This is a genomic window from Rhizobium sp. 05L429, assembly GCF_056397645.1.
This window is the reverse complement of the sequence record NZ_JBFTNV010000005.1, coordinates 111,361-221,766: the sequence shown is the minus strand read 5'-3', so window position 1 is coordinate 221,766 and position 110,406 is coordinate 111,361. Positions and strand designations below refer to the sequence as shown.

Below are 110,406 nucleotides of genomic sequence, written 5' to 3'. Positions count from 1 at the left end.
AGGCCGGACAAGCTCGACGACTGGCTGCTCTACACGCAGGACAGTCCATCAGCCTCAGGCGCCCGAGGACTGACCCGTGGCAGCCTGTTTACGCGATCCGGTGCGCTGATCGCGTCGGTGGCGCAGGAGGGCCTGATTCGGAAAAAGGCAAATGAATAAATAGTAGGCATCTTTATAAATTTGCGCATTATTTATGCGCTTATTGGCCCATCATCTGCCTGTTTATTGGCGTTCCCAATTATAATCTTTATATTTCAATAACTTATAGACTGTCACGAATCTGGCACGTCCTTTGAATGTCTATCGCCGGTCGCTGTTGAAGAAACAGTCAGCGGCAAGGAGAGTCGGCTCCGCGCCGAGGGATAACGAAGGATGGGAAACCAGATGAAAATTGTGATGGCCATTATCAAGCCGTTCAAGCTCGATGAGGTCCGCGAGGCCCTCACGGCGATCGGTATTCAGGGCCTGACCGTAACCGAAGTGAAGGGCTACGGTCGTCAGAAGGGACACACTGAAATCTATCGCGGTACTGAATATGCAGTCAGCTTCCTGCCGAAGCTCAAGATCGAAATCGCGGTCGCATCCGAAATCGTCGACAAGGCGGTAGAGGCCATCGCAGCATCTGCCAAGACCGGCCAGATCGGCGACGGCAAAATCTTCGTCTACTCGATCGACCATGCCGTGCGCATCCGTACGGGCGAAACCGATTCAGAAGCGCTGTAAAAAGAACGGCAGATCAAGGAGCTATTTCCAATGTCAATTTCGAAGTTTTCCTCTAACCTGACGCGACTTGGCGCGCTTTCCGCCGCTCTGCTGGCGCCGGTCGTTGCCTTCGCGCAGGAAGCCGCCCCGGCAGCTGCCGATGCTGCAGCCGCCGCTCCAGCCATGACGATGGATAAGGGCGACAACACCTGGATGCTCATTTCCACGGTGCTCGTTCTCCTGATGACCATCCCGGGCCTGGCGCTGTTCTACGGCGGCCTCGTCCGCGCCAAGAACATGCTGTCGGTTCTCATGCAGGTCTTCATGATCACGGCCGTCGTCATGATCATCTGGGTCACCTACGGCTATTCGCTCGCCTTCACGGATGGCGGCTCGCTGAACAGCTTCGTCGGCGGCTTCTCCAAGGCTTTCCTTGCCGGTGTGACGCCGTCTTCGCTCGTCGAGACCTTCTCCAAGGGCGTGGCCATTCCGGAACTCACCTACATCTGCTTCCAGATGACCTTCGCCTGCATCACGCCGGCCCTGATCGTCGGCGCCTTTGCCGAGCGTATCAAGTTCTCGGCCGTCATGCTCTTCGTCGTCCTTTGGGTCACCTTCGTCTACTTCCCGATGGCGCACATGGTCTGGTTCTGGGGCGGCCCGAGCGCCTATAGCGGCCCGTCCGGTCTCATCTTCTCCCTCGGCGCGATCGACTTCGCAGGCGGTACGGTCGTTCACATCAATGCCGGTGTCGCCGGCCTGATCGGCGCCATCATGCTCGGCAAGCGCACGGGCTATAAGAAGGAAATCATGGCTCCCCACTCCATGACCCTGACGATGGTGGGTGCCTCGCTTCTCTGGGTCGGCTGGTTCGGCTTCAACGCCGGCTCCAACCTCGAAGCCAACGGCTATGCATCGCTCGCAATGATCAACACCTTCGTCGCAACGGCTGCTGCCGCTGTTTCCTGGTGCATCGTTGAAAGCTTCACCCGCGGCAAGGCTTCCATGCTCGGTGCCGCTTCGGGTGCCGTTGCCGGTCTCGTTGCCGTTACCCCGGCTGCCGGTTTCGCCGGGCCGATGGGTTCGATCGTTCTCGGTCTCCTCGTCTCACCGGTCTGCTACTTCTTCGTCGACGTCGTGAAGAACAAGTTCAACTATGACGACTCGCTCGATGTCTTCGGCGTCCATTGCATTGGCGGTATCTTTGGCGCCATCGGCACCGGCATTCTCGTCAACCCGGCTCTCGGCGGCGCTGGTATCGTCGACTATTCGACGCCCGACTTCGCAGCCACTTATCTGGGCACGGGTGCACAGGTCTTCAATCAGCTCAAGGGCGTACTGATCACGATCGCCTGGTCGGGCATCGGCTCGGCGATCCTCTACAAGATCGTCGACGTCGTCATCGGCCTGCGCGTTCCGGTCGAAGCCGAGCGCGAAGGTCTCGACCTCGCAACGCACGGCGAAGCCGCTTACCACTCCTGATCACAGGGTTTGCGGCGCCCGGCACAAGGGCGCCGCTGAACAGCCCGTCGCGGCCTATCCAACAATAAGCCGCTCTTGGCCCGGACCTTCCAAGGTTCGGGCTTTTTTCTTTTTAGCGATCCGCCATATGCATGGTTAACATCGCTTTAACCCCGCTCTGATTAGGTGGAGCGGACGCATTTGGCGCGGCGAAGTATTGGCGATTCGCGTGCCCTCAGGCATTGGACGGGTTAGAACATGGCAAGAAGCACGTCGCCGGCAATGGATGGCCGTCCTGACCGGTTCTCCTTCTCGGCATTCATGCTGCGGCAGATCCAGGCTCTCATCGGCTTTGCGATCTTCCTGCTCTTAGCGCTCGCGGTTGCAGCACTTGCGACCTGGAACGTCACCGATCCCAGCTATTCCTACGCTACCGGCAACCTGCCGACCAATGTACTCGGTTCTAGTGGTGCTGCCTTTGCCGACGTCGCCATGCAATTCCTGGGTTTGGCAAGCGTCGTTGGGATGCTGCCGATCGTTGCCTGGGCGCTGGCGTTGATTTCCGGCCGCCGCATCAGCCGCATTCCGGCGCGCGCCGGAGCCTGGCTTGCCGGCACAGTGTTTTCCTCCGCCGTCATCGGCTGTTTCCCGCCTCCGCTCACCTGGCCGATCCCGAACGGCATCGGCGGCGTTATCGGCGACATGATCCTGCGTTTTCCTGCACTCTTCGTCGGCGCTTATCCGACAGGTGTCTTCGCCACCGCCGTCGGCTGTATCTTCGCCGTTCCGACCGCGTGGATGATGCTCTTTGCTGCCGGCATCGTCGGCCGCACCGAGCTCGATGAGGAGGACGAAGAAGAGGAATATGTCGATACCCGCAGCAAAGTGCGTGTCGTCGGCGATGAGGACGAGGACGATGACGGATCCCGCTGGATGGCCTTTAGCGGCGCCATGACGCATGCCTGGTACATGAACCAGGCGCGTTTCCGAAGGCTTTTCGGTATGGGACCGCGTAAGCGCCGCCAGAGCGATTTCGAATCGCCCTATGATTTCAACGACGACGAATTCGGTACGCTGAACGAGCCGGTGCGCGCCAAGCCCGCAGCGCGGGGCGAACGGATGGATCCCTCCATGGACCCGCGCGCCGCATCTGGCCGCCGGGTCGTCTCGGCTCCCTCCGTCTCGCTCAACGACGATGACGATGAGGACGACGATCCGCCGTTCGACACCGATATGCCGCCGCGTCCGGCCGATATCCTGCCGGACGACGACGATGACTGGACGATTCGCGCGCCGGCAAAATCGGCCGGTAAACCCGAACCGCGCGTTATTCCCGCCTCGGCCCGTCCGAAGCCCGGCGCCCGCGTCGAACGCGAGGCGCAGGGTTCGTTCATCCGGCCGGAAGGTTTTCAGCTTCCGTCCATGCATCTGCTCGCGGAACCCAAGAATGTGGTGCGCGATTCCACGCTCTCGGCCGATGCCTTGGAGCAGAATGCCCGCATGCTGGAAGGCGTTCTGGAGGATTTTGGCGTCAAGGGCGAGATCATCCACGTCCGGCCGGGCCCGGTTGTCACGCTCTACGAGTTGGAGCCGGCTCCCGGCATCAAGTCTTCCCGTGTCATCGGCCTTGCCGACGATATCGCCCGCTCGATGAGCGCGATCGCCGCCCGCGTCGCCGTTGTGCCGGGCCGTAACGCAATCGGTATCGAATTGCCGAACCAAACGCGCGAAACCGTCTATCTGCGTGAACTGATAGGGTCACGCGACTTCGAAGGCTCCAAGGCGAAGCTCGCGATGGCGCTTGGCAAGACGATCGGCGGCGAAGCCGTCATCGCCGATCTCGCGAAGATGCCGCATCTGCTGGTGGCCGGTACCACCGGTTCCGGTAAATCCGTTGCCATCAATACTATGATCCTGTCTCTGCTCTACCGCATGACGCCGGAGCAATGCCGACTGATCATGATCGACCCGAAGATGCTGGAACTCTCCGTCTATGACGGCATTCCGCACCTGCTCTCGCCTGTCGTGACCGATCCGAAGAAGGCTGTCGTGGCGCTCAAGTGGACCGTCCGCGAGATGGAAGAGCGCTACAAGAAGATGTCGAAGATCGGCGTGCGCAACATCGATGGCTTCAACACGCGCGTCGAGCAGGCGCTTGCCAAGGGCGACACGATCTCGCGCACCGTGCAGACCGGCTTCGACCGGCAGACGGGCGAAGCGGTCTACGAGACAGAGGAATTCGACCTGCAGCCGATGCCCTATATCGTCGTCATCATCGACGAAATGGCCGACCTGATGATGGTCGCCGGCAAGGATATCGAAGGCGCCGTGCAGCGCCTTGCGCAGATGGCGCGCGCCGCAGGTATCCATGTCATCATGGCAACGCAGCGTCCGTCGGTCGATGTCATCACGGGCACGATCAAGGCAAACTTCCCGACCCGTATCTCCTTCCAGGTGACCTCGAAGATCGACAGCCGTACGATCCTTGGCGAGCAGGGTGCAGAACAGCTGCTCGGCATGGGCGACATGCTCTATATGGCAGGTGGCGGCCGCATCCAGCGCGTCCACGGCCCGTTCGTGTCAGACGTCGAGGTCGAAGAAATCGTCACCTACCTGAAGACGCAGGGTTCGCCGCAATATCTCGATGCCATCACTGCCGATGACGACGAGGATGGCGAGTATGGCGGCGGTCCAGCCGGCACGGCAAATCTTGCCGATTCAGAGGATCCCTACGATCAGGCGGTCGCCATCGTCCTGCGGGACGGCAAGGCATCCACTTCCTATGTCCAGCGCAGGCTGGGCATCGGCTACAACCGCGCTGCCTCGCTTGTTGAACGCATGGAGCAGGAGGGCATCATCGGCCCTGCCAACCATGCCGGCAAACGCGAAATCCTCGTGCCGACCGACGGAGATATCCTCGACCGCTGACGACGGAAAATTTGACGGCGCAACCCATCCGATGGAAACCCCGGGGCATGTAATCCGTTACCTTTCACCGGGCAATGGCGGCGCCTTGAAGACGCCGCCTTTCGGCGGCATTCAGATTGCATACAGGAGGTTCACATGACCAACTCCGCATCCATCTTTTCCGGCCTGCCGGTAACCCGCCGCGAGGTCCTTGGCGTCTTTGCCGCTGCCGCCGTTGCAAGCGCCGTTCCGTTTCCCGCTTTCGCCCAGGCGGCAGCCCCTGCCGCCAACAGCGTCACGGCACAGGCCATTGCCGATCATTTCTCCGCTGTCGCCACCATGCAGGGCGAATTCGTGCAATTTGGCCCGCGCGGCGAACAGACGGGCGGCAAGTTCTTTATCCAGCGCCCGGGCAAGCTGCGTTTCAACTATGACGATCCGTCGCCCATGCGCGTCATCGCCGACGGGAGAAACGTTGCCATCGGCAATGTGAAACTGAAGACCTGGGATCTTTATCCGCTCTCCAAGACGCCACTCAGCCTGCTGCTTGCTCCCCATATCGATCTCTCCGCCGGCATGGTGAAGGGCGTAAAGGAAGAGTCGGATCTGACGACGATTTCGCTCGGCAACAATACGGTGTTCGGCAACTCGACCATCACTATGATGTTTGACCCGAAGACCTATGACCTGCGTCAATGGACGATCACTGACAATCAGGGCAAGGATACGTCCGTGATGATCTTCAACGTCAAGACCGGCATGGCCTTCGAGGATCGCGTCTTCCGCGTGCCCTATGAGGATATCAAAGGCACTTCGGCAAACCGCGACTAAAGCGCTGTGCGTCCATTCTCCATTCGGACGCACAGAGCGCTCTACCTCTTCTAAGCCTGATGCTGTGACGCTTTTCAGTTGATCGCCGGCCGGTTTTGTCTGCGACCGGTTTTCTCGTTACCGCCTTTGCTCTAAAGCCTTTTCAGAGGGATCTGAAAGGGCATGGCATGAGCTTCTCAATCACCACCTGGAATATCAATTCGGTGCGCCTTCGCATGCCGATCGTCGAGCAGCTCGTGCTGAAGCACAGGCCCGATATCCTCTGCCTGCAGGAAACCAAGGTTACGAACGATCTCTTCCCGCTCGCGCCGCTGCGCGCCATGGGCTACGAGCACATCATCATCCACGGCCAGAAGGGGTATCATGGCGTTGCCATCGCTTCCCGTGTGCCGCTGACTGAGGATCACCGGCAGGATTACTGCAATGTCGGCGATGCGCGCCATATTTCGGCGGTCTTCGAGCGCGGCAACCGGCGTATCCGCCTGCACAATTTTTATGTTCCTGCTGGCGGCGACGAGCCGGATCGTACGATCAATCCGAAATTCGGCCATAAGCTCGATTTCATCGAGGAGATGAAGAACCTCAAGGCCAGCGCCGAGCCGAACACGTCAGCCATTCTCGTCGGTGATCTCAATATTGCACCGCTGGAACACGATGTCTGGTCTCACAAACAGCTTTTGAAGATCGTCAGCCACACGCCCGTCGAAACCGATGGGCTGCTCGAGGTGATGAAGCGTGGCGGCTGGCACGATCTCATGCGCCAGCATGTGCCTGCCAACGAGAAGCTTTACACGTGGTGGAGCTACCGCGCGAAGGATTGGGAAGCTGCCGACAAAGGCCGACGTCTCGACCATATCTGGTCCTCGCCCGATCTCGGTCCGCATCTGCAGCGCATCGAGGTGCTGAAGGAAGCGCGCGGCTGGGATCGGCCGTCCGACCATGTGCCGGTGACCGTGCATCTCAATCTCTGAGAAAGCTCAGCTGAAGCGGCTAAACTGGCTTGCGGCCTGAGCAGCAAGATCGGCGATGCTGTCGCGGATACGGTTTTCCATAATGCGCGCCGCCGACGGATATTCCTCGATCAGACGATGGAACAGCGCCCGGGTGATGCGGATGATGCCGGTATCCTCGCGTGCGATTGCCGTGAACTTGCGCTCCACCAGCGTGATCAACGCCAGTTCCGAGATCAGCGCTCCGGCGCCGGCGATGGCTTCGGTCCGGCCCATGCCGTCGGAGCCTGTCACGCTGAGTTCCAGGCTGCCACTGGTGATCACATAGGCGCTTTCGGCGGGCGAGCCCTGACGAAACAGCATCTGCCCGGCAGCGATCACGCGTCGGTCGGCGCCGAAGGCGATCAGCCGGAGCTGGTCGTCGTTCATGTCCTTGAAGAGCGGCAGCTGCGAAAGCAGATGAATATCGTCGGAAAGAGACATTCTACGGGATGATCTTGTAGCCGCCGTTCTCCGTCACGAGGATCTCGGCGTTGGACGGATCACGCTCGATCTTCTGGCGCAGGCGGTAGACGTGGGTTTCCAGCGTATGGGTCGTGACGCCGGAATTGTAACCCCAGACTTCTTCCAGCAGTACGTCGCGGGTGACGACCTTCTGTTCGGCTCGGTAGAGATAGCGGATGATTGCCGCTTCCTTCTCCGTGAGCCTGATCTTCTGGCCGTTGTCGGTCGTCAGCAGCTTCTGGCTCGGCTTGAAGAGATAAGGGCCGACCGTGAAGGTGGCGTCCTCGCTCTGCTCGTGCTGGCGAAGCTGCACACGGATGCGGGCGAGCAACACGGCGAAACGGAAGGGCTTGGTGACGTAGTCGTTGGCGCCGGCCTCAAGGCCGAGGATCGTGTCGGAATCCGTGTCGTGGCCGGTCAGCATGATGATCGGCGCCTTGAAGCCGCCCTTGCGTAGCAGTTTCACCGCCTCGCGGCCGTCCATATCAGGCAGACCGACGTCCATGATCAGCAGATCGACCGGGTTGGAGCGGGCGGCCTGGACCCCCTTGCCCGCGGTCGCTTCCTGCAAAACCGTGAATTCCTCATACAACGACAATTGCTCCGTCAGCGTCTGGCGAAGGTCGTCGTCGTCATCCACCAGAAGAATGGTGCGTGCGGTCATGCGGGTGCGTCCTTGCGTTCTGTCAGATACTCCTACGCCAAATTCCGCATTTGGCAAGGATTGCTGGTCTGCGGTTGCCGCTCGGGGCCTGATATGATTTCAATCGAAGCCCAAGGCAATTCAACAACATGCGAGAAAGATGGAAAAAACAAGGCGAGAGCGAAGCGACAGGCCCTCAACGCTCGTTGTGCGGGCGGCACCAGGCAAAACAAGCAGGGCCATCGTCCGTTTTGGCCCACTTGTATTGCCAGCCGCGATCGGCCGTAGCGGCCGCACCGTGACAAAACGGGAAGGCGACGGAGCAACGCCGATCGGCAGCATGCGGCTTCTCTACGGCTTCCGGCGCGGCGAGCGAAACGGTCATCTTGCCTCGGCGCTGCCCATCAAGCGCATCCGCACCGGCATGCTGTGGTGCGATCAGCCGGACAATGCGAACTACAACCGGCCGATCCAGGCACCGTTCAAGCCAAGTCATGAGGAGATGAAGCGGAAGGACGGACTCTATGATATCTGCCTGGTGCTCGACTGGAACGTAACGTCACGGGCGCGCAACCGCGGCTCGGCGATTTTCTTCCATCTCATCCGGCCGGGATATGAGCCGACCGCCGGCTGTGTCGCGATCAGCGCCCGCGACATGCGCCGCATCCTGCCCTACCTAAGAAAGGGAACGATCCTTCGCGTTCTCTGATTGTATTGCGGGCTCTCTGTCCTATATGGGTTTTCGACCGGACGCGCAGGCTGCAATGCGTCCAGGGAAACCCGCCGCGCGGGTTCAAATCATGCCCATCCAATTCGTGCCCATCGAATTCAGTCTTGGCCAATCTTCAAACTTACGGAGATATATTGTGACCACTCAGCCCATCATCACTTTCCATGACGGACATTCCATTCCCCAGGTCGGTCTCGGCGTCTGGCAGACCCCGCAGGATATCGCGGCTCCGACCGTGCGCACCGCACTTGCCGCCGGTTATCGTCATATCGACACGGCTTCCGGCTATGACAATGAAGAGGGCGTCGGTGAAGGCATCCGGTCGGCAGGTGTCGACCGCAAGGATATCTTCCTCACCACGAAGCTGCGCAATACCGACCAGGGTTATGACAATGCGCTGCGTGCCTTCGAGGTCAGCCTGAAAAAGCTCGGCAGCGAGTATATCGATCTCTATCTCATCCACTGGCCATCGCCGCATCGCGGGCTCTACCGCGAAACCTGGAAGGCTTTCGTGCGCCTGAGGGAGGAAGGGCGCGTGCGCTCCATCGGCGTATCGAACTTCTATCCTGACCATCTCGATCACATCATCGGCGATACCGGCGTGGTTCCCGTCATCAACCAGATCGAGCTGCATCCCGACTTCCAGCAGAAGGCGGCGCAGGAAGCGCACAAGAAGCTCAATATTGCTACCGAATCCTGGAGCCCGCTCGGTCAGGGTCGCTTCATCTCCAATCCAGCCATCGGTCAGATCGCGGCCAAACATGGCAAGACGCCTGCTCAGGTCATCATCCGCTGGCACATCGATACCGGCCTCGTCGTCATACCGAAATCGGTGACGCCGTCGCGCATCGAGGAGAACTTCAAGGTCTTCGATTTCAAGCTCGACGGTGACGACATGGCTGCCATCGCCAAGCTTGACAATGCAGGCGCCCGCATGGGGCCGGACCCCTACACCGCGACCTTCTAAACACTGTAAAACAAAGCTGCGGCTGTCATGTCGACAGCCGCCGTCTCGAACACAGTCTAATAATTGCAATATTGCGAGCCGTTGGTCGGCGTGAATCCGTAGCTGCAGGTGTTCCGCAAACGAGGCTGCGACCGGATCGAACCGGTGTAATCCCTATTTCCACGGAATGCCTGAGGTGGATACCAGTATCCATCCGAAGCCCGCCGATATCCCGTACGCTGCGTTTTATAGCCGGGATAGCCGTTCATGTATCTTTGCCCTGCCTGCGCGAGACGCACGATGCCGGCAATAGCGGGCGGTTCTGCGTAGAGTGGAGCAGCGATGCCAGGACCAACCGGCGCCATTGAAGCAAAGGCGACGAGGGCAATCGGCAGGACTGCCAATAATCTCTTTCCCATTGATCATTCTCCCCAGCGATATCAACTCAAACGCTCATCCCGGGAGCGCAGATTCAATCACGCACACAAGCAGCGGGGCAAGTCGATTATCCGAAAGGGTGAAATTCGGTCAAAAGAGTGTCATTACTATGCCATTAAAATAAAACGCCCGGTGCGGATGCACCGGGCGTTTTTCATGTCAGATGTGCGAGAGCGATCAGTTCCACTCGCGGATATCGACGAAGTGGCCGGCAATCGCGGCTGCGGCGGCCATGGCCGGCGAGACGAGATGCGTGCGGCCCTTGAAGCCCTGACGGCCTTCGAAGTTGCGGTTCGACGTCGAGGCGCAGCGCTCGCCCGGCTTCAGGCGGTCGTCGTTCATGGCGAGACACATGGAGCAGCCCGGCTCGCGCCAGTCGAAGCCGGCAGCCTTGAAGATCTTGTCGAGGCCTTCCTGCTCCGCCTGTTCCTTCACGAGGCCGGAGCCCGGAACGATCATGGCGTTGACGGTCGAGGCAACGGTCTTGCCCTCGACGACCTTGGCGACAGCGCGCAGGTCTTCGATGCGGCCATTGGTGCAGGAGCCGATGAAGACGCGGTCGATGTTGATGTCGGTCATCGGCGTGCCCGGCTTCAGGCCCATATAGTCCAACGCACGCCACTTGGAGGTGCGCTTCGTTTCGTCCTGGATATCGTCAGGGTTCGGTACGATACCCTGCACAGAAATCACGTCTTCGGGCGAGGAACCCCAGGAGACGATCGGCGGCAGGTTGGCGGCATCGAGCACGACGACGCGGTCGTAATGAGCGCCTTCATCGGTCTGCAACGTCTTCCAGTAGGCAATCGCCTGTTCCAGCGCCTCGCCCTTTGGCGCACGCGGCTTGCCCTTTATGTATTCGAAGGTCTTTTCGTCAGGGGCGATCAGGCCGGCGCGGGCGCCGCCTTCGATCGTCATGTTGCAGATCGTCATGCGGCCTTCCATCGACAGCGCGCGGATAGCTTCGCCCGCAAATTCGATGACATGACCAGTGCCGCCGGCCGTGCCGATCTCGCCGATGATGGCGAGGATGATGTCCTTGGCAGTGACATGCGGCGGAAGCAGGCCGTCGACACGCACCAGCATGTTCTTCGCCTTCTTCTGGATCAGCGTCTGGGTCGCCAGGACATGTTCGACCTCGGAGGTGCCGATCCCATGCGCCAGCGCGCCGAAGGCGCCGTGCGTGGAGGTGTGGCTGTCGCCGCAGACAATCGTCATGCCGGGCAGGGTGAAGCCCTGTTCCGGACCGACGATGTGAACGATGCCCTGACGCTTGTCGCTTGCCGAATAATACTCGACGCCGAATTCGGCGGCATTGGTGGCCAGCGCTTCGACCTGGATGCGGCTTTCCTCGTTCTTGATGCCAAGATGGCGGTCGGGCGAAGTCGGAACGTTGTGGTCGACGACGGCGAGCGTCTTTTCAGGCGCGCGAACCTTGCGGTGGGTCATGCGCAGGCCTTCGAAGGCCTGCGGCGAGGTGACTTCATGGACCAGGTGACGGTCGATGTAGAGAAGACAGGTGCCGTCTTCCTGTTCGTCGACCAGATGGTCGGCCCAGATCTTGTCGTAAAGGGTACGCGGTGCGCTCATGGCTATAGTCCGTTTTGGCTGGAGCATGGAATTTAAGGATGTCGCGGACAGGCTCCGCGGACCGTCATTCGATCAACGAAGTCGGCTGTTGAGCGCACCGGAAACGGACGCATAGAAGCGTGCCGGCAGGCGGTAATGATCCTGCAGCACGAAAATATGCGCACCGATGCATCTAAATTTGGATTCCATAGGGTGGATATAGCTATTTTTGACCGAAACGGCAATTCGAATCATGCGCCCGCTCAGTGCCGCGGCATCTGTTTCATCTTCTTCTCGATCCGCCGCAGGAAGAGCGACAGGCCGATCGTCAGGATCAGATAGATGTAGGTGACGATCGAATAGGTTTCGAAGAAGCGGAAGGAGCCGGAGGCGTAGACCTTACCCATCTGCGTGATGTCGGCGACGCCGAGGACGGAGACGAGGGAGCTGTCCTTCACCATGGAGACGAAGTCATTGGAGAGCGGAGGGAAGATCACTCTTATCGCCTGCGGGAAGACAACGAGGCGGAAACGGCGGTAGCGCGACAGGCCAAGCGACTTGGCGGCTTCGATCTGGCCGATATCGACGGACTGGAAGCCTGCCCGGAAGATCTCGGCGATAAAAGAAGAATAGCCGATCATGAGCGCAATGATCGCCCGCCACATCAACGACAGATCGCGCACGAGGATGGGTTCCAGAAGACCGGCACTTACCAGCGGAGTTATCAGGAAATTATAGGCCGCAACAACGCCCGGCGCGCCGACGAAGGCGATGTAGAAGAGCAGCACCAGAATCGGGATGCCTCGGATGATTTCGATGTAGAAGCGGGCTACCTGACGCAGCACGATGCTGTCCGACAGGCCCAGCAGCGCGATGCCGAGACCAAGCGCCGTCGCCAGCACGAAGGCGACGAGTGTGACAAAGATCGTGACGCCGGCTCCATTCACGACGGTCCGGAACACCTGCGTGTAGATGTCGTTGGTGACGATGACGGCGGCAAGCGCCATGCCGATCAGGACGAGGACGACCAGCCACCAGGGACGGTCGTCCTTCTCGTGTCGAGGGGACGGTGGGAGCGCCATCTGCGATTTCTCGGGGGTTATTCGCCCATCTTGTAGTCGAGGAACCACTTCTTGTTCAGCGCATCGAAGGTGCCGTCTGATTTCAGCGCAGCGATAGCGGCATTGACGGGCGCGACGAGATCGGAACCCTTCGGGAAGATGAAGCCGAAATCCTCGGTGCCGAGCGGTTCGCCGACGACCTTCAGCCCACCGTTCGAGGAATCGACATAACCCTTGGCAGCGACGCTGTCGGTCAGGACGAGATCGACGTCACCCGTCTTCAGCGCCTGCACGGTCGCGCCGAAGGTTTCGAAGAGCTTGATGCGCGGGTTCTGCTCGTTGCCATCGAGAATTTCATAGACGGCAGTATAGAAGGGCGAAGTGCCGGGCTGGGCGCCGATGAGGCCATCGTTGAAGGCGCCGAAGCTTTTGGCATCGGTGAAGCGCTTCTCGTCCCCACGTACCAGCATGAACTGCTGCGAGCGCATGTAGGGATCGGAGAAATCGACCTTCTGCTTCCGGTCGTCCTTGATGGTGATGCCGGTCATGCCGATGTTGTATTGCCCATCGGACACGGCCTGGATCATCGCGTCCCAGCTGGTGTTCTGGTATTCGACCTTGGCGTTCAGCCGCTTGGCGATCTCGTTCATCGCATCATATTCCCAGCCGATCGCCTTGCCGGACTTGGGGTCGACGAACTGCAGCGGCGGATATGCGTTTTCCGTCACAACGACGACGGTCTTGCCGCCGAGATCAGGCAGGCTGGCTGCGAAGGCTGTGAGCGGCGAAAGCATTGCGGCCGTCAGGCCGGCGAGAACTGTGCGGCGAAAGAACATGGTGTGGCTCCCCATTATTTGACCCGAGAATTGTCATGGAAGATGCCGCCATGGCAAGGCTGCAACCGCTGCCCGTAGATGCAAAAAAGAAAAGGCGGCCCAAAGACCGCCTTTTCCATGCAATGATTTTCGCTTTCGCGAGCTGCTTATTCAGCCGAACCTTCAGCAGCGGCTGCGGCTTCTGCGGCAGCCTTGGCTTCGGCAGCTTCAGCGGCGGCCTTTGCTTCAGCGGCTTCTGCTGCTGCCTTTTCGGCGGCGAGAGCCTGAGCTGCTGCGATCTTTTCAGCTTCGATACGTGCCTTTTCCTCGGCAACGGCAGCGCGTTCGGCATCGTTGAGCTTGCGGGCGCGGACGCCGGTGTCTTCAACGATACGTGCAGACTTACCGCGACGGTCGCGCAGGTAGTAGAGCTTGGCGCGACGGACCTTACCGCGGCGAACGACGTCGACGCTTTCGATCATCGGCGAGTAAACCGGGAATACGCGCTCGACGCCTTCGCCGTAAGAGATCTTGCGGACCGTGAAGTTTTCCTGCAGGCCTCCGCCGGAGCGGGCGATGCAGACGCCTTCGTAGGCCTGAACGCGGGTACGGGTGCCTTCCGTAACCTTCACGTTGACGCGGAGGGTGTCGCCCGGGGAGAATTCCGGAAGTGTGCGCTTGGCTTCGATCTTGGCGGCCTGTTCGGCCTCAAGCTGCTGAATGATGTTCATCGTCTTAACCTTTGGTTCTTCTGAAACAGCCAGAGCGCTCACACTGTCCATCGGTCGATGCCTCCGGAGTTTGCCCTTGCGGGCGGGAGCGGATTCGCCATTCTTTGTTTGCTGGCAGACGGGGATAAACCCCATTTCCGCGTGCGCCATTACACGAAAGACTTCCGCGTGTCATCCCTTGGACGGCAAATTTGTGGAATCAGCCGGCTTTTTCGGGCTTTTGCGCCGTAATCAGGTCCGGCCGCCGTTCCTTCGTCAGTGCAATCGCCTCTTCGTGTCGCCATTTCTCGATGGCGCCGTGATTGCCCGATATCAGGATTGCGGGAATCTCGCGGCCTTCCCATTCCTGCGGACGGGTGTAGTGCGGATGCTCCAGCAGTCCGCCCTCGAAGCTTTCATGCAGGCCCGAGAGATCATTGCCCATCACGCCCGGCAGAATGCGTACGATCGCATCGAGCAGGATCAGCGCCGCCGGCTCGCCACCGGACAGAACATAATCGCCGATCGAGACTTCTTCGAGTTCTCGCGCCTCGATCACACGCTGGTCGACGCCTTCGAAGCGGCCGCAGACGATGAGGACACCGTCGCCGGCAGCAAGTTCACGTACGCGCTCCTGAGTGAGCGGTTTGCCGCGTGGACTCATCAACAAGCGGGGGCGATTGTCGTTTTCAGAAGCGCTGTCGATGGCGCGGGCGAGTACGTCAGGCTTCAGCACCATACCGGCGCCGCCGCCGGCTGGCGTATCATCGACGGTGCGGTGTTTGTCGGTCGCGAAATCGCGAATTTGCACGGTGTCGAGCGACCATTGTCCGCGCTCGGCCGCCTTGCCGGCGAGCGAAAAGCCCAGATGGCCCGGAAACATTTCCGGGTAGAGTGTCAGCACGGTCGCCCGGAAAGCCATGGCGTTTACTTCTTATTCTTCGGCTTGCCTGACGTAAGACCCTTCAGATCGTCAGGATCGTCGATAAGTCCGGCTGCACGCGGATCGATCAATAGCTTGCCGGCCTCGAGATCGATTTCCAGCACGGAGGCTTCCGAAAAAGGGATCAGAACCGGACGCTTGCCGGGACCTTTGAGCTCCAGCAGATCGCCGCCGCCGAAATCGAAGACACCGGTCACGGTCCCGTAGCTGACGCCGTGATCGTCGAATGCTTCCAGCCCTTCCAGATCGGCGTAGAAGAACTCGTCGTCCTCCAGCTCCTCGTCGGACAGATTGTCACGCTCGATATAGAGTTCTAATCCGTTCAGCGCCTCGGCGGCGTTGCGGTCGTTGACGCCGCGGAAGCGCACGACGACCATATTCTTCATCTCGCGCAGTTCAAGGACCTCGAAGCTGCGTCCGTCCATGCTGTACAGGTGGCCGTAGTCGCCGAGTGCAGTCGGGTCGGCCGTATAGGCCTTCACACGCACTTCGCCGCGAATCCCCTGTGCGCCGCCAATGGTTGCCATCAGCACCGGATTTTCAAGCTTGGTCATGGGTTCCTTCATTCGAACGCAGGCAGAAGCCGAGATCACGCTTCTCATAAACGAAGTGCGAGGGAATGGAAACGAAAACGGGCGGCATGTCGCCATGCCGCCCGTTCTGGTGGGATCGGAACAGATTATTCGGCGGAAGCAGAAGCAGCGGCTTCGGCAGCGTCAGCAGCCTTCTGAGCCTTTTCTGCTGCACGCTCCTGGGCCCTCTTGCCCGGCTTTGCCTTTTCCGGGTTGTTGCGGGCTTCGCGCTTGGAGATACCGGCTTCGTCGAGGAAGCGCAGTACACGGTCGGTCGGCAGGGCGCCCTGGTCGAGCCAATGCTTGATGCGTTCGCCGTTCAGCTGAACGCGCTTCTCGTCGTCCTTGGCGAGCATCGGGTTCCAGGAACCGAGGCTCTCAAGGAAGCGGCCGTCACGCGGGCTGCGGGCATCGGCGAGAACGACGTGGTAGTACGGGCGCTTCTTGGAACCACCGCGTGCGAGACGAATTTTCAGTGCCATGTTCTTTACTCCTTAGGCTTTTCTTGAACCGCTTCGTTGAGCGGCATGGTTATCGGGCTGCGGCGCTCTGTTCAGCGTGGTCCGCAGCGATCTGCTCATGATGCCGGATGACTTCCTTGATGATGAAGTTCAGGAACTTCTCAGCGAAATCCGGATCCAGATGCGCATCTTCGGCAAGCTGCCGAAGACGGGCGATCTGGTATTCCTCGCGCGCCGGATCAGCCGGCGGCAGATTGTATTTTGCCTTCAGCACGCCGACCTCTTTGGTGCAGCGGAAGCGTTCAGCAAGAACATGCACAAGCGCCGCATCGATATTGTCGATCGACTGACGGTACTTGGCGAGCTGGGCTTTGACGTCTGGATCAATCATGGGGCAGGCGATCCTTTCACTTCTTCTTGGGCAATCCGGGCAGACCCGGGAAACCACCACCGAGGCCCGGCAGCTTTGCGCCGCCAAGACCGGGCAATCCGCCCGGCAAGCCTCCGCCTAGACCGGGCATACCCCCACCCGGCTTTCCGAGACCCGCGGCTTCCGCCTGCTTCTGCAGCGCTTCGAGCTGCTTCGGGTCGATATTCGAGAGATCGGGCATGCCGCCCATGCCGCCGAGGCCCCCCAGCCCCATCTTGCCGGCAAGGCCGCCCATCATCTGCTTCATCATGCCGCCTTTGCCTTTGCCGCCCATCATCTTCATCATATCCGCCATCTGGCGGTGCATCTTCAGAAGCTTGTTGATGGCGGCGGCATCGGTGCCGGAGCCGGCGGCGATGCGCTTCTTGCGCGAATGCTTGAGCAGGTCGGGATTGGCGCGCTCGGCCTTGGTCATCGACTGGATGATGGCGATCTGGCGGCCGAACAGCTTGTCGTCGAGGCCGGCGGCAGCCATCTTGTCCTTCATGCCGCCCATGCCGGGCATCATGCCCATGATGCCGCCCATGCCGCCCATCTTCTGCATCTGCCTCAGCTGGTCGGCGAGGTCGTTCAGGTCGAACTTGCCCTTGGCCATCTTGGCGGCCATGGCGGCGGCCTTTTCGGCGTCGATGTTTTCGGCCGCCTTTTCGACGAGCGAAATAATGTCGCCCATGCCGAGAATGCGGTCGGCGATACGGCGGGGATGAAACTCCTCCAGCTCGCCCATTCGTTCGCCGACGCCGATCAGCTTGATCGGCTTGCCGGTGACGGCGCGCATGGAAAGGGCAGCACCACCGCGACCGTCGCCGTCCATACGGGTCAGCACGAGGCCGGTGATGCCGACGCGCTCATCGAAACTACGGGCGAGGTTGACGGCGTCCTGACCGGTCAGGCTGTCGGCGACCAGCAGGATTTCGTGCGGGTTCGAGTTCTTCTTGATATCGGCCATTTCGACCATCAAGGGCTCGTCGATATGGGTACGGCCTGCGGTGTCGAGAATGACAACATCATGTCCGCCGAGCTTGGCGGCCTGCACGGCGCGTGCGGCGATATCAGTCGGAGACTGGCCGGCAATAACAGGCAGCGTGTCGATATTTGCCTGAGCGCCGAGCTGGCGAAGTTGCTCCTGCGCGGCCGGACGGCGCGTGTCGAGCGATGCCATCAGCACCTTCTTCTTCTCGCGCGTCGTCAGCCGGTTGGCAATCTTTGCCGTCGTCGTCGTCTTACCCGAGCCCTGCAGACCGACCATCATGATGACGACGGGTGCGGGTGCATGCAGATCGACGCCAACGCCTTCGCCACCGAGCATTTCGATGAGCTCGTCATGAACGATCTTGACGACCATCTGGCCGGGCTTGATCGACTTCAGGATCTCGGCGCCGACGGCCTTTTCACGTACGCGGTCGGTGAAGGAGCGGACGACTTCGAGCGAAACGTCGGCTTCCAGAAGCGCACGGCGAACCTCGCGCAGCGCTGCGGAAACATCACTTTCCGAAAGCGCACCACGGCCTGTCAGTCCATTCAGGATGGAACCAAGACGGTCCTGGAGGTTCTCAAACATCGGCTCTTCCTTGCTACGTTTCGGGGAGTTTTGGGATGTCCCGAACGTCGTGCTTTTCCTTGACGAAAACAAGACGCAAAGCCAAAAAGCACCCGAGGGCGCAGCGCGCTGTCGGGTGTTGACCTCCGGTATCCATGTCCCGGTCGGCGGCTCGGAGTCTAATGCTCGTCGCAGATTTTGCGCGATAAACAGGAAAGCTTCGTGAAAGTCAAGGCGAATGCGACTAGCGACGGCTTGGCGAATTTTTCCGACGTTTTACGAGAGGCGGCCGCGAGCATATTTTCCTGTGCAATCTGTAGTGGCAAAGGAAGTATATATTCATATAAACTAAAATGTTGTCTCTAATAAATTACCGATATCTGGTGCCCCAAAGATGAGTATTTCAACCGAAGAGCCGAATTCGCTATAAAGGCCGGTTGCAAAATATTTCGCTTATGATTCTACTTTCTATTTAAGTGCATTCTGTAAAATGATTCGTGAATATCCTTGATCCCGAATGAATCGGTGGAGATATCGAATGATAAACCCTGACATCCAGGACTGGGCGCTGGCGCGCGCCCATACTATTGTTTTGAACGAAGGCTTGAATCTGGCGAAGGCAGCACAGGATCTGGATCGTAAACGGTCCCGCTTGCTGGTCTATGAGCTGAGAAAGGTCATCACCGCGGCTATCGTCGAAGCCCATGCAGCATCCTTCAATTCCGACGGCACGCTGCGGGAAATCTGAATGGCGCCCGGTCCCAGGGTTAACTGGGCCTCATTCCTTCTGATTTCGCGGACGTAGCCTCGGCGCGTGAGGAAGAGGACGATGCCCGTCCGGCGCTCACCCACTGGTAATCCCTGCGCATTTCCGCCATATACAGCCGAAACGCAGTGGATATGGTCAGATGAGCAACACGGTCGAATTCGCGAAGATGAACGGGCTTGGCAACAAGATTCTGGTCGTCGACATGCGCGGACGGACCGACAAGGTGACGCCGCAGGCGGCGATCGCGCTCAATGCTGCCTCCGACACGCAGTTCGACCAGATCATGGCGATCCATGATCCGAAGGCGCAGGGCACTGACGCCTATATCGACATCCTCAATTCCGACGGTTCCAAGGCGCAGGCCTGTGGCAACGGTACGCGTTGCGTCGTGCAGGCGCTGGCCGCCGAAACCGGCAAGAAGGCCTTCACCTTCCAGACGGTCGCCGGCATCCTGAATGCTGTCGAGCATGACGACGGCACGATCTCGGTCGACATGGGCCGGCCGGTTTTTGAATGGGACCGCATTCCGCTGGCGGAAGAATTCTACGATACCAGCCGTATCGAATTGCAGATCGGGCCGATCGACAGTCCCGTGCTGCATTCGCCCTCGGCCATGTCTATGGGCAATCCGCATGCGATCTTCTGGGTCGACCGCGATCCGATGAGCTTCGATCTCGAGCGTTTCGGGCCACTGCTCGAAAACCATCCGATCTTCCCGGAAAAGGCCAATATCACCCTGGCGCAGGTCATCTCGGATTCAGCACTGCGGACGCGGACGTGGGAACGCGGTGCGGGCCTGACGCTTGCCTGCGGTTCGGCTGCCTGTGCCTCCGCCGTCAGCGCCGCACGCACCGGCCGCACGGGCCGGAAGGTGAGCATTGACGTCGCTTCAAGTCCTATCCGTCAACCGCTCATCATCGACTGGCGCGAGGATGATCATGTCGTGATGACCGGGCCTGCCGAATGGGAATGGTCCGGCTTGGTCGATCCGTCGACCGGTATGTGGTCGCGCGATGCCGAACGCGGGGCGGAAGCGCGGTGAGCGGCGTCGAGGTCATCACCTTCGGCTGCCGTCTCAATACTTATGAATCCGAAGTGATGAGATCGCAGGCGGAAGCGGCCGGGCTCAACAATGCGATTCTGGTCAATACCTGCGCCGTGACCGGCGAGGCCGTACGCCAGGCCCGCCAGGCGATCCGCCGCGCGCGCCGCGACAATCCGCATGCCCGCATCATCGTCACCGGCTGCGCGGCCCAGACGGAGAAGCAGACCTTTGCCGAAATGGCCGAGGTCGATGCGGTATTCGGCAACGAGGAGAAGCTGAAGGCAGCTTCCTACCGCGCGCTTCCTGATTTCGGTGTTTCGGCAGAAGAGAAGCTGCGTGTCAACGACATCATGAGCGTGCGCCACACTGCGCCGCAGATGGTCAAACACATCGATGGTCATGTACGCGCTTTCATCCAGGTGCAGAATGGCTGCGACCATCGCTGCACCTTCTGCATCATTCCTTATGGCCGCGGCAATTCGCGCTCCGTGCCCATGGGCGCTGTGGTCGATCAGGCGCGCAATCTCGTCGAAAGCGGCTATTGCGAAATCGTGCTGACCGGAGTCGACGCCACAAGTTATGGCGACGATCTCCCAGGCCAGCCGACACTCGGGCTGCTGGCAAAGACGCTTTTGAAACAGGTACCGGATATCCGCCGCCTGCGGTTGTCTTCCATCGACAGCATCGAGGCCGATCGCCATCTCATGGACCTGATTGCCGACGAGCCGCGCTTCATGCCGCATCTGCACCTGTCGCTGCAGCATGGTGATGACATGATCCTGAAACGCATGAAACGCCGGCACCTGCGCGACGATGCCCTGCGCTTTATCGAGGACGTCCGCCGGCTGCGGCCGGACATGAGCTTTGGCGCGGACATGATCGCCGGTTTTCCGACGGAGACCGAAGAAATGTTCGAGAATACGGTGCGGCTGGCGGAAGAGGCTGACATCGCGCATCTGCACGTCTTCCCCTATAGCCCGCGGCCCGGCACGCCTGCTGCGCGCATGCCGCAGCTCGACCGTTCGCTGATCAAGGACCGCGCCGCTCGCCTCCGCGCCACTGGACAGATGCTGCACCGGCGCCATCTGGACAAGATGGTCGGAACGCGGCAATGGCTGCTGGTGGAAAACAACGGTCTTGCCCACACGGAAAACTTCACGCTTGTCACTGTCCCCGGTCTTCGTCCGCGCGATATCGTCGAAGCGACGATATCTGGCCACAACGGCAAGCATCTCGACATGCAATTGACGGCTGCCGCGGCGGCCTGACTTCACGGACAGCTCATGGCGCTCAGTTTCATCAAAAAGGTCTTCACCTTCGGCAAGCCGGCGGAAGAGCCTGTGCCGGATGCCGTCGAACGGGAACTGGAGCCGCGTTCGCGCGACGAAGATCTGCCGGTTGCAGACGATCCCGTCCTCGCTGAAGAAATGGACACCGCCGGTGGACCTGCGGCCGACTTCGATGAAGCCATAGCTGAGCAGGAACCCGTCGAAGCCGAGTCGGATGTGTTGCCGACTGTCGATCATCTCGGCGACATGGGTGTCGTGCCTTTATCGCTGCTTGAGGCGGAAGCGGCGGCCGAGGAAAGCCCGACGGTTTCCGTTGATGCTGTCGAAGACGAGCGGATGCCGGATTGGGGCGCCGACGACGAGCGCCTGGCCGAGATCGTCGAAACGCTTGCCGAGGAAATTCCTGCCGCAGAGGTCGTCGCGCAAGAGCTGGTCATTGAAGAGGCACAGGCGGCCGAGCCGGTTCTTCCCAAAGGCTTCGCAACCGGACCGACCGCAGAGCCCGAATCTGTGCTTACGACGCAGCCAAGGCTTTCCTGGTTCCAGCGCCTGCGCAATGGCCTGGCGCGCACATCATCACAGCTCACCAGCCAGATCACCGCGCTCTTCACAAAGCGCAAGCTGGACGACGACACGTTGCAGGATCTGGAAGACCTGCTGATCCAGGCCGACCTCGGTGTAGAGACGGCAATGCGCGTCACCGATACGCTTGCTTCCGAGCGCTACGGCAAGGATGTGACCGGTGAGGATGTGAGCCGCATCATGGCGGCCGAAATCGCCAAGGTTTTGAAGCCGGTCGCCAAACCGCTGCAGCTCGATCTCTCGCACAAGCCGCATGTCATCCTCGTCGTCGGCGTCAACGGCACCGGCAAGACGACGACGATCGGCAAGCTTGCAGCCAAGCTTTCCGGCTCGGGCCTCAAGGTGATGCTGGCTGCCGGCGATACGTTCCGCGCTGCGGCCATCGAGCAGCTGAAGATCTGGGCCGATCGCACCAAGTCGGAATTCATCGGCACCAAACTTGGCGCCGACGCGGCGGGTCTTGCCTATGATGCCTTCGAACAGGCGAAGGCCAGTAAATGCGATGTGCTGATCATCGATACGGCCGGCCGCCTGCAGAACAAGACGGAGCTGATGGCCGAGCTCGAGAAGATCGTGCGCGTGCTCGGCAAGCTCGATCCCGATGCGCCGCACACGGTTCTGCAGACGCTCGACGCGACGACGGGCCAGAACGCGCTCAATCAGGTCGAAATCTTCCGCAATGTCGCAGGCGTCAGCGGCCTTATCATGACCAAGCTTGACGGCACGGCGCGCGGTGGCATTCTGGTGGCGATTTCGGCCAAGCATAAGCTGCCGGTCTATTTCATCGGTGTCGGGGAAGGCGTCGACGATCTCGAACCGTTTGAGGCCGAGGATTTTGCGCAGGCCATTGCCGGCATTGGCCAATGATGCCACAGATTAGCCGTTGATGGCTTGCATGCATTGCAAAAAAAAGCAGGTTTGAAGAAGTATGACGACTGAAAGCGATATCACTCCCAGCGCCGCAGACCGGCATCACCCGCTTCTGAAACTGGCGCTCGAACTCGGGCCGCTTCTGGTCTTCTTCTTTGCCAATCTGCGCGGTGAATGGTTGGTAACAAGCTTTCCCGCACTCACCGAACTCGGCGGCCCGCTTTTCGTGGCGACAGCGCTGTTCATGGCCGCGACCATAATTTCGCTCGTCGTTTCGAAGATCATGCTCGGCCATCTGCCGATCATGCCCTTCGTTTCAGGCATCGTCGTCGTGATCTTCGGCTCTCTGTCGATCTGGCTGCAGAACGAGACCTTCATTAAGATGAAGCCGACGATCGTCAATGCGCTCTTCGGCTTTGCGCTGCTCGGGGGGCTTGCCTTCGGCAAGTCGCTGCTCGGCTATGTCTTCAACGCCGCCTTTCAGCTCGATGCCGAAGGATGGCGCAAGCTGACGATCCGCTGGGGCATCTTCTTCCTGTTCCTTGCGGTACTGAACGAAGTCGTCTGGCGCAATTTCTCCGACAGTTTCTGGATCGCCTTCAAGGTATGGGGCACGATGCCGATCACCATCATCTTCACCATGGCGCAGATGCCGCTGGTGCTGAAGCACAGCATTTCTACCGAGGCGGAAAGCGAGAAGTGACGGCAGTCGAGGGCGCCGCCCGATCGCGGCATCAGATCTTCTGGTTTTCTGCCTGCCTGGCAGTGCTGGTCGCACAGATCGTGATCGAATATCTGCTGGGCCGCGTGCCAATCTGCACCTGCGGCTATGTCAAGCTCTGGGAAGGCACGGTCAATTCCAGCGGCAATTCGCAGCATCTGTCCGACTGGTACACGCCGTCGCATATCATCCACGGTTTCCTGTTCTACGGGCTTGCGCATCTCGTGCTTCGCGGCAAACCGCTTGCGGTGAAACTGCTTCTGGCTGTGCTCATCGAATCCGGATGGGAGCTTCTGGAAAATTCGCCGCTGATCATCGATCGCTACCGTACGGCGACGATCTCGCTCGATTACTACGGCGACAGCATCATCAATTCGGCGATGGATACGATCTTCATGGCCGTCGGCTTCTTCTTCGCCTGGCGGGCTCCCGTCGTGCTGACGGTCGCTATTGCCATCTTCTTCGAGCTTTTCACCGGCTATGTGATCCGGGACAACCTGACGCTCAACGTGCTTATGCTGATCTGGCCGGTCGAGGCGATCAAGGTCTGGCAGGGCGGCGCTTAGGAGGCCGGCTTGGCCAGCGCCTTCTCCATCGCGGGAAACAGCCCTTCCTTCAGGCTGATATCGTCGAAGGGGCCGACACGCTTGTAGATGATCGTACCGTCAGGCGTGACGAGATAGCTTTCCGGAATACCGTAGACACCCCAGTCGATCGCCGCCTTGCCGTTCGGGTCGACGCCGATGGCATGGTAGGGGTTGCCGAGTTCGCCGAGAAAACGCAGCGCGTTCTCGTTCTTGTCCTTGTAGTTGATGGCAACGATGTTCAGTCGTCCATCCTCGGCTAGCTGCTTGAGCAGAGGATGTTCGTCGCGGCAGGGAATGCACCAGGAGGCGAAGACATTGACGAGGGTGAGCTTGCCCTTGACCGCCTCGTCCGTCAGCGCCGGCAGGCTGGAGCCTTCGAGCGGCGGCAGGTTCAGCGACGGCGCCTTGGTGCCGATCAGCGCGGAGGGGATTTCGGCGATGTTCTTGCCGTGGAAATCCTGGTCGTAGAGCATCTTGCCAGCGGTTGCGGCGATGCCGCCGAAGACGACGAGCGGGATCAGTGCAAAAGCATAGCGGCTGACGCCGCGGCTCTTCGGCTTATTGTCTTGCTGAGCTTCGGTCATTCACCGTCCTTCGGTCGGGCAGAACGGCGACGGATGCCGGCGGCCTCGAGCGCTGCCAATTCCTTCTGGCGGGCACGGCCGTCAGACCAGGTCCAGAGCGTCACCGCAATCGTCACCAGGGCGGCGAAACCATAGGAGCCGTAAACGTAGAAAGCGTAGGAGCCCACCGCTATTCCTCCCGGTTTGCCATACGGGCGGCCATCCGGCGCTGGGAGGCAATGCGGCGGCGCCAGATCTCGTTTCTCATCGCCATTAGATGCAGCGTGAAGAACAGCAGCGTGAAGGCGGTTGCCATGATCAGGAGCGGGCGCAGAAACTCAGGATCGATTGCCGGGCCGTCAAGGCGCAGAACGCTTGCCGACTGATGCAGGGTGTTCCACCAGTCGACCGAGAACTTGATGATCGGGATATTGACGAAGCCGACGAGGATCAGGATGGCGGTAACACGTGCAGCCTTCGAAGGATCGTCCATCGCACGGCTCAGCGCGATCAGGCCGAGATACATCAGGAAAAGGATGAAGACAGAGGTGAGCCGCGCATCCCAGACCCACCATGTGCCCCACATTGGCTTGCCCCAGAGCGAGCCGGTGACGAGCGCAAGCAGGGTGAAGGCGGCGCCGAGCGGGGCTGCGGCCTTGGCCGAAACGTCTGCCAGAGGGTGGCGCCAGACGAGCGTGCCGATCGCCGAAATGCTCATGATCGTGTAGCACATCATGGCGAGCCAGGCAGACGGCACGTGGATATACATAATGCGCACGGTCTCGCCCTGCTGGTAGTCGCCTTCGGTCGAGAAGCTCAAATAGAGACCAGCCACGAAACAGAGGGCGGTGATACCCGCCAGCCATGGAATGACGCGCGATGCCAGCGCCAGAAACCGTGTCGGGTTGGCGAGATCACTGAATTTGCTGATGGCCAGGCTCGTTTCGCTCATATCCGCTTCCTTACCTTGATCCGTGCGGAGCCGCAATCGAAGCGCCGATCAATCCGCTGTGTTTCTAAGCGCCAGCGCAGCCGCCGCCGGGCCGATGACGGCAAAGAAAAGCGTCAGGGCGATGAGGATCAGAAAAGGCGGCAGGAAGGGCGATGGTCCCTCGACCGCCGCGTAGGTGGCGCTGACGCCGAAGATCAGCACCGGGATCGTCAGTGGCAGGATCAGCACCGATACCAGCAGTCCGCCACGCGGCAATGCGACGGCAACAGCGGCGCCGACCGCACCGATAAAGGTGATGGCCGGCGAGCCGACGAGGAGGGTGAGCATGGTTGCGCCAATCGCCGTCTCGTTCATGTTCATGAAAAGGCCGAGCAGCGGTGAGGCAATGACGAGCGGCAAACTGGTTGCTGTCCAGTGCGCCGCGCATTTGACGAGCACGGTCAGGACCAGCGGTGTTTCCTGCATGAGCATCAGATCGAGCGAGCCATCGTCGCGCTCCGCCTGGAACAGCCGATCGAGGCCGAGAAGGGCTGCAAGCAGCGCGCCGATCCAGACGATGGCGGGGCCGATGCGGGCGAGAAGCGCAAGGTCGGGTCCGACGCCGAAGGGGATGACCGCGACGATCGTCAGAAAGAAGAGAATGCCGATGAGTGCTCCGCCGCCGGCGCGGATGGAAAGCCTGATATCGCGAAGGAAGAGGGCGGTCATCCCCACACCCCTTGATCTACACCGGCAAAGCCGGTCATTTTCAATTCCTTAACCCCATCCAATCCCAGCGGCTGGTGCGTTGCCGCGATGACGAGGCCGCCTTCTCGGCGATGGCCTTCAATCAATTCCGCAAACAGTTTGTCCGCGCTTGCATCCAGCGCCGCAGTCGGCTCATCCAGGATCCAGACCGGGCGGTGTGCGACCAGAAGCTTGGCGAAGGCGAAGCGGCGCTGCTGGCCAGCAGAAAGATAGCCGAATGGTAGATGTGTGATGCCGGGCAGGCCAACGGCCTCGGCAGCTTCCTCGGTGCCGAGGCCGGGCTCACTGCCGGCCCCCAGAAAAGATCGCCAGAAATCCAGATTCTCTGCAACCGTAAGTTCAGTCTTCATGGCGTTACGATGGCCGAGGTAGTGGCTCGCTTCGGCCGCCGGGCGCCTCTCGGCACCGAACGAATCAGAGACCGTGACGGAGCCTTTTTCCGCCCTCAAAAGACCGGCGATGACCCGCAATAAAGTGGACTTTCCCGATCCGTTTTTACCCGTCAGAATTAGTGCCTCTCCGGCCTGCAAGTGAAAGGAAACGTTAACGAAAATCAGATCTTCCCCGCGCCGGGCAGCAAGATTTTCAGCGATGAGATGCATGCATCGGTTCTTTCTTCATTGCGCTCGTGGGCAGGCTCAAAAAATGTAAAATTTCGACCTTTGTTGCTATGGCAAGTCTTTACGAAATTATCTATAAGACCTGCAACCACGCCAGCGGTCGGCGTGAATTTCATCCTTGCGCCGAACTTGGGGTCTTCTCCTCACGTGCGGACAGCGGAAATGGCCGTACCCGCATCCTGATGTGCATTAAGTGCATAGGCGTTCGCACGACTGTGTTGGCTATCAGAAACGGGGTCTCTCGTGTCTAAATCTCTTGACAGTTTCAATTGTCGGTCCACGCTTTCCGTCGGTGGAAAGGACTACGTCTACTACAGCCTGCCGAAGGCTGAGGCAAACGGCCTGCCCGGCGTATCGAAGCTCCCCTATTCGATGAAGGTGCTGCTGGAAAATCTGCTGCGCTTCGAAGACGGCCAGTCGGTTACCAAGGAGCACATCCTTGCCGTCGCCGAATGGCTTGATAACAAGGGCGCCGTCGAGAACGAGATCGCCTATCGTCCGGCCCGCGTGCTGATGCAGGACTTCACCGGCGTTCCCGCCGTCGTCGATCTGGCTGCAATGCGCGATGCAATGGTCTCCCTCGGTGGCGATCCGGAAAAGATCAACCCGCTCGTTCCCGTTGACCTCGTCATCGACCACTCTGTTATCGTTGACGAATTCGGCACGCCGCAGGCTTTCGCCAGGAACGTCGAGCTGGAATACCAGCGCAATGGCGAGCGTTACCGCTTCCTAAAGTGGGGCCAGCAGGCATTCAAGAATTTCCGCGTCGTTCCTCCGGGCACCGGCATCTGTCATCAGGTCAACCTCGAATATCTCGGCCAGACAGTCTGGACGAAGGAAGAGGACGGCGAAACGATCGCCTATCCGGATACCTGCGTCGGCACCGACTCGCATACGACGATGATCAACGGCCTCGGCGTTCTCGGCTGGGGTGTCGGCGGTATCGAAGCTGAAGCGGCCATGCTCGGCCAGCCGGTCTCGATGCTTCTGCCTGAAGTCATCGGCTTCAAACTGACCGGCAAGCTGAAGGAAGGCGTCACCGCGACCGACCTCGTTCTGACCGTCGTGCAGATGCTGCGCAAGAAGGGCGTCGTTTCCAAGTTCGTGGAATTCTTCGGCCCGGGCATGGACAACATGCCACTCGCCGACCGCGCAACGATCGGCAACATGGGCCCGGAATACGGCGCGACCTGCGGCTTCTTCCCGGTCGACGGCGAAACCATCAACTATCTCACCATGTCCGGCCGCACGCATGACCGGATCGCCCTCGTTGAAGCCTATTCGAAGGCCCAGGGCATGTGGCGTGACGGCGACGGTTCCGAGCTCGTCTTCACCGATACGCTGGAACTCGACCTCGGCGATGTTGTCCCGTCGATGGCCGGCCCGAAGCGCCCGGAAGGCCGTATCGCGCTTGAGAACATTGCTGCCGGATTCGCCGGCTCGATGGATGCCGACTACAAGAAGCCCGGCCAGCTAAACAACCGTTATGCGGTCGAAGGCACGGATTTCGATCTCGGTCATGGCGATGTGGCGATTGCCGCCATCACGTCCTGCACCAATACGTCGAACCCGTCGGTTCTGATCGCTGCCGGCCTTCTCGCCCGCAACGCCGTTGCCAAGGGCCTCAAGACCAAGCCGTGGGTCAAGACCTCGCTCGCTCCCGGATCGCAGGTGGTCGGCGAGTATCTCGCCAAGTCCGGCCTGCAGGCTGACCTCGACAAGCTCGGTTTCAACCTCGTCGGCTTCGGCTGCACGACCTGCATCGGCAATTCCGGCCCGCTGCCGGCGCCGATCTCCAAGACGATCAACGACAAGGGCCTGATCGTTTCCGGCGTGCTCTCGGGCAACCGCAACTTCGAAGGCCGCATCTCGCCGGACGTTCAGGCGAACTACCTCGCCTCGCCGCCGCTCGTCGTCGCCTACGCTCTTGCCGGTACGGTTCAGAAGGATCTGACCAATGAGCCGATCGGCGAAGACCAGGATGGCAATCCGGTGTTCCTGAAGGATATCTGGCCGACTTCGCACGAGGTTCAGGAATTCATCCTGAAATATGTCACCCGCGAGCTTTACGAAACCAAGTATGCCGACGTCTTCAAGGGCGACGAAAACTGGCAGGCCGTTCAGGTTCCCCCAGGCCAGACCTATGCCTGGGACGACGATTCGACCTATGTTCAGAACCCGCCCTATTTCGTCGGCATGGGCAAGAAGGGTACCGGCATTTCCGATATCAAGGGCGCCCGCGTTCTCGGCCTCTTCGGCGACAAGATCACCACCGACCACATTTCCCCGGCCGGTTCGATCAAGGCTGCTTCGCCGGCAGGCGCCTACCTGCTCGGCCATGACGTCGCCGTTGCCGACTTCAACCAGTACGGTACGCGTCGTGGCAACCATGAGGTGATGATGCGTGGCACCTTCGCCAACATCCGCATCCGTAACTTCATGCTGGGCGCGAACGGCAAGGAAGGTGGCTACACCATTCACTATCCGTCCAAGGAAGAGACGTCGATCTACGATGCGGCCATGCAGTATAAGGCCGAAGGCGTCCCGCTGGTCATCTTCGCCGGTGTTGAATACGGCAACGGCTCTTCGCGCGACTGGGCTGCAAAGGGCACGAACCTGCTTGGCGTCAAGGCCGTCATCGCTCAGAGCTTCGAGCGCATCCACCGCTCGAACCTGGTCGGCATGGGCATTATCCCCTTCGTCTTCGAAGAAGGCACGACGTGGCAGAGCCTCGACCTGAAGGGTGACGAAATCGTCACCATCGAAGGCCTCGAGAACATCAAGCCGCGCGAAAAGAAGATCGCCAAGATCACTTATGCCGATGGCACGGTGAAGGACGTTCCGCTGCTGTCGCGCGTCGACACGCTGGACGAGGTCGTCTACCTCAACAATGGCGGCATCCTGCAGACGGTTCTGCGCGATCTCGCAGCCTGATTGTTAAGATACTTGCCTGATAATCACCGCCGGAAAGCGATTTCCGGCGGTTTTTCTTTGCGGAAAACGGAGCTGTTTCACTGCTCACGGTGATGTGTTTCGGCCGCAATCCGCCTGGGCCTCCGTCTCACCCGTTCGTGACTTTCCGTTTGGACCCGGAAGGATTATTCGTACGTTCATATCTCAGAGCCGGCGGTTGAAGACCGCTGTCGGCGCTGAAAAAGAGGTGCTGGTGAATGTCCCCGCGTTTTATGATCCCGCTGATCGCCGGGCTTGCGTTTGCAGGTCCGCTCCTGGCTGAAGACGGCGCGCCGAAAGGCGTCGTTGAGCTATTCACGGCGCAGGGCTGCGCCTCCTGTCCGCCGGCAGACGCTGCGTTCCGCAAGCTCGTCAGCCAGGGCAATGTCATCGCACTCGCCTATCACGTCGATTACTGGAATTATCTCGGCTGGGCCGACACGCTGAGCTCAAAGGAAAATACGGAGCGGCAGTACGGCTATGCCCGCATGATGGGCCGCAGCAACATCTATACGCCGCAGGCGATCGTCAATGGCCGTGACCATCTCGCAGGTGCGGACCTTGCCGGCATCAACGGCAAGGTCAACGGCTATGCGGATGAGGGCAAAGGTCTGACCGTGCCTGTTAATGCTCGCATGCGCGGCGACGAGCTGGAGATCAAACTCGGTGCCGGCCAGGGCAAGGCCAATGTTGTGATCGTTTATTTCGACAAGGAAAAAACGATCGACGTCGAGAAGGGCGAAAACAGCGGCCAGAAGATTTCCTACCTTCACAGCGTGACCGATGTGGAGACTGTCGGCATGTGGGACGGCAAGGCCATGACGCTCACCCTGCCGGCGAGCGTCATGGAAAAACCGGATCTGGAAGGCTCGGCGATTCTCTTGCAATCCGTGACAGCTAACGGCGATCCGGGCGCAATCCTCGGTGCGGCCGTCGTCATGGCGGGAAAAAATATCTAGGAATTTCATCCGCTTGCGGATGAATGTCAGGCGGCCCGGCCAAGCGTATTCGGGGCTGGGGTTAAGGTCGATACGCTCCGCCGGGCCCTTTGGCGCGCTGGCGCCAAACTGGAACCTATAGTTCTCTTGGAAATGAGGCGCTGTTTTGACTGAAATGCGGCGCTGCGGAGAAAGCAGGTTTCGTCCCCAGTGTGATAGTCCGTGCCCTTGCAATTTGCCGCGGCTCGGGCAAACTGTCACTCTCCTGTCACACGTGGAGGTCTTGGGAGTCTGATGACAGATACGCCGGATTTGCGACACGGCGAAAGCCGCTCCGTCGACAATAGCTCTTCAACCGTCGTTGATCTCAAGGAATACAGACAAAACAAGGACCCAATGCCGGTGACATTTCACCGGCGGGAGCTCGACCAGATTCTATGGATCTATGGTCGCATGGTGGGTGAGGGCGAGTGGAAAGACTATGCCATCGACCACACCAGGGAGAAGGCAGTTTTCTCCGTCTTCAAGCGTTCGGGCGAAATGCCGCTTTTTCGCATCGAGAAAAACCCGAAACTCGCGGCCAAGCAGGGCGCCTATTCGGTCGTCAACATCAACGGAATGATCCTGAAGCGCGGCCACGAGCTCGGACTGGTGCTGAAGGTCTTCGACAAGTCGCTGAAGCTCGTCGACAAATAGGCGATATCACCCCTTGAATAGGTTGCCCGGATAGGCAGCGGGGTCGGGATGCGTTTCCGTTCCTTCGCCGAGTATTCGCTGCATCAGCATCGTATCCAGCCAGCGGCCGTGCTTGTAGCCGGCGCCTTTCATCAGCCCGAGCTCTTCGAAACCGAGCGAACGGTGAAGCGCGATCGACGCAGGGCTCGCGCCGCCAATGACCGCGGTCATCTGCCGAAAACCCGATGCCGTGCAGCGGGAAATCAGCTCTCTAAGGAGCAGTTTGCCGATACCCTTTCCGCGCGCCTCCGTGCCTAGATAGATCGAATCCTCGACCAGCCAGCGATAGGCCGGGCGGGTGCGGAAAGCGGAGGCATAGGCGTAGCCAAGCAGGGTTCCGTCCTCGCCCGTTGCAGCGATGTAGGGGTAGCCCTGCTCGCGGATGATGGAGAAGCGAGCCGTCATTTCCGCTTCGGTCGGCGGCGTGATCTCGTAGCTCGAGGTGCTGTTCAGCACCGATTCGCGGTAGATCTCGGTAATGGCGGGAAGATCGGAGGGAATGGCGTCGCGCAGGATAGGGGGCATTTCGGATCGATCGGCACTGTTGGAGGACTGGCCCCGTTGAAGCACTCCAGCGAACTGCTCGCAACAAAAAAGGCGGCCGAGGCCGCCTTTTCGTTTTCATTCCGACCCTGCTTATTTCCGGTTACCCATGAACTGCAGCAGGAACATGAAGAGGTTGATGAAGTCGAGGTAGAGCGTCAGCGCACCCATGATGGCCTTGCGGCCGGCGACATCAGAACCGTCTGCTTCAAAGTACATTTCCTTGATGCGTTGCGTATCGTAGGCGGTGAGGCCTGCGAAAATCAGCACGCCGATCGCGGAGATTGCGAACTGCAGGGCAGACGAAGCCAGGAAGATGTTGACCAGCGAAGCGATGATCAGGCCGAAGAGGCCCATGATCAGGAACGAGCCCATTGCCGACAGGTCACGCTTGGTCGTGTAGCCGAAGAGCGACAGCGCGCCAAAGGAAGCGGCAGTCACGAAAAAGGTCTGCGTGATGCTCGACTGCGTGTAGATCAGGAAGATCGACGACAGCGAGAGACCGACCAGCGCTGCATAGACCCAGAAGGTCGTCTGCGCGGCAGCGACGCTCATGCGGTTAATGCGGAAGCTCAGGAAGAAGACTGCCGCAAGAGGCGCAAGAATGATGACCCAGCGCAGGGGCGACTGGAACAGCAGGTTGCCGAACTGCGTGAGCTGGCCGTCCTGCACAGCGAAGGTGAATGCGAAATAGGCGGCCAAACCAGTGATCGCCAGACCCAGCGCCATCAGGTTGTAGACCTTGAGCATATAAGCGCGGAGGCCTTGATCAATCACTTCGCCGGTTTGTGCGCGGCTTTGATAGTTACGGAGATCAGCCATAGTTTCCTCTTACAAGCTCCGATGGAAATACGGTGTCGGGTTCACGACCCGGGCGCCGCTGCGGAGCTCCAGCATGCCTGCTGACAATATGAGGCTTTTGCCCTTTTCAAACAAGGCCTTTGCAATCAGCCGTTCGGTTAAATCGCCGTAAGGTGAAGGGATATGAGCGTCTCACCCGTCACAGCTCGCGCAAAACGGGTGCCGCTTTCTGGCCGAGGATGCGCCAGGTGCCGATCAGGCCGATGCCGACGGTCAGCACGAGGGCGGTGACCAGGGTCACACCTGCGACGTCAGGCATGAAAGTGGAGGGCAGGCGCATGATGCGGCTGACGATGAACCAGGCGGCCACGCCGCCGGCAAGGAGCGCGAAGATGGCGGTGGCAACACCAAGGATCAGGTATTCGTAGCTGAAAGCGCGGATCAGCATGGTCCGGGTCGCGCCGAGGGTTTTCAGTACAACGGCATCATGGGTGCGCGCCCGGTTGCCGGCGGCCAGCGCTCCTGCCAGCACGAGGATGGAGGCGATGAGGGCAACGGAGGCGGCTGCGCGGATCGCGGTCGCAAGCTCGCCGACCAACTGGTTGACGATATCGATCGCGTCCTTGACGCGGACACTCGTGATCGTCGGATAGGTGTTGGTCACGGATTTCAGGATTGCGGCGTCTTCCGTCTCCGTGGATGCGGGATCCGTCAGTGTCGCCAACCATGCATGCGGAGCGCCACGGAAGGTGTTCGGCGAGAACACCATGACGAAATTGATCGACAGCGATTCCCACTCGACCCGCCGCAGATTGGCAATCTTGGCGGTGATGTTGCGGCCGAGCACGTTGACGGTGACGGTATCGCCGATCTTCAGGCCGAGCTCACGCGCTTCCTCCGCCGAGAAAGAGACAAGCGGCTCGCCGCTATAATCCTTGCCCCACCACTGGCCTTCAGTCAGGGCGGAATTCTCCGGCAGGCTTTCCTCGTAGGTAATGCCACGGTCGCCATTCAGCACCCAGCGGCCCGCCGCCGGCACGTTCATCTTGGTCACATCCTGGCCATTAAAGGCGATGATGCGGCCGCGCAGCATCGGCACTTCCACCAGTTTGCCGTTCGGCGACTGGGTGTGGATCAGGTTGCGGAAGGCATCGACCTCGGCACTCTGGATATCGACGAAGAAGAAGTTCGGGGCGCCCTCGTTCATGCGGCCGGTCAATTGCTGGCGCAGGTTTCCATCGATCAGCGTGAGGGTCACGAGCAATGCAAGGCCGAGGCCGAGCGAGAGTACGACTGACGGTGTCAAAGCGCCGGGGCGGTGGATATTGCCGATCGCCAGCCTGAGCGCCGGCGAGCTGACGCGCGGGCTCCTGCGCGCCAGCCAGGCAATCAGCGCGGCGACAAGGCGCAAAATGACGAAGGCGAAGATGATGGCACCGACGAAGACCACGGCGATGAAGCGGTCATAGGCGGTAAAGATGGCAAGGCCGGCCAATGAGGCCATGAAGAGCGCGGCAAGCAGCACATAGGGCCAGGAGGGCAGGCGGCGGGCTTCAAAACCCTGCTCGCGGAAGAGGGCGGTGGCAGGAACTTCGCGCGCATGGCCAAGCGGCAGGATGGCGAAGGCGAGCGTCGTCAGCATGCCGAAGAGGGCTGCAAGCAGCAGCGCGCCGGGATAAAGCGTCGGATCTGTGGAAACCGGCAGGAACTGGGCAAGAAACTGTGCCGCCAGCATCGGTGACAGCGCGCCGAGCACCAGGCCGATCAGGATGCCGCCCGCCGCGATGAGAGCGATCTGGAACAGGTATATCCAGACGACGACCGCCGCTGGCGCGCCGAGGCACTTGAAGGTCGCGATCGTCGTGCGCTTGGCGTCAAGGAAGGCGCGTACCGCATTGGCGACGCCGACGCCGCCGACGATGAGTGCGGTCAGACCGACCAGCGTCAGGAACTGCGTGAAGCGGGTGATGTTTTCCGTCAGGGACGGTGCCGCGCGATCGCTGGTGCGGATCGACCAGCCGGCCGACGGGAATTCTCTGGTCGCGCGGGCCTGGATGCCGGCCATCGTACCGCGGTCTTCCAGCTTGATCTTGTAGGCATGCTCCACAAGGCTGCCGGTCTGGATCAGGCCGGAGGCCTGAAGCGCGTTCCGGCTGACCAGCATACGGGGGGCGAAACCGAAGCCTTCAGAGAGTGCATCCGGTTCCGTCTTGACGGTGCCGGTGATGCTGAGCTTGACGTTGCCGAGCAGCAATTCGTCGCCGATCTGCAATCCCAGCCGCTCCAGCAGCAACGGGGCGACAACGGCGCCGTAGGTGCCGCCCTCTCCTGATAGCATGGAAGCAAGCGGATAATTCGGCTCTGCTTCGAAGGTGCCATAAAGCGGATAGGCCCCGTCGACAGCCTTGACCTCGACCAGCGCTTGATCGGATCCGTCGGGCTTGCGGGCCATGGAGCGCAGGCCGGTGGAGACGGAAACCTCCCCGAGGCCGCGCAGAAAATTCATCTCCTCTGGCGTGGCTTCGCGGTTGTTGAGTTCGAAGCGAACATCACCGGCGAGAAGCTCCTGCCCCTGCGAAGCGATCGTATCGGTGATCGACTGAGATACCGAATTGACCGCGGCGATTGCCGCGGTGCCAAGCGCGATACAGGCGAGGAAGATGTAGAAGCCTTTCAGGCCGCCGCGCAGCTCGCGAAGGGCCAGGCGGAAGGCGAGCGAGATGCGCGGTGTGACAATCCTCATGCGATCGCCGCCTCGGAGCGACGGGCGGCGCTGTCGCCTTCAATGCGACCGGAGCGGACGCGGATCTGGCGCGAGCAACGGTTGGCGAGGCCGACATCGTGCGTGACGAGCAGCAAGGTCATGCCGCGTTCGGCCTGCTTGGAGAACAGGAGATCGGCGATCTGCCGGCCGGTATCGGTGTCAAGATTGCCGGTCGGCTCGTCGGCGATCAGCAGTGCAGGCGAGGGAGCCAGCGCGCGGGCGATTGCAACACGCTGCTGTTCGCCGCCTGAGAGCTGACCGGGATAATGGCTCAGGCGCTCGCCGAGCCCGACTGAGTTCAGCTCGCGTTGGGCGATCTCAAAAGGGTTGGGAATATTGGCGAGCTCGAGCGGCACCGCGACGTTTTCCAGTGCCGTCATGTTGGCGATCAGATGAAAGGACTGGAAGACGATGCCGATGTTGCGACCGCGGAAATCGGCGACCTGATCCTCGCTCAGTGCATGCAGGGGCGTGTCGTTGATGTTGATCTCGCCGCTGTCGAGCTTTTCCAGGCCTGCAAGCACCATCAGGAGCGTGGACTTGCCGGAGCCGGAAGGACCGACGATGCCGACGGATTCGCCGGCGCTGATCTCCAGATCAATGCCCTTCAACACATGGACGGAGGCCGCAGCGCTACCGAGCGTCAAATCGGCTTGTTTCAGATCGATGATGGTTTTGGCCAACAGAAATCGCCCTATATAATTCCCTAACCGAATGGCCGCATAACGGCACCTAGCCAATCTAGGGAAAGCATTATGAGATTTAAAGTTGCCGCCCTTCACTTCGCCGTCATTGTTTCCGCACTGATTTTCTCGACGGCTGCCGAAGCCCGCACCATCAATCTGGTCGGTTTCGGCGACAGCCTGATGGCGGGCTACCAATTGCCGCCGGGCGATGGCTTTCCCGAGAAGCTGCAGGCGTCCCTGAAAGCCAAGGGGATCGATGTTGCGATCACCAATGCCGGCGTCTCCGGCGATACGACGACGGGCGGGCTCGCGCGAATCGACTGGTCTGTCCCTGACGGCACCGACGGCGTTATCCTCGAGCTTGGTGCCAATGATGCGCTTCGCGGCATCCCCCCGGAACAGAGCGAAAAAAATCTCGACGAGATGATAAGCCGGTTAAAGCAGCGCGGCATCGCCGTCCTGCTCGCCGGCATGATAGCGCCGCCGAACATGGGCGCGGATTATGCCGAACGCTTCAACCCGATTTACCAGAAACTCGCGGAAAAACATGGCGTTGAACTCTATCCATTTTTCCTCGACGGCGTGGTCCTGGATGCTGGTCTGAAGCTCGACGACGGCATGCATCCCAATGCCAAGGGTGTCAATGTGATGGTGGAGAAGATGGAACCGGCTGTCACAAAATTCGTCGAGACGATTTCTTCTGTGAAGAAATAGGGGCTTGCACAGGTTTGTAATGCGTGATTCCGTGTGAGCACCTGCAAAAGATTCGGGGAGTGCTCGTTATGCCGAGACTTTTTACCGCCCTCGAAATTCCGCGCAATGCGGCGATGAGCCTATCATTGTTGCGCGGTGGTCTTCCCGGAGCACGATGGATCGATGTGGAGAATTACCACATCACACTTCGCTTCATCGGCGATGTCGATGGCCGGACCGCAGACGAAATCGTCGAGCGCCTCGACCGGATCGACCGGCCGGAATTCCAGCTCCGGCTTGATGGCATCGGCTCTTTCGGCTCCAAGAAACCGCATTCGATCTGGGCCGGGGTTTCTCCTTCGCCGGAAATGTACGCCCTGCAGGGCGAGATCGAGCGGATCTGCCAGCGCATCGGCCTGCCGCCGGACCCGCGCAAGTTCACGCCGCATGTCACGCTCGCCCGGCTGAAATATTCGCGCGTCGACGATGTCGTGCAGTATCTCGCCGGCCGCGGCAACTTCCAGACCTCAACCTTCACCGTGCCGCGCTTCGTGCTTCTGTCGTCGCGCGAATCGGTCGGCGGCGGGCCTTACCTGACCGAGGAAGTCTTCCCGCTCCACGAGCCGCTGATGGTGCCGAGCCTTTCGACCAGCGTATTGCAGCCGTTCAAGAGCCTCGCATAGACGAACTCGAAGTCTTCCGGGCCGCCATAGTAGGGGTCCGGAATATTTTCGCCGGTGCCAAGCGCGAAATCGCCGAAAAGGTGAATGTTATCCGCATGTGGCGAACGGCGGCGCAGTTCCGCAACATTCGAGTGGTCCATGGCAAGGATCAGATCAAAATCTTCGAAATCGCCGGCCAATATGCGTCGGGCGCGTTGCCCGGCAATGTCGATGCCGTGGGCGCTTGCGGTTGCAATCGAGCGGCGGTTCCGCAATTCGCCTTGATGCCAGCCGCCGACACCGGCGGAATCGACGTGGACCGCATCATCAAGGCCTGCTCTAGCCACGACGCGGCTGAAAATTCCCTCTGCGAGCGGTGAGCGGCAGATATTGCCCATGCAAACAAAGAGGATGCTGATACGTTTCATCTGGGAGCCTTACGGAAGGATGAAAGGAGCATGACATGAAACGGGAAAAGCTGGAAAGGGCGGCCATCACTGAGTTGCTCGGCGATCTGGAGGGCTGGACGCTCGATGATGCGGCAGGTTCGATTTCGAAGACCTTCAAATTCGCCAGTTTCGTGGAGGCCTTCGGCTTCATGGCAGAGTCGGCGCTCGCGGCCGAGAAGCTCAACCATCATCCGGAATGGTTCAACGTCTATTCCCGTGTCGAGGTGAAGCTCAACACCCATGATGCCGGCGGGCTGACCGAGCTGGACTTCAAGCTCGCAAAGGCCATGGAGAAGGCGGCGGCGCGGCGGGCCGATTGAATCGGTTCCGGCCATCACCATATGTTCGGAGCGACTAAAAGGGATACAGGGATGGACGAGGTCAAATACGGGGAGATCCTGTTGCCGGGCGACGCGGATACTCAGAACCGGCGCGAAAAGACGGTGCGGCAGAAATTCTGGCCGACATTTCGTCGTGCCGTGCGCCAGATACCGTTTTCACGCGATGTGGTTGCCGGCTTCTATTGCGCCCTCGATCCGCAGACACCTGCCAGGGTGCGTGGCGTGCTCCTGGCGGCACTTGCCTACTTCGTCATGCCTGTCGACATCATCCCCGATGTCTTCGCCGTCATCGGCTTTTCGGACGACATTGCCGTCCTGTCGGCAGCCTTTGCCATGGTCAGGGGGAACATCCGGTCAAGCCACTACGAGGCTGCCGACCGCGTGCTTGCCGACCAGTCCGAAGACGGTATGAAGACGATTTAGGCCTCCTCCCGCTCCAGCAGGTTTCGGAGCTTGCCAAAGGCGAGCCTGATGCGCGACTTGACGGTGCCGAGCGGCAGGCCGGTCGCCTCGGCTATTTCGGTATGCGACTGGCCAAGGAAGAAGGCGGCCTGCAGCAGCGCCCTCTGCTCCTCCGGCAACTGGCCGACAGCGTCGCGTACCTGCGCGTCGCGGTCGTCATTGGCGACGATTTCGTCAGCGCGCATTTCTTCGGGCGGCTGGAGCGTCGGGTCCTCCCCGTCAAAAACGCGCACCTGGGCGCGGCGCTGAAGATCGATGCGCCGGTTGCGGGCGATGCGGAAAAGCCAGGTGGAGAGAGAGGAGCGGGTGGGATCGTAGAGGCCGGCCTTGTGCCAAAGGACAATCATGATTTCCTGCACAAGTTCCTCGGCCTCGCCTGATGTCATCTTCTGGCGCATCAGCCACGATTTGAGGCGCGGTGCGAAATAGTCGAAGAGTACAGAGAATGCGGATTCGTCGCGCTCATCTGCAACGGCCTTTGCGAGGGCAGCGAAACGCTGTTTTTCCTCGGCATCCATCCCTCTCACGAACTCCCTGCGGTCAAGATTTCGGTCTGAATTTCCTTATCTTAACGACCTACAACGGATTTTAGAAAGGTCAAACTCTTGCCTGAATCTTTGTGTCTTAAATTCTCCCGAACGGATGGGCTGGGCCATCACGACAGCGCACGGTCACACGCGCCGCTGCCGGTTCGCAAAGTTAACAGTCGGGCGAAAATGAAACAGGCAGGTACAATTCGCAGCCATTGTTGACCATTTGGTAACCTGAATTAAGTCAAAATAAAGCAGATCGTGATTATGCGCCGCCCGCAATGATCGCTTCGGGCCTTGAACCGCAAGAACCGGCAGGAATTCCATGTTAGTAAAAAGTATCGTATCCGCTTTCGCCCTCACAGTTGCTATGACCGGAGTGGCGGCAGCGCAGCAGGCGGCTCCGACCCGCATCCAGCAGTTCCAGGCATGGGGCGCTTATTCGTACAAATCCGGCAACGCTACCGTTTGCTACGTGCTATCGGTGCCGACCGCAAAGCAGCCGGCAAGCGTCGACCACGGTGACAACTTCTTCATCGTTTCCCAGCGTCCGGGCCAGAATATCTCCTACGAGCCGCAGGCGATGATGGGCTACACGGTGCAGGAGAACTCCAAGGTCAACGTGACGATCGATAACAAGACCTTCGTGATGTTTACCAAGGACAAGGCAGCCTGGGTCGAGAATGCCGCGCAGGAGCCGGCTCTCGTCGCCGCCATGAAGACCGGTCATTCGATGACCGTCAGCGCCACCTCGCGCAAGGGCACCGGCACATCCTACAGCTATTCCCTGTCCGGCATTTCTGCCGCGCTGAAGCAGATCGAAAGCTGCAAGTAAGCGCGTGTCATCGGGCAAAGTTTCGAAGGCCGGCCTTGCGCCGGCCTTCGCCGTTTCCATCTATAGTGACGATTCCATGTCTAGTGACGTGGGGCGAAAATGATGCTAAAGCGGCGCGCAACTGCGGAAGGATGGCGATTTATCGCCGCTCCGCCCATTCATTTCTGCAATCGTGCGTCAACGGCCCCGTAAGTCTTCCGGCTTTCCGGGATGGTTGCCATGTTGAGTTCGGGATTAGAAGATTATGTCCGTTATGGATGCGATGACCGTTGCCAAGCCCGCTGCGCGGGTACCTCTCGGCACTGAGCTTTCGCCCAAGCCCTCGCTGATCGGTCTGACGCGCGAGGAAATGAGTGCGGCGCTGCGCGAAAAGGGCGTGCCGGACAAGCAGATCAAGATGCGCGTCTCGCAGCTCTGGAACTGGATCTATGTGCGCGGCGTCTCCGACTTCGACCATATGACGAATGTCGCCAAGGACATGCGTGAGATGCTGAAGCAGCATTTCACCATTGCTCGGCCTGAAATCGTCGAAGAACAGATTTCCAATGACGGCACGCGCAAGTGGCTGCTGCGTTTTCCGCCGCGCGGCGCCGGCCGGCCGGTCGAGATCGAGGCCGTCTACATCCCTGAGGAAGGGCGCGGCACGCTCTGCATTTCCAGCCAGGTCGGCTGTACGCTGACCTGTTCCTTCTGTCACACCGGCACCCAGCGGCTGGTGCGCAACCTGACGGCAGAGGAAATTCTCTCCCAGCTTCTGTTGGCCCGCGATCGGCTGGGTGACTTCCCGGACCGCGACGTGCCCGTCGGCGCCATGGTGCCGTCGGAGGGACGCAAGGTCAGCAATATCGTGATGATGGGCATGGGCGAGCCGCTCTATAACTTCGATGCCGTCAAGCAGGCCCTGCTGATTGCCACGGATGGCGACGGCCTGTCGCTGTCCAGGCGCCGCGTGACGCTTTCCACCTCCGGCGTCGTGCCTGAGATCTTCCGAACCGGCGATGAAATCGGCGTCATGCTGGCGATCTCGCTGCATGCGGTGCGTGACGACCTGCGCGATATCCTCGTGCCGATCAACAAGAAGTATCCGTTGAAGGAACTGATTGACGCCTGCCGGAGCTATCCGGGGCTTTCGAATGCACGGCGCATCACCTTCGAATATGTGATGCTGAAGGACGTCAACGACAGCCTGGAAGACGCCAAGGGGCTCATTCAGCTTCTGAAGGGTGTACCGGCGAAGATCAACCTCATTCCCTTCAACCCGTGGCCGGGTACGAATTACCAGTGTTCGGACTGGGAGCAGATCGAGAAGTTTGCCGATTTCATCAATTCGGCGGGTTATGCTTCGCCGATCCGCACGCCGCGCGGCCGCGACATCCTCGCCGCCTGCGGCCAGCTGAAGTCGGAATCCGAACGCATGCGAAAGACGGAGCGCTTGGCCTTCGAAGCGATGATGATCGCCAACCACGGCGCCGACGACTGATCAGCAAGTTTGATCCTCGCTACAATTCTCCGCGATTGATTAAAGGGGACGCTTTTCTTAAAAGTGCTCTCAAAATCATCCTGGAGGACACTCATGCGTTCAATTCTTCTGGCTTTTGCCGCAACTCTGGCCCTGGCGCTGCCGGCGAAGGCCGATAATGTCACGGTTGCCGTAACCGCGATCGTCGAACATCCGGCGCTCGATGCCGTGCGCAAGGGCGTGCAGGACACGCTCGCCGCCGCCGGCTACAAGGAAGGCGAAAATCTCAAATTCGTCTTTGAGTCCGCGCAGGGAAATCCCGCAACGGCGGCGCAGATCGCCCGCCAGTTTGCAGGCGACGAACCCAATGTCATCGTGCCGATCTCCACGCCCTCGGCACAGGCCGTCGTTTCCTCGACACGTGATATCCCGGTCGTCTTCACAGCGGTCTCCGATCCGCTCGGCGCACAACTCGTCAAGAACATGGACAAGCCGGGCGGCAACGTAACCGGCCTTTCCGACATGTCGCCGGTCGGCGAGCATATCGCCCTCATCAAGGAAATCCTGCCGAACGTAAAAACGATCGGCTACCTCTACAATTCCGGCGAGGCGAACTCGGTTTCGCTGCTGGCGGCGCTGAAGGCTGAAGCCGAAAAGGCCGGCATCACGGTCATTGAATCGGCTGCGACGAAGTCCGCCGAAGTGCAGGGCGCTGCCCGTGCGCTCGTCGGCCGTGCCGATGCGATCTACGTCCCGACCGACAATACGATCATCTCGGCCCTCGAAGGTGCTGTCGCCGTTGCCGAGGAAAGCAAGCTGCCGCTCTTCACCGCCGATACGGATTCCGTTTCGCGCGGGTCGATTGCAGCACTCGGCTTCAACTATTACGATGTCGGCAAGCAGACCGGGGACATCGTCGTGCGGGTGCTGAAGGGTGAAAACCCCGGTGATATCGCGGTCAAGACTGCGGCCGGCAGCGACCTTGTGATCAACAAGTCTGCCGCGGGCAAGATGGGCGTCACACTGCCGGAAAGTGTTGTTTCGCGTGCCAACAAGGTCATCGAATAGGCAGCACTCATTTCAACGGTTTAGACAGATTCAGCCGCTCCCGTTTGCACGGGGGCGGCTGTTGGTATTAAAAGGCTCCGGTTTCGCGACGGGCGGAACGGTAACAAAAAGGGGCTGAAAGCCTTGAGCCAAATCGCATTCTGGGGGGCCGTCGAGCTCGGCCTGGTCTATTCCTTCGTCGCTCTCGGCGTCTATCTTGCCTTCCGCGTCCTCGATTTTCCGGATCTGACGGTGGACGGCTCATTCCCGCTCGGTGCGGCGGTGACTGCAGTGCTGATCATCGCCGGCGTCAACGCATGGCTTGCGGCGCTGATTGCGATGGGGGCTGGTGCTGCGGCCGGCATGGTGACGGCGCTTCTCAATGTGCGCTTCAAGATCCTCAACCTGCTTGCCTCGATCCTGACGATGATCGCGCTTTTCTCCGTCAATCTGCGGGTGATGGGCAAGCCGAATGTCGCGCTTATCAATGCCGATACGATGATCAGCCCTTTCTTCGGCCATGGGCTCAGGGATTTCTATGTGCGGCCGCTCTTCGTCGGCGTTCTGGTTGTTCTTGCCGTCATCGTCGTCTGGCGCTTCCTGGAAAGCGATGCCGGGCTTGCCATGCGCGCGACCGGCGCCAATGCCCGCATGGCACGCGCTCAGGGCGTCGATACCAGCCGGCAGATCTATTTGGGTATGGCGATTTCCAATGCGCTGGTGGCGCTTGGCGGCGCACTCTTTGCGCAGACCAACGGCTTTGCCGACGTCACCTCCGGTGTCGGCACCATCGTCGTCGGCCTCGCAGCCGTTATCATCGGCGAGACCTTACTCGGGCGGCGGGGACTCCTGATTGCGTTGATCGGTTGCGTATTCGGCTCGATCATCTACCGCATCGCCATCCAGCTCGCGCTTTCGAGTGATGTCATCGGCCTGCAGGCCTCCGACCTGAATTTCGTGACGGCGGTTCTCGTGACTGTCGCGCTCATTCTTCCCCGCCTTCGCGGAGGTGCTCCATCATGATCAGCGTCAAGGATATCAAGGTTGTTTTCGGGCGCGGCACGCCGCTGCAGAAACAGGCACTGAATGGCGTCAGCCTGACCATCGAGCAAGGTTCCTTCGTCACCGTTATCGGCTCCAACGGCGCCGGCAAATCGACGCTGCTCGGTGTGCTCGCGGGCGATGTCCTGCCGAGCGAAGGCACGGTGCTGATCGGCAAGACCGATGTGACGCGCAAATCGACGGCGGGACGCGCCGGTCTCGTCGCCCGTGTCTTCCAGGATCCGCTGACCGGGAGTTGCGGTGCGCTGTCGATCGAGGAGAACCTCGCGCTCGCCGCCCGCCGCGGCGAGAAGCGCGGGCTTGCCTCAGCGCTTGGCGGCAACAGGCGCGATTATTTTCGCGAGCGGATTGCAGAACTGAATCTCGGGCTGGAAAACCGGCTGAAGGACCGTATGGACCTTTTGTCCGGTGGCCAGCGGCAGGCGGTTTCGCTCGTCATGGCGACGCTCGCCGGCTCCGAAGTGTTGCTGCTCGACGAGCATACTGCAGCGCTCGACCCTGGCATGGCGGAGTTTGTCATGAATCTCACGCAAAAGATCGTTTCTGAACGCAAGCTCACGACAATGATGGTGACGCACTCCATGCGCCAGGCGCTGGATTACGGCCATCGCACGATCATGCTGCATGGTGGCGAGATCGTTCTGGATGTTGCCGGCGACAACAGAAAGAACCTGCAGGTCGAAGATCTCATCGCCATGTTCCGCAAGATGCGTGGCCAGACGCTCGATGACGATGCCCTGCTGATCGGCTGATCACGGCATGGCGCGCTATAATTCAGCGTGCCTGGGTGAGCAGGATCTTGGCGGCGAAGACCGAGAAGACGCCGGCGAAGGTATAATCCATGCCGCGCAGAACCTTCCTGTTGTTCTGCAGCCAGCTCGACAGCCAGTCGGCGGCCATGACGACAGCCGCGTTGACCGGCATGCCGATCACGATGAAGCAGAAGCCGAGGAAGAGCAGCTTGTGCGTGACGGCGGGATCGTTGGCGCTGACGAACTGCGGCAGGAAGGTCATGAAGAAGATGATGACCTTCGGGTTCAGAAGGTTGACCCAGAAGCCCGAGGAAATGTTGGACAGCATCGTGCCCTTCGGGCCTTCGGCCTTGGCGACCGTCAGCTTCGAGCCATAACGGATTGCCTGCACGGCCAGCCAGAAGAGATAAGCGGCACCGCCGGTCTTCAGGATCAGGAAGGCGGTCGGCGAAGCGGTGATCAGCGCCGAGATACCGAATGCGACCAGCATCGTGTGCACGACGATGCCGAGGCTGGTGCCGAGAACGACGAATAGCGCTGCCTTCTTGCCCTGCGCCAGCGCACGGCTGATCGACAAGGTCATGTCAGGGCCTGGAGTTGCCGCCAGCAGCAAGGTGGCGGCGGCAAAGGCAAGAAGCGTCGGAAAGCTCGGCAGGAAGTCCATGTTCTACTCTGAAGCCGGAAAAAGATCCGACGATCTCTTATCCGGCTTTCAGAAAATTACCAATCAAACCTTGTTATGGCGCCGATTACTTCTGTTCGAGGTAGGTCTTGAATTTGTCGGCATAGTCCTTGTGCCAGCGCGATAGCGGCGGGCGATTCTCGATGATATCGCCGATCGCCCAGGCCATACGGCGTTCGTCGACGGGGCGGGCCACGTCATTGTCGGGGCAGAGGATGTAGAAATCGCCGCGCTCCAGGCTTTCGACCATGAAATCGACTGTTTGCTCCGGCGTCCAGGCGGCTGCGGGCTTTTCCTGGCGATCGCCCTTCGTGAGGCCGGTGAAGACGAAGCCGGGGATCAATAGGTGCGCGGAAATCTGTGCACGTTCGGTGTTGCGCAGCTCATGCTCCAGCGCTTCGGTAAAGACCTTCACGCCGGCTTTGGAGACGTTGTAGGCCGGGTTGCCGGGCGGCGTGGTGATGCCCTGCTTGGAGCCGGTGTTGATGATGAGGCCGGGTTCGCCATGGGCGGCCATGCCAGGGCCGAAGGTTCTGACGCCGTTGATAACGCCGAGAAGATTGACGCCGAGGATGTTGTCCCAATTGGCCTGGCCGCTGAAAATGGAGGTTTCCGGGCCGATGCCGGCATTGTTCATCAGCACATGCACCCGGCCGAAGCGCTGGATCACGGCGCGTTCGAGAGCCTCGATCTGGTCCTTCTGCGAAACGTCGGTCTCGACAGCCATCACATGTTCCTGGCCGACGATACGCTCAAGCTCGGCGCGGGCCTCCGCCAGTCTATCGCCGCCGAGATCGGCGATCACGACGCTCATGCCGATCTTGGCAAAGTGTTTTGCAGCGGCAAGCCCGATGCCGGACGCACCACCGGTGATGACCGCAACATTGGATTTCTTGAAAATGTCTTGAATATTCGTCACGGGACGGGCCTCTCCTCGGAGCATTGTTCGGACGATGCCGAATATGGGCTCACGTTCTGCACTGTCAAACCTTATCGGGCCGGTTGCTTTCTTCGTTGCACTTGCGTCATGCGCCAATCTCGCTAAAAGTGCCGCGATACCGGGCTTTGCGGGTGTGCCGCGGCCTCTATGCAACGGACCTCATCATCATGGCATCATACAAAGACGTGAAGAAAGTCGTGCTCGCCTATTCGGGCGGTCTCGATACCTCGATCATCCTGAAGTGGCTGCAGACCGAGCTCGGCGCCGAAGTCGTCACCTTCACGGCCGATCTCGGCCAGGGTGAAGAGCTGGAACCGGCGCGCAAGAAGGCCGAGATGCTCGGCATCAAGGAGATCTATATCGAGGATGTGCGCGAGGAATTCGTGCGCGATTTCGTCTTCCCGATGTTCCGCGCCAATGCCGTCTATGAAGGCGTCTATCTGCTCGGCACCTCTATTGCCCGTCCGCTGATCTCCAAGCACCTGATCGAGATCGCCAAGAAGACCGGTGCCGATGCGATCGCTCACGGCGCAACCGGCAAGGGCAATGACCAGGTTCGCTTCGAGCTTTCGGCCTATGCGCTGAACCCCGATATCAAGATCATCGCCCCGTGGCGCGATTGGTCCTTCAAGAGCCGTACCGACCTGCTCGAATTTGCCGAAAAGCATCAGATCCCGGTCGCCAAGGACAAGAAGGGCGAGGCTCCCTTCTCCGTTGACGCCAACCTTCTGCACTCCTCGTCGGAAGGCAAGGTCCTGGAAGATCCGGCGGTTGAAGCGCCTGAATACGTGCATATGCGCACGATCTCGCCGGAAGCTGCGCCCGACAAGGCGACCACCATCAAGGTCGGCTTCCGCAAGGGTGATGCCGTCTCGATCAACGGCGTCGAGATGTCTCCTGCGACGCTGCTTGCGGCGCTCAACAATTACGGCCGCGACAATGGTATCGGCCGCCTCGACCTCGTCGAAAATCGCTACGTCGGCATGAAGTCGCGCGGCGTCTACGAGACCCCCGGCGGCACGATCCTGCTCGCAGCGCATCGCGCCATTGAGTCGATCACGCTCGACCGTGGCGCGGCGCACCTGAAGGACGAGATCATGCCGCGTTATGCCGAGCTGATCTATTACGGTTTCTGGTTCTCGCCGGAGCGCGAGATGCTGCAGGCTCTCATCGACAAGAGCCAGGAGCATGTCGAAGGTGAAGTGACGCTGAAGCTCTACAAGGGCAATGTCATGGTCACTGGCCGCGAGAGCGAAAAGTCGCTCTATTCCGATAAGCTCGTCACCTTCGAAGACGACCAGGGCGCCTACGACCAGAAGGATGCGGCCGGCTTCATCAAGCTCAACGCGTTGCGTCTTCGCACGCTCGGCAAGCGTAACCTGAAGAAGTAAGCCATATCAAAGCGATCTCAAAAAGCCCGCCGGCTCTGCCGCGCGGGTTCTTCTTTGCCGTGCTGCTGGCAGTTGTAAAGTCTTGACGCGATAAGGGTATCGCATAAGCTGGGCCTGTCATCACCGGAGCATTTCCATGCCGCTATCCCTGCTTCTCGGCGCCTTCCTGGCAGCGCTTTTTTATGTGCTCATTCCCGGCCCGGCCTTTCTTCAGCTTCTCGGGATCGGCGCCGGTCAGGGGCGCAAGGCAGGCGCCTTGTTCATGATGGGCCATCTCGTCGGCGACATCATCTGGTCGGGACTGGCGCTGGTTGCGATCGTCGGAGCCAAGACGATTGGCACCTTCGTATTCGATCTGCTCGGCCTTGCCTGCGGTTTCTATCTCGCCTGGATCGGCTGGAGCGCCGTCAATGCCAAGCCGAAGGCCGAGGGGCAGGCGCTGATGGTGGTGGAGCGGCCGTTCCGGCGCGGATTGATTTTCGGCGTGACCAATCCGAAAGGCTATCCGGTGGCGCTTGCGACCTTCACGGCACTGGTGGCCGGTTCGGCGAGCGCGCTCGATTTCCAGGCCTTGCCGATGCTGCTCAGCATTTCCTTTGTCGGTTTCGTCACTGCTGACATCATCCTGATAGGCATCATCGGCGCCGGCGTCGTACGCCGTTTCTACCGAGCGCATGAACGACTGATCGTCCGTTGTTCGGGCGTACTTTTCATGGGCTTTGCCGTGCAAGCGCTGTGGCACGCCACACCCGGCTTGCTCGGTTGGCGAAAGGCCTGATCAGGCCTCGTTGACGAGAAAGCCTACGACCGAATTCAGCGTCTGAACCTCATTCGGATCGCCGATCGACATGGCGATCTGAAGCTGGTTGCGATAGTAGTCGAGGAAGTTGAAGCTCGTGCCGTCAGTAACGTTGGACAAGTCGATGACATTGCCGAGCGGATCAATCGCGTGCATCGGCAGCGGTTCGGATATTGCGGCAAACGTATTCTGATCGATCAGGCCGTTGTCGTAGCCCTGGCGCGCATAGCTGCGCAATTCACCCGGGCTGACGGCTGTAAAATCGAGCGCCTGCCTGTTGTCAGAGTCTTCGATTTGGAATGAACCTTGGGCGACAGTCGGCTTCGGCTCAATTGTAATATCAGCGGTCTTCGAACTTTTTGCGTTATTATTGGGATTATTTTTGAATAGCAAACTCTGAGAAGACCGCACGGAAAAGATTTCCATACGCATGTCCTCTTACATGAAGATTAAAGTGAAACTAGCGTCTCGGCGTGATTCGCGTCAATCGTTAACGATTGGTTAATTTTTATGTATCAATTCTTGCCCCCAAGATTTAGTCGGGCGAGCAAAAGTCCAGGTCAACCACATATCAATTCTGTGATGACCTTCCTATATTACCGATCCACTTGCCGGCATAAAGGACTTTCATATGTCTTCTCCCAGTCAATTCAATCAGGCGCTTGTCAACTGGAATGGCCTTCATGGCCTGCCGCGGTTTGATGCGGTCGCCGATGGCGATTTCGCTGACGCCTTCGAGTCGGCACTTGCCTCGCACGAAAGAGAGATCGATGAGATCGCGGGCAACAAGGAAGAGCCGACTTTCGAAAATACGGTCGTCGCGCTCGAACTCGCCGGGGATGCGTTGTCGCGGGTTTCCGCGCTTTTCTGGAACCGGGCAGGTGCTCATACCAACGATGTCATTCAGGCGCTGGAGCGGGAAATATCGCCGAAGATGTCCCGGCATTATTCGAAGATCGGCATGAATGCGGATCTCTTCAAGCGCATCGATAGGCTCTGGGAAAAACATGAAAGCCTCGGTCTGACGCTGGAGCAGACGCGTGTGTTGGAGCGGCACTGGAAAGGTTTCGTCAAATCGGGTGCCAAACTGCCAAAGGCCGAGCAGGAAAAGCTGGCGGCAATCAACGAAAAGCTCGCCGGCCTCAGCACCAGCTTTGGGCAGAATGTGCTGGCCGACGAGAAGGGCTGGGCGCTGATCCTTTCGGACGAGGCGGAGCTTGCCGGCATTCCCGATTTCCTGCGCGACGCGATGGCAGCGGCTGCTCGCGAACGCGGCGAGGAGGGCAAATATGCCGTGACCCTCTCGCGCTCGATCATCGAGCCCTTCCTCACTTTCTCGGAACGGCGGGATCTCCGCGAGCAGGCCTTCAGGGCCTGGGTGGCGCGTGGCCAAAATGCCGGGGCGACCGATAACCGCGGGATCATTCGCGAGACGCTTGCCCTGCGCGATGAGGTGGCGAAGCTTCTCGGATACGGCAATTTCGCCGAACTGAAGCTCGACAACACGATGGCGAAGACGCCTGATGCGGTGAACGATCTGCTGCGGGCCGTCTGGGCCAAGGCGGTACAACGCGCGCATGAGGAAGAAGACGATATCGCCGGCCTGATCGCTGCAGAGGGCAAAAACCACGACGTCATGCCGTGGGACTGGAGGCACTACGCGGAGAAGATCCGTGCGCAGCGGTTCAATTTTTCCGAGACCGAGCTGAAGCCCTATCTGCAGCTGGAAAAGATCATCGACGCATGCTTCGACGTGGCCGGCCGGCTGTTCGGCATTCGCGCGGTGGAGAAGAAGGGGATCGCAGCCTATCATCCCGATGTACGCGTCTTCGAGATCCGCGATCGCGACGACAAGCTGGTCGCACTCTTCCTCGGTGATTATTTCGCCCGGAGTTCGAAGCGCTCGGGCGCCTGGATGAGCTCCTTCCAGTCGCAGCATAAGCTGACGCTGAAGGACGGCCATCACGGCGAGCTGCCAATCATCTACAATGTCTGCAACTTCGCAAAGCCCGCAGAAGGCAAGCCGGCGCTGCTTTCGCTCGATGATGCGCGCACGCTGTTTCATGAGTTTGGTCATGCCCTGCATGGCATGCTCTCCAACGTCACCTATCCCTCGGTCGCCGGCACCGGCGTCTCGCGTGATTTTGTGGAATTGCCCTCGCAGCTCTACGAACACTGGCTGACGGTCCCCGCCATCCTCAAGGAATATGCCGTGCATTTCGAGACCGATGAGCCGATGCCGCAGGCATTGCTTGACAAGGTGCTGGCAGCCCGCACCTTCAATTCCGGCTTCAACACGGTGGAATTCACCTCGTCGGCGCTGGTCGATATGGCCTTCCACGCGCGCGACAAGGTAGAGGATCCGATGGCCGTGCAGGCGGAAGTGCTTGCGGAGATCGGCATGCCGAAATCGATCGTCATGCGCCACGCCACGCCGCATTTCCAGCATATCTTCTCCGGTGGTTATTCGGCCGGCTACTATTCCTACATGTGGTCGGAAGTGCTCGATGCCGATGCCTTCGCCGCCTTTGAGGAAACGGGCGACGCCTTCAATGGCGAGATGGCGCGCAAGCTCAAGGAGAATATCTATTCCGTTGGCGGCTCGGTCGATCCGGAAGATGCCTACAAGGCGTTCCGCGGCAAGCTGCCAAGCCCGGATGCAATGCTGGTCAAGAAGGGACTTGCGACCTTCGAGGAATTGACAGGCAGCGACGCTTAAGACAATTTGATGACATAGATTAAAGCGGCATGGTAAAAGCCATGCCGCAGCTTTCGCGTGCCACCCCCTTTCGCAATCGCGAAAAAAACGGTATGAGCGCGCCAAACGTAAATGGCGCGTCCACTAAGCGTAGCGCCCCAGCCTCAGAGATTATGACAAATGGCACTTCGCAACATCGCGATCATCGCGCACGTTGACCATGGCAAAACCACCCTCGTCGACGAGCTTCTGAAACAGTCCGGCTCGTTCCGCGAGAACCAGCGCGTCGCAGAACGCGTGATGGACTCGAACGACCTTGAAAAAGAACGCGGCATCACCATTCTCGCCAAGGCGACCTCGGTGGAATGGAAGGGTGTCCGTATCAACATCGTCGACACCCCCGGCCACGCCGACTTCGGCGGTGAGGTCGAGCGCATCCTGTCGATGGTGGATGGTGCGATCGTTCTGGTCGACTCTTCCGAAGGTCCGATGCCGCAGACGAAGTTCGTCGTCTCCAAGGCGCTGAAGGTCGGCCTTCGCCCGATCGTCGCGATCAACAAGATCGACCGTCCCGACGGCCGCCACGAAGAAGTCATCAACGAAGTCTTCGACCTCTTCGCCAATCTCGACGCGACCGACGAGCAGCTTGACTTCCCGATCCTCTATGGTTCCGGCCGCGACGGCTGGATGAACGTCAATCCTGAGGGACCGAAGGATCAGGGTCTTGCTCCGCTTCTCGACCTGGTGCTCAAGCATGTGCCGGAGCCGACTGTCGAAGAAGGCCCGTTCCGCATGATCGGCACGATCCTCGAAGCCAACCCCTTCCTCGGCCGTATCATCACCGGCCGCATCGCATCGGGCTCGATCAAGCCGAACCAGGCCGTCAAGGTTCTCGGCCAGGATGGCAAGCTGATCGAAACCGGCCGAATTTCCAAGATCCTCGCTTTCCGCGGTATCGAGCGGACGGCGATCGACGAAGCACATGCGGGCGACATCGTCGCGATCGCTGGCCTCTCCAAGGGCACTGTCGCTGATACTTTCTGCGATCCGGCCGTTTCGGAAGCCATGAAAGCGCAGCCTATCGATCCGCCGACCGTCACCATGTCCTTTATCGTCAACGACAGCCCGCTGGCGGGCACCGAAGGCGACAAGGTGACGAGCCGCGTCATCCGCGATCGTCTCTTCAAGGAAGCAGAAGGCAACGTCGCCCTGAAGATCGAAGAAGCCGAAGGCAAGGATTCGTTCTACGTATCCGGCCGCGGCGAACTTCAGCTTGCCGTTCTCATCGAAACCATGCGTCGCGAAGGCTTCGAGCTTGCCGTATCGCGTCCGCGCGTCGTGATGCATAAGGACGAAAGCGGCCAGCTTCTGGAGCCGATCGAAGAAGTTGTCGTCGACGTCGACGAAGAACATTCCGGCGTCGTCGTACAGAAGATGTCGGAGCGCAAGGCCGAAATGGTCGAGCTGCGTCCGTCAGGCGGCAACCGCCTTCGCCTGCGTTTCTATGCACCGACCCGTGGCCTGATCGGCTATCAGTCGGAATTGTTGACGGATACGCGCGGCACGGCGATCATGAACCGTCTGTTCCACGACTACCAGCCCTACAAGGGCGTGATCGGTGGCCGCGTCAACGGCGTGCTGCTCGCCAACGCTTCCGGCGAAGCCGTCGCCTATGCGATGTTCAACCTGGAAGATCGCGGCCCGATGATCATCGAGCCGGGTGAAAAGGTTTATGCCGGTATGATCATCGGCATCCATTCGCGCGACAACGATCTTGAAGTGAACGTGCTCAAGGGCAAGCAGCTGACCAACATCCGCGCTGCCGGCAAGGACGAAGCTGTGAAGCTGACGCCGCCGATCCGGATGACGCTTGATCGCGCTCTCTCCTGGATCCAGGACGACGAGTTGATGGAAGTGACACCGAAGAACATTCGTCTGCGTAAGATGTATCTCGACGCGAACGACCGCAAGCGTTTCGAAAAGTCGAAGGCAGCCCTCTGATAGCCTAGAGGAACTCTTAAAACCCCGGCCCTCGCGCCGGGGTTTTTTATTGTGCGCTGCGTCGATTCCTTCTTGTGACAATCGTTAAAAAAGCGTTAAATTTTCTCTGTCGTCCACATATCAAGTCTGTGGGCAATCGATCACGTTGCGGTCGCCGCAGATGGTTAATTGCCTCCAGCGGGACCAGAGTAAGCGTTATGAAGACGTTGTCGATTGATGTCCGGCGGGCCGAACCGCATGATGCCCGAGCCATATCGGAAGCCCATCGGCTTTCCTGGCAGCATACTTATGCGGGCATCATTCCGCATCGCGCTCTCAGCCACATGATTGAGCGCCGCGGGGAGACCTGGTGGCGCAAAGCGACACGTGGCCCGGCAACGCTACTGGTTCTCGACGTGGCAGGCACCGTGGCGGGCTATGCCACCCTTGGCCTCAACCGTGCCCGTGCGCTGCCGCAGGAGGGCGAAATCTATGAGCTCTACCTGCGTCCGGAATATCAGGGCATCGGCCTCGGCAAGATGCTTTTCGGCGAGGCCCGGCGACTTCTGAAATCTCTCGGCTGCAACGGCATGGTCGTCTGGTGCCTGGAAGAAAACGAGACGGCCGCCAGCTTTTATCGCGACCATGGCGGGATCGATTTCTGCGAGGGCATAGAAAATTTCGACCATAAGCAGATCAAAAAGATCGGCTTCATCTGGAATTGATAACGGCTTCGCAACCGCGCCATTTGATACAGAAAATATTCCACTTTTGAGTGTCCTCGCATATTAAGCATTGCTTGCGAGGCATGTTGCGTTGCGAGATGAAACCGATTAACTGGCTTCGACGCAATTCAATCTCGCGGGAGTTTCCTATGCGCATCGATGCCGTTTCAATCGGTAAGAATCCACCTGAAGACGTCAACGTTATCGTCGAGGTTCCCGTCGGCGGTCATCCGATCAAGTACGAAATGGACAAGGAAGCCGGTACGCTGGTTGTCGACCGCTTCCTCTACACGCCGATGACCTATCCGGGTAACTACGGCTTCGTACCGCACACGCTTTCGGAAGACGGCGACCCGATCGACGTGCTGATCGCCAGCACCCGCCCGCTGGTTCCGGGCTGCGTCATCAACGTTCGCCCGATCGGCGTCCTGAAAATGGAAGACAATTCCGGTAAGGACGAGAAGATCATCGCCGTTCCGTCGCCAAAGCTGACGCAGCGCTATGACAAGGTGAAGGATTACACCGACCTTCCCGAAATCACGCTGAAGCAGATCGAGCACTTCTTCGAGCACTACAAGGATCTTGAGCCCGGCAAGTGGGTAAAGATCTACGGCTGGGGTGATTACAAGGAAGCCGGTGAGCTTATCCTTGAGGCGATCGAACGCGCCAAGAAGGAAAAGGCCTGATCTTCAGGCCAGAAGCCTTTCGAGCTTTTCTATCAAATCCTCCGGGTCGCCATCGATCCGGAGGATTTTTTTACGCGCCGTGTCGCCGGAAGCGATGCTGACGGAGGATTTGGCGATACCGAGCGATTTGGCGACGAGCGCGATCAGCGCCTTGTTCGCCTTTCCCTTTTCCGGGACGGCGGTGACGCGCGCCTTCAGCAGCATTCCGCCTTCACCATCGGGCTCAATGCCATCGATGGCATCGCGCCCGCCATTCGGCGTCAGCCGGATGGCGAGATGGACATGATCGTCGAATTTTTTCCAGGGCCGGTTCAAACGAAGAGCGGATAGATCGTCGTCCAGAGGAAGGAGCGCAGGAAGAAGATGATCAGCAGCAGGATAATCGGAGAGATATCGATGCCGCCGAGATTGGGCAGCAGGCGGCGGATCGGGCGCAACACAGGTTCGGTGACGTTGTAGAGGAACATCCCCACCTGATTGACGAACTGATTGCTGGAATTGATGACGTTAAATGCAAAGAGCCAGGAAAAGATAGCGCTTGCAATCAGGATCCAAGTATAAATTTGCAAAGCCAAATCAATGGTTTGAAATAGCGCAATCATCGTCGTCTCCAATTCGTTGTTGACAGACATGTAGACATTGGCGACTAAACGGGCAAGTACCGTGTGGGAGAGCACGGTGAATCATGTTTAACGGCCGCTCTTACATGGCTTTTGGCGCCCGTTCCCTCGGAAAAGCTTCATGCCGCTTTCGCCTACCGGAGATCGTTTTGCCGCGTTCCGGCACCCGTCTTACACCCGCTTCTTCTTTGCGCGCTTCCTGCTTTCCTTCTCGCAGCAGATCGTCAGCGTCGCAGTCGGCTGGCAGATGTATGACCAGACAGGGAGCGCAATTTATCTCGGCCTCATCGGGCTTGTGCAGTTCCTGCCGTCCCTCGTGCTGATCCTTGTGACCGGCTCCGTGGCCGACCGGCACAATCGCCGCGCCATCGCCTCGATCTGCTCGTTTGTCGGCGCGCTCTGCACGCTGGCGCTTCTGGCGATGACGCTTACCGGCACCTTTTCGCCGATCCCGGTCTTTGCCGTGCTGCTGATCTTCGGCATCGAGCGCGCCTTCATGACGCCGGCCGTACAATCGCTTGCGCCGAACCTGGTGCCGGAGAAGGATCTCTCCAATGCGATCGCCTGGAATTCATCTTCATGGCAGCTTGCGGCAATTACCGGTCCTGTCATCGGCGGCCTGCTTTATGGCATTAGCGCATCGACGGCCTATGCCACCGCCGTGATCTTCTCGGTACTCGGTGCGATCCTCCTCTACATGATCCCCAAACCGCCGCAGAAGACGATCGGAGAGGCCAGGAACTGGGACATGATCCTTGGCGGTTTTCGCTATATCCGGGAGGAGAAGGTGGTGCTCGGGGCGATTTCGCTTGATCTCTTCGCCGTCCTGCTCGGCGGCGCCACCGCGCTGATGCCGATCTTTGCGCGTGACATCCTGACACTCGGGCCTTGGGGCCTCGGTCTGCTTCGCTCGGCGCCGGGCGTGGGCGCCATCATCATGGCGATCTTTCTTGCCGCCTATCCGCTGAAGCATAAGGCGGGGATCTACATGTTCATCGGCGTGGCACTCTTCGGCCTCGGCACGATCGTGTTCGGCCTGTCGACGAATACCGAGGTCTCGATTGCTGCGCTCGCCATCATGGGGGCAGCAGACATGATTTCCGTCTATGTCCGCGAAAGCCTGATCGCGCTCTGGACGCCGGACCATCTGCGCGGCCGCGTGAACGCCGTCAATACAGTCTTCGTCGGTGCTTCCAACGAGCTTGGAGAATTCAGGGCAGGCACCATGGCTTCGGTCTTCGGCGCCGTCCCGGCCGTCATCATCGGCGGTGTCGGCACGCTCGCCGTTGCCGCAATCTGGGCAACCAGTTTTCCGAAGCTCAGGAAGATCGATACGCTGGACGCGCCTACGCGGAAAGCGGCGTAGCGGCTTCAGTCGCTATCGACTTGCCTTCGAAGATGATGTCCAGAAAGCCATCGAGCCAGGCTCTCAGAGGTGCATCGAAAAGCATGCGGCCTTCCAGATGCTCGCGTCCCTGCTGCGCATTCGGCAGGATGAAGCGCTGGGCGCCATGAACGACCCAGCGGTGCATCATCACCCGCGTCAGCTCTGCATGGAACTGCAGGCCCCAGGCATTGCCGTTATAGCGGAAGGCCTGATTGGGATAGGCGTCGCCGGTTGCCAGCAACTCCGCACCATAGGGCAATTCAAATCCTTCCCGGTGGAAGTGATAGACCATCTTCGGCCAACGCATTAAGAGCCTGCCCTTTTCGGTCGGATGCAGGGGATACCAGCCGATCTCCGTGGATCCGTCATTGTTGGCGGCAACCTTGCTGCCGAGATTGCGGGCCAGCATCTGCGCACCGAGGCAAATACCGAGATAGGGGCGATTTTCCTTAAGCGGCACTTCCAGCCAGTCGATCTCCGCCTTGACGAATTCGTCCGGGTCATTGGCGCTCATCGGGCCGCCGAAAATCACTGCGCCGGCATGGTTCTCAAGCGTGCAGGGCAAGGGGTCGCCAAGGGCGGGGCGACGGATATCGAGATCATAGCCTTTCTGGACGAGAAGCTGGCCGACACGACCGGGGCTGGAGCGCTCCTGATGGAGAATGATGAGAATAGGGCGCCTGTCGCGTCTTATACTTCTGTCAGTCAGTGTCATCCTGCACCACCTGTGCGTCCGTAACCCTTGCGGCCGCCTCCTGCCGCTTCTGAATACGCTCACGGGAAGAAACGCCCAGGAGATCGGCAATCCGCCAGATCACGTGGTCTTCCATCTCGCTGCGCTCGCCATCGGCATAGACGATATCCCAGAGAATACCGATCAGCTCCAGACGCTGTTCGGTATTGAGATGTCTCTTAAGATCGGAGGTGAAGCGGAAATAATCAACCGCCGAGCTTTCAGCTTCAAGGCCCGCGGCTATCAAGGCATCGAGCTGTTTGCCGTCGAGCGCATATTGCTCTTTCAACAGCTTGCGCAGCCGCTTTTTCTCGCTGTCCTTGATTTGACCGTCGGCTTCCATGACCTGCATGCAGAGTGCCGCCACGGCAATCCGCGGATCATCCGGGGCAAAGCCTGCTTTGGGGCGGTCGGCGGTCAGATTCTGGAAGAAGGCCTGAAAGCGTTCGAACATGCAGTTTTCGTTCCATTTCAGAAAAGGCGGAGCCGTGTCTTGGGGTCCGGTTCCATCTTGGGGTCACGGACGCCAGGGTCATCCGGCAGGCCGCCAAAGAAAGGTTTTGGTTCGGGCGTGGCAGGAGCCCGCTGTCGGGCGGGCGGCTCGGCGGGTTTCGTCGATGCCGGCGCGAGGGGCGCAGGCCGCGCGGCTTCTGCAATCGTTGCGGCGCGTTCCAGCTCGATGATGCGGTGGTCGTTGACCACGCTTTCCGGGCGGGTTTCACGCAGTGGCGGCAGGGTCTTCAGCGCCGCCTCAAGCGGGGCGGTCGAACCTTCTTCTACCGGACCTTCGAGTTGGCCGAAGGGCGCCTTCCATTCGAAGGCATCGAGGCGGCCGGTCACCGGCGAGACCGGAAGCCATTTGTCGGAGACGAAACCATCGGCGACCCAGGCCGGGTCGCGCGGTGCCTTCAGCGCCTGTGCGAGCCAATGGCGCACACGGCCCTGGTCGCCGGTTTCCGCTTCCTCGATATCTGCAAGCAGGAGGAAGGCAGCCTCGCGCGGCTCGATGCGGGCTGCAGCTTCCGCCTTGGCGCGGGCCTTGGCGAATTCCTGCGCATCGAGCGCCGCTTGAGCGACGACGAGGAGGGATTCGACATTGTTCGGCCGCATGCCTTCCAGCCGCTCGGCGCGCTTCAGGCGGTCGAGCGTGGAATCGCCGCTGCGGGCGCGCACATAAACGCTGCCGATCTCCGGATGCGGTCCAGCTTTCCATGCCTGTTCGAGGATGGAGGCTGCCTTGCGTATGCCGCCTTCGCGGAAAAGCGCCTTTGCGGCGATGAGGGCCGCGGGAACGAAATCGGCCGACAGCTTCAGCGCTTGCTGGGCATCGTCGCGGGCGCCGGCTGGATCGCTTTCGAGTTTGTCGTCGGCACGGGCGGTCAGCAGGACTGCATGAAGGCGACTGGCTTCGGCCTTTTCGACAACCTTGGCTGCCTTCTGCTGCTCCAGCAGACGGATAGCGTCGTTCCAGCGGCCGGACTGGCTGCGATATTCCAGCGTCGCCTGTGCGGCCCAGGGGAGGTAGGGCGCGTTGTCGGCGGCCTTTTCCGCATATTGGCGGGCGGCTTCATTGGCGCCGAGACGCTTGGCTTCGAGATAAAGACCGCGCAAGCCGAGCTCGCGCGTCTCGGGATCGTTAGCCATGGCCTCGAACTTTGAGCGTGCTTCATCATAGCGGCCTTCGATGAGGGCGGCCTGCGCTTCCAGAAGATTGATCAGCGGTTCCTGGTCAGCGCGAATGAGGCCGCGCGAACGGGCGGCCATCTTGCGGGCAAGCAAGGAATTGCCCGCACCGGCGGCAATAAGGCCGGTCGACAGGGCTTGATAGCCGCGATCTCGCTTGCGGGCGCGGAAATAGCGCGTCACCGAATGCGGCGAGGTCCAGATGAGGCGGACGAACCACCAGGCCACCATGACGGCTGCGATCAGCGCGATGATGGCGCTTGCCGCGACGATGAGCCTGGTCTGGTAGATCTGGCCTTCCCAGATCAGCGACAGATCGCCGGGGCGATCGGCAAGCCAGGAAAAACCATAAGCGAGAGCGAGGACGAGGAGCGCGAAGATAACCAGGCGAACCATGCTCATCCTTCCTTGCCGGTGCCGGAAACGGCCTTGGAGACTGCGCCACTGACAAGGTCTTCGACGCGGATGCGGGCCTCAAGCGATTGCTTGAAGGCGGCTGAGGCCTGTTTTGCTGTCGCTGGCAGGCTGTTCCATTCGGCCGATGCGCCGGGCAGGTCGCCGTTCTTCACCTTGTCCTCCATGCGCGCGGCAATGGCTTCTACGCTTTCGCCTTCGATATTGCCGACAGGGCGTACCGTGACCAGTGATTTGGCGCTCGACATCAGCCGGTCCGACCAGCTCTCGTTGGGATCTGGCTGGCTGACGGAATCGACGATTGCAGTTGCGACATCGGGAACCTGACGGATCAGCTCGGCGCGTGAGGGCACGCCGGTTTCGGCAAAGCCGCGCAGATCGGTTGCGGCAGGATCATCGGGCGCCACGCCTGCGAACGTATCGAGCTCGGCGGTGAAAGGTCCGCCGCGATCGATCGCGGCCTTCAGAGCTGCGGCGGCAATGGCGCGGGCGACAGCAACGTCCTCGCGCGGTTCGTTCAACTTCTTTTCGGCTTCGGCGAGTCGGTTCGACATGTCGGCGCCGTTGGAAGCCTGCTGTTCGGTGACCTGCGCAATGCTCGTCTTCAACTGATCGATCTGAGCGGTCAGATCCGCAATCTTCTGGTTGAGTGCGTCGACATCGGTCGAGCCGGTGGAGGCGCCGGATGCCGGTGTCTGAGGTGTCGCCTCGAGAGCCGCGACGCGCTTTTCAAGGGCGCTGTTATCGGCTGCAGGTGTCGGGCTGGCGGCAAGACCTGCGACAGATTGCTTGAGGCCTTCGATCTCGCCCGAGAGGTCAGCCATTTCGGCAAAGTTCGTCTGCGGGGTCGAGGAGCCCGGCAGATAACCGGCATATTGAATCGCGCCAGCGCCAAGCAGGGCGACAAGGCCGCCAAAGATGCCGGCGGCAATCAGGCCTGACGTTGCCGCAATTTTCTGCGGCGGGGCCGGCTGTACCGGTTCTGCGGGCGGAAGCTCTTTCGCAGAAGGTTCTTCCTGTGCGCTCGCGGCCCGTTCGCTCTCATGTTCCGACAGCGGTTCGCCACCAGCCTCGGCGACCGCTACTGCCTCGGCAACAGGTGCATCACCGGCGGCAGCTTGCGCAGCTTCTTCGGCAGATTTTTCGGGATCGTTTGCCGAGGCGAAGTCCTGCGCGTCCAGGTCGATCGTGACCGGTTCGTCGGAACTCTTCGAGTGGCGTGGCGGATTTCCCGATACCATGAGGTCCTCATTATCCTGCATCGCAACGAAACTAGACAGGGATGGTAATTAAGGGAAGAGGTTAGATCAAATTTGGGCGGCTAAAGCCTTCAAAGCAGCGACAAAAGGCTTTTTTCATCCGGCATCGGCGAAACCTCCAGCGCTCTTCCCAAGCTCGGCGGGATGGTCTCCGCAACAGTTTTGCTGAGGCAAATGAGACGGATTTTGGGCATTTGCAGCAAGAGCCACTCTACCTGCGGGATATGAAAGAAATTTTCGGCCGTCTGGCGAGAGTAAAAAAGAACCGCGTCCGGAGGATAGTTTGTGAGAAGTGCCGCTACGGTCTCCGGATCAGGTGCGACTAGCTCCATCCGGTAACATTCGAGCACGGAGAAGTGCCGTCCGAGTTCTACCAGTCTCGCTTCGAAAGTTTCGGCGCGCGGATTGCCGGCGAGATAGAGGAGGTCGTCAGCATTGCTTGCCCCGATCAGCTCGGCAAGTTCACGGCCGCTGCCCGACGAGGCCGTGACAGAATTGAAACCCAGCCTGCGTGCCTCATCCGCCGTCGCCTCGCCGACGGCAAAGAGGATGCGGGAGAGGTGAGGCTGGAGTGCTGGGCCTACAGCTTCAAGCGTCCGCATGGCTTCCGCACTCGTTACGGCAACTGGCCCGGCGGTTTTTTCCAGAGCCAATCGGGCCGCTTGCGGGTCGTAAACGGGCCGAGCGAGAGGCAGCAACAACGGTTCGTGACCCAGTTCGCGCAAACGTTGAGCGGTTCGCTCGCCCGAATGCGCGGGACGGGTAACAAGCACGCGCATGTGGGCCTAGCTCCAGTCCTCGAAGAAGGTGCTGCCCGCTCTCTCGCGCACGTCCTGTCCGGCGCGGGTGCCGAGTGCTGCCGCATCGCGGCGGTTCCCGTCGATGGTGATCGCATGCTGGTGGCGACCATCCGGCGTGATGATAAGGCCGGAGAACCTGATCTGATCGCCTTCGCAAACGGCATAACCACCGATCGGCGTACGGCAGGAACCGTCGAGGGCGGCAAGAAAGGCACGCTCGCAGGAGACGGTGTCGAAGGTCGGCGTATCGTTGATGGGTGCCAGCAGGTCGTCGATCCTGCTGTCACCAATGCGGCTTTCAAGACAGATCGCGCCCTGCGCCGGTGCGGGCGGAAAATTATCGGGGTCAAGGATATCGGTGATGACGTTGACCTTGCCGAGGCGCTTGAGGCCGGCAAGCGCCAGAAGCGTCGCATCGACCTGGCCTTCCTGCAGCTTGCGCAAGCGCGTCTCTACGAGGCCACGGAAGGTGATGACTTTGATATCCGGCCGCATGCGGCGGATGAGCGCCTGACGGCGAAGCGAGGACGAGCCGACGGTTGCGCCATGCGGAAGGTCGATCAGCTTCGGCGCGGTTCGGCCGATCACGGCATCGCGGATATCCTCGCGCGGCAGATAGGCCGAGAGATAGAGACCTTCCGGCAGGGTGGTCGGCATGTCCTTCGTGGAATGCACGGCAAAATCGAGTTCGCCGGCGACGAGCTTATCTTCCAGCTCTTCGGTGAAAAGCCCCTTGCCGCCGATCTCCGCCAGCGAACGGTCGGTGATGCGATCGCCCTTGGTCGTCAACACGACGACTTCGAACATCTCTTCCGGCAGATTATGGGCTGCCATCAGCCGTTCGCGGGCTTCGTTGGCCTGTGCGAGCGCCAGCGGGCTGCCGCGCGTACCGATCCGGAAAGGTTTTGTTTGCATCCGCTTTGATCCGTTGTTACCGGAGTTCTCGTAAACGGGTTTAACCCCTATCGCAATCAACGAACAGGTTTCATGGCTCCCTTTCTGCGTATCCTCGGCATCGAGACAAGCTGCGACGAGACCGCTGCTGCGGTCGTCGAGCGTGATGCGGCAGGTCGCTCCAACGTGCTGTCGGATGTCGTTCTTTCCCAGCTGGACGAGCATAGCGCCTATGGCGGCGTGGTACCCGAAATTGCCGCACGTGCCCATGTCGAGGCGCTGGACGAGCTTATCGAGGAGGCGTTGAAGCGCGCCAATGTGTCGCTCTCGGATGTCGATGCGATCGCGGCGACATCGGGACCCGGCCTGATAGGGGGGCTGCTCGTCGGACTGATGACCGGCAAGGCGATCGCCAAGGCGGCCGGAAAGCCGCTCTATGCCGTCAACCATCTCGAGGGTCATGCGCTGACGGCGCGACTGACGGATGGACTTTCCTTTCCCTATCTGATGCTGCTCGTTTCCGGCGGCCATACGCAGCTCATCCTCGTGCGCGGCGTCGGCGAGTACGAGCGTTGGGGCACGACCATCGATGATGCGCTGGGCGAAGCCTTCGACAAGACGGCCAAGCTGCTCGGCCTTCCTTATCCGGGCGGCCCGGCGGTGGAGCGAATGGCAAAGAACGGCAATGCCGATCGTTTCAATTTCCCGCGGCCGCTGGTCGGCGAGGCGCGGCTTGATTTTTCCTTTTCCGGCCTGAAGACGGCCGTGCGGCAGGCTGCGACCGAGATCGCGCCGCTGACGGATCAGGATGTGGCAGATATCTGCGCCTCCTTCCAGAAGGCGATTTCGCGCACGATGAAGGACCGCATCGGGCGCGGTCTGCAGCGGTTCAAGGCGGAGTTTGCCGATCTGCCGGAAAAGCCGGCGCTGGTGGTTGCCGGGGGCGTTGCTGCCAATCAGGAAATCCGCAGCACGCTGCAAGCGCTCTGCGACAAGAACGGTTTCCGCTTCATTGCGCCGCCGCTCCATCTCTGCACCGATAATGCGGTGATGATCGCCTGGGCGGGACTGGAGCGCATGGCGAAGGGTGTTTCTCCCGACGATCTCGATGTACAGCCGCGCTCGCGCTGGCCGCTCGATTCAAAGGCCGAGACCTTGATCGGATTCGGAAAGCGGGGAGCCAAGGCATGAGCGAACACATCGCCGTCGTCGGATCGGGCGCTTTCGGCACGGCGCTTGCCGCTGTCATTGCGCTGACCGGGCGCAATTCAGCTGTTCTCGTCGGCCGTGATCCGTCGCTGATTGACGATCTCAAAACCGAGCGGCTGCATGATGCGGTACTGCCCGGCATCCCGCTACCGGAATCGTTGGAATTTTCGGCTGACGCGAATGCGATCGGCAATGCCGGCATCGTGCTCTTTGCCATGCCCTCGCAGGCGCAGGCGGATGCCGCGCGGCAATATGGTCCTTATCTGGCTAAGGATGCCGTTGTGGTCACCTGCGCCAAAGGCATCGAACGGCAGACCGGTGCACTTCTGACCGACATGCTGGAGCACGAATTGCCTGATCATCCGGTTGGCGTGCTCTCCGGACCCGGCTTTGCCGCCGATATCGCCAAGGGGCTGCCGACGGCAATGGCAATCGCTGCGGCCGACATGCAGGTTGCCGAGCGCCTGGCGCAGGCGATTTCGAGCCGCACCTTCCGGCTCTATGCCTCCGACGACCGCATCGGCGTGCAGCTTGGTGGCGCTTTGAAGAATGTGCTGGCGATCGCCTGCGGCATCGTCGAAGGCAGCGGCATCGGCGATTCGGCCCGCGCCGCGCTGATTGCCCGCGGGCTTGCCGAGATGTCGCGCTTCATTGTTGCCAAGGGCGGCAATGCCGATACGGCGCGCGGGCTTTCCGGCCTCGGTGATCTGGTGCTGACGGCAACCAGCCATCAGTCGCGCAACCTGCGTTTCGGCATTGCGCTCGGGCGCGGCGAAAAGGTGGACCCTTCCCGAGGCGAGTTGGTGGAAGGCGCTTTTGCTGCGGCGATTGCCTCCCGGCTTGCAGAGCAACTCGGCGTCGAGATGCCGATCACCGATGCGGTTTCAGCGATCATCGAAGGCAAGCTCGGCATATCCGAAGCCATCGAACAATTGATGACACGTCCGATTACGACCGAATAGGAGACAGACATGCTTTTCGCCCTTCTGTGCAAGGACAAGTCCGGCCATCTCAATGTGCGCATGGAGACGCGCTCGACTCATCTCGATTATCTCAACAAGCTGAATGCCGAAGGCAAGCTTGCCATGGCCGGCCCGTTCCTCGATACGGAAGGCAAGCCCAACGGCAGCCTCGTGATCGTCCATGCCGAAACGGTTGATGATGCCAAGGCACTCGGCGCTGCCGATCCCTATGCACTCGCCGGCCTGTTCGAAAGCGTCGAGGTGAAGCCTTTCAACTGGGTCTTCAACAAGCCGGAGGCTTAAGCGGGATGGCGCATTGGCTTTATAAATCCGAACCCGCGGCCTGGTCCTGGGAACAGCAGAAGGCAGCTGGCGAGAAGGGCACTGAATGGACCGGTGTGCGCAACTACCTTGCGCGCAACAACATGCGGGCAATGCAGATCGGCGACAAGGGTTTCTTCTACCACTCCAATGATGGGCTGGAGATCGTCGGTATTGTCGAGGTTTGTGCGCTCTCGCATCCGGATTCGACGGCGAAGGGCGATCCTAAATGGGATTGCGTCGATATCCGCGCCGTCATGGATGTGCCGAAGCCTGTGACGCTGAAGGACATCAAGGCAAATGAGAAGCTGTCCAAGATGTCGCTGGTCACCTCCATGCGGCTATCAGTCCAGCCGGTGACGGAGGACGAATGGGCCGAGGTCTGCCGCATGGGCGGTTTTGACAACCCGCCGCGCTGAGCAGCTTTGAAGACCGATCCGGAAAGCTTCATCCGCGCCAATACCAGCCTGATTGCGCCGCCGCATGTGCCGGAAATCCGGCTGTACCTGGCCAGCGAAGCCCATGAGCTCTGGCTGAAGACGGAAGAGGAGCTTGAGGCGATCGGCCTGCCGCCGCCTTTCTGGGCATTTGCCTGGGCGGGCGGGCAGGGGCTGGCGCGCTATGTTCTCGATCACCCCGAAACGGTCGCAAGAAAGCGGGTGCTCGATTTTGCAAGCGGTTCGGGACTGGTTGGAATTGCGGCAAGCAAGGCTGGCGCTGTCAAAGTGATGGCCGCGGATATCGATCCATGGTCGCAGACGGCGGTGCGCGTGAATGCAGCCGCTAATTCGGTCCTGCTGGATTTCGACAGGACCGATCTTATCGGGCGAGACCTCGATGTGGATGTCGTGCTCGCCGGCGATGTCTTCTACGACAGGGCTTTCGCCGAAGCGCTGGTTCCGTGGTTCGAGACGCTCGCAGCCGAGGGCAAGGACGTGCTGGTCGGCGATCCCGGGCGCGCCTATTTGCCAAAGGACAGGTTGGAATTCTGCGCCGTCCATGAAGTGCCCGTCACCCGGGCGCTTGAAGACAGCGAGGTCAAGAAGACGACGGTCTGGCGATTCAGGCCTTAGGGTCGGATGACACAGACACTGGCCTCATAAGAGCAGGGGTCATCGGCAATACCGACATCGATGACCTTAGCCTTCGGGGCAAGGTTGTGTTCCCGCGCAGCCAGACGATAGTACCTGTCGCCGCCGACATAGGTCCCACCGTCCGTCTGATAGGCATAGGACGACCCGGCGTAGAGGCCGTTGCTCCCGTAATTCTGATCATAGCTCTGCGGCTGGGACGCAATGACGATGATGTTGCTGTGACCGTAGCGAATTGTTCCCGGATAGTTGAACTGCTTCAGAAAAGGGCTGCGTGGACGATGGCGGATGACATTGTCGCGTGTGAAGTGCAGGCCACTATCCCAATGGGTGCGCTTGCCGAGAAAAAACCCGTCATTAAAGCCGTGATGGCGCGGAAAGCGATGATCGAAGTTGCGCTCTCCTGCTGCGGCGGGAAGTGCTGCCAGCACCGCAAGGAGGGCAAGGGTGGTCTTGGACAGACTGCGAAACATGGACCAAACTCCGAAACGCTAACAAATCGTTAACGTGAGATTGCGCCAAAAGGCGGATCTTGTCCACGCAGGCGTGCGCTCGGCCCAAAAATTGAGCGAGAGAGGCGAGTTTCCCGGCTTGAAACTTCCCGGTAACGCGAATCGATTAAATTAAAAGCAGGCTGTAATTATGCTTGTCGTCAGGGGGTTCGGTGATTAAACGTCGGGATTGATGCAACGCACACAGAATTTTGTCATTCGTGTGGTTGACTGAGTACGCTCCGCGCTCCGGGAGCTTAGAGAAGACGCCGCGAGGTTCTGATGGCGAATGTGACAAACCGGCCCCTGTCGCCGCATCTGCAAATCTACAAGCCTATTCCCACCATGGTCATGTCGATCGTTCACCGCATCACCGGTGGCGCTCTGTACTTCGGCACGCTGCTGATTGTCTGGTGGCTGATCGCAGCCGCTACCGGCCAGGCCTATTACGACTGGGCCAACTGGGTGCTTGGCAGCATCATCGGCAAGCTCGTCCTGCTCGGTTATACCTGGGCGCTCATGCACCACCTGCTTGGCGGCTTCCGCCATTTCATGTGGGACCTCGGATATGGCTTCGAGAAGGAATTCTCGACCAAGCTCGCCATCGCCAATATCATCGGATCGCTCTGTCTGACCGTGCTGGTCTGGGTGATCGGCTTCATCATTCGCTTCTGAAGGTCGCACTCATGGATATGCGTACTCCTCTGGGCAAGGTTCGTGGCCTCGGCTCCGCCAAGGAAGGCACCGATCATTTCTGGCGCCAGCGCCTGACGGCCGTCGCCAACGTTCCGCTGATGATCTTCTTCGTCATCTTCATGATCGTCTATGCCGGCGCGCCTTACGCCGACGTGGTTCGCGCCCTCTCGAACCCGTTCGTCGCCGTCGTCATGGGCCTGATGGTCATCTCCGGCGTTATTCACATGAAGCTCGGCATGCAGGTCATCATCGAGGATTATGTTCATGGCGAAGGACTGAAGATCATCAGCCTGATGCTGAACACCTTCTTCGCGATCGTGGTCGCCGGCCTCTGTATCTTCGCCATTCTGAAAATCGCATTCGTAGGATAACCGTATCATGGCACCGTCTTCACCCGCTCAGAATGGGAAGGCCTATACCTATGTCGATCACTCCTATGATGTGATCGTCGTGGGCGCCGGCGGCGCCGGCCTGCGCGCCACGCTCGGCATGGCCGAACAGGGCTTCCGCACGGCCTGCATCACCAAGGTATTCCCGACCCGCTCGCACACGGTTGCGGCTCAGGGCGGCATTGCCGCCTCGCTGCAGAACATGACGCCGGACAGCTGGCAGTGGCACCTTTACGACACCGTCAAGGGCTCCGACTGGCTCGGCGATGTCGACGCCATGCAGTATCTCACCATGGAAGCGCCGAAGGCGGTCTATGAACTCGAGCATTACGGCGTACCGTTCTCGCGCAACGAGGAAGGCAAGATCTACCAGCGCCCGTTTGGCGGACACATGCAGAATTTCGGCGAAGGCCCGCCGGTGCAGCGCACCTGTGCGGTTGCCGACCGTACCGGCCACGCCATCCTGCATACGCTCTACGGCCAGTCGCTGCGCAACAATGCGGAATTCTTCGTCGAGTATTTTGCGCTCGACCTCATCATGTCGGATGACGGCAGCCGCTGCACCGGCGTCATCGCCTGGTGCCTCGACGACGGCACGATCCATCGCTTCGCCGCCAAGATGGTAGTTCTGGCGACCGGCGGTTACGGCCGCGCCTATTTCTCGGCGACATCGGCCCATACCTGCACCGGCGACGGTGGCGGTATGGTGGCCCGCGCCGGCCTGCCGCTGCAGGATATGGAATTCGTGCAGTTTCATCCGACCGGCATCTACGGTTCCGGCTGTCTCATCACCGAAGGCGCACGCGGCGAAGGTGGCTACCTCGTCAACTCCGAGGGCGAGCGCTTCATGGAGCGCTATGCACCCTCGGCCAAGGATCTTGCCTCGCGTGATGTCGTTTCGCGCTGCATGACGCTGGAAATCCGCGAGGGCCGCGGCGTCGGCAAGAACAAGGACCACATCTTCCTGCATCTCGACCATCTCGATCCGGCCGTGCTGCATGAGCGCCTGCCGGGCATTTCCGAGAGTGCAAAGATCTTTGCCGGCGTTGACGTTACCCGCGAGCCGATCCCGGTCCTGCCGACCGTCCACTACAACATGGGCGGCATCCCGACTAACTACTGGGGTGAGGTGCTCAATGCCGACAGCTCCAATCCGGAGCGCATCATCCCCGGGCTGATGGCTGTCGGCGAAGCCGGTTGCGCCTCCGTTCACGGGGCAAACCGTCTTGGCTCCAATTCGCTGATCGACCTCGTGGTCTTCGGCCGTGCGGCTGCGATCCGCGCCGGCGAGGTCATCGACCGCGCGTCTGCGGTACCGGCGCTGAACGTTGCCGCCTGCGACAAGATCATGGATCGTTTCGATGGTCTGCGTCACGCCAGCGGCGGCACGCCGACGGCGGTGCTGCGCGAAAAAATGCAGCGCGCCATGCAGGATGACGCAGCGGTATTCCGTACGCAGGAATCGCTGGAATCCGGTTGCCGCCGTATCTCGGAAATCTGGAGCGAACTCAAGGACATCAAGGTCACTGACCGCTCGATGATCTGGAACTCCGACCTCGTTGAGACGCTGGAACTGCAGAACCTGATGGCCAATGCGATCACCACGATCTACGGTGCCGAGGCCCGCAAGGAAAGCCGCGGCTCGCATGCCCGCGAGGACTATACGTCAGGTCCGTTCGCCGGTCGTGACGACGTCAACTGGCGCAAGCACACGCTGGCCTGGGTGAATGAGGCGGGCGACGTGAAGCTTGACTACCGGCCTGTCCACACCGACCTCATCGCAGACGGCATCGATCCTCACAAGATCGAGCCGAAGGCTCGCGTATACTGATCAGAGGAACCTGACATGGTTGAACTCGCTCTCCCCAAGAATTCCCAGATGCGCGAAGGCAAGGTGTGGCCGAAGCCGTCGGGCGCCAAGAACACCCGTGAGTTCCGCGTCTATCGCTGGAGCCCGGATGACGGCCAGAACCCGTCGATCGACACCTTCTACGTCGACATCGATGATTGCGGGCCGATGGTTCTCGATGCACTGCTCTACATCAAGAACAAGATCGACCCGACGCTGACGCTGCGCCGCTCCTGTCGTGAAGGCATCTGCGGTTCCTGCGCGATGAATATCGACGGTACGAATACGCTCGCCTGCACCAAGGGCATGGACGACATCAAGGGCACTGTGAAGATCTATCCGTTGCCGCATATGCCCGTCGTCAAGGATCTCGTTCCCGATCTCAGCAACTTCTATGCGCAGCATCGCTCCATCGAGCCCTGGCTGAAGACGGTTTCGCCGACGCCGGCCAAGGAATGGAAACAGAGCCATGAGGACCGCCAGAAGCTCGACGGCCTCTACGAGTGCATCCTGTGCGCCTGCTGCTCGACTTCCTGTCCGAGCTACTGGTGGAACGGCGACCGTTACCTCGGTCCGGCCGTTTTGCTGCAGGCCTATCGCTGGCTGATCGACTCCAGAGACGAAGCAACTGGCGAGCGCCTCGACAATCTCGAGGATCCGTTCCGCCTCTACCGTTGCCACACGATCATGAACTGCGCGCAGACCTGCCCGAAGGGTCTGAACCCGGCCAAGGCAATCGCAGAAATCAAAAAGATGATGGTCGAGCGTCGCGTGTGAGCGTCGACGCCTCTACCGGAATCAATCGAGCGTTATCTCGACGTCGCAGAACAGATCAAACCTGATCAAGAACGAGACGGCCGGGCACAACACCTTGCTGACATATTTTACCAGCAAGAAGTCCCACGAGCGGACGGTTGAATTGTGCCGGTTGCGCCATAGGTGTCACGAAGGCATTTTGGGTTTGTGCTGACTTGATTAACCAAAGTGAAATACGGTAATTCGAACTTACAATTGAATATCTCTGCGGTTGAGGCGGACATTCGGGAGCTTGATGATGCAGTTGCGATATGTGGTGACGGGTCTAACGGCCGCTCTGGCCTTGGCAGGATGCCAGCGCACCTCATATGACTATAGCAGTAATAACGCGCCTCCGCCGCTGACTGCGCAGCCTGTGCCTTCCGTGCAGGGCGGTCAGCTTCCGCCTCCGGGGGGCAGTTCGCAGTTCCCCGCTGCTCCGGCGTCCACGGCCCCGATGGCCGGTGTTCAGCCGGGTGGCGCAGCACCGGCGACTTCGCTTGATGTCACCAAGGAATCGATGGTCGGCAGCTGGCGTGTCAACGGCACCTGCGACATGTTCCTGACGCTCACCAATCTCGGCAGCGGGTCGCGCGGCGGCACGCGTGGTTGCGTCGGCGAATTGACGGCGATGGGTTCCTGGGAGGTTTCTGGCAAGCAGGTTCTGCTCAAGGACCGCAGCGGCAACCAGCTCGGTGCTGTCTACAAGGTGGCTGACAACAGCTTCAGCGGCCAGACCGCGACCGGACAGGCGATCAATCTCAGCCGGTAAGTCAATCCGGCGGATACCCGCTGGTTACGCATAGGCGGACAAGCCCTCATGCAGCCAATGCCAGACTATTCGCTCAGCGTCACCGAGCAGCTCAAATCGCTGACGGCCTCGGGAACGCTGCAGGTCGATTCCGCCCAGATGGATGTGGCCAAAAGCCTCGACCGGGTCCTCGCCTCCCTCAAGCAGAAGCGGCCTGCCACCAAAAGTAACGCGCTCGGCTGGTTGTTTGCCTCCAGGAAGAAGACCGAGACCGGCATCAGGGGGCTCTATATCCACGGCAGCGTCGGACGCGGCAAGACGATGCTCATGGACATGTTTTTCCAGATGGCGCCATGCCGGAAGAAGCGGCGCGCGCATTTCCATGAATTCATGGCCGATGTGCATAATCGCATCGCCGCCCACCGGCTGAAGCTGAAGAACGGCGAGACGAAGCAGGCCGATCCGATGCCGCCGGTCGCAGCCGCGCTTTTCGAGGAAGCGGAACTGCTGTGCTTCGACGAATTCACGGTCGCCGACATCGCCGATGCAATGATCCTGTCGCGGCTTTTCTCCGAGCTTTTCGAACGCGGCTGCGTGCTCGTTGCGACGTCGAATGTCGAGCCGGACAATCTTTACAAGGACGGTCTCAACCGCGGGCTCTTCCTTCCCTTCGTTGCTCTCCTCAAAAAGCATGTCGAGGTCGTAACTCTCGATTCGCCAACTGATTATCGGATGGAGAAGCTGAACAGCCAGCCGGTCTATCTCATCCCGATTGATGAGCGTACCGACATGGCGATGGATGCGTCGTGGACGCAGGCGCTGCACGGCCGCAAGGCGCAGCCTATGGAAATTCCCATGAAGGGGCGAACGATCCATGTGCCGCTCGCCATCGACCGCATGGCGCGCTTCTCTTTCGCCGATCTCTGCGACAGGCCGCTGGGTGCGGTCGATTTCCTGGCCATCGCCGAGCGCTTCGATACGGTCTTCATCGATCACGTTCCGTTGCTCGGCCCCGAAAAACGGAACCAGATCAAGCGCTTCATCATTTTGATCGATACGCTCTACGATCATGGCACCCGCCTCTACGCTTCCGCTGCTGCCATGCCCGAGGATCTGCTCGTTGAGAGACGAGGCACCGAAGGCTTCGAATTCGACCGGACGGCATCGCGCCTTTTCGAGATGAGAAGCGCGGAATATCTCGCAGCGCATCACGAGAAACGCGCCGCCGAGTAACACTTTGGTGACAATTTATCTTACGTTTACGTAAGAATTTTAATATCTAAACGATTGAAATTGCTGCACCAAAAATAATGCATTGCCATTTTTTGGCTTTAGGTCTATGCGATTGCGACATTGGGCGATGCCCGCGCGTCGCCCGACGAATTTGATCGCAAAGGAAAAGCGAAATGGCGCGTAACAAGATCGCACTTATCGGTTCTGGCATGATTGGTGGCACGCTGGCGCATCTCGCCGGCCTGAAGGAACTGGGCGACATCGTCCTCTTCGACATTGCCGATGGCATTCCCCAGGGCAAGGGTCTCGACATCGCACAGTCCTCCCCCGTCGAAGGCTTCGATGCCAATCTGACTGGCGCCAGCGACTATTCCGCGATCGAAGGCGCCGACGTCTGCATCGTCACCGCCGGCGTTCCGCGCAAGCCGGGCATGAGCCGCGACGACCTTCTCGGCATCAACCTCAAGGTCATGGAGCAGGTCGGCGCCGGCATCAAGAAATATGCCCCGAACGCTTTCGTGATCTGCATCACCAACCCGCTCGACGCCATGGTCTGGGCTCTGCAGAAGTTCTCGGGCCTGCCGGCCAACAAGGTCGTCGGCATGGCCGGCGTTCTCGACTCCTCGCGCTTCCGTCTCTTCCTCGCCAAGGAATTCAACGTTTCCGTTCAGGACGTCACGGCTTTCGTTCTCGGTGGTCACGGCGACACGATGGTGCCGCTCGCTCGTTATTCGACCGTTGGCGGCATTCCGCTGACCGATCTCGTCACCATGGGCTGGGTCACCAAGGAACGCCTCGAAGAAATCATCCAGCGCACCCGTGACGGCGGCGCCGAAATCGTCGGCCTCCTGAAGACCGGTTCTGCCTACTACGCTCCGGCCGCTTCGGCGATCGAAATGGCTGAATCCTACCTCAAGGACAAGAAGCGCGTTCTGCCGTGCGCTGCCTATCTCTCCGGCCAGTATGGCGTGAAGGACATGTATGTCGGCGTGCCCACCGTCATCGGTGCTGGCGGCATCGAGCGCATCATCGAGATCGATCTCAACAAGGCCGAGAAGGAAGCCTTCGACAAGTCCGTCGGCGCCGTTGCCGGTCTCTGCGAAGCCTGCATCAACATCGCGCCTTCCCTCAAGTAATTGGTGCGCTGAAGCAATCGAAATAGGGACAAACCCATGAACATTCATGAATATCAGGCCAAGGCTCTGCTGAAGGGCTATGGCGCGCCGGTCGCGGAGGGCGTGGCTATCCTCAAGGTTGAGGAAGCCGAGGCTGCCGCCAAGTCGCTTCCCGGTCCGCTTTATGTCGTCAAGAGCCAGATCCATGCCGGCGGCCGCGGCAAGGGCAAATTCAAGGAGCTCGGCCCCGATTCCAAGGGCGGCGTTCGTCTCGCCAAGTCGATCGACGAAGTCGTTGCGCATGCCAAGGAAATGCTCGGCAACACGCTGGTGACCGCACAGACCGGCGAAGCCGGCAAGCAGGTCAACCGCCTCTATATCGAAGACGGTGCCGACATCGCTCGCGAGCTCTATTGCTCGCTGCTGGTCGACCGTTCGGTCGGTCGTGTGGCTTTCGTGGTTTCCACCGAAGGCGGCATGGACATTGAAGCTGTCGCCCACGATACGCCTGAGAAGATCCATACGATCGCCATCGATCCGGAAGCCGGCGTGACGGCTGCCGACGTTGCCGCGATCTCCAAGGCACTGCAGCTCGACGGCGCTGCCGCCGAAGACGCCAAGACGCTTTTCCCGGCGCTCTACAAGGCTTTCGGTGAAAAGGACATGGCTCTCCTCGAGGTCAATCCACTGATCGTCATGAAGGATGGCCACCTGCGCGTCCTTGACGCCAAGATGTCTTTCGATGGCAACGCTCTTTTCCGTCACGATGACGTCAAGACGCTTCGCGACGAGACGGAAGAAGATGCCAAGGAAATCGAGGCCTCCAAGTGGGACCTCGCCTATGTGGCGCTCGACGGCAACATCGGCTGCATGGTCAACGGTGCCGGTCTCGCCATGGCGACGATGGACATCATCAAGCTTTACGGCAAGGAGCCGGCAAACTTCTGCGACGTCGGCGGCGGTGCCGGCAAGGAGAAGGTTGCTGCAGCCTTCAAGATCATCACCGCTGACCCCAAGGTCGAAGGCATTCTCGTCAACATCTTCGGCGGCATCATGAAGTGCGATGTCATTGCCGAGGGCGTCATTGCCGCGGTCAAGGAAGTCGGTCTCAAGGTTCCGCTCGTCGTGCGCCTTGAAGGCACCAATGTCGAGCTCGGCAAGAAGATCCTGAACGAGTCGGGTCTGGCCATTACGGCGGCTGACGACCTGGACGATGCGGCCAAGAAGATCGTCGCGGCGATCAACGGCTAATTTTGAAGGATCTGAAAGAATGTCTATTCTCGTCAATAAAGACACCAAGATCCTCGTTCAGGGTCTGACCGGCAAGACCGGCACGTTCCACACCGAACAGGCGCTTGCTTACTACGGCACGCAGATGGTCGGCGGTATCCACCCGAAGAAGGGTGGAGAAACCTGGACCGGCTCGAAGGGCGAAAGCCTGCCGATCTTCGCAACCGTTGCCGAAGGCAAGGAAAAGACCGGCGCCGACGCGTCCGTCATCTATGTTCCGCCGGCAGGTGCAGCTGATGCGATCATCGAAGCGATCGACGCCGAGATCCCGTTCATCACCTGCATTACTGAAGGTATCCCGGTCCTGGACATGGTGCGCGTCAAGGCTCGCCTCGAGCGCTCCAAGTCGCGCCTGCTCGGACCGAACTGCCCGGGCATCATGACGCCGGAAGAATGCAAGATCGGCATCATGCCGGGCTCGATCTTCCGCAAGGGTTCGGTCGGGATCGTTTCCCGTTCGGGCACGCTGACCTACGAAGCCGTTTTCCAGACCTCCAATGAAGGTCTCGGCCAGACGACTGCTGTCGGTATCGGCGGCGACCCGGTCAAGGGCACCGAGTTCATCGACGTGCTCGAAATGTTCCTGGCCGACGAAGCCACGACCTCGATCATCATGATCGGCGAAATCGGCGGTGCGGCTGAAGAAGACGCAGCCCAGTTCCTCAAGGACGAAGCCAAGAAGGGCCGCAAGAAGCCGATGGCCGGCTTCATCGCGGGCCGCACGGCGCCGAAGGGCCGCACCATGGGCCATGCCGGTGCTGTGGTTTCCGGCGGCAAGGGCGACGCGGAATCGAAGATCGCGGCGATGGAATCGGCGGGCATCAAGGTGTCTCCGTCTCCGGCCCGCCTCGGCAAGACGCTGGTTGAAGTCCTCAAGGGCTAAGCCAACTTACATACCCGGACGGAAGAAGGCATTCCGGCTTCCGTCCGGCTCTCCATTTGCGAAATACGGATGCGCCGCGGACAGGCGGCAATCGAAATGCGGCAGCCGGCGATGAAGCCGGCAAATTCATCTAAGTCAGGAGGCGGGCGGAAGCGTCCGCGTAACACCATGGCACGGCAAGAAGCCAACGAGCAATTTCAGATCACCTCGTTTCTGGATGGCGCCAACGCTGCCTATATCGAGCAGCTCTACGCCCGTTATGAAGACGATCCCAACTCGGTCGACGATCAGTGGCGGTCCTTCTTCAAGGCGCTGGAAGAGGATCCTGCTGATGTGAAGAAGGCGGCCAAGGGGGCTTCCTGGCGCAAGAAAAACTGGCCGCTTCAGGCAAGCGGCGATCTCGTCTCGGCGCTCGACGGTGACTGGGGCATCGTCGAAAAGGTCATCGAGACCAAGGTAAAGGCGAAGGCCGAAGCCGCTGGTCAGCCGGCAGGCGCAGCCGACGTGCTGCAGGCGACGCGCGATTCCGTCCGCGCCATCATGATGATCCGTGCCTATCGCATGCGCGGCCACCTGCACGCCAAGCTCGATCCACTCGGCATCGCCGCTCCGGTCGAAGACTATCACGAGCTTTCGCCCGAGAATTACGGCTTCACGGCTGCCGACTACGATCGCAAGATCTTCATCGACAACGTGCTCGGCCTTGAATATGCGACCCTGCGCGAGATGATCGAGATCCTTGAGCGCACCTATTGCTCGACGCTCGGCGTCGAATTCATGCACATCTCCAATCCGGAAGAGAAGGCCTGGATCCAGGAACGTATCGAAGGTCCGGACAAGGGCGTTGCCTTCTCGCCTGAAGGCAAGAAGGCTATCCTCGCCAAGCTCGTCGAAGCCGAAGGCTACGAGCAGTTCCTCGACGTCAAGTTCAAGGGCACCAAGCGCTTCGGCCTCGACGGCGGTGAATCGCTGATCCCGGCACTCGAACAGATCCTCAAGCGCGGCGGTCATCTCGGCCTCAAGGAAGCCGTGTTCGGCATGGCCCATCGCGGTCGCCTGAACGTGCTTTCCCAGGTCATGGGCAAGCCGCACCGTGCCATCTTCCACGAGTTCAAGGGCGGCTCCTACGCGCCTGACGAAGTCGAAGGTTCGGGCGACGTGAAATACCATCTCGGTGCTTCCTCGGACCGCGAATTCGACGGCAACAAGGTGCACGTCTCGCTGACGGCGAACCCCTCACATCTCGAAATCGTCGACCCTGTCGTCATGGGCAAAGTTCGCGCCAAGCAGGACATGAGTGCAGCCGTCTGGGACGGTGACATCATCCCGCTGTCGGAACGCTCCAAGGTTCTGCCGCTTCTGATCCACGGCGACGCGGCCTTTGCCGGCCAGGGTGTCATTGCCGAAATCCTCGGCCTGTCCGGTCTGCGCGGTCATCGCGTTGCCGGCACCATGCATGTCATCATCAACAACCAGATCGGCTTCACCACGAACCCGGCCTTTTCACGCTCGTCGCCCTATCCGTCCGACGTCGCCAAGATGATCGAAGCACCGATCCTGCACGTCAACGGCGACGATCCGGAAGCCGTGGTCTATGGGGCGAAGATCGCGATGGAATTTCGCATGAAGTTCCACAAGCCTGTCGTGCTCGACATGTTCTGCTACCGCCGCTACGGCCATAATGAAGGCGACGAGCCGTCCTTCACGCAGCCGAAGATGTACAAGGTCATTCGTGGTCACAAGACGGTCCTGCAGCTCTATGCTGACCGTCTCGTTCGCGAAAGCCTGCTGACCGACGGCGAAGTCGAAAAGATGAAGGCCGACTGGCGCGCCCATCTCGAGCAGGAGTTCGAGGCTGGCCAGCACTACAAGCCGAACAAGGCCGACTGGCTGGACGGTGAATGGTCCGGCCTGCGCACGGCCGACAATGCCGACGAACAGCGGCGCGGCAAGACCGCCGTACCGATGAAGACGCTCAAGGATATCGGCCGCAAGCTGTCGGAAATTCCTGCGGGCTTCAATGCGCACCGCACGATCCAGCGCTTCATGGAAAACCGCGCCAACATGATCCAGAGCGGCGAAGGCCTCGACTGGGCGATGGCCGAGGCGCTGGCTTTCGGTGCGCTCGTCGTAGAGGGCCACAAGATCCGTCTGTCCGGTCAGGATTGCGAACGCGGCACCTTCTCGCAGCGTCATTCGGTTCTCTACGATCAGGAAACGGAAGAGCGCTACATTCCGCTGGCAAACCTGTCGCCGACGCAGGGCCGTTACGAAGTCATCAACTCGATGCTTTCGGAAGAGGCCGTTCTCGGCTTCGAATACGGCTACTCACTGGCTCGCCCGAATGCGCTGACGCTCTGGGAAGCCCAGTTCGGCGACTTCGCAAACGGTGCGCAGGTCGTTTTCGACCAGTTCATCTCGTCTGGCGAACGCAAGTGGCTGCGCATGTCGGGCCTCGTCTGCCTTTTGCCGCACGGTTATGAAGGCCAGGGTCCGGAACACTCGTCGGCCCGTCTGGAGCGCTATCTCCAGCTTTGCGCGGAAGACAACATGCAGGTCGCCAACGTCACGACGCCGGCGAATTACTTCCATATCCTGCGCCGCCAGCTGAAGCGTGACTTCCGCAAGCCGCTGGTCCTGATGACACCGAAGTCGCTGCTGCGTCACAAGCGCGCTGTCTCGACGCTTGCCGAAATGGCCGGCGAATCCTCCTTCCATCGTCTCCTGTGGGACGATGCGGAGGTCATCAAGGACGGCCCGATCAAGCTGCAGAAGGATGCCAAGATCCGTCGCGTCGTCATCTGCACCGGCAAGGTCTATTACGACCTGCTGGAAGAGCGCGAAAAGCGCGGCATCGACGATATCTACCTGCTGCGCATCGAACAGCTCTATCCGTTCCCGGCCAAGGCACTCATCAACGAGCTGTCCCGCTTCCGCAACGCCGAGATGGTCTGGTGCCAGGAAGAGCCGAAGAACATGGGTGCATGGTCGTTCATCGACCCGTATCTGGAATGGGTGCTCGCCCATATCGATGCGAAGTACCAGCGCGTTCGCTACACGGGACGCCCGGCCGCCGCTTCGCCGGCAACGGGCCTGATGTCCAAGCACCTGTCGCAGCTCGCCGCGTTCCTTGAGGATGCGCTGGGCGGCTAACAAAAGGAGGGGAGCGCGATGGCATATTTCTTCATGAGACTTGTGCCGCCGCGCCCCACATTCCCGCATGACGGGACCGGGGAGGAAATGGCGGCGATGAAGCGCCATGCCGAATACTGGCACCAGAACGCTCTTGCAGGATCGGCGATTGCCGTCGGTCCTGTCTTCGAGGGTGAAGGGGCTTTCGGCGTCGCCATCGTCGAGGTTGCGGATCAGGCGGCGGCGAAGGCCCTTGCCGATGCGGACCCGATCGTCACTTCCGGCTTCGGTTTTCGTTTCGATGTCTTGCCAATGCCCTCAGTCATTCTCCGGCAGCAGGCCGGGTCCGCCGTCTAACACGATAACAAGCACAATCAGGATTTGAACAATGGCCACAGAAATCCGCGTTCCAACACTCGGTGAATCCGTCAGCGAGGCAACCGTCGGCACCTGGTTCAAGAAGGTCGGCGACGTCATCAAGGCCGACGAGCCGATTCTCGAGCTTGAAACCGACAAGGTGACCATCGAAGTTCCGGCTCCGGCTTCCGGCACGCTTTCGGAAATCGTCGCCCAGGCTGGCGAGACGGTTGGTCTCGGCGCCCTTCTCGGCCAGATCGCCGAAGGTGCAGGTGCCGCTGCTGCTCCTGCTGCCGCTGCCCCGGCAGCAGCGCCTGCCGCTCCGGCTCCGACGCCTGCTGCTCCTGCCGCACCGGCTGCTGCCGTTGCCGCAGCTGCTTCGAGCGCTTCCGTATCCTCCATGCCGCCGGCTCCGGCCGCGGCAAAGATGCTGGCGGAAAACAATCTCTCGGCTGATCAGGTCGATGGCAGCGGCAAGCGTGGCCAGGTCCTGAAGGGCGATGTCATCGCTGCCGTCGCCAAGGCTGCAACGGCTCCGGCCGCGGCCCCGGCTGCCCCTGCTGCGCCGCGCGGCCCTTCGACGGTCGAAGATGCCGGCCGCGAAGAGCGTGTGAAGATGACGCGCCTGCGCCAGACGATCGCCAAGCGCCTCAAGGATGCACAGAACACGGCTGCCATGCTGACCACCTACAACGAGGTGGACATGAAGGCCGTCATGGATCTGCGCAACAAGTACAAGGATGTCTTCGAGAAGAAGCATGGCGTGAAGCTCGGCTTCATGGGCTTCTTCACCAAAGCCGTGACGCATGCGCTGAAGGAACTGCCGGCTGTCAACGCCGAGATCGACGGCACTGACCTCATCTACAAGAACTACTGCCATGTCGGCATGGCCGTCGGTACCGACAAGGGCCTCGTCGTTCCCGTCATCCGCGACGCCGACCAGATGTCGATCGCTGAGATCGAGAAGGAACTCGGCCGTCTCGCCAAGGCTGCCCGTGATGGCTCGCTCTCCATGGCCGAGATGCAGGGCGGCACCTTCACCATCACCAACGGTGGTGTCTATGGTTCGCTGATGTCTTCGCCGATCCTGAACGCACCGCAGTCGGGCATTCTCGGCATGCACAAGATCCAGGAGCGTCCCGTCGCCATCGGCGGTCAGGTCGTCATCCGCCCGATGATGTATCTGGCGCTCTCCTACGACCACCGTATCGTCGACGGCAAGGAAGCGGTCACCTTCCTCGTCCGCGTCAAGGAAAGCCTGGAAGATCCGGAACGTCTGGTTCTGGACCTCTAAGCGGAGCGTTCTGCGATGCGAGACCGGATCATGCGAGCGGCGGGCGCAGTATTCTGCGCCACGGTTGCCTTCGTGCCGGTCTCGACTCTCGCCTTCGATGTGAACAAGGCGAGCAGCAATTTCGACTTCGTATCGCTTGATGATGCGCAGCTTTCCGCACGCTCGATCAAGATTATCGACATGGGCAATGTCGAGCTGACCTCGGGCCGTATCGTTGCCGCAGATCCACTGGCACAGCCGGATCGGCCGGCATTGGCGAAAACGGTTCCTGTCGGCGATTATCCGGTGCGGCTCTATGAGGCTTTCGGTCGGGTTGCGGCGGCAAGCATGCGCTTTGCCGAAGGCAAGCCCGATCACTGGGAGCTTGCGACTTTGCCGGGTCAGGATGTGGGAACGCTGAAGGATGACGAGATCTTCGGTTATCCCGTCGATGCCGGCCTTGGCAGCTACATGGATGCCGACACGCTCGTGCTGATCGGACAACGCGAGCAGCAGGTGCAGGCTCAGAAGCCGGGTTCTGACGTCAATTATTACGACGACGTAGTCGCCTCCGAACTCGATGCCAGCAAGGGTGTCTATGCCCTGCACCGGCCGATGGAAGGCAAGAAGGGCAATGTGGCAATGTTCTGGAGCGGCTGGGGCGACGGCTTCTATCCGGCGTTCTGGGGCCTGGCCAAGGACGGACGTCCGCTGGTGCTGCTGACGGATTTCCAGGTCGCCGAGAACGCTGACGGACGCAGAGAGCCGAACCATCAATGAGCGGAGCAGGGCACATGCTGACTAAAGGTATAGTCGCGATGATGATCGCCGTGCTTTCCTGCGCGCCGGCTTCGGCTATTGCCGCTGAGTGCAAGCAGGGCAAGGCGATCTACGCCGATCGCGACGGTGCCTATGAGCTGCGCTTTTCACCGATTGCGTCTGAAGCTGTGACGTCAAGCCACCGGTTCAAGCTCAGTGCGCTCAAGACCTCAGTCGTCATGGATGGCTATGTCATGTCCTCCGACGATCCGGAGCGGACCATGGGCATGGTGTTGTTCAACTGCCCGGATGGCGACGTCACGGGTGCCGATCTCGATGCCTGCACGGTCTGGCAGGGCTTCGTCTATCGCGCAACTGCCGATGGCGGGCTCGACAATCTGCAGTCCGGCGACAGCTCGGCAGCGGGAAAGATTGTCTTTCCCGGCCTTGGCCCGGCGATCCGCCAATCTTCTGCCTGGGGTGACGGCAAGGCCAAGGTCGCGCCTTGGGATGTTCTCGATTTCAAGGGATGCGCACAATGACTGACGGTCCCGTTTTGCTCGTTACCGGCGGCAGCCGCGGTATCGGTGCCGCCGCTTGCTTGGTTGCTGCGCGTCAGGGCTGGCGGATTGCGGTGAACTACGCCTCGAACGAGGCGGCGGCAAGCGCCGTGGTTTCGGAGATCAAGACGGCCGGCGGAGACGCAATCGCAATCAAGGGCGATGTCGGTAATGCCACGGATATCCTGTCGATGTTCGAAGCGGTCGACCGCCATTTCGGGCGGCTGGACGGACTGGTGAACAATGCCGGTGTCGTCGATTATATCGCCCGCGTCGATGAGATGACCGCCGAGCGCCTTGAGCGAATGATGCGGATCAATGTGACTGGTTCCATCCTCTGCGCCGGTCAGGCGGTGCGGCGCATGTCGACGAAGCATGGTGGCCGGGGTGGCGGGATCGTCAATATCTCCTCCATGGCTGCGGTGATCGGCGGGCCGGAGCAATATGTCGATTATGCCGCGTCCAAGGCTGCCATCGACACCTTCACGATCGGGCTTTCCAAGGAAGTTGCCGATGAGGGCATCAGGGTGAATGCGATTCGGCCCGGCATCATCGAAACGGATATCCATGCTACCGGCGGCCAGCCGGACAAGCCGAAAGAAATGGCTTCATCGATCCCGATGAAGCGAACCGGACAGGTGGAGGAGGTGGCCGATGCGATCGTCTATCTGCTTTCCCCTTCGGCCTCCTACATAACAGGCGCGATCCTCAATGTGAGCGGCGGGCGCTAGTCAATAACGCAAAGGGAAAAAGCAATGTCCTATGATGTGATTGTTATCGGAACCGGCCCTGGCGGCTATGTCGCGGCAATCAAGGCTGCCCAGCTCGGCCTGAAGGTGGCCGTCGTCGAGAAGCGCGCGACCTATGGCGGCACCTGCCTGAATGTCGGCTGCATCCCCTCCAAGGCGCTGCTGCATGCTTCCGAAATGTTCCATGCAACGCATCACATGGAAGAACTCGGCATCGAAGTCGCCGCTCCCAAGCTCAATCTCGAAAAGATGCTGGCGCACAAGGATGCGACGGTAAAGTCCAACGTCGATGGCGTTGCCTTCCTGTTCAAGAAGAACAAGATCGACACCTTCCATGGCACCGGCAAGATCGTCTCCGCCGGCAAGGTCTCTGTGGCCGCCGAAGACGGCACGGTTCAGGAAATCGAAGGCAAGAACATCGTCATCGCCACGGGTTCCGACGTTGCCGGCATTCCGGGCGTCAAGGTCGATATCGACGAAAAGATCATCGTATCCTCCACCGGCGCCATTGCGCTGGAAAAGGTGCCGGAGACCATGATCGTCGTCGGTGGCGGCGTCATCGGCCTCGAGCTCGGCTCGGTCTGGTCGCGCCTCGGCGCAAGGGTTACCGTCGTCGAATATCTCGACAAGATTCTCGGTGCGATGGATGGCGATGTTTCCAAGCAGTTCCAGCGCATGCTGGGCAAGCAGGGTATCGACATCAAACTGAGCTCCAAGGTGACGGGCGTCGAAAAGGGTGACAAGGGCGCCAAGGTGACTTTCGAGCCGGTGGCCGGTGGTTCTACCCAGACGCTCGAAGCCGATGTCGTTCTGATCTCCACTGGCCGCATTCCCTACACGGCAGGCCTCGGTCTGGAAGAAGCAGGCGTCAAGCTCGACAATCGTGGTCGCGTCGAAATCGACGGTCACTTCAAGACCAATGTCGAGGGCATTTATGCGATCGGCGACGTCGTGCAGGGACCGATGCTGGCGCACAAGGCCGAAGACGAGGGTGTCGCGCTTGCCGAAATCCTCGCCGGCCAGCACGGCCATGTGAATTACGACGTCATCCCGAGCGTCGTTTACACGCAGCCGGAAGTCGCTTCCGTCGGCAAGACCGAGGAAGAGCTGAAGGCTGCAGGCGTCGCCTACAAGGTCGGCAAGTTCCCGTTCTCGGCCAACGGTCGCGCCCGCGCCATGCTGGCGACGGACGGCTTCGTCAAGATCCTCTCCGATAATGAAACCGACCGCGTGCTCGGTGGCCATATCGTTGGCTTCGGTGCCGGCGAGATGATCCACGAGATCGCCGTGCTGATGGAATTCGGCGGCTCTGCAGAAGATCTCGGCCGCACCTGCCACGCGCATCCGACCATGTCGGAAGCCGTGAAGGAGGCAGCACTCGCCGCGTTCTTCAAGCCGATCCATCTGTAAGATTAAATATCAGCAATCATTCATAATGCCGCTTGCCTTCGGGCAGGCGGCGTTTTTATTTGGTAGGCAAGTTTCGCTAACTATTTGACGAAAGCCAAGAAAATGAATGATCGCGTCGTTGTCGGCTACAGCCTCTCCCAGCGTTTCCTTCACTGGGCGACCGTGCTCCTGGTCCTCTTCAATCTTCTTTTGCCTGACGGCATGAATGCCTGGTACCGGCTTGTCCGTCATGGCGGCACGCCATCGCCGGAACAGATCGCTTCGGCCAATATCCACGCCTATGTCGGTATCGCAATCCTGCTCGTGACGATCCTCAGGCTCGGTCTGCGCTTCGTGAAGGGCGTACCGCCTGAATCCGCAGACGAGCCGGCAATTTTTCGGCTTGCCGCGCGGCTCGCGCATACAAGCCTTTATCTGCTGCTGCTCGCCCTGCCGGCGTCAGGCATCGCGGCATATTATTTCGGTGCGGAAGCGCTGGGATCGCTGCATGCTGACGTCCTGAAGCTGATCCTCTGGATCGTCATTGCTGCCCATGTCTTCGGCGCGCTGGTTCACCAGTTTTACTGGAAGACCGATGTCTTGCGGCGGATGACAATCGGTTAAAGGCTCTAGCAGGTCAGTTCACCGCTGTGACGGTGAAGCCCTGCTGGCGCAGCAGTTCGATAACCCCGTCCTTGCCCGGCAGATGCAGGGCGCCGACAGCCATGAAGACGTTGCCGTTGGCGAGGATGGGTGCGACGCGTTCGGCCATCACCTTGTTGCGATCAAGAATGACGCGCTGTTCGAAGGCAGCGTAATCGCTGTCCTCATCGCTGCCTTCGGGCGAGACGGTCTTCAACATCGGCATTGTCATGCCGATATCGCCGGAGAGATAGATGTCGGTCATGGTCTCGACGACGTCGTTCATCTTGGCTCCGAGCTCGAGTGTCTCGATCAGCGACTTCAGATGAAATGCGACCGGCAGCTCGGCCATGGCCTGCAGCTGTTCGGCCAGGGTTTCCAGCCCCTTGACCTGCTTGCCTTCGGCAGCCGCATCGGCGGCGATCTTCTGGTCGAGGAACTGCACGCCCTTCGCCTTGCGGGCGATCTCGCAGGCAGGAAGTGCCACGACGCTTGAAATCATCCAGGGCCGCATGCGGGAAACGGCCGAGAGCGGAATGCCGCGTTGCTTCAACCCGGCTTCGAGGCGGGTGTAATCTTCAGGGGAAAGAAGCTTTTCGATGGTGGTGCCGTCCGTGAACATCATCAGGTCGGGCTTCATCAGAAGGGCTGCGGTCGCCTTCTTCTCGTCGAGGATCTCGTCGGATTCGATCACGATCGTATCGGCGTCGTCATGGGCTTCCTGGGCACGTGGCGGCAGGTTCAACACGCGCGGATCGGTGACATGCATGGTGCCGAGCAGCCATGATGGCTTCAGGCCCGACTTCTCGATCTTCCAGAAAATGCCTTTGCCGTTCGGCGTGGCATCCGCTTCCTTGACGGCTTCGGCATAACGGGCGGGATCGTTCTGCTGCAACTCGGTAAGCAGGTTCTTTCCGGTGCAGCTATCCTCGGCAGCATCGGCTGGCGTCACGGAAAAGATGACAGCGAGCAGTGCGGCGGCAAGCAGCATGTGAAACGCGGCGATCAGCCAGAGCAGGATACTGCCCGGCTGCGCGATATGGAAAGTCCGGTGGCCGATGGAGATCGTCATGATGGTAATCCGGTCACATGTGCTTCAAGCCTCATGCTCTACGCCGGGCTTGCGCATATTCCTTTAAGAGACAGCGTTAACGAAGGCTTATGCGCGGGGATGCGCCCTATCATACACCTCCAGAAGCCTTGATGCATCGACGCCGGTATAGACTTGGGTGGTGGAGAGGCTGGCATGGCCGAGCAACTCCTGAATGGTGCGCAGGTCGCCGCCACCGGCAAGGAGATGGGTGGCGAAGGAGTGGCGCAGCGCATGCGGGGTCGCCGTCTCGGGCAAGCCGAAGGCGCTTCGCAGCTTTTGCATGGCGCGCTGAATGATGGCTGCCTGCAGCTTGCCGCCGCGGGCGCCGCGAAACAGCGGCTCGCCTTCGTCAAGATGAAGGGGGCAGAGCTGCTGGTATTTCTCGATGGCTTCGAAAACGATGGGCAACAGCGGCACAAGGCGCGTCTTGTTGCCCTTGCCGGTGATGCGCAGCGTGGTGGCGCCGGTTCGGACATCTGTCGGCGTCAGGTCGAGCGCCTCGGAAATACGCAGGCCGCAGCCATAAAGCAGCGTCATGACGGCGGCATCGCGCGCGGCAATCCACGGCTCGTCATGGAGCTGGGCGTCGCTGCTGACAACGTTGATGGCCTGTTTGTCGGAGAGCGGCTTGGGAAGGGATTTCGGCTGCTTCGGTGACCGCACGGCGCCGGCGCCTGCCGCATTCACAAGTCCCTTCTTTTCAAGGTGACGCAGAAAGGAGCGTATGCCGGCGAGATTGCGGGCTACCGAGCGAGCACCGGAGCCCTCCTTGCGGCGGGCGGCCAGAAAGGCGCGGAAGTCTGCCGCGCGCAGCGTTTCGACATCGCGCAGCGTCGTCGGGCCACCGAGATGGCCGGTCATGAAGGTCAGGAACTGGCGTGTGTCGCGCTCATAGGCATCAAGCGTATGCGCAGAGAGACGGCGCTCCCGGGCGAGGTTTTCGAGCCAGGCGCTGCGTTCGGTCATCAGGTGCGGGTCGGCAATGATCAGGAGTTCATTCACGGGCTTCGGCTCTTGAATTTGCTTTCGATGACGCCAATTTTGAAGCAGTGGCGTTATGGAATTGCTAATGCTTGCCAAGCCCTTGTCATGTATCGATCATAATTCATTGAGATAGCTTATCGCTCCCTTAAGACAGGAATTTTCATGGCACGGCGCGATTCCATGACGGCCTTTGGACAACTCGCGGAAGCGATTGCCCTGGTTTCACACGGAAAGCCCGGCCATATCGTCGATACGTTGATTGCCGAGCGCGGACAGAAGATCGTCCGCCATCCTCTTTGGCCACTCATGCGGCCGTTTCTCTACACGCTGCTGCGCTACAATAAGGCGATCGAATTCGCCAATGACGTCGCCAACATGCCGGGCTTCCAGTCGTTCGAATATATGAGCAATCTGCTGAAGCTTGATATCGGCGTTACCAATGCCGAGCGCATTCCGGCATCCGGCGGTTTCATTCTCGTTAGCAATCATCCGACCGGCATTGCCGATGGCGTGGCCGTTTTCGATCTTTTGAACACGCGCCGCCCGGATATGATGTTCTTCGCCAACCGCGATGCGGTGCGCGTCAATCCGCGCTTTGCGGAAATGATCATACCGGTCGAATGGCGAGAGGAATTCAAGAGCAAGCTCAAGGCGCGCGAGACGCTGCAGCTTACCAATCATGCGGTGAAGGAGGGCAAGGCGACCGTGCTTTTCCCTTCGGGCCGTATCGCCTATTGGGCGAACGGACGGCTGAACGAGCGGCCGTGGAAAACGTCTGCCGTCGGCCTTGCCCGCAAATACGGCCTGCCGATCCTGCCCGTTCACATGACGGCGCGCAATTCCGGGCTTTTCTACTGGTTTGCCAAATGGTCGACGGAACTGCGCGACATGACTGTCTTCTATGAACTTCTGAACAAGAAGGGCGACCGCTTCGATTTCGTCATCGGCAATCTCATTCCCGCAGAAGAACTCGACGGCGATCTGAACGAGGTGACGAAGGCGCTGGAAAAGCATACGGTCTATGACATGGCGACCGATGGGGACTCACGCTTCGTACCCGTATCCCGGCAACTATCGCCGGAGCGCGTTGCGGCCCATTCTTTTTAACGTTGCTTTGCGCTAAAGCGGAAGCATGCGTCTTCGCTCCATGTTTGCCAAGAATTATCGGTCACTGCGCTCGATCCGCATGGATCTGGCGGATACGACGCTGTTTCTCGGCGAGAACGGCGCCGGCAAGTCCAATCTCTATCGTGCCCTACAGCTTGTGCAGGCGGCGGTTCGCGGGCGGCTGGCTTATGAGCTTGCGGCTGAAGGCGGCATGCTCTCGGCCCTCTGGTCCGGCACGCGTCCCAAGTCCGACGGACCTGCGCGCATCCGCCTGGAAGTCGAGATCATCGACGAGGAGCGGGCCGTCACATTCCGATATCATGTCGAGGCCGGGCTGCGCCCGTCGGAGGCGGCTGCGGGTTTCGCGCTGGGACCGCAGATCAAGGCCGAGGAGCTTTCCGTCGAAACCGGCCGCCGCGCGGTGACGATGATGAAGCGCGCCGGCCCCGGCATCTCCGTCCGCGATGGTACGGGACGGATGCAGGATTATCCGGACGAGGCGCTGACATCGGAAACTGCGATTGCGCTCCTCGGGGATGCCGGCCATTTTCCCGAAGTTGCCGCCTTTCGCCGCATCGTCAACAACTGGCGCTTCTTCCACGGATTTCGCACGGACAGGGCTTCTCCGCTTCGCCATCCATGCCTTGCCGTCACCAGCCCCATGCTGGACGAGGATGGGGCCAATCTCGCCGCCGTCTTTGCGACGATTGCCCATACGCGGCAGGATACGGTCGAGCTTGATCGCATCCTGGCATCGGCGCTCGGCGGTGCAAGGCTCGTCGTGCCGGAACCGGGCGAGGCGGCGGAATTCGGTTTGATGCTTCCGGATTTCCCGCACCGGGTCTTTCATCCGCGCGAACTGTCTGACGGGCAGATTCGCTTCCTCGGCCTTGCCGCTGCACTGCTCTCTTATCGGCTGCCGGCGCTCATTGCCTTGAATGAGCCTGAGGCGAGCCTGCATCCCGATATGCTGGTGCCGCTCGCCGATATGATCGCGGAAGCGTCAAAGAGCAGCCAGGTCTGGATCGTCACCCACTCGGTGCAACTGGCCGATGCCGTGCGCGAACGCTGTGGCGTTCGTCCGCGAAAGGTCATCCGCGAGAATGGCGCCACCTGGATCGAAGGCATGCGACTGACGGGAACGATCGCCGGTGAAGACGATGATGACGCGTAGTCCTCATTGTCGGCGGGTTTCATTTTATGGCCGTTGCGGGCATGGTCTGCCGCAATGAGTACAGATTCGTCCGATCTTTTTGGCGCGCTTTTCGAGGCTCCGCCCGTGAACCGTACGGTTCCGGTGCTGGTGCCGATGCCGGCGCCAAAACCCTATTCCTATTCGGTGCCTGAAGGCATGGCGGTCGAGCCCGGCTCGGTCGTGCAGGTGCCGCTCGGGCCACGCCAGGTGATCGGCGTCGTCTGGGATGGCGGCGAGGATGGCGTCGATCCTAAGAAGCTCAGGCCCATCACCCACGTTTTCGATTGCCCGCCGCTCAACAAGGAGATGCGGGATTTCATCGACTGGGTGGCGACCTATACGCTTTCTCCGCCGGGACTGGTGGCGCGGATGGCGCTGAGGGCGCCGAATGCTTTCGAGCCGGAGCCGATGGTGGAGGGATTGCGTTTCGTCGGCGGCGAGCCGGAGCGGATGACGCCGGCGCGCGCCCGTGTGCTTGACGCAACATCGGACGGGCTTTCCTGGACGCGTACCGGCCTTGCGCATGCGGCGGGCGTTTCCACCAGCGTTGTCGACGGGCTGATAGCACAGGGCATCTTCGAGACCATCTTCCTGCCGCCGCCGCCCATCGTTGCCAAGCCGGACCCGGATTTTATCGGTTCGCGCCTCGAAGGGCCGCAGAAGGAAGCTGCCGAGGAAATTCTGGATGAGGTGCGCAAGGGCGAATTCGCGGTTTCGCTGATCGACGGCGTTACCGGCTCCGGCAAGACGGAAGTCTATTTCGAGGCGATTGCCGAAACTCTCAGGCGCGGCAAGCAGGTGCTGATCCTGCTGCCGGAGATCGCGCTTACCGCAAGTTTCCTCGAACGTTTTCAGGATCGCTTCGGCGCGAAACCTGCCGAATGGCATTCCGACCTTGCACCGCGAACCCGTGAAAAGGTCTGGCGGCAGGCGGTGACCGGAGAGGTGCGGGTCGTCGCCGGCGCACGCTCGGCCCTCTTCCTGCCGTTCGAAGATCTGGGCCTCATCGTCGTCGATGAAGAGCACGATCCTGCCTACAAGCAGGAGGACCGGGTCTACTACAATGCGCGCGACATGGCGGTCGTGCGGGCGCGGATCGGCGATTTCCCCGTCGTGCTCGTTTCGGCGACGCCTTCGGTTGAAAGCCAGGTGAACGGCCAGAGTGGACGCTACAGCACGATCCATCTGCCGACGCGTTTTGGCGATGCCGCGCTGCCCGACCTGCATCTCGTCGACATGCGGCGCCATGCGCCGGAGCGCGGCGGTTTCCTGTCGCCGGTGCTGGTTCGGGCGATCGGCAAAACAGTGGAGAAGGGCGAGCAGGCGCTGCTCTTCCTCAATCGCCGCGGTTATGCGCCGCTGACGCTCTGCCGTGTCTGCGGCCATCGTTTCCAGTGCCCGCAATGTTCGAGCTGGCTGGTGGAGCATCGCTTCCGCCGGCAATTGCAATGCCATCAGTGCGGTCATAACGAGCCGACGCCGGAGGCCTGCCCGGAATGCGGGACGCTCGACCATCTCGTTGCTTGCGGGCCGGGCGTGGAGCGCATTGCCGAAGAGGTGGAGCGGCATTTTCCGGATGCGCGCACCATCGTGCTTTCCTCCGACATCTTGGGCGGGGTGAAGCGGCTGCGGCTGGAGCTCGATGCTATCGCCAAGGGCGAAGCCGATATCGTCATCGGCACGCAGCTTGTCGCCAAGGGGCACAACTTCCCGCTGATGACGCTGGTCGGCATCGTCGATTCCGATCTTGGCCTGGCGAACGGTGATCCGCGCGCGGCCGAGCGGACCTTCCAGCTGCTTTCGCAGGTCACGGGCCGCGCCGGCCGAACGGGCCTGAAGAGCCACGGTCTGCTGCAGACCTACCAGCCGCAGCATCCTGTCATGCAGGCGATCGTCTCCGGCGATGCCCGGGCTTTCTACGAGCGCGAGATCAGCGAGCGCGAGCGTGCCATCCTGCCGCCCTTCGGCAGGCTCGCCTCCATCATCGTTTCAGCCGATACGCGCCATGATGCGGAAAACCATGCGCGCGGCATGCGCAACGCCGCACCGCAGGTGTCAGGCATTTCCGTTCTCGGGCCGGCGGAGGCGCCGCTGGCGCTGGTGCGCGGCCGCCATCGCTTCCGCCTCCTGGTGCATGGCCGCCGGAACTCGGACATGCAGGCCTATCTGCGGGCGATGCTCTTACAATCGCCGAAGGAGCGCGGCTCGGTTCAGGTGCAGCTCGATATCGATCCGCAGAGCTTCCTGTAGATCGTTGCGGCCCGGCGTTTCCGGATGTCGCCGATCATGGCATAAACACAGAATCAGCTGATGATTTGGGGTCGAGGCATGGAGTTCTACTTTCCGACGGAGATGGGCGAGCAGCTTGCTTTCGGCGCGGCGGCTTTCACTGCGGTTGCCGGTTTCATCATGATGTTTGCACCCGGCCTTGCCATGCGTTTCTTCGGCCTTGCTCCGCGCGGCGAGCGGCGCGAAGGTTTCAGTGAAGTGCGGTCGATAGGCGGTTTCTATCTCGGTCTCGGCCTTGCCGCGATCATGCTGGCGCAGGACTGGACTTATCTGGCGCTTGGAGCGGCCTTCGCGATGGCGGCTTTCGCTCGCATCATTTCCATCCTGTCCGACAGGGGGAGCACGATGCTCAATTATTTACTTCTGGTTGTACAGGCCGCCGTTGCGGCTTTGCCACTCCTTCACGTATTTGGCTTCCTGCAGGGCTGATCCAGAGCCGAAAGAGAGCGCTTCACAGGCCGCTTTCGGGCGTTTGCGTGATTTTGCCGATAGAAAATCATGTGAAAGGCTTATTCGGGCGTTACGCGTGTTGCGAGTCCGAACATCCTATGTTAGACGGACCCCGAATTTCGGAAGAAGCAAGAGGCTTCTCTTGCGATTTCTGGGGGAAATCAAAACGAATTCAAAGTCATAGGCTCGGCGCCCGTCGGAAGTCGGATTTTGGATTGAAATCAGGGAAATTTGTGCCCGTGGCAGACACGTCCCAGCTTACTTCTGGTGTTGCCGAGCGCTATGCCTCGTCTCTTTTCGAGTTGGCGCTCGAAGAAGGTGTGGTCGACAGCGTTACCGCCGATCTCGACCGTTTCCAGGCGATGCTGGATGAGAGCAGCGACCTGAAGCGCTTCGTCATGAGCCCGGTTTTCTCCTCCGAGGATCAGGTGAAGGCCATCATCGCTCTCAGCGAGAAGGCTGGCATCTCGGGTTTCTTCGCCAATTTCCTGAAGGTCGTGGCGCGTAACCGTCGCCTGTTTGCCCTGCCGGGCATGATCAAGGCCTTCCGTATCATTGCTGCCAACCATCGCGGCGAAATTTCTGCCGAAGTCACTTCGGCCCATGCGCTGACTGAAGCGCAGGAAACCGAATTGAAGGCGGCACTCAAGAGCGTCACCGGCAAAGACGTGACGATCAACGTCACGGTTGATCCGTCAATTCTTGGTGGTCTGATCGTCAAGGTCGGGTCCCGTCAGATTGATACGTCTCTTCGTACCAAACTCTCTACCCTTAAGCTCGCATTGAAAGAGGTTGGCTGATGGATATCCGCGCCGCGGAAATTTCCGCAATTCTCAAAGACCAGATCAAAAATTTCGGCAAAGAGGCAGAAGTCTCGGAAGTCGGCCAGGTTCTCTCCGTCGGTGACGGTATCGCTCGCGTTTACGGTCTGGACAACGTCCAGGCAGGTGAAATGGTCGAGTTCCCGGGCGGCATCCGCGGCATGGCGCTCAACCTTGAATCCGACAATGTCGGTGTCGTTATTTTCGGCGCCGACCGCGACATCAAGGAAGGCGACACCGTCAAGCGCACTGGCGCGATCGTTGACGTTCCGGTCGGTCCGGAACTGCTCGGCCGTGTTGTCGATGCTCTCGGCAATCCGATCGACGGCAAGGGCCCGATCAACGCGACCCGCCGTTCGCGCGTCGACATCAAGGCTCCGGGCATCATTCCGCGCAAGTCGGTTCATGAGCCGATGTCGACCGGCCTCAAGGCCATCGACGCCCTCATCCCGGTTGGCCGCGGCCAGCGCGAGCTCGTCATCGGCGACCGCCAGACCGGCAAGACCGCGATCCTGCTCGATGCCTTCCTCAACCAGAAGGCCATTCACGAGAACGGTCCGGAAGGTGAGAAGCTTTACTGCGTCTACGTCGCCATCGGTCAGAAGCGTTCGACTGTCGCACAGTTCGTCAAGGTGCTCGAAGAGCGCGGCGCGCTGAAGTATTCGATCATCGTTGCCGCTACCGCTTCCGATCCGGCTCCGATGCAGTATCTGGCACCGTTTGCCGGCTGCGCCATGGGCGAATATTTCCGCGATAACGGCATGCACGCGCTGATCGGTTACGACGACCTGTCCAAGCAGGCCGTTTCCTACCGCCAGATGTCGCTGCTGCTGCGCCGCCCGCCGGGCCGCGAAGCCTATCCGGGCGACGTTTTCTACCTGCACTCGCGTCTCCTTGAGCGCGCTGCGAAGATGAACGACGACCAGGGCGCCGGCTCGCTGACTGCTCTTCCTGTTATCGAAACGCAGGGCAACGACGTGTCGGCCTTCATTCCGACCAACGTGATCTCGATCACCGACGGCCAGATCTTCCTTGAAACCGACCTGTTCTATCAGGGCATCCGCCCGGCCGTGAACGTCGGTCTGTCGGTTTCCCGCGTCGGTTCGGCGGCGCAGATCAAGGCGATGAAGCAGGTTGCCGGCTCGATCAAGGGCGAACTTGCCCAGTATCGCGAAATGGCTGCCTTCGCCCAGTTCGGTTCGGACCTTGACGCTGCAACGCAGCGCCTGCTGAACCGCGGTGCGCGCCTGACCGAACTTCTGAAGCAGCCGCAGTTCTCGCCGCTGAAGACGGAAGAGCAGGTTGCGGTGATTTTCGCTGGCGTTAACGGCTATCTCGACAAGCTGCCGGTCGCATCGGTCGGCAAGTTCGAGCAGGGCTTGCTTTCGTACCTGCGTTCGGAAGGCTCCGCCATCCTCGACGCGATCCGCACGGAAAAGGCAATCAGCGACGGCACCAGGAGCCAGCTCACGGCTGCTGTTGACAGCTTCGCCAAGTCTTTCTCGTAATCGGGCCCTAAGTTAGGACGGATAACGGATGCCTTCACTTAAGGATCTGAAGAACCGGATCGCCTCCGTCAAGGCGACGCAGAAGATCACCAAGGCGATGAAAATGGTCGCCGCGGCGAAGCTTCGGCGTGCGCAGGAGGCGGCCGAGGCCGCCAGGCCCTATTCGCAGCGCATGGGTGCGGTTCTGGCGAACATCGCCAAGGCCGTTACCGATGCAGACGGTGCGCCGGCGCTTATGACCGGCACCGGCAAGGACCAGGTCCATCTGCTCGTCGTCTGCACCGCGGAGCGCGGTCTTTGCGGTGGCTTCAACTCGCAGATCGCGCGTTTTGCGCGCGATCACGTCCGCAAGCTGACCGCTGAGGGCAAGACGGTAAAGATCTTCACCGTCGGCAAGAAGGGTTACGACATTCTGCGTCGCGAATACGCTTCGCTGATCATCGAGCGCAAGGAACTGCGCGATGTGAAGCGCGTCGGCTTCGAGAACGCAGACCAGATCGGCAAGCGCATCATCGAGATGTTCGAAGCCGGCGAATTCGACGTCTGCACGTTGTTCTATTCCGAGTTCAAGTCGGTCATCTCGCAGATTCCGACCGCACAGCAGCTCATTCCGGCCAAGGCCCCTGAGGTTGTCGCCGAGGACGCAGAACATGCTGGCGCTGTATACGAATACGAGCCGGATCCGGCGTCGATCCTCGACGATCTGATCCCGCGCAATATCTCTGTCCAGATCTTCCGTGCTCTCCTTGAGAACGTCGCGGGTGAAATGGGCGCCAAGATGAGCGCGATGGATAACGCGACGCGCAATGCTGGTGAGATGATCAATAAGCTGACGCTGAGCTACAACCGTCAGCGTCAGGCGCAGATCACCAAGGAACTCATTGAAATCATTTCGGGCGCGGAAGCGCTCTGAGGTTAGGAAAAGAGGGTCAGAAAATGGCTGAGGCAGCTACCCCCAAGACCGGCTCTGTCGGCAGAGTCACACAGGTTATCGGCGCCGTCGTTGACGTTGCTTTCGAAGGCGATCTGCCGAAGATCCTGAACGCGCTGGAAACGAGCAACAACGGCAACCGTCTGGTTCTCGAAGTTGCCCAGCACCTCGGCGAAAACGAAGTTCGTACCATTGCGATGGACTCGTCCGAAGGTCTCGTCCGCGGCCAGGTAGTCACCGATACCGGTGCTCCGATCATGGTTCCGGTGGGTAACGAGACGCTCGGCCGCATCATGAACGTCATCGGCGAGCCGGTCGACGAAGCTGGTCCGCTGGTTACCGCACACAAGCGTTCCATCCACCAGGACGCACCGGCCTATGTGGAGCAGTCCACGGAAGCACAGATCCTCGTCACCGGCATCAAGGTCGTCGATCTTCTCGCGCCTTACGCACGCGGCGGCAAGATCGGCCTCTTTGGCGGCGCAGGCGTCGGCAAGACCGTTCTGATCATGGAACTGATCAACAACGTCGCCAAGGCGCATGGTGGTTACTCGGTTTTCGCAGGTGTCGGTGAACGTACCCGCGAGGGCAACGACCTCTACCACGAAATGATCGAATCGAACGTCAACAAGCATGGCGGCGGCGAAGGCTCCAAGGCTGCGCTGGTTTATGGCCAGATGAACGAACCGCCGGGCGCCCGCGCTCGCGTCGCTCTGACTGGTCTGACGGTTGCCGAACACTTCCGCGACCAGGGTCAGGACGTTCTGTTCTTCGTCGACAATATCTTCCGCTTCACGCAGGCAGGTTCGGAAGTGTCGGCTCTGCTCGGCCGTATTCCTTCGGCCGTCGGCTATCAGCCGACGCTTGCAACGGACATGGGTCAGATGCAGGAACGCATCACCACGACGACGACCGGCTCGATCACCTCGGTTCAGGCCATTTACGTTCCGGCCGACGACTTGACCGACCCGGCACCGGCAACCTCGTTCGCCCACTTGGACGCAACGACGGTTCTGTCGCGTTCTATCGCTGAAAAGGGCATCTACCCGGCTGTCGACCCGCTCGACTCCACCTCGCGCATGCTCGATCCGCTGGTCGTCGGCGACGAACATTACGAAATTGCCCGTAAGGTTCAGTCGACCCTCCAGCGCTACAAGGCCCTGCAGGACATCATCGCCATCCTGGGCATGGACGAACTGTCCGAAGAGGACAAGATCGCTGTTGCCCGCGCCCGCAAGATTGAACGCTTCCTGTCGCAGCCGTTCTTCGTTGCCGAAGTCTTCACCGGCTCGCCGGGCAAGCTCGTTGCTCTCGAAGACACGATCAAGGGCTTCAAGGGTCTCGTCAACGGCGAGTATGACCACCTGCCGGAGGCTGCCTTCTACATGGTTGGCTCGATCGATGAAGCTGTCGAGAAAGCCAAGAAGCTCGCAGCTGCCTGATGAGCGATGCTCAGGACGAGATATTCTGCTGCGACTCCCTCAAAGGGGTCGTGGCGGAACTCCCTGAACCTGCAGTGCCGACCATATACCGTGCCGATAACGGCGTGACGATGATGGTGGTGGGGTTGGCGCAGACCGAGGAAGGCCTCGGATATCTCGACCAAGCGATAATGCACTGCCCGTTCTGCGGGACCAAATTGCAAGATGCGAAAGCCATAGCCGAGAAGGTAAGTCACTGATGGCTGACAATTTCAACTTTGAGCTCGTTTCGCCGGAGCGTCTGCTGTTGTCGGAAATGGTGACCGAGGTCGTCATTCCTGCGACCGAAGGCGAGATGACGGTCATGGCCAATCATGCTCCGACGATGACGACCATCAAGCCGGGCATCGTGAGCGTACGTTCCGCTTCCGGCTCCAAGCAGGACTACGTCGTGTTTGGCGGTTTTGCCGACATCCTGCCGACCGGCTGCACGCTGCTTGCCGAGTCTGCTGTTCGCGTCGAAGAACTCAACAAGGACGAACTGACCCGCCGTATCGAAGCTGCGAAGAAAGAGCTCGAAGATACCGAGCATCACGAGCATAAGTCCAAGCTCGAGCACTTCATCATGGAACTGACCCACCTGCGTGGCGTCGTCCAGCAGGACTGATCGGCTCAGTCAAAGACTGACAGAGTGAGAAAAACGGCCTTTCAAGGCCGCTTTTTCTTTGGCAAGCCGCACCCTGCGGCAGGCGCAGCGCCGTTCATCATACGTCATCGTTTGCAGGGGTAGCCGCATAGAAGTGCCGAGCGACACCCTGGAAGGCTTCTTTGATGCCAGTCCGGCTTTATTCATCGCTGCGAAGGCTGCGGGTATCATACCGGACATTGAAACGAAAAGAGGTGGCTTTCGCCGCACGTCCTGGAAGTCACTTGAAGTGGCTTTTCAGAAGCCGGTGCCACCGCGCAGTTCGGACAGCAGTGTGCCGAACAGGATCTTCATATCCAGCCAGAGGCTGAAATTTCTGATGTAATAGATATCGCTGGCGATGCGGGCGCGTGCCTTTGTCGGGCGCTCTGTCGGGCCGCGCCAGCCGCGCGTCTGGGCAAGGCCGGTAATGCCCGGCCGCATCAGATGGCGGTAATGATATTCGGGCACCAGCTCTTCGTAGAGCATGCCGGCTGCGCGCATGTTGATGGCATGGCATCGGGGCCCGACGAGCGACATATCGCCCTTGATAACGTTGAGAAGCTGGGGAAGCTCGTCGATATTGGTCTTGCGCAGGAAGGCGCCGATCCGCGTTACGCGCCGATCGCCCTTGACGGTCTGTTCGATGCCGGTCGGATCGCAGAGGTCCGTCCGCATGGAGCGGAACTTGTAGACGGTGATCTTGCTGCCCTTCAGGCCCCAGCGAATCTGCCGGAAAAATATCGGTCCGCCGTCATCGATCACGATGAGAAGCGCAATGGTCAGAAGAACCGGAAACAGGATGACTAGGGCGCTGGTTGCCCCGAAAATGTCGAAAGCTCTTTTCAAACCAAGCTGAAGCCGGTTTCGCCCATCCAACGAGACAAAGCTGTCGGGCTGGCGAATATTGGAATTCGCTGCCTCTAGAGCCTTCATCTTCACTGTTTTTGCAGAGAAAACCGTCTCTTGAAGCTTGTTTGAAGTAAACACGTTCATTAAGCAACGTCCGTGGGAATACTCTCATATTGCATCGCGCCGGCACAAATACATGGACAGGATCGATTTGTCACCCGCTTGCTTAATGTTTTCGTAACCCTAACGGGGCCAAATTTGGGAGTATTTCGAAATATGTCCCGGATATTTTGGCTGGCTTCGAATTAACTATATTGCGTTAATGGCTGAATTCTTGCGCGTTATGCGTGCGGCGCGTCGTATTGCCGGCCGCTCGAGAAGGAAATAGCTGAGGCTTGCTATAGGAAAAATGATCACCGTCGCAAAGGTGCAGCCGATAAACCAATCCCGTAACGGATCGTCTTTCCCGATCCCGAATATGGCCGGAGAGATCGTCTGCATCGAAGTCAGCACGATGTCCTGCCAGATATAGATGCCGAAGGAGATGGTTGCAGCAAAACGCATGAAGGCATTGTCCAGCAGTGCCGCAAGCAGCACGGAGCGTGAGAGCGACACAAGGGCGACAGCGATCAGAACCGGAAAAAGCGGAAAGGCATAGGGGATTCCGAGCCATCCATAGGCTTCCCAAGGTCCGCCTGTCGAAAGCGGTAGCTGGAAGCCGGCTGCAACAAGGCAGGCAAATGCAATAATGTCGAACCAGATCCGACGCTTTCGCGCCAGCAGGATCTGAATGCCGGCTGCGAGTGAACCGAGTGCGAAAACGGCGAAGAAGCCGATTGGATTGTAGTTGGGCATCCACTCCTTCGCGCCGCCATGCATGCCATACTGCCAGCCACGGTCAATCTCATTGGGAGGGGCAAGCGCACGGAAGGTTTCATGGCCGATCAGTGCTGCGACAATGATGCCGAGCCAGGCAAGGCGCGTCACGAGCGGCGATCGGCGTTTTTCCGGGATGGCGAAAAGCCAGAGGAAGCCAAGCGGCAGCAGCACATAGCTCGTCGCTTCGAAGGATATGGACCAGAGCGGGCCGTTCCCTTCGACAGGAAAGAAGGTGCGCCAGTGCCATTGGCTCATGAAGAAGAGACCGCTGGCATAGCGCATAAGGAGTTCCGGTGTCAGCGCAAATTCAAGCAGCGTGAAGCTCAGGATGAAGCCCGCGGTCAAAGCCACCCAATAGCCGGGTACGATGCGGGTCGCGCGACGCAGTGCATAGATGCGCAGGTCGGGCATGGCACCACCGGCGTCAAGGGCGCGCCAGAACGGCAAGGCCAGCAGGAATCCGCTGAGAATGAAGAAGATGGCGACGCCGAAATTGCCGAAGCGCAAGGCAGTCAGCGTCGGCCGCGATCCTTCGCCGAGTTTGGTGAGGTCGATGCGCAAAATGAGATGATGGATGAGGACGAGCAAGCAGGCGGCTGCGCGCAAGAAATCCGCCCCGGCCACCCGGTTCTGCTGCTGCATGTCACTCCCTCGCTCCTTGCGGGACCTTGCAGCGGAAAGCTGCTGCCCGCAAGGGCGGCTCGCCTCAGCCGAGGAGATCGTTGGTGTAGTAGGCGGAAAAGTCGGGTTTTTCCTTCAGTGCCGTACCGTTGGCATCGAGGAGGATGCCATGATCGAACAGGAAGGTGCCGATCGCTTCCGCCTTGGCCGGATCGATGGTGCCGATCGCGCCGTTTTCGCCCTTAAGGAAATGCCCCTCGACAAGGGCCTTCTGCGATGCCTTGACAAGGTCGGTGTTAAGCAGTGCGCCATTGCTGCCGGCAATCAGGAGATCGCAGGCTTCGTCCGGGTTCTCGACCGAATAGGCGTAACCCTTCAGCGTCGCCTGGACGAATGCGCGGGCGTTTTTCGGATTGGCCGCAAGATAGGCATCGCTCGAAGCGATCGCGGTCGTCTGCTCGTCGGGAATGCCGTAATCGCTATAACGCCAGCGGCCGACCTGCCGGTTCTCGAGTTGGGCGGCAATGCCCTCCCAGGTGTAGATTTCCAGCGTGAAATCCACGGCGCCATTGTCGAGTGCCTCATAGGCCGAGGTGCCGAGGGTAACGTTCTGGATTGTGCCCTTGCCGCCGTCGTTGCGGATCATCGAGGAGACGAGCGCTTCCTCCCATGCGCCGCCGAAGCCGCCATAGGTCTTGCCGTCCAAATCCCGGGGGCTCTTGATGTCGTCGCGGCCGCCCTTGAAGATCAATCTGCCGGTTTCCGTCTGCACCACGGCGTAGACAAGTTTCACATCCGCACCGGCGGCGCGCTGGGTGAAAGTCTCGATCTCTCCGCAGATACCGAAATCGGCGACACCGTTTGCGACCAGCGTGCCGGCGCTGGTATCGGCATAAGGCAGGATTTCGACGTTGAGGCCGGCAGCCTCATAGAAACCCTTCGCCTTGGCGACATAGATGCCGATGTGATTGGTGTTCGGTGTCCAGTCGAGTGCGACGCGCGCTTTGGCGGTGGATTGGGCGAAGGCGGTGCGGCCGGCAAGGCTTGCGGCCATGGCGGCAAAAAGGGTCTGTCGGCGGGTGAGAAGCATCAGGACCTCCTCAGGTTCTTTGCGGATGCAGCAGTGTTTGAAGAATTTCGGTTTCGATCGCTTGAGCAGTCGGGGAACCAAGGTCGGCAAGCGTACGCGGCCTCGCGAGTGGTACCTCGAATTCCCTGACTACCGTTGCGGGGCGAGCGGAAAGCACATAGATGCGGTCGGACAGGAAGACGGCTTCCCGCACATCGTGGGTAATCAGAAGGGCTGTCCAGCGGTGATCCGTCCACATACCCTGCAGCCATTCCTGCATCTGCGTGCGGGTCAGTGCGTCGAGTGCGCCGAAGGGCTCGTCGAGCAGTAGCATGTCCTGGCGCTGGATCACGGTGCGCAGCAGGGCGGCGCGCTGGCGCATGCCCCCTGAAAGAGCTGCGGGGTAGTGGTTTTCGAAGCCGGCAAGGCCGAAGCGCTCAAAGAGGGGGGCGGCTGCGGCGCGCGCTTGGCTGCGGCGCATACCATGTACTTCGAGGCCGAGGATTGCATTGTCGATGACGCTTCGCCACGGCATCAACGCATCGCGCTGGGGCATGAAGGCGAAGGCGTGAGCGGCTTGCGCGAGCGGGGTGCCGTCGAAGAAAATGTCACCATTATCGGCTTGAAGCGCCTGCGTCAGCAGCCTGAGGATCGTCGACTTGCCGGAACCCGAGGGGCCGACGATCGAGACGAATTCGCCTCTGGCGATATGGAGAGAAATATCCTTCAGCACTTCCATGCCATCGAAGGACTTCGAGATGTTCTTCAGCTGCAGCATACCGCTCATCGGCGTTTCTCCGCCGAGGATTGCCAAGGCATGACGAGATGCTGGATCGCCAGCGCAAGGCCGAAGAGGCAAAGTGTCAGAAGGGCGCTGACGACAACGGCGGCGAGCACGAGATCGGGGCGGAAATTGTTCTTGGCATTGAGAATGTAGATCCCAAGGCCACGGGCAGCGCCTGCATATTCGGCGAAGATCGCACCGACGACCGCATAGGTGATCGATATGCGAAGGCCGGCAAAGAAGAAGGGCATGGCGGAGGGAAGCCGTGCCAGGCGGAAGATGCGCCAGCGGCTTGCCTTCATGGAACTCAGAAGCTCGGCGATATCCCCGTCTGTCGATTCATAGCCCTGCAACAGGGCGACCAGCAGCGGAAAGAAGGTGACGAGGGCAACGAGCAGGAGTTTCGGCAGCAGCCCGAAGCCGAACCACAGCACGACCAAAGGCGCGATTGCCACCAGCGGCAGTGTCTGGCTGACGATGAAGAGCGGCAGCAGCGCGCGGCGCATGAAGGGCACGAAATCCATCAGCACGGACGAGGCGAAGGCGAAGACCAGCGACAGGGCAAAACCGCCGAGTGTTGCGCTGAGCGTCGGCCAGGTATTGTCGAGCAGGGCCTGCCTGTTCACCCAGCCCTGCGTGAGTATGCGCGAAGGCGAGGGAAGAATGGAGGGTTTGATGCCGGAGAAGTCGACATAGAGCTCCCAAACAGCCAGGAAGGCGGCCACAGCAAGAATGGCGGGCAAGGCCCGCCTCAGCGGCGCAAATGTCGAATCCGGTTTCGCTAGGGTCATTGCCGTCAGGCGTCTCAGGCTTTGCTCGGGCTGTTCGCGGAGACCGTGATATCCAGCGTTACATGGCCTTCGGGATCGCCGAAGCGATAGAAAGCTTCATGGATGGTCGCGAAGATCGCGCCGGCATCGCCGCGCAGCTTGGTGCAGAAATTCTTGGAGCGGTCGAATGTGCCCGAGCGCTTCAGGAAATCGATGCAGCCATAGATCTCGTCCATATGGGTGCCCGTTCCCATAACGTACAGAGAAAATTGGGCGGCCGTTGGCTGGCCGGTTTCTGTGGTGTCCTTGACCGCCGCAATCGCGGCTTCCACTCGCTCGGCGAGCGGCTCGGATCGGCTGGAAGACAGGCCGGCGCCACAGATCGCATCATCCGGTTCGCCGGGGCAGCCCCGCGAGATTGCGGCGGACAATACGCAATGCTCGCCGCTTGCGGCAGCAGAGACGAAGAGGTCGCGCATGGCGGCAAACAGCACGTCGGGCGGGCCGACCATCAGTGTGGAAATATCGTCGGTTTCGATGCGAAGACGATCACGATAGGGATCGAGAGCCTTGATCGCTTCAAGGATGATGCCGACGAAATTGCCGGACATCGGATATAGAGACACTTGTGCGCCGGAAAACATTTGGACCTCGCTCCGCTGGCATTACCCAGATCAGCTTTGAAGGGTCCGGAGGCATGCGCCTCACATCTCAGCCCCGGCAATTCGGAGCTCCCCCGTGAAATTGTGGCGGAAGCTAGCACCGGGCCTGCGATACCGCAACCGTAAAATTCCTATCCGGCTACACGGTCGGAAAGGGCGATGGCAGTTCGGACGCAGCTGTCAAGTGTCAGGGGAGGGGAACACCCGGACGGAGGTCCTGTCCGGGTGCCCAGCCGGTTCCGTACCTGCCAGAAACGGAATCGGATATCGTTGTCTCAGGCGGCGATGCCGGCATAAGGAGTGTCGCTGCGGGCAGCGATCAGCGCCTCAGTCCACCATTGCAACAGGGCCATCATTCGGGAAAGCCGGCGCAACGCATCCTCTGGATCCTGCAGCCGGCCTTCATTGTCGAAACGGCGCCAGGGGGAACTGAAGCTGACGGCATCGCAGATCGTGACTGCGTGAAGCTCCGCAAAGACGAGGCGGAGCTGTTCGACCGCGCGCAATCCGGCGGAGACGCCGCCATAGCAGATGAAAGCGATCGGCTTGCCGTGCCAGGGCTCAGCGAAGAGATCGATGAGGAATTTCAGGGAAGCGGTGAAGCTGTGGTTATATTCCGGTGTGACGAGGATGAAGCCATCGGCCTGATGGAGTCTGTCAGCAAGCCGTCTTGCCTCCGGATGATGTGGTACATGCTCTCGCGGCAATGAAAATGCCAGCGGATCGATAATGTCGATCTCGAATTGCGGAAAGCGGGCCAGCTCTCTTTCGAGCCATTTCACCACCCTGTCGCAGATGCGTCCCTCACGCGTGCTGCCGTAGATGACGGCAAGCCTCATGGGTTTCTGCATGCATTGCTCCTTCTCGTGTCGGCTTTACGGCCTCTGGAGCGCAGTCTATAAAACCTCAACTAACATTGAGGTCAATAGGCCATGCAGCAGAATTCGGCATTCTCCCTGAGCAGGCTCCTGACGGTGGGCGAGGTGGCAGAGCGAAGCGGACTTGCTGTCTCTGCCCTGCATTTCTACGAGACGAAGGGGCTGATCTCCAGCATCCGCACCCGCGGCAACCAGCGCCGCTACGGCCGCGACGTTCTTAGGCGTCTCGGCATCATCAAGGTGGCGCAACGCGTCGGCATCCCGCTTGCCGAAATTCAGACTGCCTTCGAAACGCTGCCGCAGAGTCGTACGCCGACAGTCGAGGACTGGCAGCGGCTGTCGGCGCTCTGGAAAGATGATCTCGATGCTCGTATCAAGCGACTGAGCCTGCTGCGTGATCATCTGACGAGTTGCATCGGCTGCGGTTGCCTCTCTATCGACGCCTGTCCACTGCGCAATCCCTTCGACGTTCTCGGTAAGGAAGGCGCCGGCGCGCGGCTTCTGGACCTGGGTGCTTAGACCTTCGGGCTTTCTTTTAGCTGATGGCCGCATATGTTAGGCCCTGATAGCGCAAGCGGCGGGGCCGGTCCCGCAAGGAGGAGGGCTTCGTGTTTCATCCCAAACTGTTCGAGAACCGCAATGTCGTCGTCACGGGGGCTGGTCGGGGTATCGGCCTGGAAATTGCCCGCCAGTTTCTGGATTGCGGTGCGCGCGTACTCGTCCACACAGGTCGTGATGGAGAACGCGAACTGCCGGATTTTCTTCTGACGGCCGAATCGGAGCGCCGCGCCCTGCTGTTGCCGGCGGATTTCCTGCATCCGGGCGGGGCGGCGAAGTTTGCGGCGGAAGCGCTCGAGTTCTTCGACGCCGTGCATGTGCTGGTCAACAATGCCGGCACCATGCATGGCCGCTTTCCGGCCGGAGAGCTCACCGATGCCGATTACGAGACCATCGTGAGACTCAACCAGACGTCGGTGGTGGAGTTGACGCGGGCGCTGCTTCCCGCGTTGCGGGCGGCGCAGGGCGCCGCCATCGTCAATACGGTTTCGATTTCGGCGCTGACGGGCGGAAGTCCTGGTTCTGCAATCTATTCCGCATCGAAGGCTTTCGTTGCGACCTATTCGAAGGCGCTGGCGCGGGAACTCGCGCCTGACGCTATAAGAGTCAATTGTGTCTCACCCGGCACGATCGAAACCGATTTCCATGCACGCTATTCATCTCGCGAGAAACTGGAGCAGGCCCGGAAGTCTATTCCGCTGCAACGGCTCGGAACAGCAGAAGATTGCGCGCCTGCCTATCTCTTCCTGGCTGCCCCGTCGCTCTCCGGCTACATCACCGGTCAAGTTCTAGAGATCAATGGCGGCCAGCTTATTTGCTGATTTGCTTGGACTTTTTTTGGTATTTCGCCACATTTGACCAATTCGCTTCTGCGAATATGATAGTGTACTGATCTACCTTATTACCTCCTTCCGAGAAGCAAATGCCATTGCCTAAACCGAAGCCGGGCATGACCGGCCAGGACTTGCAGAAGCTTGCTGACAAAGCCCACGAGGCAAGCGATCTCCTGAAGGCTTTAGCCCATCAGACCCGACTTCTCATTCTCTGTATCCTGTCGGAAGGGGAAAGGACCGTCGGGGAGATCGAGGATATCCTTGGTATACAGCAGGCTATGGTGTCTCAGCAGCTTGCGCGGCTGAGGCTCGAAGGCCTCGTCAATACGCGGCGCGAAGGGCGGCTCGTCTACTACAGCATGGGCAACGAGAGCATTCTGGCTTTTCTCGAATCACTCTTCAGTCTCTTTCCGGTTGCCGAGAAGGACTGAACCCGCCAGCTCTTGCGAAGCGGCCGGCAAGCCGCAAAGATAGGCCTCATCCCGAATTCGGCAGGGAGGCCGGATGATCGACAAGCTGGAATTCTTCATTGCACTCGCCAACGAGAAACATTTCGGTCGTGCTGCGGAGGAATGCGGCGTTTCCCAACCGACGCTTTCGGCCGCTATCCGCCAGCTCGAGGATCAGCTCGGCGTCATGCTGGTGCAGCGTGGCTCCCGTTTCCAGGGATTGACCCCGGAAGGGCAGCGTGTGCTGGAATGGGCGCGGCGCATCGTCGGCGATACGCGCACCATGCGCGAGGAAATGCGTGCTGCCCGCAAGGGTCTCTCCGGTCATCTGCGTCTCGCCTCAATTCCGACAGCGCTCGCCATGCTGTCGCGAATCACTACGCCCTTTCAGGAACGGCATCCCGACGTCACCTTCTCCATCGTCTCGCGCAACTCGCTGCAGGTCCTGAGCATGCTCGAAAATCTCGAGATCGATGCTGGCATCACCTATCTGGAAAACGAGCCGCTTGGCCGCGTTACCTCGGTGCCGCTTTACGCCGAACGCTACAATCTCATCACTGCCGCTGGTAGTCCACTTTCGGATCGCGATGATGTGACATGGCGTGAAGTGGGCGATCTTCGACTTTGCCTATTGACGGCCGACATGCAGAACCGGCGCATCATTAACCGACATTTGACGGAAGCCGGCGCGACGGTGCATCCGACGCTCGAATCGAACTCGATGATCGTGCTTTTTTCGCATGTACGGACCGGCCGCTGGGCCAGCATCATGCCGCGCAACGTCGCGAAATCATTTGGTTTTCCTGTGGAGATCCGGATGATCCCCATCATCGAGCCGGAGGCGCACCATCTCGTCGGGCTGGTTGCTCCCTATCGTGAACCCTTTACGCCGCTCGTCTCCGCTTTGTTGCATGAAGCGAGAACACTCGTTGAAGACGCGGAACTTTGATAGAAAAAAACTATCGAACAACGCGACTGCTTTATTGATCGCAGCTTACTTCCCTGAGACAGTTCCCCAGAAATCGCAATGACATGGGGAGGATTTGCGGTTTTTGAACACGCAAGCCGTAGGGAGGGCTGCTGATGAACATTCGTATCGCTGAGCGCGATATAGCCGAGCGCGTCCGCTCGATTGTTGCCGATCTTCGTCCCCTCGAGGGTCCGCTGCTCCCCATTCTGCATCAGGTTCAAGGCGAGTTCGGTTACATACCGCAGGAAGCCCTGCCTGTTATCGCCGACGAGCTCAATCTTTCCCGCGCCGAAGTCCACGGCGTTGTAACCTTCTATCATGATTATCGTGATCATCCCGCCGGTCGGCACGTGCTGAAGCTCTGTCGTGCCGAAGCCTGCCAGTCGATGGGCGGGGACGCGCTGGCCGAGCGCGTCAAGCAGATGCTCGGTATCGATTTCCATCAGACGACCCTTGATGGCAGCGTCACGCTGGAGCCGGTATACTGTCTCGGCCTCTGCGCCTGCGCACCGGCCGTCATGTTCGATGGCGAAGTGCATGGCCGGGTTGATGACGAACTGGCGGGCGAACTCGTCGAGGAGGCGCGCCGATGACCGTGAAGATTTATGTTCCGCGCGATGCCGCAGCGCTCTCGCTCGGGGCCGAGAAGGTGGCAAAGGCGATTACCCAGGAGATCGAAGCCCGCGGCCTCGATGCGATTGTCGTGCGCAACGGCTCGCGCGGAATGTTCTGGCTGGAACCGCTGGTCGAGATCGAGCTTTCTGGTAAGCGGATCGGCTATGGGCCAGTCAAGGCGAAGGATGTGACCGGCCTGTTCGACGCGGGATTGATGGACGGCGGGGCGCATGCGCTCTGTCTCGGGGATGTCGAGGACCTCCCGTTCCTGAAAGGCCAGACCCGTCTCACTTTTGCTCGCTGCGGCATTACCGATCCGCTTTCTCTTGACGATTATAAAGCCCATGGCGGCTTTGCGGGCCTTCGTCGTGCGGTTTCCATGCAGGCCGCCGATATCGTCAAGGAGGTCACCGATTCCGGTCTTCGCGGTCGCGGCGGCGCGGGCTTTCCGACCGGCATCAAATGGAAGACGGTGCTCGATGCAGCCGGTTCCCGCAAATACATCGTCTGCAATGCAGATGAGGGCGACAGCGGCACTTTCGCCGACCGGATGATCATGGAAGGTGATCCCTTCGTGCTCATCGAAGGCATGGCGATATCGGGCCTTGCGACCGGTGCCACGAAAGGCTTCGTCTATACGCGCTCGGAATATCCGCATGCGATCGCCACGATGACGGAGGCGGTGGAAATCGCCCGCAAGGCCGGGATTCTAGGCAGCTCGGTGCTCGGCTCCGGCAAGGTCTTCGACATGGAAATCCGCACGGGTGCGGGCGCCTATGTCTGCGGCGAGGAAACGGCGCTGCTCAACAGCCTCGAAGGCAAGCGCGGCATCGTGCGCGCCAAGCCGCCGCTGCCGGCGCATAAGGGCCTGTTTAACTGTCCGACCGTCATCAACAACGTCATCTCGCTCGCTTCCGTACCCGTCATCATGGACAAGGGAGCTGCCTTCTATCGTGATTTCGGCATGGGCCGTTCGCGTGGCACCATTCCACTGCAGATCGCCGGCAATGTGAAATATGGTGGTCTCTATGAAACTGCCTTCGGCCTTTCGCTCGGCGATATCGTCGAAAAGATCGGCGGCGGCACGGCGTCGGGCCGGGCGGTGAAGGCGGTGCAGGTGGGCGGGCCGCTCGGCGCCTATTTCCCGAAGGCGCTTTTCGATACGCCGTTCGACTACGAGGCCTTTGCCGCTAGGGACGGGCTGATCGGCCATGCCGGTCTCGTCATCTTCGACGATACGGCCGACATGCTGAAGCAGGCGCGCTTTGCGATGGAATTCTGTGCGGTGGAAAGCTGCGGCAAGTGTACGCCCTGTCGTATCGGCTCGACACGGGGTGTTGAAACGGCCGACAGGATCGCCCAGGGCATCGAACCGGAAAAGAACCGCGAACTGCTCGCCGATCTTTGCAACACCATGAAGTTCGGCTCGCTCTGCGCGCTCGGTGGTTTCACGCCCTATCCAGTCATGAGCGCCATGACGCACTTTCCCGAAGATTTTGCCCCGACTCCTCTCATTGAAGCGGCGGAATAGACCATGTCTCTTGTTCACGAAATCGACTACGGAACGCCGGCTTCGAAATCCGAAACGATGGTGACGCTGACCATCGACGGCCGCCAGATAACCGTTCCGGAGGGAACCTCGATCATGCGCGCCTCGATGGAGGCCGGCATTCAGGTGCCGAAGCTTTGCGCGACCGATATGGTCGATGCCTTCGGCTCCTGCCGCCTCTGTCTCATCGAGATCGACGGCCGCAACGGTACGCCTGCCTCCTGCACCACGCCGGTAGCTTCAGGCATTGTAGTTCATACCCAGACCGAACGGCTGAAGAATATCCGCCGCGGCGTCATGGAGCTCTATATCTCCGACCACCCGCTCGACTGTCTGACCTGCGCGGCCAATGGCGACTGTGAACTCCAGGACATGGCAGGCGCCGTCGGGTTGCGCGATGTTCGTTACGGTTATGAGGGCGACAACCACGTCAAGGCCCGCAACAATGGCGAGATCAATCTGAAATGGCTGCCGAAGGACGAGTCCAACCCGTACTTCACCTATGATCCATCGAAGTGCATCGTGTGCTCCCGCTGCGTCCGCGCCTGCGAGGAAGTGCAGGGCACTTTCGCGCTGACGATCGAAGGACGCGGGTTTGGTTCACGCGTTTCGTCCGGTGCGCATGAGCCGTTCGTCGAATCGGAATGTGTCTCTTGCGGCGCTTGCGTTCAGGCTTGTCCGACAGCGACATTGACGGAAAAATCGGTCATCCGTATCGGGCAGCCGGAACATTCAGCCGTCACGACCTGCGCCTATTGCGGCGTCGGCTGCTCCTTCAAGGCGGAAATGCGCGGCGAGGAACTGGTGCGCATGGTGCCGTGGAAGGATGGCCAGGCAAACCGCGGCCATTCCTGCGTCAAGGGCCGCTTTGCCTATGGGTACTCGACGCACAAGGACCGCATCCTCAATCCGATGATCCGCGAAAAGGTGACGGATCCCTGGCGTGAAGTGACCTGGGATGAGGCCTATGCGCATGTGGCCTCAGAGTTCCGCCGCATCCAGTATCAGTATGGCCGTGAAGCGATTGGCGGCATCACCTCGTCCCGCTGCACGAACGAAGAGACTTATCTCGTCCAGAAGCTGATCCGCGCCGGCTTCGGCAACAACAATGTCGATACCTGCGCACGCGTCTGTCATTCGCCGACGGGTTATGGATTGGGCCAGGCCTTCGGCACCTCGGCCGGCACGCAGGATTTTGACAGCGTCGAGCAATCCGATGTCGTCGTCATCATCGGCGCCAATCCGACCGATGGCCATCCGGTGTTCGGTTCGCGGCTGAAGAAACGGCTGCGGCAGGGCGCCAAACTCATCGTCATTGATCCGCGCCGCATCGATATCGTCCGCTCACCGCACGTGGAGGCATCCTTCCATCTGCCGTTGAAGCCCGGCACCAATGTCGCTGTCATGACGGCGCTGGCGCATGTGATTGTGACTGAAGGCCTTTACGACGAGAAGTTCATCCGAGAGCGCTGCGACTGGTCGGAATTCGAGGACTGGGCCGCTTTCGTCGCGGAACCGCAGCACAGCCCGGAAGCCGTCGAGAAATTCACCGGCGTGAAGCCGGAAGACGTACGCGGTGCCGCCCGGCTTTTCGCAACAGGCGGCAATGGTGCAATCTATTACGGCCTCGGCGTAACCGAACACAGCCAGGGCTCGACGACCGTGATGGCGATCGCCAACCTCGCCATGGCAACCGGCAATATCGGCCGCCCCGGCGTCGGCGTGAATCCGCTGCGTGGCCAGAACAATGTGCAGGGCTCCTGCGACATGGGCTCCTTCCCGCACGAGCTTCCCGGCTATCGTCACATCTCCGACGATGCGACGCGCGATATCTTCGAAAAGCTCTGGGGTGTGAAGCTTAACAACGAGCCTGGCCTGCGCATTCCGAATATGCTGGATGCCGCCGTCGATGGTTCCTTCAAGGGCCTCTATATCCAGGGCGAGGACATTCTCCAGTCAGATCCGGATACCAAGCATGTCGCTGCCGGTCTTGCGGCCATGGAATGCGTCGTCGTGCAGGATCTCTTCCTGAACGAGACGGCGAACTACGCGCATGTGTTCCTGCCCGGCTCGACCTTCCTGGAAAAGGACGGCACATTCACCAATGCCGAGCGCCGCATCAACCGCGTGCGCAAGGTCA

116 protein-coding genes and 1 riboswitch (2 of these 117 cut by a window edge) are annotated in these 110,406 nt (G+C 60.1%); of the genes, 72 read left to right on the top strand and 44 right to left on the bottom strand.

Features of this window, described 5'->3' with window-relative positions:
* The 6 genes from tesB to AC1DNW_RS07300 form a co-directional block, all read left to right on the top strand.
* A protein-coding gene (gene tesB / locus AC1DNW_RS07325) for an acyl-CoA thioesterase II (protein ID WP_113308687.1) crosses the window boundary here: on the top strand, nt 1-159 show its final stretch. Its footprint begins 726 nt before the window's first position; 159 of the gene's 885 nt are visible here — the last part of the coding sequence; its start codon lies beyond the left edge, outside the window; its stop codon occupies nt 157-159.
* A 213-nt stretch (nt 160-372) separates the two neighbouring features.
* Nucleotides 373-723, top strand: coding sequence for a P-II family nitrogen regulator (locus tag AC1DNW_RS07320; protein ID WP_007814595.1), 351 nt, complete (start codon nt 373-375; stop codon nt 721-723).
* A 30-nt stretch (nt 724-753) separates the two neighbouring features.
* Complete coding sequence (locus AC1DNW_RS07315; RefSeq protein WP_113299590.1) at nt 754-2,184, top strand: ammonium transporter; 1,431 nt, start codon at nt 754-756, stop codon at nt 2,182-2,184.
* Nucleotides 2,185-2,421: 237 nt separating this feature from the next.
* Complete coding sequence (locus AC1DNW_RS07310) at nt 2,422-5,091, top strand: FtsK/SpoIIIE family DNA translocase (protein WP_477852269.1); 2,670 nt, start codon at nt 2,422-2,424, stop codon at nt 5,089-5,091.
* A gap of 135 nt (nt 5,092-5,226) precedes the next feature.
* Nucleotides 5,227-5,901 carry an outer membrane lipoprotein carrier protein LolA gene (locus AC1DNW_RS07305; protein ID WP_113299592.1) on the top strand — a complete coding sequence of 225 codons (675 nt, stop codon included), beginning with the start codon at nt 5,227-5,229 and terminating at the stop codon, nt 5,899-5,901.
* A 167-nt stretch (nt 5,902-6,068) separates the two neighbouring features.
* Complete coding sequence (locus AC1DNW_RS07300; protein WP_113507240.1) at nt 6,069-6,872, top strand: exodeoxyribonuclease III; 804 nt, start codon at nt 6,069-6,071, stop codon at nt 6,870-6,872.
* A 6-nt stretch (nt 6,873-6,878) separates the two neighbouring features.
* On the opposite strand, the gene AC1DNW_RS07295 is transcribed toward AC1DNW_RS07300, so the two are convergent.
* Nucleotides 6,879-7,334, bottom strand: coding sequence for a cyclic nucleotide-binding domain-containing protein (locus AC1DNW_RS07295; protein WP_113308690.1), 456 nt, complete (start codon nt 7,332-7,334; stop codon nt 6,879-6,881).
* A gap of 1 nt (nt 7,335) precedes the next feature.
* On the bottom strand, nt 7,336-8,019 hold the full coding sequence (locus tag AC1DNW_RS07290; protein ID WP_112564470.1) for a response regulator transcription factor: 684 nt from the start codon (nt 8,017-8,019) through the stop codon (nt 7,336-7,338).
* 139 nt (nt 8,020-8,158) lie between these two features.
* Here AC1DNW_RS07290 and AC1DNW_RS07285 point away from each other — a divergent pair, with 139 nt between their 5' ends.
* The gene (locus AC1DNW_RS07285) at nt 8,159-8,707 is read left to right on the top strand and encodes a L,D-transpeptidase family protein (protein ID WP_113308691.1); all 549 of its coding nucleotides are present in this window, start codon (nt 8,159-8,161) and stop codon (nt 8,705-8,707) included.
* Nucleotides 8,708-8,864: 157 nt separating this feature from the next.
* A complete protein-coding gene (locus AC1DNW_RS07280) occupies nt 8,865-9,695 on the top strand; it encodes an aldo/keto reductase (protein WP_113308692.1) in 831 nt (276 codons plus the stop codon).
* Between the two features lie 56 nt (nt 9,696-9,751).
* On the opposite strand, the gene AC1DNW_RS07275 is transcribed toward AC1DNW_RS07280, so the two are convergent.
* From AC1DNW_RS07275 to ffh, 10 genes are all read right to left on the bottom strand, one after another.
* Nucleotides 9,752-10,093: a cell surface protein gene (locus AC1DNW_RS07275; protein ID WP_477852267.1), complete on the bottom strand. Its 342-nt coding sequence runs from the start codon at nt 10,091-10,093 to the stop codon at nt 9,752-9,754.
* Nucleotides 10,094-10,289: 196 nt separating this feature from the next.
* Complete coding sequence (leuC, locus tag AC1DNW_RS07270) at nt 10,290-11,699, bottom strand: 3-isopropylmalate dehydratase large subunit (protein WP_113308694.1); 1,410 nt, start codon at nt 11,697-11,699, stop codon at nt 10,290-10,292.
* A gap of 242 nt (nt 11,700-11,941) precedes the next feature.
* Complete coding sequence (locus tag AC1DNW_RS07265) at nt 11,942-12,760, bottom strand: amino acid ABC transporter permease (protein WP_113299599.1); 819 nt, start codon at nt 12,758-12,760, stop codon at nt 11,942-11,944.
* Between the two features lie 17 nt (nt 12,761-12,777).
* Complete coding sequence (locus AC1DNW_RS07260) at nt 12,778-13,575, bottom strand: transporter substrate-binding domain-containing protein (protein ID WP_113299600.1); 798 nt, start codon at nt 13,573-13,575, stop codon at nt 12,778-12,780.
* A 146-nt stretch (nt 13,576-13,721) separates the two neighbouring features.
* Nucleotides 13,722-14,285, bottom strand: a complete 564-nt coding sequence (gene rplS / locus AC1DNW_RS07255; RefSeq protein ID WP_113299660.1) for a 50S ribosomal protein L19 — start codon at nt 14,283-14,285, stop codon at nt 13,722-13,724.
* 199 nt (nt 14,286-14,484) lie between these two features.
* Nucleotides 14,485-15,186 (bottom strand): tRNA (guanosine(37)-N1)-methyltransferase TrmD, encoded by a 702-nt coding sequence (gene trmD, locus AC1DNW_RS07250; protein ID WP_113308695.1) that lies wholly within the window; start codon nt 15,184-15,186, stop codon nt 14,485-14,487.
* Nucleotides 15,187-15,191: 5 nt separating this feature from the next.
* On the bottom strand, nt 15,192-15,761 hold the full coding sequence (rimM, locus tag AC1DNW_RS07245) for a ribosome maturation factor RimM (protein WP_113308728.1): 570 nt from the start codon (nt 15,759-15,761) through the stop codon (nt 15,192-15,194).
* 125 nt (nt 15,762-15,886) lie between these two features.
* Nucleotides 15,887-16,261: a 30S ribosomal protein S16 gene (gene rpsP, locus AC1DNW_RS07240; protein ID WP_113299602.1), complete on the bottom strand. Its 375-nt coding sequence runs from the start codon at nt 16,259-16,261 to the stop codon at nt 15,887-15,889.
* A gap of 49 nt (nt 16,262-16,310) precedes the next feature.
* The gene (locus tag AC1DNW_RS07235) at nt 16,311-16,631 is read right to left on the bottom strand and encodes a chorismate mutase (protein WP_113299603.1); all 321 of its coding nucleotides are present in this window, start codon (nt 16,629-16,631) and stop codon (nt 16,311-16,313) included.
* A gap of 16 nt (nt 16,632-16,647) precedes the next feature.
* Entirely contained in the window at nt 16,648-18,231 is a 1,584-nt protein-coding gene (ffh, locus tag AC1DNW_RS07230) for a signal recognition particle protein (protein WP_113299604.1), read from the bottom strand.
* Nucleotides 18,232-18,727: 496 nt separating this feature from the next.
* Between ffh and AC1DNW_RS07225 the strand changes: the two genes are divergently transcribed.
* The 6 genes from AC1DNW_RS07225 (at nt 18,728) to AC1DNW_RS07200 (ending at nt 24,052) form a co-directional block, all read left to right on the top strand.
* Nucleotides 18,728-18,958, top strand: coding sequence for a hypothetical protein (locus AC1DNW_RS07225; RefSeq protein ID WP_477833849.1), 231 nt, complete (start codon nt 18,728-18,730; stop codon nt 18,956-18,958).
* Between the two features lie 160 nt (nt 18,959-19,118).
* Nucleotides 19,119-20,021, top strand: a complete 903-nt coding sequence (dapF, locus tag AC1DNW_RS07220) for a diaminopimelate epimerase (RefSeq protein ID WP_113308697.1) — start codon at nt 19,119-19,121, stop codon at nt 20,019-20,021.
* The gene (gene mtaB / locus AC1DNW_RS07215) at nt 20,018-21,292 is read left to right on the top strand and encodes a tRNA (N(6)-L-threonylcarbamoyladenosine(37)-C(2))-methylthiotransferase MtaB (RefSeq protein ID WP_113308698.1); all 1,275 of its coding nucleotides are present in this window, start codon (nt 20,018-20,020) and stop codon (nt 21,290-21,292) included. The genes dapF and mtaB overlap by 4 nt, the downstream gene beginning before the upstream one ends.
* 15 nt (nt 21,293-21,307) lie before the next feature.
* Nucleotides 21,308-22,762, top strand: coding sequence for a signal recognition particle-docking protein FtsY (ftsY, locus tag AC1DNW_RS07210; protein WP_113308699.1), 1,455 nt, complete (start codon nt 21,308-21,310; stop codon nt 22,760-22,762).
* A 61-nt stretch (nt 22,763-22,823) separates the two neighbouring features.
* Nucleotides 22,824-23,468 carry a septation protein A gene (locus tag AC1DNW_RS07205; RefSeq protein ID WP_113299609.1) on the top strand — a complete coding sequence of 215 codons (645 nt, stop codon included), beginning with the start codon at nt 22,824-22,826 and terminating at the stop codon, nt 23,466-23,468.
* Nucleotides 23,465-24,052, top strand: a complete 588-nt coding sequence (locus AC1DNW_RS07200; protein WP_113308700.1) for a DUF2585 domain-containing protein — start codon at nt 23,465-23,467, stop codon at nt 24,050-24,052. The genes AC1DNW_RS07205 and AC1DNW_RS07200 overlap by 4 nt, the downstream gene beginning before the upstream one ends.
* Here AC1DNW_RS07200 and AC1DNW_RS07195 read toward each other — a convergent pair.
* From AC1DNW_RS07195 to ccmA, 5 genes are read right to left on the bottom strand one after another with little or no spacing between them, the layout of a single operon-like run.
* Entirely contained in the window at nt 24,049-24,657 is a 609-nt protein-coding gene (locus AC1DNW_RS07195; RefSeq protein ID WP_113308701.1) for a DsbE family thiol:disulfide interchange protein, read from the bottom strand. The genes AC1DNW_RS07200 and AC1DNW_RS07195 overlap by 4 nt on opposite strands.
* Nucleotides 24,654-24,824, bottom strand: coding sequence for a heme exporter protein CcmD (ccmD, locus tag AC1DNW_RS07190; RefSeq protein WP_113299612.1), 171 nt, complete (start codon nt 24,822-24,824; stop codon nt 24,654-24,656). Before ccmD ends, AC1DNW_RS07195 begins: the two co-directional genes overlap by 4 nt.
* 2 nt (nt 24,825-24,826) lie before the next feature.
* Nucleotides 24,827-25,588 carry a heme ABC transporter permease gene (locus tag AC1DNW_RS07185; RefSeq protein ID WP_477852263.1) on the bottom strand — a complete coding sequence of 254 codons (762 nt, stop codon included), beginning with the start codon at nt 25,586-25,588 and terminating at the stop codon, nt 24,827-24,829.
* 48 nt (nt 25,589-25,636) lie between these two features.
* Nucleotides 25,637-26,296, bottom strand: coding sequence for a heme exporter protein CcmB (gene ccmB, locus AC1DNW_RS07180; RefSeq protein WP_113308729.1), 660 nt, complete (start codon nt 26,294-26,296; stop codon nt 25,637-25,639).
* Nucleotides 26,293-26,937, bottom strand: coding sequence for a heme ABC exporter ATP-binding protein CcmA (gene ccmA, locus AC1DNW_RS07175; RefSeq protein WP_113308703.1), 645 nt, complete (start codon nt 26,935-26,937; stop codon nt 26,293-26,295). Before ccmA ends, ccmB begins: the two co-directional genes overlap by 4 nt.
* Nucleotides 26,938-27,198: 261 nt before the next feature.
* Here ccmA and acnA point away from each other — a divergent pair, with 261 nt between their 5' ends.
* The 3 genes from acnA (at nt 27,199) to AC1DNW_RS07160 (ending at nt 31,541) form a co-directional block, all read left to right on the top strand.
* A complete protein-coding gene (gene acnA, locus AC1DNW_RS07170; RefSeq protein ID WP_113299616.1) occupies nt 27,199-29,889 on the top strand; it encodes an aconitate hydratase AcnA in 2,691 nt (896 codons plus the stop codon).
* Nucleotides 29,890-30,125: 236 nt separating this feature from the next.
* Nucleotides 30,126-30,866: a DUF1223 domain-containing protein gene (locus AC1DNW_RS07165; RefSeq protein ID WP_113308704.1), complete on the top strand. Its 741-nt coding sequence runs from the start codon at nt 30,126-30,128 to the stop codon at nt 30,864-30,866.
* 273 nt (nt 30,867-31,139) lie between these two features.
* Nucleotides 31,140-31,541: a DUF2794 domain-containing protein gene (locus AC1DNW_RS07160; protein WP_113299618.1), complete on the top strand. Its 402-nt coding sequence runs from the start codon at nt 31,140-31,142 to the stop codon at nt 31,539-31,541.
* A 6-nt stretch (nt 31,542-31,547) separates the two neighbouring features.
* Here AC1DNW_RS07160 and AC1DNW_RS07155 read toward each other — a convergent pair whose 3' ends face one another.
* The 4 genes from AC1DNW_RS07155 to AC1DNW_RS07140 all read right to left on the bottom strand — a co-directional run bounded on the left by AC1DNW_RS07155 (nt 31,548) and on the right by AC1DNW_RS07140 (nt 36,371).
* The gene (locus AC1DNW_RS07155; RefSeq protein WP_113308705.1) at nt 31,548-32,105 is read right to left on the bottom strand and encodes a GNAT family N-acetyltransferase; all 558 of its coding nucleotides are present in this window, start codon (nt 32,103-32,105) and stop codon (nt 31,548-31,550) included.
* Between the two features lie 111 nt (nt 32,106-32,216).
* Complete coding sequence (locus AC1DNW_RS07150) at nt 32,217-32,945, bottom strand: Bax inhibitor-1/YccA family protein (protein ID WP_113299619.1); 729 nt, start codon at nt 32,943-32,945, stop codon at nt 32,217-32,219.
* Between the two features lie 178 nt (nt 32,946-33,123).
* Nucleotides 33,124-35,667 carry an ABC transporter permease gene (locus AC1DNW_RS07145; RefSeq protein ID WP_113299620.1) on the bottom strand — a complete coding sequence of 848 codons (2,544 nt, stop codon included), beginning with the start codon at nt 35,665-35,667 and terminating at the stop codon, nt 33,124-33,126.
* Complete coding sequence (locus AC1DNW_RS07140; RefSeq protein WP_113299621.1) at nt 35,664-36,371, bottom strand: ABC transporter ATP-binding protein; 708 nt, start codon at nt 36,369-36,371, stop codon at nt 35,664-35,666. The genes AC1DNW_RS07145 and AC1DNW_RS07140 overlap by 4 nt, the downstream gene beginning before the upstream one ends.
* Nucleotides 36,372-36,443: 72 nt before the next feature.
* Between AC1DNW_RS07140 and AC1DNW_RS07135 the strand changes: the two genes are divergently transcribed.
* Together AC1DNW_RS07135 and thpR are read left to right on the top strand one after the other, a co-directional pair.
* Nucleotides 36,444-37,088 (top strand): arylesterase, encoded by a 645-nt coding sequence (locus AC1DNW_RS07135; RefSeq protein WP_113299622.1) that lies wholly within the window; start codon nt 36,444-36,446, stop codon nt 37,086-37,088.
* Nucleotides 37,089-37,156: 68 nt separating this feature from the next.
* Nucleotides 37,157-37,750 (top strand): RNA 2',3'-cyclic phosphodiesterase, encoded by a 594-nt coding sequence (thpR, locus tag AC1DNW_RS07130; protein WP_113299623.1) that lies wholly within the window; start codon nt 37,157-37,159, stop codon nt 37,748-37,750.
* Here the strand turns inward: thpR and AC1DNW_RS07125 are convergent.
* The gene (locus tag AC1DNW_RS07125; RefSeq protein ID WP_113308706.1) at nt 37,657-38,157 is read right to left on the bottom strand and encodes a low molecular weight protein-tyrosine-phosphatase; all 501 of its coding nucleotides are present in this window, start codon (nt 38,155-38,157) and stop codon (nt 37,657-37,659) included. The genes thpR and AC1DNW_RS07125 overlap by 94 nt on opposite strands.
* A 35-nt stretch (nt 38,158-38,192) precedes the next feature.
* Here AC1DNW_RS07125 and AC1DNW_RS07120 point away from each other — a divergent pair, with 35 nt between their 5' ends.
* Together AC1DNW_RS07120 and AC1DNW_RS07115 are read left to right on the top strand one after the other, a co-directional pair.
* Nucleotides 38,193-38,498, top strand: coding sequence for a 4a-hydroxytetrahydrobiopterin dehydratase (locus AC1DNW_RS07120; RefSeq protein WP_113299625.1), 306 nt, complete (start codon nt 38,193-38,195; stop codon nt 38,496-38,498).
* 51 nt (nt 38,499-38,549) lie between these two features.
* Nucleotides 38,550-38,942, top strand: coding sequence for a YkvA family protein (locus tag AC1DNW_RS07115; RefSeq protein ID WP_113308707.1), 393 nt, complete (start codon nt 38,550-38,552; stop codon nt 38,940-38,942).
* On the opposite strand, the gene AC1DNW_RS07110 is transcribed toward AC1DNW_RS07115, so the two are convergent.
* Nucleotides 38,939-39,499 carry a sigma-70 family RNA polymerase sigma factor gene (locus tag AC1DNW_RS07110; RefSeq protein WP_113299627.1) on the bottom strand — a complete coding sequence of 187 codons (561 nt, stop codon included), beginning with the start codon at nt 39,497-39,499 and terminating at the stop codon, nt 38,939-38,941. The two genes, AC1DNW_RS07115 and AC1DNW_RS07110, sit on opposite strands and share 4 nt — an antisense overlap.
* Before the next feature lie 337 nt (nt 39,500-39,836).
* On the opposite strand from AC1DNW_RS07110, the gene AC1DNW_RS07105 reads away from it, so the two are divergent.
* The 5 genes from AC1DNW_RS07105 to AC1DNW_RS07085 all read left to right on the top strand — a co-directional run bounded on the left by AC1DNW_RS07105 (nt 39,837) and on the right by AC1DNW_RS07085 (nt 44,666).
* The gene (locus AC1DNW_RS07105) at nt 39,837-40,346 is read left to right on the top strand and encodes an invasion associated locus B family protein (protein ID WP_113308708.1); all 510 of its coding nucleotides are present in this window, start codon (nt 39,837-39,839) and stop codon (nt 40,344-40,346) included.
* Between the two features lie 244 nt (nt 40,347-40,590).
* Entirely contained in the window at nt 40,591-41,826 is a 1,236-nt protein-coding gene (gene rlmN / locus AC1DNW_RS07100) for a dual-specificity RNA methyltransferase RlmN (protein ID WP_113308709.1), read from the top strand.
* A gap of 93 nt (nt 41,827-41,919) precedes the next feature.
* Nucleotides 41,920-42,873: an ABC transporter substrate-binding protein gene (locus AC1DNW_RS07095; protein ID WP_113308710.1), complete on the top strand. Its 954-nt coding sequence runs from the start codon at nt 41,920-41,922 to the stop codon at nt 42,871-42,873.
* A 123-nt stretch (nt 42,874-42,996) separates the two neighbouring features.
* Nucleotides 42,997-43,875, top strand: coding sequence for an ABC transporter permease (locus tag AC1DNW_RS07090; protein ID WP_113308711.1), 879 nt, complete (start codon nt 42,997-42,999; stop codon nt 43,873-43,875).
* Complete coding sequence (locus AC1DNW_RS07085) at nt 43,872-44,666, top strand: ABC transporter ATP-binding protein (protein ID WP_113299632.1); 795 nt, start codon at nt 43,872-43,874, stop codon at nt 44,664-44,666. The genes AC1DNW_RS07090 and AC1DNW_RS07085 overlap by 4 nt, the downstream gene beginning before the upstream one ends.
* Nucleotides 44,667-44,688: 22 nt before the next feature.
* Here the strand turns inward: AC1DNW_RS07085 and AC1DNW_RS07080 are convergent, their stop codons facing one another.
* Entirely contained in the window at nt 44,689-45,330 is a 642-nt protein-coding gene (locus AC1DNW_RS07080) for a LysE family translocator (protein ID WP_113308712.1), read from the bottom strand.
* Nucleotides 45,331-45,415: 85 nt separating this feature from the next.
* Nucleotides 45,416-46,267, bottom strand: a complete 852-nt coding sequence (locus AC1DNW_RS07075; protein WP_113308713.1) for an SDR family NAD(P)-dependent oxidoreductase — start codon at nt 46,265-46,267, stop codon at nt 45,416-45,418.
* A gap of 188 nt (nt 46,268-46,455) precedes the next feature.
* Here AC1DNW_RS07075 and AC1DNW_RS07070 point away from each other — a divergent pair, with 188 nt between their 5' ends.
* Together AC1DNW_RS07070 and AC1DNW_RS07065 are read left to right on the top strand one after the other, a co-directional pair.
* Entirely contained in the window at nt 46,456-47,679 is a 1,224-nt protein-coding gene (locus AC1DNW_RS07070) for an argininosuccinate synthase (protein ID WP_113308730.1), read from the top strand.
* Nucleotides 47,680-47,815: 136 nt separating this feature from the next.
* Nucleotides 47,816-48,457: a LysE family translocator gene (locus tag AC1DNW_RS07065; protein WP_113299635.1), complete on the top strand. Its 642-nt coding sequence runs from the start codon at nt 47,816-47,818 to the stop codon at nt 48,455-48,457.
* On the opposite strand, the gene AC1DNW_RS07060 is transcribed toward AC1DNW_RS07065, so the two are convergent.
* On the bottom strand, nt 48,458-48,904 hold the full coding sequence (locus AC1DNW_RS07060) for a hypothetical protein (RefSeq protein ID WP_007814507.1): 447 nt from the start codon (nt 48,902-48,904) through the stop codon (nt 48,458-48,460).
* Between the two features lie 205 nt (nt 48,905-49,109).
* On the opposite strand from AC1DNW_RS07060, the gene AC1DNW_RS07055 reads away from it, so the two are divergent.
* The 4 genes from AC1DNW_RS07055 to ppa all read left to right on the top strand — a co-directional run bounded on the left by AC1DNW_RS07055 (nt 49,110) and on the right by ppa (nt 54,567).
* Complete coding sequence (locus tag AC1DNW_RS07055; RefSeq protein WP_113308714.1) at nt 49,110-51,197, top strand: M3 family metallopeptidase; 2,088 nt, start codon at nt 49,110-49,112, stop codon at nt 51,195-51,197.
* Between the two features lie 159 nt (nt 51,198-51,356).
* Complete coding sequence (gene typA, locus AC1DNW_RS07050) at nt 51,357-53,177, top strand: translational GTPase TypA (protein ID WP_113299637.1); 1,821 nt, start codon at nt 51,357-51,359, stop codon at nt 53,175-53,177.
* A 197-nt stretch (nt 53,178-53,374) separates the two neighbouring features.
* Nucleotides 53,375-53,881 carry a GNAT family N-acetyltransferase gene (locus AC1DNW_RS07045; RefSeq protein ID WP_113299638.1) on the top strand — a complete coding sequence of 169 codons (507 nt, stop codon included), beginning with the start codon at nt 53,375-53,377 and terminating at the stop codon, nt 53,879-53,881.
* A 149-nt stretch (nt 53,882-54,030) separates the two neighbouring features.
* The gene (gene ppa, locus AC1DNW_RS07040; protein WP_113299639.1) at nt 54,031-54,567 is read left to right on the top strand and encodes an inorganic diphosphatase; all 537 of its coding nucleotides are present in this window, start codon (nt 54,031-54,033) and stop codon (nt 54,565-54,567) included.
* A gap of 3 nt (nt 54,568-54,570) precedes the next feature.
* On the opposite strand, the gene AC1DNW_RS07035 is transcribed toward ppa, so the two are convergent.
* Both AC1DNW_RS07035 and AC1DNW_RS07030 read right to left on the bottom strand, forming a co-directional pair.
* A complete protein-coding gene (locus AC1DNW_RS07035; protein ID WP_113308715.1) occupies nt 54,571-54,882 on the bottom strand; it encodes a DUF167 domain-containing protein in 312 nt (103 codons plus the stop codon).
* Nucleotides 54,879-55,199: a YggT family protein gene (locus tag AC1DNW_RS07030; protein ID WP_113299641.1), complete on the bottom strand. Its 321-nt coding sequence runs from the start codon at nt 55,197-55,199 to the stop codon at nt 54,879-54,881. The genes AC1DNW_RS07035 and AC1DNW_RS07030 overlap by 4 nt, the downstream gene beginning before the upstream one ends.
* Before the next feature lie 109 nt (nt 55,200-55,308).
* On the opposite strand from AC1DNW_RS07030, the gene AC1DNW_RS07025 reads away from it, so the two are divergent.
* Complete coding sequence (locus tag AC1DNW_RS07025; protein ID WP_113308716.1) at nt 55,309-56,553, top strand: MFS transporter; 1,245 nt, start codon at nt 55,309-55,311, stop codon at nt 56,551-56,553.
* Here AC1DNW_RS07025 and AC1DNW_RS07020 read toward each other — a convergent pair.
* The 6 genes from AC1DNW_RS07020 to hemC all read right to left on the bottom strand — a co-directional run bounded on the left by AC1DNW_RS07020 (nt 56,534) and on the right by hemC (nt 62,378).
* Nucleotides 56,534-57,289 carry a glutamine amidotransferase gene (locus AC1DNW_RS07020; RefSeq protein ID WP_113308717.1) on the bottom strand — a complete coding sequence of 252 codons (756 nt, stop codon included), beginning with the start codon at nt 57,287-57,289 and terminating at the stop codon, nt 56,534-56,536. The two genes, AC1DNW_RS07025 and AC1DNW_RS07020, sit on opposite strands and share 20 nt — an antisense overlap.
* Complete coding sequence (locus AC1DNW_RS07015; protein ID WP_113299644.1) at nt 57,276-57,761, bottom strand: tellurite resistance TerB family protein; 486 nt, start codon at nt 57,759-57,761, stop codon at nt 57,276-57,278. The genes AC1DNW_RS07020 and AC1DNW_RS07015 overlap by 14 nt, the downstream gene beginning before the upstream one ends.
* A 17-nt stretch (nt 57,762-57,778) precedes the next feature.
* Complete coding sequence (locus tag AC1DNW_RS07010; protein WP_113308718.1) at nt 57,779-59,386, bottom strand: heme biosynthesis protein HemY; 1,608 nt, start codon at nt 59,384-59,386, stop codon at nt 57,779-57,781.
* A gap of 2 nt (nt 59,387-59,388) precedes the next feature.
* Entirely contained in the window at nt 59,389-60,666 is a 1,278-nt protein-coding gene (locus AC1DNW_RS07005; protein WP_477852260.1) for a COG4223 family protein, read from the bottom strand.
* 68 nt (nt 60,667-60,734) lie between these two features.
* Complete coding sequence (locus AC1DNW_RS07000; protein ID WP_113308720.1) at nt 60,735-61,442, bottom strand: uroporphyrinogen-III synthase; 708 nt, start codon at nt 61,440-61,442, stop codon at nt 60,735-60,737.
* Between the two features lie 6 nt (nt 61,443-61,448).
* Nucleotides 61,449-62,378: a hydroxymethylbilane synthase gene (hemC, locus tag AC1DNW_RS06995; protein ID WP_113308721.1), complete on the bottom strand. Its 930-nt coding sequence runs from the start codon at nt 62,376-62,378 to the stop codon at nt 61,449-61,451.
* A gap of 72 nt (nt 62,379-62,450) precedes the next feature.
* Between hemC and tsaD the strand changes: the two genes are divergently transcribed.
* Genes tsaD through AC1DNW_RS06970 form a run of 5 tightly spaced genes read left to right on the top strand, consistent with a single transcriptional unit; the run spans nt 62,451 to nt 65,922 of the window.
* Nucleotides 62,451-63,548 (top strand): tRNA (adenosine(37)-N6)-threonylcarbamoyltransferase complex transferase subunit TsaD, encoded by a 1,098-nt coding sequence (tsaD, locus tag AC1DNW_RS06990; RefSeq protein ID WP_113308722.1) that lies wholly within the window; start codon nt 62,451-62,453, stop codon nt 63,546-63,548.
* Nucleotides 63,545-64,528: an NAD(P)H-dependent glycerol-3-phosphate dehydrogenase gene (locus tag AC1DNW_RS06985; protein WP_113308723.1), complete on the top strand. Its 984-nt coding sequence runs from the start codon at nt 63,545-63,547 to the stop codon at nt 64,526-64,528. Before tsaD ends, AC1DNW_RS06985 begins: the two co-directional genes overlap by 4 nt.
* Nucleotides 64,529-64,537: 9 nt before the next feature.
* On the top strand, nt 64,538-64,831 hold the full coding sequence (locus AC1DNW_RS06980; protein ID WP_113299651.1) for a YciI-like protein: 294 nt from the start codon (nt 64,538-64,540) through the stop codon (nt 64,829-64,831).
* Nucleotides 64,832-64,836: 5 nt separating this feature from the next.
* Nucleotides 64,837-65,268 (top strand): EVE domain-containing protein, encoded by a 432-nt coding sequence (locus AC1DNW_RS06975; protein ID WP_113308724.1) that lies wholly within the window; start codon nt 64,837-64,839, stop codon nt 65,266-65,268.
* A gap of 6 nt (nt 65,269-65,274) precedes the next feature.
* Entirely contained in the window at nt 65,275-65,922 is a 648-nt protein-coding gene (locus AC1DNW_RS06970) for a class I SAM-dependent methyltransferase (RefSeq protein ID WP_477852258.1), read from the top strand.
* Here the strand turns inward: AC1DNW_RS06970 and AC1DNW_RS06965 are convergent.
* Nucleotides 65,919-66,413: a hypothetical protein gene (locus tag AC1DNW_RS06965; RefSeq protein ID WP_113308277.1), complete on the bottom strand. Its 495-nt coding sequence runs from the start codon at nt 66,411-66,413 to the stop codon at nt 65,919-65,921. The genes AC1DNW_RS06970 and AC1DNW_RS06965 overlap by 4 nt on opposite strands.
* Nucleotides 66,414-66,713: 300 nt before the next feature.
* Between AC1DNW_RS06965 and sdhC the strand changes: the two genes are divergently transcribed.
* The 17 genes from sdhC (at nt 66,714) to AC1DNW_RS06880 (ending at nt 84,275) form a co-directional block, all read left to right on the top strand.
* On the top strand, nt 66,714-67,106 hold the full coding sequence (gene sdhC, locus AC1DNW_RS06960) for a succinate dehydrogenase, cytochrome b556 subunit (RefSeq protein WP_113308276.1): 393 nt from the start codon (nt 66,714-66,716) through the stop codon (nt 67,104-67,106).
* Nucleotides 67,107-67,117: 11 nt separating this feature from the next.
* The gene (sdhD, locus tag AC1DNW_RS06955) at nt 67,118-67,498 is read left to right on the top strand and encodes a succinate dehydrogenase, hydrophobic membrane anchor protein (protein WP_113299173.1); all 381 of its coding nucleotides are present in this window, start codon (nt 67,118-67,120) and stop codon (nt 67,496-67,498) included.
* Between the two features lie 7 nt (nt 67,499-67,505).
* Complete coding sequence (sdhA, locus tag AC1DNW_RS06950; protein ID WP_113308275.1) at nt 67,506-69,347, top strand: succinate dehydrogenase flavoprotein subunit; 1,842 nt, start codon at nt 67,506-67,508, stop codon at nt 69,345-69,347.
* A gap of 15 nt (nt 69,348-69,362) precedes the next feature.
* Nucleotides 69,363-70,142 (top strand): succinate dehydrogenase iron-sulfur subunit, encoded by a 780-nt coding sequence (locus tag AC1DNW_RS06945; RefSeq protein WP_113299171.1) that lies wholly within the window; start codon nt 69,363-69,365, stop codon nt 70,140-70,142.
* 277 nt (nt 70,143-70,419) lie between these two features.
* Nucleotides 70,420-70,932, top strand: a complete 513-nt coding sequence (locus AC1DNW_RS06940; protein WP_113299170.1) for a protease inhibitor Inh/omp19 family protein — start codon at nt 70,420-70,422, stop codon at nt 70,930-70,932.
* A 48-nt stretch (nt 70,933-70,980) separates the two neighbouring features.
* The gene (zapE, locus tag AC1DNW_RS06935) at nt 70,981-72,144 is read left to right on the top strand and encodes a cell division protein ZapE (RefSeq protein ID WP_113308274.1); all 1,164 of its coding nucleotides are present in this window, start codon (nt 70,981-70,983) and stop codon (nt 72,142-72,144) included.
* Nucleotides 72,145-72,317: 173 nt separating this feature from the next.
* A complete protein-coding gene (mdh, locus tag AC1DNW_RS06930) occupies nt 72,318-73,280 on the top strand; it encodes a malate dehydrogenase (protein ID WP_113299168.1) in 963 nt (320 codons plus the stop codon).
* 36 nt (nt 73,281-73,316) lie between these two features.
* Nucleotides 73,317-74,510, top strand: a complete 1,194-nt coding sequence (gene sucC, locus AC1DNW_RS06925; RefSeq protein ID WP_113308273.1) for an ADP-forming succinate--CoA ligase subunit beta — start codon at nt 73,317-73,319, stop codon at nt 74,508-74,510.
* A 19-nt stretch (nt 74,511-74,529) separates the two neighbouring features.
* Nucleotides 74,530-75,432: a succinate--CoA ligase subunit alpha gene (gene sucD, locus AC1DNW_RS06920; RefSeq protein WP_003543511.1), complete on the top strand. Its 903-nt coding sequence runs from the start codon at nt 74,530-74,532 to the stop codon at nt 75,430-75,432.
* 168 nt (nt 75,433-75,600) lie between these two features.
* The gene (locus AC1DNW_RS06915; protein ID WP_113308280.1) at nt 75,601-78,585 is read left to right on the top strand and encodes a 2-oxoglutarate dehydrogenase E1 component; all 2,985 of its coding nucleotides are present in this window, start codon (nt 75,601-75,603) and stop codon (nt 78,583-78,585) included.
* 18 nt (nt 78,586-78,603) lie between these two features.
* Complete coding sequence (locus AC1DNW_RS06910) at nt 78,604-78,921, top strand: YciI family protein (RefSeq protein ID WP_113308272.1); 318 nt, start codon at nt 78,604-78,606, stop codon at nt 78,919-78,921.
* A gap of 31 nt (nt 78,922-78,952) precedes the next feature.
* Nucleotides 78,953-80,215 carry a 2-oxoglutarate dehydrogenase complex dihydrolipoyllysine-residue succinyltransferase gene (gene odhB, locus AC1DNW_RS06905; protein ID WP_477852256.1) on the top strand — a complete coding sequence of 421 codons (1,263 nt, stop codon included), beginning with the start codon at nt 78,953-78,955 and terminating at the stop codon, nt 80,213-80,215.
* Between the two features lie 15 nt (nt 80,216-80,230).
* On the top strand, nt 80,231-80,974 hold the full coding sequence (locus AC1DNW_RS06900) for a DUF4241 domain-containing protein (RefSeq protein WP_113308270.1): 744 nt from the start codon (nt 80,231-80,233) through the stop codon (nt 80,972-80,974).
* Between the two features lie 14 nt (nt 80,975-80,988).
* The gene (locus AC1DNW_RS06895; RefSeq protein WP_477833790.1) at nt 80,989-81,495 is read left to right on the top strand and encodes a hypothetical protein; all 507 of its coding nucleotides are present in this window, start codon (nt 80,989-80,991) and stop codon (nt 81,493-81,495) included.
* Nucleotides 81,492-82,244 (top strand): SDR family oxidoreductase, encoded by a 753-nt coding sequence (locus AC1DNW_RS06890; RefSeq protein ID WP_113308268.1) that lies wholly within the window; start codon nt 81,492-81,494, stop codon nt 82,242-82,244. The genes AC1DNW_RS06895 and AC1DNW_RS06890 overlap by 4 nt, the downstream gene beginning before the upstream one ends.
* Nucleotides 82,245-82,268: 24 nt before the next feature.
* Nucleotides 82,269-83,672: a dihydrolipoyl dehydrogenase gene (lpdA, locus tag AC1DNW_RS06885; protein ID WP_477852255.1), complete on the top strand. Its 1,404-nt coding sequence runs from the start codon at nt 82,269-82,271 to the stop codon at nt 83,670-83,672.
* A 102-nt stretch (nt 83,673-83,774) separates the two neighbouring features.
* A complete protein-coding gene (locus AC1DNW_RS06880; RefSeq protein WP_113299160.1) occupies nt 83,775-84,275 on the top strand; it encodes a cytochrome b/b6 domain-containing protein in 501 nt (166 codons plus the stop codon).
* Nucleotides 84,276-84,288: 13 nt separating this feature from the next.
* On the opposite strand, the gene AC1DNW_RS06875 is transcribed toward AC1DNW_RS06880, so the two are convergent.
* Both AC1DNW_RS06875 and AC1DNW_RS06870 read right to left on the bottom strand, forming a co-directional pair.
* Complete coding sequence (locus AC1DNW_RS06875) at nt 84,289-85,365, bottom strand: TraB/GumN family protein (RefSeq protein WP_113308266.1); 1,077 nt, start codon at nt 85,363-85,365, stop codon at nt 84,289-84,291.
* 87 nt (nt 85,366-85,452) lie between these two features.
* A complete protein-coding gene (locus tag AC1DNW_RS06870) occupies nt 85,453-86,388 on the bottom strand; it encodes a tyrosine recombinase XerC (protein ID WP_477852253.1) in 936 nt (311 codons plus the stop codon).
* A 144-nt stretch (nt 86,389-86,532) separates the two neighbouring features.
* Here AC1DNW_RS06870 and AC1DNW_RS06865 point away from each other — a divergent pair, with 144 nt between their 5' ends.
* From AC1DNW_RS06865 to AC1DNW_RS06820, 10 genes are all read left to right on the top strand, one after another.
* Nucleotides 86,533-87,477, top strand: a complete 945-nt coding sequence (locus tag AC1DNW_RS06865; protein WP_113308264.1) for a GNAT family N-acetyltransferase — start codon at nt 86,533-86,535, stop codon at nt 87,475-87,477.
* Nucleotides 87,478-87,502: 25 nt separating this feature from the next.
* The gene (locus AC1DNW_RS06860) at nt 87,503-88,651 is read left to right on the top strand and encodes an AAA family ATPase (RefSeq protein WP_113308263.1); all 1,149 of its coding nucleotides are present in this window, start codon (nt 87,503-87,505) and stop codon (nt 88,649-88,651) included.
* 54 nt (nt 88,652-88,705) lie between these two features.
* A complete protein-coding gene (locus tag AC1DNW_RS06855) occupies nt 88,706-90,922 on the top strand; it encodes a primosomal protein N' (protein WP_113308262.1) in 2,217 nt (738 codons plus the stop codon).
* A 78-nt stretch (nt 90,923-91,000) separates the two neighbouring features.
* Nucleotides 91,001-91,390 (top strand): AGROH133_08824 family phage infection protein, encoded by a 390-nt coding sequence (locus AC1DNW_RS06850; protein WP_113308261.1) that lies wholly within the window; start codon nt 91,001-91,003, stop codon nt 91,388-91,390.
* 254 nt (nt 91,391-91,644) lie between these two features.
* Entirely contained in the window at nt 91,645-92,211 is a 567-nt protein-coding gene (locus AC1DNW_RS06845) for a F0F1 ATP synthase subunit delta (RefSeq protein WP_113308260.1), read from the top strand.
* Nucleotides 92,211-93,740 carry a F0F1 ATP synthase subunit alpha gene (gene atpA, locus AC1DNW_RS06840; RefSeq protein WP_113299152.1) on the top strand — a complete coding sequence of 510 codons (1,530 nt, stop codon included), beginning with the start codon at nt 92,211-92,213 and terminating at the stop codon, nt 93,738-93,740. Before AC1DNW_RS06845 ends, atpA begins: the two co-directional genes overlap by 1 nt.
* Before the next feature lie 28 nt (nt 93,741-93,768).
* The gene (locus tag AC1DNW_RS06835; RefSeq protein ID WP_113308259.1) at nt 93,769-94,653 is read left to right on the top strand and encodes a F0F1 ATP synthase subunit gamma; all 885 of its coding nucleotides are present in this window, start codon (nt 93,769-93,771) and stop codon (nt 94,651-94,653) included.
* A 23-nt stretch (nt 94,654-94,676) separates the two neighbouring features.
* The gene (atpD, locus tag AC1DNW_RS06830) at nt 94,677-96,113 is read left to right on the top strand and encodes a F0F1 ATP synthase subunit beta (protein ID WP_113308258.1); all 1,437 of its coding nucleotides are present in this window, start codon (nt 94,677-94,679) and stop codon (nt 96,111-96,113) included.
* The gene (locus tag AC1DNW_RS06825) at nt 96,113-96,352 is read left to right on the top strand and encodes a hypothetical protein (RefSeq protein WP_113299149.1); all 240 of its coding nucleotides are present in this window, start codon (nt 96,113-96,115) and stop codon (nt 96,350-96,352) included. Before atpD ends, AC1DNW_RS06825 begins: the two co-directional genes overlap by 1 nt.
* Nucleotides 96,352-96,759, top strand: coding sequence for a F0F1 ATP synthase subunit epsilon (locus tag AC1DNW_RS06820; protein WP_113308256.1), 408 nt, complete (start codon nt 96,352-96,354; stop codon nt 96,757-96,759). The genes AC1DNW_RS06825 and AC1DNW_RS06820 overlap by 1 nt, the downstream gene beginning before the upstream one ends.
* 276 nt (nt 96,760-97,035) lie before the next feature.
* Here the strand turns inward: AC1DNW_RS06820 and AC1DNW_RS06815 are convergent, their stop codons facing one another.
* From AC1DNW_RS06815 to AC1DNW_RS06785, 7 genes are all read right to left on the bottom strand, one after another.
* Nucleotides 97,036-97,773: a sugar transferase gene (locus tag AC1DNW_RS06815; RefSeq protein ID WP_113308255.1), complete on the bottom strand. Its 738-nt coding sequence runs from the start codon at nt 97,771-97,773 to the stop codon at nt 97,036-97,038.
* A 165-nt stretch (nt 97,774-97,938) separates the two neighbouring features.
* Nucleotides 97,939-99,150, bottom strand: coding sequence for an acyltransferase family protein (locus tag AC1DNW_RS06810; protein ID WP_113308254.1), 1,212 nt, complete (start codon nt 99,148-99,150; stop codon nt 97,939-97,941).
* Nucleotides 99,151-99,214: 64 nt separating this feature from the next.
* Nucleotides 99,215-100,222 carry an ABC transporter substrate-binding protein gene (locus tag AC1DNW_RS06805; RefSeq protein ID WP_113308279.1) on the bottom strand — a complete coding sequence of 336 codons (1,008 nt, stop codon included), beginning with the start codon at nt 100,220-100,222 and terminating at the stop codon, nt 99,215-99,217.
* Nucleotides 100,223-100,229: 7 nt separating this feature from the next.
* A complete protein-coding gene (locus tag AC1DNW_RS06800) occupies nt 100,230-100,985 on the bottom strand; it encodes an ABC transporter ATP-binding protein (protein ID WP_113308253.1) in 756 nt (251 codons plus the stop codon).
* Nucleotides 100,982-101,773 carry an ABC transporter permease gene (locus AC1DNW_RS06795; protein ID WP_113308252.1) on the bottom strand — a complete coding sequence of 264 codons (792 nt, stop codon included), beginning with the start codon at nt 101,771-101,773 and terminating at the stop codon, nt 100,982-100,984. The genes AC1DNW_RS06800 and AC1DNW_RS06795 overlap by 4 nt, the downstream gene beginning before the upstream one ends.
* A gap of 14 nt (nt 101,774-101,787) precedes the next feature.
* Nucleotides 101,788-102,396: a YkoF family thiamine/hydroxymethylpyrimidine-binding protein gene (locus tag AC1DNW_RS06790; RefSeq protein ID WP_113299143.1), complete on the bottom strand. Its 609-nt coding sequence runs from the start codon at nt 102,394-102,396 to the stop codon at nt 101,788-101,790.
* Nucleotides 102,387-102,500, bottom strand: a riboswitch (TPP riboswitch). It overlaps the preceding gene by 10 nt.
* 189 nt (nt 102,501-102,689) lie before the next feature.
* Nucleotides 102,690-103,265 carry an NAD(P)H-dependent oxidoreductase gene (locus AC1DNW_RS06785; protein WP_113308251.1) on the bottom strand — a complete coding sequence of 192 codons (576 nt, stop codon included), beginning with the start codon at nt 103,263-103,265 and terminating at the stop codon, nt 102,690-102,692.
* 81 nt (nt 103,266-103,346) lie between these two features.
* Between AC1DNW_RS06785 and soxR the strand changes: the two genes are divergently transcribed.
* The 7 genes from soxR to fdhF form a co-directional block, all read left to right on the top strand.
* Nucleotides 103,347-103,811: a redox-sensitive transcriptional activator SoxR gene (gene soxR, locus AC1DNW_RS06780; RefSeq protein WP_113299141.1), complete on the top strand. Its 465-nt coding sequence runs from the start codon at nt 103,347-103,349 to the stop codon at nt 103,809-103,811.
* Between the two features lie 89 nt (nt 103,812-103,900).
* Nucleotides 103,901-104,671, top strand: coding sequence for an SDR family oxidoreductase (locus AC1DNW_RS06775; RefSeq protein ID WP_113299140.1), 771 nt, complete (start codon nt 103,901-103,903; stop codon nt 104,669-104,671).
* Nucleotides 104,672-104,772: 101 nt separating this feature from the next.
* Complete coding sequence (locus AC1DNW_RS06770; protein WP_113299139.1) at nt 104,773-105,114, top strand: metalloregulator ArsR/SmtB family transcription factor; 342 nt, start codon at nt 104,773-104,775, stop codon at nt 105,112-105,114.
* 73 nt (nt 105,115-105,187) lie between these two features.
* Entirely contained in the window at nt 105,188-106,081 is an 894-nt protein-coding gene (locus AC1DNW_RS06765) for a LysR family transcriptional regulator (RefSeq protein WP_113299138.1), read from the top strand.
* Between the two features lie 134 nt (nt 106,082-106,215).
* Nucleotides 106,216-106,695, top strand: a complete 480-nt coding sequence (locus tag AC1DNW_RS06760) for a formate dehydrogenase subunit gamma (protein WP_113299137.1) — start codon at nt 106,216-106,218, stop codon at nt 106,693-106,695.
* Entirely contained in the window at nt 106,692-108,248 is a 1,557-nt protein-coding gene (locus tag AC1DNW_RS06755; protein WP_113308250.1) for a formate dehydrogenase beta subunit, read from the top strand. Before AC1DNW_RS06760 ends, AC1DNW_RS06755 begins: the two co-directional genes overlap by 4 nt.
* Nucleotides 108,249-108,251: 3 nt before the next feature.
* Nucleotides 108,252-110,406 carry the 5' portion of a formate dehydrogenase subunit alpha gene (gene fdhF, locus AC1DNW_RS06750; protein ID WP_113308249.1) on the top strand. 725 nt of this gene lie beyond the right edge of the window, so 2,155 of the gene's 2,880 nt are visible here — the first part of the coding sequence; the start codon lies at nt 108,252-108,254; its stop codon lies beyond the right edge, outside the window.

What these genes read in the sequence shown, in the direction of transcription:
- AC1DNW_RS07145 (WP_113299620.1), bottom strand. Translation starts at nt 35,667, where the DNA reads ATGAGGATTGTCACACCGCGCATCTCGCTCGCCTTCCGCCTGGCCCTT.
- AC1DNW_RS06965 (WP_113308277.1), bottom strand. Translation starts at nt 66,413, where the DNA reads ATGTTTCGCAGTCTGTCCAAGACCACCCTTGCCCTCCTTGCGGTGCTG.
- AC1DNW_RS07110 (WP_113299627.1), bottom strand. Translation starts at nt 39,499, where the DNA reads ATGGATGCCGAGGAAAAACAGCGTTTCGCTGCCCTCGCAAAGGCCGTT.
- AC1DNW_RS07235 (WP_113299603.1), bottom strand. Translation starts at nt 16,631, where the DNA reads ATGATTGATCCAGACGTCAAAGCCCAGCTCGCCAAGTACCGTCAGTCG.
- AC1DNW_RS07320 (WP_007814595.1), top strand. Translation starts at nt 373, where the DNA reads ATGGGAAACCAGATGAAAATTGTGATGGCCATTATCAAGCCGTTCAAG.
- AC1DNW_RS07150 (WP_113299619.1), bottom strand. Translation starts at nt 32,945, where the DNA reads ATGGCTGATCTCCGTAACTATCAAAGCCGCGCACAAACCGGCGAAGTG.
- AC1DNW_RS06835 (WP_113308259.1), top strand. Translation starts at nt 93,769, where the DNA reads ATGCCTTCACTTAAGGATCTGAAGAACCGGATCGCCTCCGTCAAGGCG.
- mdh (WP_113299168.1), top strand. Translation starts at nt 72,318, where the DNA reads ATGGCGCGTAACAAGATCGCACTTATCGGTTCTGGCATGATTGGTGGC.
- AC1DNW_RS07315 (WP_113299590.1), top strand. Translation starts at nt 754, where the DNA reads ATGTCAATTTCGAAGTTTTCCTCTAACCTGACGCGACTTGGCGCGCTT.
- AC1DNW_RS06850 (WP_113308261.1), top strand. Translation starts at nt 91,001, where the DNA reads ATGGAGTTCTACTTTCCGACGGAGATGGGCGAGCAGCTTGCTTTCGGC.
- AC1DNW_RS06810 (WP_113308254.1), bottom strand. Translation starts at nt 99,150, where the DNA reads ATGCAGCAGCAGAACCGGGTGGCCGGGGCGGATTTCTTGCGCGCAGCC.
- AC1DNW_RS07310 (WP_477852269.1), top strand. Translation starts at nt 2,422, where the DNA reads ATGGCAAGAAGCACGTCGCCGGCAATGGATGGCCGTCCTGACCGGTTC.
- AC1DNW_RS07015 (WP_113299644.1), bottom strand. Translation starts at nt 57,761, where the DNA reads ATGTTCGAACGCTTTCAGGCCTTCTTCCAGAATCTGACCGCCGACCGC.
- zapE (WP_113308274.1), top strand. Translation starts at nt 70,981, where the DNA reads ATGCAGCCAATGCCAGACTATTCGCTCAGCGTCACCGAGCAGCTCAAA.
- AC1DNW_RS06820 (WP_113308256.1), top strand. Translation starts at nt 96,352, where the DNA reads ATGGCTGACAATTTCAACTTTGAGCTCGTTTCGCCGGAGCGTCTGCTG.
- odhB (WP_477852256.1), top strand. Translation starts at nt 78,953, where the DNA reads ATGGCCACAGAAATCCGCGTTCCAACACTCGGTGAATCCGTCAGCGAG.
- typA (WP_113299637.1), top strand. Translation starts at nt 51,357, where the DNA reads ATGGCACTTCGCAACATCGCGATCATCGCGCACGTTGACCATGGCAAA.
- AC1DNW_RS07135 (WP_113299622.1), top strand. Translation starts at nt 36,444, where the DNA reads ATGAGATTTAAAGTTGCCGCCCTTCACTTCGCCGTCATTGTTTCCGCA.
- AC1DNW_RS07000 (WP_113308720.1), bottom strand. Translation starts at nt 61,442, where the DNA reads ATGCGCGTGCTTGTTACCCGTCCCGCGCATTCGGGCGAGCGAACCGCT.
- ffh (WP_113299604.1), bottom strand. Translation starts at nt 18,231, where the DNA reads ATGTTTGAGAACCTCCAGGACCGTCTTGGTTCCATCCTGAATGGACTG.
- AC1DNW_RS06875 (WP_113308266.1), bottom strand. Translation starts at nt 85,365, where the DNA reads ATGACGATCTCCATCGGCCACCGGACTTTCCATATCGCGCAGCCGGGC.
- atpD (WP_113308258.1), top strand. Translation starts at nt 94,677, where the DNA reads ATGGCTGAGGCAGCTACCCCCAAGACCGGCTCTGTCGGCAGAGTCACA.
- AC1DNW_RS06865 (WP_113308264.1), top strand. Translation starts at nt 86,533, where the DNA reads ATGGCACGGCGCGATTCCATGACGGCCTTTGGACAACTCGCGGAAGCG.
- AC1DNW_RS06975 (WP_113308724.1), top strand. Translation starts at nt 64,837, where the DNA reads ATGGCGCATTGGCTTTATAAATCCGAACCCGCGGCCTGGTCCTGGGAA.
- AC1DNW_RS07030 (WP_113299641.1), bottom strand. Translation starts at nt 55,199, where the DNA reads ATGTCTGTCAACAACGAATTGGAGACGACGATGATTGCGCTATTTCAA.
- AC1DNW_RS07205 (WP_113299609.1), top strand. Translation starts at nt 22,824, where the DNA reads ATGACGACTGAAAGCGATATCACTCCCAGCGCCGCAGACCGGCATCAC.
- AC1DNW_RS06825 (WP_113299149.1), top strand. Translation starts at nt 96,113, where the DNA reads ATGAGCGATGCTCAGGACGAGATATTCTGCTGCGACTCCCTCAAAGGG.
- AC1DNW_RS07265 (WP_113299599.1), bottom strand. Translation starts at nt 12,760, where the DNA reads ATGGCGCTCCCACCGTCCCCTCGACACGAGAAGGACGACCGTCCCTGG.
- AC1DNW_RS07300 (WP_113507240.1), top strand. Translation starts at nt 6,069, where the DNA reads ATGAGCTTCTCAATCACCACCTGGAATATCAATTCGGTGCGCCTTCGC.
- hemC (WP_113308721.1), bottom strand. Translation starts at nt 62,378, where the DNA reads ATGCAAACAAAACCTTTCCGGATCGGTACGCGCGGCAGCCCGCTGGCG.
- AC1DNW_RS07070 (WP_113308730.1), top strand. Translation starts at nt 46,456, where the DNA reads ATGGCATCATACAAAGACGTGAAGAAAGTCGTGCTCGCCTATTCGGGC.
- AC1DNW_RS06895 (WP_477833790.1), top strand. Translation starts at nt 80,989, where the DNA reads ATGCTGACTAAAGGTATAGTCGCGATGATGATCGCCGTGCTTTCCTGC.
- AC1DNW_RS06890 (WP_113308268.1), top strand. Translation starts at nt 81,492, where the DNA reads ATGACTGACGGTCCCGTTTTGCTCGTTACCGGCGGCAGCCGCGGTATC.
- AC1DNW_RS07005 (WP_477852260.1), bottom strand. Translation starts at nt 60,666, where the DNA reads ATGCAGGATAATGAGGACCTCATGGTATCGGGAAATCCGCCACGCCAC.
- AC1DNW_RS07025 (WP_113308716.1), top strand. Translation starts at nt 55,309, where the DNA reads ATGCCGCTTTCGCCTACCGGAGATCGTTTTGCCGCGTTCCGGCACCCG.
- AC1DNW_RS07060 (WP_007814507.1), bottom strand. Translation starts at nt 48,904, where the DNA reads ATGGAAATCTTTTCCGTGCGGTCTTCTCAGAGTTTGCTATTCAAAAAT.
- soxR (WP_113299141.1), top strand. Translation starts at nt 103,347, where the DNA reads ATGCAGCAGAATTCGGCATTCTCCCTGAGCAGGCTCCTGACGGTGGGC.
- dapF (WP_113308697.1), top strand. Translation starts at nt 19,119, where the DNA reads ATGAGCAACACGGTCGAATTCGCGAAGATGAACGGGCTTGGCAACAAG.
- rpsP (WP_113299602.1), bottom strand. Translation starts at nt 16,261, where the DNA reads ATGGCACTGAAAATTCGTCTCGCACGCGGTGGTTCCAAGAAGCGCCCG.
- AC1DNW_RS06945 (WP_113299171.1), top strand. Translation starts at nt 69,363, where the DNA reads ATGGTTGAACTCGCTCTCCCCAAGAATTCCCAGATGCGCGAAGGCAAG.
- AC1DNW_RS06985 (WP_113308723.1), top strand. Translation starts at nt 63,545, where the DNA reads ATGAGCGAACACATCGCCGTCGTCGGATCGGGCGCTTTCGGCACGGCG.
- AC1DNW_RS07185 (WP_477852263.1), bottom strand. Translation starts at nt 25,588, where the DNA reads ATGAGCGAAACGAGCCTGGCCATCAGCAAATTCAGTGATCTCGCCAAC.
- AC1DNW_RS06860 (WP_113308263.1), top strand. Translation starts at nt 87,503, where the DNA reads ATGCGTCTTCGCTCCATGTTTGCCAAGAATTATCGGTCACTGCGCTCG.
- AC1DNW_RS06800 (WP_113308253.1), bottom strand. Translation starts at nt 100,985, where the DNA reads ATGAGCGGTATGCTGCAGCTGAAGAACATCTCGAAGTCCTTCGATGGC.
- leuC (WP_113308694.1), bottom strand. Translation starts at nt 11,699, where the DNA reads ATGAGCGCACCGCGTACCCTTTACGACAAGATCTGGGCCGACCATCTG.
- AC1DNW_RS06790 (WP_113299143.1), bottom strand. Translation starts at nt 102,396, where the DNA reads ATGTTTTCCGGCGCACAAGTGTCTCTATATCCGATGTCCGGCAATTTC.
- AC1DNW_RS06915 (WP_113308280.1), top strand. Translation starts at nt 75,601, where the DNA reads ATGGCACGGCAAGAAGCCAACGAGCAATTTCAGATCACCTCGTTTCTG.
- AC1DNW_RS07080 (WP_113308712.1), bottom strand. Translation starts at nt 45,330, where the DNA reads ATGGACTTCCTGCCGAGCTTTCCGACGCTTCTTGCCTTTGCCGCCGCC.
- AC1DNW_RS06900 (WP_113308270.1), top strand. Translation starts at nt 80,231, where the DNA reads ATGCGAGACCGGATCATGCGAGCGGCGGGCGCAGTATTCTGCGCCACG.
- sdhD (WP_113299173.1), top strand. Translation starts at nt 67,118, where the DNA reads ATGGATATGCGTACTCCTCTGGGCAAGGTTCGTGGCCTCGGCTCCGCC.
- AC1DNW_RS06760 (WP_113299137.1), top strand. Translation starts at nt 106,216, where the DNA reads ATGAACATTCGTATCGCTGAGCGCGATATAGCCGAGCGCGTCCGCTCG.
- AC1DNW_RS06940 (WP_113299170.1), top strand. Translation starts at nt 70,420, where the DNA reads ATGCAGTTGCGATATGTGGTGACGGGTCTAACGGCCGCTCTGGCCTTG.
- AC1DNW_RS07045 (WP_113299638.1), top strand. Translation starts at nt 53,375, where the DNA reads ATGAAGACGTTGTCGATTGATGTCCGGCGGGCCGAACCGCATGATGCC.
- AC1DNW_RS07105 (WP_113308708.1), top strand. Translation starts at nt 39,837, where the DNA reads ATGTTAGTAAAAAGTATCGTATCCGCTTTCGCCCTCACAGTTGCTATG.
- AC1DNW_RS07120 (WP_113299625.1), top strand. Translation starts at nt 38,193, where the DNA reads ATGAAACGGGAAAAGCTGGAAAGGGCGGCCATCACTGAGTTGCTCGGC.
- AC1DNW_RS06910 (WP_113308272.1), top strand. Translation starts at nt 78,604, where the DNA reads ATGGCATATTTCTTCATGAGACTTGTGCCGCCGCGCCCCACATTCCCG.
- sucC (WP_113308273.1), top strand. Translation starts at nt 73,317, where the DNA reads ATGAACATTCATGAATATCAGGCCAAGGCTCTGCTGAAGGGCTATGGC.
- AC1DNW_RS07055 (WP_113308714.1), top strand. Translation starts at nt 49,110, where the DNA reads ATGTCTTCTCCCAGTCAATTCAATCAGGCGCTTGTCAACTGGAATGGC.
- AC1DNW_RS06785 (WP_113308251.1), bottom strand. Translation starts at nt 103,265, where the DNA reads ATGCAGAAACCCATGAGGCTTGCCGTCATCTACGGCAGCACGCGTGAG.
- AC1DNW_RS06980 (WP_113299651.1), top strand. Translation starts at nt 64,538, where the DNA reads ATGCTTTTCGCCCTTCTGTGCAAGGACAAGTCCGGCCATCTCAATGTG.
- ppa (WP_113299639.1), top strand. Translation starts at nt 54,031, where the DNA reads ATGCGCATCGATGCCGTTTCAATCGGTAAGAATCCACCTGAAGACGTC.
- AC1DNW_RS07165 (WP_113308704.1), top strand. Translation starts at nt 30,126, where the DNA reads ATGTCCCCGCGTTTTATGATCCCGCTGATCGCCGGGCTTGCGTTTGCA.
- ccmA (WP_113308703.1), bottom strand. Translation starts at nt 26,937, where the DNA reads ATGCATCTCATCGCTGAAAATCTTGCTGCCCGGCGCGGGGAAGATCTG.
- AC1DNW_RS06815 (WP_113308255.1), bottom strand. Translation starts at nt 97,773, where the DNA reads ATGAACGTGTTTACTTCAAACAAGCTTCAAGAGACGGTTTTCTCTGCA.
- AC1DNW_RS07195 (WP_113308701.1), bottom strand. Translation starts at nt 24,657, where the DNA reads ATGACCGAAGCTCAGCAAGACAATAAGCCGAAGAGCCGCGGCGTCAGC.
- AC1DNW_RS07125 (WP_113308706.1), bottom strand. Translation starts at nt 38,157, where the DNA reads ATGAAACGTATCAGCATCCTCTTTGTTTGCATGGGCAATATCTGCCGC.
- rplS (WP_113299660.1), bottom strand. Translation starts at nt 14,285, where the DNA reads ATGAACATCATTCAGCAGCTTGAGGCCGAACAGGCCGCCAAGATCGAA.
- AC1DNW_RS07285 (WP_113308691.1), top strand. Translation starts at nt 8,159, where the DNA reads ATGGAAAAAACAAGGCGAGAGCGAAGCGACAGGCCCTCAACGCTCGTT.
- rlmN (WP_113308709.1), top strand. Translation starts at nt 40,591, where the DNA reads ATGTCCGTTATGGATGCGATGACCGTTGCCAAGCCCGCTGCGCGGGTA.
- AC1DNW_RS07095 (WP_113308710.1), top strand. Translation starts at nt 41,920, where the DNA reads ATGCGTTCAATTCTTCTGGCTTTTGCCGCAACTCTGGCCCTGGCGCTG.
- AC1DNW_RS07275 (WP_477852267.1), bottom strand. Translation starts at nt 10,093, where the DNA reads ATGGGAAAGAGATTATTGGCAGTCCTGCCGATTGCCCTCGTCGCCTTT.
- atpA (WP_113299152.1), top strand. Translation starts at nt 92,211, where the DNA reads ATGGATATCCGCGCCGCGGAAATTTCCGCAATTCTCAAAGACCAGATC.
- AC1DNW_RS07065 (WP_113299635.1), top strand. Translation starts at nt 47,816, where the DNA reads ATGCCGCTATCCCTGCTTCTCGGCGCCTTCCTGGCAGCGCTTTTTTAT.
- sdhA (WP_113308275.1), top strand. Translation starts at nt 67,506, where the DNA reads ATGGCACCGTCTTCACCCGCTCAGAATGGGAAGGCCTATACCTATGTC.
- AC1DNW_RS06795 (WP_113308252.1), bottom strand. Translation starts at nt 101,773, where the DNA reads ATGACCCTAGCGAAACCGGATTCGACATTTGCGCCGCTGAGGCGGGCC.
- trmD (WP_113308695.1), bottom strand. Translation starts at nt 15,186, where the DNA reads ATGGCTTTCCGGGCGACCGTGCTGACACTCTACCCGGAAATGTTTCCG.
- ccmB (WP_113308729.1), bottom strand. Translation starts at nt 26,296, where the DNA reads ATGACCGCCCTCTTCCTTCGCGATATCAGGCTTTCCATCCGCGCCGGC.
- AC1DNW_RS07010 (WP_113308718.1), bottom strand. Translation starts at nt 59,386, where the DNA reads ATGGTTCGCCTGGTTATCTTCGCGCTCCTCGTCCTCGCTCTCGCTTAT.
- AC1DNW_RS07160 (WP_113299618.1), top strand. Translation starts at nt 31,140, where the DNA reads ATGACAGATACGCCGGATTTGCGACACGGCGAAAGCCGCTCCGTCGAC.
- AC1DNW_RS07020 (WP_113308717.1), bottom strand. Translation starts at nt 57,289, where the DNA reads ATGACACTGACTGACAGAAGTATAAGACGCGACAGGCGCCCTATTCTC.
- rimM (WP_113308728.1), bottom strand. Translation starts at nt 15,761, where the DNA reads ATGACCAAGCTTGAAAATCCGGTGCTGATGGCAACCATTGGCGGCGCA.
- AC1DNW_RS07305 (WP_113299592.1), top strand. Translation starts at nt 5,227, where the DNA reads ATGACCAACTCCGCATCCATCTTTTCCGGCCTGCCGGTAACCCGCCGC.
- AC1DNW_RS06880 (WP_113299160.1), top strand. Translation starts at nt 83,775, where the DNA reads ATGAATGATCGCGTCGTTGTCGGCTACAGCCTCTCCCAGCGTTTCCTT.
- AC1DNW_RS07155 (WP_113308705.1), bottom strand. Translation starts at nt 32,105, where the DNA reads ATGCCCCCTATCCTGCGCGACGCCATTCCCTCCGATCTTCCCGCCATT.
- ftsY (WP_113308699.1), top strand. Translation starts at nt 21,308, where the DNA reads ATGGCGCTCAGTTTCATCAAAAAGGTCTTCACCTTCGGCAAGCCGGCG.
- tsaD (WP_113308722.1), top strand. Translation starts at nt 62,451, where the DNA reads ATGGCTCCCTTTCTGCGTATCCTCGGCATCGAGACAAGCTGCGACGAG.
- AC1DNW_RS07260 (WP_113299600.1), bottom strand. Translation starts at nt 13,575, where the DNA reads ATGTTCTTTCGCCGCACAGTTCTCGCCGGCCTGACGGCCGCAATGCTT.
- AC1DNW_RS06765 (WP_113299138.1), top strand. Translation starts at nt 105,188, where the DNA reads ATGATCGACAAGCTGGAATTCTTCATTGCACTCGCCAACGAGAAACAT.
- AC1DNW_RS07290 (WP_112564470.1), bottom strand. Translation starts at nt 8,019, where the DNA reads ATGACCGCACGCACCATTCTTCTGGTGGATGACGACGACGACCTTCGC.
- lpdA (WP_477852255.1), top strand. Translation starts at nt 82,269, where the DNA reads ATGTCCTATGATGTGATTGTTATCGGAACCGGCCCTGGCGGCTATGTC.
- AC1DNW_RS07115 (WP_113308707.1), top strand. Translation starts at nt 38,550, where the DNA reads ATGGACGAGGTCAAATACGGGGAGATCCTGTTGCCGGGCGACGCGGAT.
- AC1DNW_RS07225 (WP_477833849.1), top strand. Translation starts at nt 18,728, where the DNA reads ATGAATCGGTGGAGATATCGAATGATAAACCCTGACATCCAGGACTGG.
- AC1DNW_RS06770 (WP_113299139.1), top strand. Translation starts at nt 104,773, where the DNA reads ATGCCATTGCCTAAACCGAAGCCGGGCATGACCGGCCAGGACTTGCAG.
- sdhC (WP_113308276.1), top strand. Translation starts at nt 66,714, where the DNA reads ATGGCGAATGTGACAAACCGGCCCCTGTCGCCGCATCTGCAAATCTAC.
- AC1DNW_RS07295 (WP_113308690.1), bottom strand. Translation starts at nt 7,334, where the DNA reads ATGTCTCTTTCCGACGATATTCATCTGCTTTCGCAGCTGCCGCTCTTC.
- AC1DNW_RS07085 (WP_113299632.1), top strand. Translation starts at nt 43,872, where the DNA reads ATGATCAGCGTCAAGGATATCAAGGTTGTTTTCGGGCGCGGCACGCCG.
- AC1DNW_RS06755 (WP_113308250.1), top strand. Translation starts at nt 106,692, where the DNA reads ATGACCGTGAAGATTTATGTTCCGCGCGATGCCGCAGCGCTCTCGCTC.
- sucD (WP_003543511.1), top strand. Translation starts at nt 74,530, where the DNA reads ATGTCTATTCTCGTCAATAAAGACACCAAGATCCTCGTTCAGGGTCTG.
- thpR (WP_113299623.1), top strand. Translation starts at nt 37,157, where the DNA reads ATGCCGAGACTTTTTACCGCCCTCGAAATTCCGCGCAATGCGGCGATG.
- AC1DNW_RS06855 (WP_113308262.1), top strand. Translation starts at nt 88,706, where the DNA reads ATGAGTACAGATTCGTCCGATCTTTTTGGCGCGCTTTTCGAGGCTCCG.